The sequence below is a fragment of the Porphyromonas sp. COT-108 OH1349 genome (assembly GCF_000768755.1).
Classification (GTDB): domain Bacteria; phylum Bacteroidota; class Bacteroidia; order Bacteroidales; family Porphyromonadaceae; genus Porphyromonas_A; species Porphyromonas_A canoris.
Window position 1 is genome coordinate 230,686 of sequence record NZ_JRAH01000034.1, and the last position, 115,343, is coordinate 346,028.

The 115,343-nt window shown below is 42.8% G+C and carries 85 protein-coding genes, 5 tRNA genes and 1 pseudogene (2 of these 91 only partly in view); 49 read left to right on the top strand and 42 right to left on the bottom strand.

All coding sequences use genetic code 11. The features are described from left to right. The 10 genes from JT26_RS08785 to JT26_RS08830 form a co-directional block, all read left to right on the top strand. Positions 1-141: the 3' end of a rhomboid family intramembrane serine protease gene (locus JT26_RS08785; protein ID WP_036848916.1), read on the top strand. Its footprint begins 528 nt before the window's first position; 141 of the gene's 669 nt are visible here — the last part of the coding sequence; the start codon falls outside the window, past its left edge; it ends in the stop codon at positions 139-141. A 9-nt stretch (positions 142-150) separates the two neighbouring features. Next, positions 151-834 carry a rhomboid family intramembrane serine protease gene (locus JT26_RS08790; RefSeq protein ID WP_036848918.1) on the top strand — a complete coding sequence of 228 codons (684 nt, stop codon included), beginning with the start codon at positions 151-153 and terminating at the stop codon, positions 832-834. After that, positions 831-1,958, top strand: a complete 1,128-nt coding sequence (locus tag JT26_RS08795) for an endonuclease/exonuclease/phosphatase family protein (RefSeq protein ID WP_052110489.1) — start codon at positions 831-833, stop codon at positions 1,956-1,958. The genes JT26_RS08790 and JT26_RS08795 overlap by 4 nt, the downstream gene beginning before the upstream one ends. A gap of 54 nt (positions 1,959-2,012) precedes the next feature. Next, on the top strand, positions 2,013-2,885 hold the full coding sequence (locus tag JT26_RS08800; protein ID WP_036848920.1) for a phosphatidate cytidylyltransferase: 873 nt from the start codon (positions 2,013-2,015) through the stop codon (positions 2,883-2,885). 48 nt (positions 2,886-2,933) lie between these two features. Further along, positions 2,934-5,015 (top strand): TonB-dependent siderophore receptor, encoded by a 2,082-nt coding sequence (locus JT26_RS08805; RefSeq protein ID WP_036848922.1) that lies wholly within the window; start codon positions 2,934-2,936, stop codon positions 5,013-5,015. Then, positions 5,015-5,524 carry a bifunctional adenosylcobinamide kinase/adenosylcobinamide-phosphate guanylyltransferase gene (locus JT26_RS08810; RefSeq protein WP_200878510.1) on the top strand — a complete coding sequence of 170 codons (510 nt, stop codon included), beginning with the start codon at positions 5,015-5,017 and terminating at the stop codon, positions 5,522-5,524. Before JT26_RS08805 ends, JT26_RS08810 begins: the two co-directional genes overlap by 1 nt. A gap of 6 nt (positions 5,525-5,530) precedes the next feature. Then, complete coding sequence (gene cobT, locus JT26_RS08815) at positions 5,531-6,568, top strand: nicotinate-nucleotide--dimethylbenzimidazole phosphoribosyltransferase (protein ID WP_036848926.1); 1,038 nt, start codon at positions 5,531-5,533, stop codon at positions 6,566-6,568. Beyond that, positions 6,565-7,335 (top strand): adenosylcobinamide-GDP ribazoletransferase, encoded by a 771-nt coding sequence (cobS, locus tag JT26_RS08820; protein ID WP_036848928.1) that lies wholly within the window; start codon positions 6,565-6,567, stop codon positions 7,333-7,335. Before cobT ends, cobS begins: the two co-directional genes overlap by 4 nt. A 2-nt stretch (positions 7,336-7,337) precedes the next feature. Then, positions 7,338-7,877 (top strand): histidine phosphatase family protein, encoded by a 540-nt coding sequence (locus JT26_RS08825; RefSeq protein ID WP_036848930.1) that lies wholly within the window; start codon positions 7,338-7,340, stop codon positions 7,875-7,877. 119 nt (positions 7,878-7,996) lie between these two features. After that, positions 7,997-8,497, top strand: a complete 501-nt coding sequence (locus tag JT26_RS08830) for a flavodoxin (RefSeq protein WP_036848931.1) — start codon at positions 7,997-7,999, stop codon at positions 8,495-8,497. A gap of 424 nt (positions 8,498-8,921) precedes the next feature. Here JT26_RS08830 and ppk1 read toward each other — a convergent pair whose 3' ends face one another. The 6 genes from ppk1 to JT26_RS08860 form a co-directional block, all read right to left on the bottom strand. Further along, on the bottom strand, positions 8,922-11,036 hold the full coding sequence (ppk1, locus tag JT26_RS08835; RefSeq protein ID WP_036848932.1) for a polyphosphate kinase 1: 2,115 nt from the start codon (positions 11,034-11,036) through the stop codon (positions 8,922-8,924). A 63-nt stretch (positions 11,037-11,099) separates the two neighbouring features. Next, a complete protein-coding gene (gene pgl / locus JT26_RS08840) occupies positions 11,100-11,837 on the bottom strand; it encodes a 6-phosphogluconolactonase (protein WP_036848933.1) in 738 nt (245 codons plus the stop codon). Between the two features lie 2 nt (positions 11,838-11,839). Continuing rightward, a complete protein-coding gene (zwf, locus tag JT26_RS08845; RefSeq protein ID WP_081966430.1) occupies positions 11,840-13,390 on the bottom strand; it encodes a glucose-6-phosphate dehydrogenase in 1,551 nt (516 codons plus the stop codon). A gap of 9 nt (positions 13,391-13,399) precedes the next feature. Next, positions 13,400-14,860: a decarboxylating NADP(+)-dependent phosphogluconate dehydrogenase gene (gene gnd, locus JT26_RS08850; protein ID WP_036792263.1), complete on the bottom strand. Its 1,461-nt coding sequence runs from the start codon at positions 14,858-14,860 to the stop codon at positions 13,400-13,402. Between the two features lie 2 nt (positions 14,861-14,862). Continuing rightward, positions 14,863-15,597: a copper homeostasis protein CutC gene (locus JT26_RS08855; RefSeq protein WP_036848934.1), complete on the bottom strand. Its 735-nt coding sequence runs from the start codon at positions 15,595-15,597 to the stop codon at positions 14,863-14,865. Continuing rightward, positions 15,594-18,221, bottom strand: coding sequence for a glycoside hydrolase family 2 protein (locus JT26_RS08860; RefSeq protein WP_036848935.1), 2,628 nt, complete (start codon positions 18,219-18,221; stop codon positions 15,594-15,596). Before JT26_RS08860 ends, JT26_RS08855 begins: the two co-directional genes overlap by 4 nt. A 598-nt stretch (positions 18,222-18,819) precedes the next feature. Between JT26_RS08860 and JT26_RS08865 the strand changes: the two genes are divergently transcribed. From JT26_RS08865 to JT26_RS08880, 4 genes are all read left to right on the top strand, one after another. Beyond that, complete coding sequence (locus tag JT26_RS08865; protein WP_036848936.1) at positions 18,820-20,751, top strand: NAD(+) synthase; 1,932 nt, start codon at positions 18,820-18,822, stop codon at positions 20,749-20,751. A gap of 28 nt (positions 20,752-20,779) precedes the next feature. Beyond that, positions 20,780-22,390, top strand: coding sequence for an ABC-F family ATP-binding cassette domain-containing protein (locus tag JT26_RS08870; RefSeq protein ID WP_036792272.1), 1,611 nt, complete (start codon positions 20,780-20,782; stop codon positions 22,388-22,390). Between the two features lie 120 nt (positions 22,391-22,510). Then, positions 22,511-23,434, top strand: coding sequence for a hypothetical protein (locus JT26_RS08875; RefSeq protein ID WP_152567016.1), 924 nt, complete (start codon positions 22,511-22,513; stop codon positions 23,432-23,434). A gap of 16 nt (positions 23,435-23,450) precedes the next feature. Further along, positions 23,451-24,455 (top strand): hypothetical protein, encoded by a 1,005-nt coding sequence (locus tag JT26_RS08880; protein ID WP_036848941.1) that lies wholly within the window; start codon positions 23,451-23,453, stop codon positions 24,453-24,455. A 138-nt stretch (positions 24,456-24,593) separates the two neighbouring features. Here the strand turns inward: JT26_RS08880 and JT26_RS08885 are convergent, their stop codons facing one another. The 9 genes from JT26_RS08885 to panD form a co-directional block, all read right to left on the bottom strand. Then, the gene (locus JT26_RS08885; protein WP_036848946.1) at positions 24,594-25,892 is read right to left on the bottom strand and encodes an acetyl-CoA hydrolase/transferase family protein; all 1,299 of its coding nucleotides are present in this window, start codon (positions 25,890-25,892) and stop codon (positions 24,594-24,596) included. Between the two features lie 137 nt (positions 25,893-26,029). Continuing rightward, the gene (gene gcvP / locus JT26_RS08890) at positions 26,030-28,891 is read right to left on the bottom strand and encodes an aminomethyl-transferring glycine dehydrogenase (RefSeq protein ID WP_036848947.1); all 2,862 of its coding nucleotides are present in this window, start codon (positions 28,889-28,891) and stop codon (positions 26,030-26,032) included. A 47-nt stretch (positions 28,892-28,938) separates the two neighbouring features. Next, entirely contained in the window at positions 28,939-29,586 is a 648-nt protein-coding gene (locus JT26_RS08895; RefSeq protein ID WP_052079299.1) for an MBL fold metallo-hydrolase, read from the bottom strand. Continuing rightward, entirely contained in the window at positions 29,583-30,212 is a 630-nt protein-coding gene (gene rsmG / locus JT26_RS08900) for a 16S rRNA (guanine(527)-N(7))-methyltransferase RsmG (protein ID WP_036848948.1), read from the bottom strand. The genes JT26_RS08895 and rsmG overlap by 4 nt, the downstream gene beginning before the upstream one ends. A 25-nt stretch (positions 30,213-30,237) precedes the next feature. After that, positions 30,238-31,161 carry an RsiV family protein gene (locus JT26_RS08905; protein ID WP_036792290.1) on the bottom strand — a complete coding sequence of 308 codons (924 nt, stop codon included), beginning with the start codon at positions 31,159-31,161 and terminating at the stop codon, positions 30,238-30,240. Positions 31,162-31,183: 22 nt separating this feature from the next. Further along, positions 31,184-33,370: a DNA helicase RecQ gene (gene recQ / locus JT26_RS08910; protein ID WP_036848949.1), complete on the bottom strand. Its 2,187-nt coding sequence runs from the start codon at positions 33,368-33,370 to the stop codon at positions 31,184-31,186. A 178-nt stretch (positions 33,371-33,548) separates the two neighbouring features. Next, positions 33,549-34,856: an ATP-dependent Clp protease ATP-binding subunit ClpX gene (gene clpX, locus JT26_RS08915; RefSeq protein WP_036792295.1), complete on the bottom strand. Its 1,308-nt coding sequence runs from the start codon at positions 34,854-34,856 to the stop codon at positions 33,549-33,551. Between the two features lie 11 nt (positions 34,857-34,867). Further along, positions 34,868-35,569, bottom strand: coding sequence for an ATP-dependent Clp endopeptidase proteolytic subunit ClpP (gene clpP / locus JT26_RS08920; protein WP_369794016.1), 702 nt, complete (start codon positions 35,567-35,569; stop codon positions 34,868-34,870). Between the two features lie 44 nt (positions 35,570-35,613). Then, positions 35,614-35,967 (bottom strand): aspartate 1-decarboxylase, encoded by a 354-nt coding sequence (gene panD / locus JT26_RS08925; protein ID WP_036848957.1) that lies wholly within the window; start codon positions 35,965-35,967, stop codon positions 35,614-35,616. A 489-nt stretch (positions 35,968-36,456) separates the two neighbouring features. Here panD and JT26_RS08935 point away from each other — a divergent pair, with 489 nt between their 5' ends. Beyond that, complete coding sequence (locus JT26_RS08935; protein WP_052110491.1) at positions 36,457-38,187, top strand: glycoside hydrolase family 3 protein; 1,731 nt, start codon at positions 36,457-36,459, stop codon at positions 38,185-38,187. Positions 38,188-38,282: 95 nt separating this feature from the next. On the opposite strand, the gene JT26_RS08940 is transcribed toward JT26_RS08935, so the two are convergent. Then, positions 38,283-39,284: a malate dehydrogenase gene (locus JT26_RS08940; RefSeq protein ID WP_036848959.1), complete on the bottom strand. Its 1,002-nt coding sequence runs from the start codon at positions 39,282-39,284 to the stop codon at positions 38,283-38,285. 191 nt (positions 39,285-39,475) lie between these two features. On the opposite strand from JT26_RS08940, the gene JT26_RS08945 reads away from it, so the two are divergent. From JT26_RS08945 to JT26_RS08965, 5 genes are all read left to right on the top strand, one after another. Then, a complete protein-coding gene (locus tag JT26_RS08945; protein WP_036848964.1) occupies positions 39,476-41,902 on the top strand; it encodes a DUF5686 family protein in 2,427 nt (808 codons plus the stop codon). Between the two features lie 822 nt (positions 41,903-42,724). Then, positions 42,725-43,144: a hypothetical protein gene (locus JT26_RS08950; RefSeq protein ID WP_036792322.1), complete on the top strand. Its 420-nt coding sequence runs from the start codon at positions 42,725-42,727 to the stop codon at positions 43,142-43,144. A gap of 152 nt (positions 43,145-43,296) precedes the next feature. Then, the gene (locus JT26_RS10285; RefSeq protein WP_052110492.1) at positions 43,297-44,808 is read left to right on the top strand and encodes an efflux RND transporter periplasmic adaptor subunit; all 1,512 of its coding nucleotides are present in this window, start codon (positions 43,297-43,299) and stop codon (positions 44,806-44,808) included. 24 nt (positions 44,809-44,832) lie between these two features. Next, on the top strand, positions 44,833-47,928 hold the full coding sequence (locus tag JT26_RS08960) for an efflux RND transporter permease subunit (RefSeq protein ID WP_036849187.1): 3,096 nt from the start codon (positions 44,833-44,835) through the stop codon (positions 47,926-47,928). After that, a complete protein-coding gene (locus JT26_RS08965; protein WP_052110493.1) occupies positions 47,925-49,109 on the top strand; it encodes a TolC family protein in 1,185 nt (394 codons plus the stop codon). Before JT26_RS08960 ends, JT26_RS08965 begins: the two co-directional genes overlap by 4 nt. 126 nt (positions 49,110-49,235) lie before the next feature. On the opposite strand, the gene JT26_RS08970 is transcribed toward JT26_RS08965, so the two are convergent. The 10 genes from JT26_RS08970 to ileS all read right to left on the bottom strand — a co-directional run bounded on the left by JT26_RS08970 (position 49,236) and on the right by ileS (position 64,990). Beyond that, complete coding sequence (locus tag JT26_RS08970) at positions 49,236-50,462, bottom strand: nucleoside permease (RefSeq protein WP_036848966.1); 1,227 nt, start codon at positions 50,460-50,462, stop codon at positions 49,236-49,238. 100 nt (positions 50,463-50,562) lie between these two features. Further along, a complete protein-coding gene (locus tag JT26_RS08975; protein ID WP_036848967.1) occupies positions 50,563-52,023 on the bottom strand; it encodes a DUF4270 domain-containing protein in 1,461 nt (486 codons plus the stop codon). A gap of 46 nt (positions 52,024-52,069) precedes the next feature. After that, positions 52,070-52,873 (bottom strand): glycogen/starch synthase, encoded by an 804-nt coding sequence (locus tag JT26_RS08980; protein ID WP_036848968.1) that lies wholly within the window; start codon positions 52,871-52,873, stop codon positions 52,070-52,072. A 547-nt stretch (positions 52,874-53,420) separates the two neighbouring features. After that, positions 53,421-53,735: a thioredoxin gene (gene trxA / locus JT26_RS08985; RefSeq protein WP_036792335.1), complete on the bottom strand. Its 315-nt coding sequence runs from the start codon at positions 53,733-53,735 to the stop codon at positions 53,421-53,423. 120 nt (positions 53,736-53,855) lie between these two features. Next, a complete protein-coding gene (dnaE, locus tag JT26_RS08990) occupies positions 53,856-57,503 on the bottom strand; it encodes a DNA polymerase III subunit alpha (RefSeq protein ID WP_036849191.1) in 3,648 nt (1,215 codons plus the stop codon). A 27-nt stretch (positions 57,504-57,530) separates the two neighbouring features. Next, a complete protein-coding gene (ligA, locus tag JT26_RS08995; protein WP_036848972.1) occupies positions 57,531-59,537 on the bottom strand; it encodes an NAD-dependent DNA ligase LigA in 2,007 nt (668 codons plus the stop codon). A 2-nt stretch (positions 59,538-59,539) separates the two neighbouring features. Continuing rightward, positions 59,540-60,463 carry a DUF4296 domain-containing protein gene (locus JT26_RS09000; RefSeq protein WP_036848974.1) on the bottom strand — a complete coding sequence of 308 codons (924 nt, stop codon included), beginning with the start codon at positions 60,461-60,463 and terminating at the stop codon, positions 59,540-59,542. Then, positions 60,435-61,109, bottom strand: coding sequence for a lipoprotein signal peptidase (locus tag JT26_RS09005; RefSeq protein ID WP_036848984.1), 675 nt, complete (start codon positions 61,107-61,109; stop codon positions 60,435-60,437). The genes JT26_RS09000 and JT26_RS09005 overlap by 29 nt, the downstream gene beginning before the upstream one ends. An 18-nt stretch (positions 61,110-61,127) precedes the next feature. Then, positions 61,128-61,517 (bottom strand): TraR/DksA C4-type zinc finger protein, encoded by a 390-nt coding sequence (locus tag JT26_RS09010; protein WP_036792346.1) that lies wholly within the window; start codon positions 61,515-61,517, stop codon positions 61,128-61,130. A 35-nt stretch (positions 61,518-61,552) separates the two neighbouring features. Next, positions 61,553-64,990, bottom strand: a complete 3,438-nt coding sequence (gene ileS, locus JT26_RS09015) for an isoleucine--tRNA ligase (RefSeq protein ID WP_036848986.1) — start codon at positions 64,988-64,990, stop codon at positions 61,553-61,555. A gap of 473 nt (positions 64,991-65,463) precedes the next feature. Here ileS and JT26_RS09020 point away from each other — a divergent pair, with 473 nt between their 5' ends. Both JT26_RS09020 and JT26_RS09025 read left to right on the top strand, forming a co-directional pair. Continuing rightward, on the top strand, positions 65,464-65,883 hold the full coding sequence (locus JT26_RS09020; RefSeq protein WP_036848988.1) for a hypothetical protein: 420 nt from the start codon (positions 65,464-65,466) through the stop codon (positions 65,881-65,883). 120 nt (positions 65,884-66,003) lie between these two features. Continuing rightward, positions 66,004-67,530: a GH3 auxin-responsive promoter family protein gene (locus JT26_RS09025; RefSeq protein WP_036848990.1), complete on the top strand. Its 1,527-nt coding sequence runs from the start codon at positions 66,004-66,006 to the stop codon at positions 67,528-67,530. Here the strand turns inward: JT26_RS09025 and mltG are convergent. Next, positions 67,523-68,587: an endolytic transglycosylase MltG gene (gene mltG / locus JT26_RS09030; protein WP_052110494.1), complete on the bottom strand. Its 1,065-nt coding sequence runs from the start codon at positions 68,585-68,587 to the stop codon at positions 67,523-67,525. The genes JT26_RS09025 and mltG overlap by 8 nt on opposite strands. 78 nt (positions 68,588-68,665) lie before the next feature. Here mltG and JT26_RS09035 point away from each other — a divergent pair. From JT26_RS09035 to JT26_RS09065, 7 genes are all read left to right on the top strand, one after another. Then, positions 68,666-68,752: transfer RNA gene (locus JT26_RS09035), tRNA-Ser, on the top strand. 370 nt (positions 68,753-69,122) lie between these two features. After that, the gene (locus JT26_RS09040; protein ID WP_036792368.1) at positions 69,123-69,575 is read left to right on the top strand and encodes a hypothetical protein; all 453 of its coding nucleotides are present in this window, start codon (positions 69,123-69,125) and stop codon (positions 69,573-69,575) included. Positions 69,576-69,967: 392 nt separating this feature from the next. After that, the gene (locus JT26_RS09045) at positions 69,968-70,696 is read left to right on the top strand and encodes a carbonic anhydrase family protein (RefSeq protein WP_036792373.1); all 729 of its coding nucleotides are present in this window, start codon (positions 69,968-69,970) and stop codon (positions 70,694-70,696) included. A gap of 245 nt (positions 70,697-70,941) precedes the next feature. Beyond that, entirely contained in the window at positions 70,942-71,655 is a 714-nt protein-coding gene (locus JT26_RS09050; protein WP_152567017.1) for a hypothetical protein, read from the top strand. Between the two features lie 188 nt (positions 71,656-71,843). Beyond that, positions 71,844-71,917, top strand: a tRNA-His gene (locus JT26_RS09055). A gap of 120 nt (positions 71,918-72,037) precedes the next feature. After that, complete coding sequence (locus tag JT26_RS09060; RefSeq protein ID WP_036848996.1) at positions 72,038-74,005, top strand: fructose-1,6-bisphosphatase; 1,968 nt, start codon at positions 72,038-72,040, stop codon at positions 74,003-74,005. 110 nt (positions 74,006-74,115) lie between these two features. Beyond that, positions 74,116-74,187: transfer RNA gene (locus tag JT26_RS09065), tRNA-Arg, on the top strand. 1,253 nt (positions 74,188-75,440) lie between these two features. Here JT26_RS09065 and hydF read toward each other — a convergent pair. The 4 genes from hydF to JT26_RS09090 form a co-directional block, all read right to left on the bottom strand. Continuing rightward, positions 75,441-76,631, bottom strand: a complete 1,191-nt coding sequence (gene hydF / locus JT26_RS09075) for a [FeFe] hydrogenase H-cluster maturation GTPase HydF (RefSeq protein ID WP_036849000.1) — start codon at positions 76,629-76,631, stop codon at positions 75,441-75,443. 30 nt (positions 76,632-76,661) lie between these two features. Then, positions 76,662-78,083 carry a [FeFe] hydrogenase H-cluster radical SAM maturase HydG gene (gene hydG, locus JT26_RS09080; RefSeq protein ID WP_036849002.1) on the bottom strand — a complete coding sequence of 474 codons (1,422 nt, stop codon included), beginning with the start codon at positions 78,081-78,083 and terminating at the stop codon, positions 76,662-76,664. Positions 78,084-78,169: 86 nt separating this feature from the next. Next, the gene (gene hydE / locus JT26_RS09085) at positions 78,170-79,216 is read right to left on the bottom strand and encodes a [FeFe] hydrogenase H-cluster radical SAM maturase HydE (RefSeq protein WP_036849004.1); all 1,047 of its coding nucleotides are present in this window, start codon (positions 79,214-79,216) and stop codon (positions 78,170-78,172) included. After that, positions 79,200-80,666, bottom strand: coding sequence for a monomeric [FeFe] hydrogenase (locus tag JT26_RS09090; protein WP_036849006.1), 1,467 nt, complete (start codon positions 80,664-80,666; stop codon positions 79,200-79,202). The genes hydE and JT26_RS09090 overlap by 17 nt, the downstream gene beginning before the upstream one ends. 959 nt (positions 80,667-81,625) lie before the next feature. Here JT26_RS09090 and JT26_RS09095 point away from each other — a divergent pair. The 10 genes and pseudogenes from JT26_RS09095 to JT26_RS09135 all read left to right on the top strand — a co-directional run bounded on the left by JT26_RS09095 (position 81,626) and on the right by JT26_RS09135 (position 92,516). Then, on the top strand, positions 81,626-84,292 hold the full coding sequence (locus JT26_RS09095; RefSeq protein ID WP_036849008.1) for a DNA gyrase/topoisomerase IV subunit A: 2,667 nt from the start codon (positions 81,626-81,628) through the stop codon (positions 84,290-84,292). Beyond that, a complete protein-coding gene (locus JT26_RS09100; RefSeq protein ID WP_036792396.1) occupies positions 84,289-85,245 on the top strand; it encodes a hypothetical protein in 957 nt (318 codons plus the stop codon). Before JT26_RS09095 ends, JT26_RS09100 begins: the two co-directional genes overlap by 4 nt. 14 nt (positions 85,246-85,259) lie before the next feature. Then, positions 85,260-86,294, top strand: a complete 1,035-nt coding sequence (locus JT26_RS09105) for a S41 family peptidase (RefSeq protein WP_036849010.1) — start codon at positions 85,260-85,262, stop codon at positions 86,292-86,294. After that, positions 86,282-86,620: a metal-sulfur cluster assembly factor gene (locus JT26_RS09110; protein ID WP_369794013.1), complete on the top strand. Its 339-nt coding sequence runs from the start codon at positions 86,282-86,284 to the stop codon at positions 86,618-86,620. Before JT26_RS09105 ends, JT26_RS09110 begins: the two co-directional genes overlap by 13 nt. Next, on the top strand, positions 86,620-87,438 hold the full coding sequence (locus JT26_RS09115; protein ID WP_052110495.1) for a UDP-2,3-diacylglucosamine diphosphatase: 819 nt from the start codon (positions 86,620-86,622) through the stop codon (positions 87,436-87,438). Before JT26_RS09110 ends, JT26_RS09115 begins: the two co-directional genes overlap by 1 nt. 20 nt (positions 87,439-87,458) lie before the next feature. Next, on the top strand, positions 87,459-89,513 hold the full coding sequence (gene uvrB, locus JT26_RS09120) for an excinuclease ABC subunit UvrB (protein ID WP_036849011.1): 2,055 nt from the start codon (positions 87,459-87,461) through the stop codon (positions 89,511-89,513). 63 nt (positions 89,514-89,576) lie between these two features. Next, a pseudogene (locus JT26_RS09125) lies at positions 89,577-90,728 on the top strand (stage 0 sporulation family protein); the annotation flags it as partial. A gap of 79 nt (positions 90,729-90,807) precedes the next feature. Continuing rightward, positions 90,808-91,293, top strand: coding sequence for a gliding motility lipoprotein GldH (locus JT26_RS10500; RefSeq protein ID WP_160217654.1), 486 nt, complete (start codon positions 90,808-90,810; stop codon positions 91,291-91,293). Positions 91,294-91,585: 292 nt separating this feature from the next. Then, positions 91,586-91,765: a hypothetical protein gene (locus JT26_RS10690; RefSeq protein WP_152567019.1), complete on the top strand. Its 180-nt coding sequence runs from the start codon at positions 91,586-91,588 to the stop codon at positions 91,763-91,765. Positions 91,766-91,871: 106 nt separating this feature from the next. Beyond that, a complete protein-coding gene (locus tag JT26_RS09135; RefSeq protein WP_235300062.1) occupies positions 91,872-92,516 on the top strand; it encodes an HU family DNA-binding protein in 645 nt (214 codons plus the stop codon). 124 nt (positions 92,517-92,640) lie between these two features. On the opposite strand, the gene JT26_RS09140 is transcribed toward JT26_RS09135, so the two are convergent. From JT26_RS09140 to JT26_RS09160, 5 genes are read right to left on the bottom strand one after another with little or no spacing between them, the layout of a single operon-like run. Next, positions 92,641-93,864 carry an anaerobic sulfatase-maturation protein gene (locus tag JT26_RS09140; RefSeq protein WP_036849018.1) on the bottom strand — a complete coding sequence of 408 codons (1,224 nt, stop codon included), beginning with the start codon at positions 93,862-93,864 and terminating at the stop codon, positions 92,641-92,643. A 7-nt stretch (positions 93,865-93,871) separates the two neighbouring features. Then, a complete protein-coding gene (gene rfbC, locus JT26_RS09145) occupies positions 93,872-94,417 on the bottom strand; it encodes a dTDP-4-dehydrorhamnose 3,5-epimerase (protein ID WP_036792895.1) in 546 nt (181 codons plus the stop codon). 5 nt (positions 94,418-94,422) lie between these two features. Beyond that, positions 94,423-95,016, bottom strand: a complete 594-nt coding sequence (locus JT26_RS09150) for a thymidine kinase (RefSeq protein WP_036792427.1) — start codon at positions 95,014-95,016, stop codon at positions 94,423-94,425. Between the two features lie 30 nt (positions 95,017-95,046). Continuing rightward, positions 95,047-95,352 (bottom strand): hypothetical protein, encoded by a 306-nt coding sequence (locus JT26_RS09155; RefSeq protein WP_036849022.1) that lies wholly within the window; start codon positions 95,350-95,352, stop codon positions 95,047-95,049. A 6-nt stretch (positions 95,353-95,358) separates the two neighbouring features. After that, positions 95,359-96,474, bottom strand: coding sequence for a DNA replication/repair protein RecF (locus tag JT26_RS09160; RefSeq protein WP_036849024.1), 1,116 nt, complete (start codon positions 96,472-96,474; stop codon positions 95,359-95,361). 639 nt (positions 96,475-97,113) lie between these two features. Here JT26_RS09160 and JT26_RS09165 point away from each other — a divergent pair. Together JT26_RS09165 and JT26_RS09170 are read left to right on the top strand one after the other, a co-directional pair. Then, entirely contained in the window at positions 97,114-97,590 is a 477-nt protein-coding gene (locus tag JT26_RS09165; RefSeq protein ID WP_036849027.1) for a helix-turn-helix transcriptional regulator, read from the top strand. Between the two features lie 60 nt (positions 97,591-97,650). Beyond that, positions 97,651-98,361, top strand: coding sequence for an MgtC/SapB family protein (locus JT26_RS09170; RefSeq protein WP_052110497.1), 711 nt, complete (start codon positions 97,651-97,653; stop codon positions 98,359-98,361). A gap of 7 nt (positions 98,362-98,368) precedes the next feature. On the opposite strand, the gene radA is transcribed toward JT26_RS09170, so the two are convergent. The 4 genes from radA to JT26_RS09190 are packed head-to-tail and all read right to left on the bottom strand — an operon-like array spanning position 98,369 to position 102,836. Next, positions 98,369-99,751: a DNA repair protein RadA gene (gene radA, locus JT26_RS09175; protein WP_036849029.1), complete on the bottom strand. Its 1,383-nt coding sequence runs from the start codon at positions 99,749-99,751 to the stop codon at positions 98,369-98,371. Between the two features lie 22 nt (positions 99,752-99,773). After that, positions 99,774-101,012 (bottom strand): hypothetical protein, encoded by a 1,239-nt coding sequence (locus tag JT26_RS09180; protein ID WP_052110498.1) that lies wholly within the window; start codon positions 101,010-101,012, stop codon positions 99,774-99,776. Further along, the gene (locus tag JT26_RS09185) at positions 101,009-102,295 is read right to left on the bottom strand and encodes an L-fucokinase (protein ID WP_036849031.1); all 1,287 of its coding nucleotides are present in this window, start codon (positions 102,293-102,295) and stop codon (positions 101,009-101,011) included. Before JT26_RS09185 ends, JT26_RS09180 begins: the two co-directional genes overlap by 4 nt. Before the next feature lie 22 nt (positions 102,296-102,317). Beyond that, on the bottom strand, positions 102,318-102,836 hold the full coding sequence (locus JT26_RS09190; RefSeq protein ID WP_036792439.1) for an NAD(P)H-dependent oxidoreductase: 519 nt from the start codon (positions 102,834-102,836) through the stop codon (positions 102,318-102,320). Positions 102,837-103,620: 784 nt separating this feature from the next. Here JT26_RS09190 and JT26_RS09195 point away from each other — a divergent pair. From JT26_RS09195 to JT26_RS09210, 4 genes are all read left to right on the top strand, one after another. After that, positions 103,621-106,974 carry a SusC/RagA family TonB-linked outer membrane protein gene (locus JT26_RS09195; RefSeq protein ID WP_081966438.1) on the top strand — a complete coding sequence of 1,118 codons (3,354 nt, stop codon included), beginning with the start codon at positions 103,621-103,623 and terminating at the stop codon, positions 106,972-106,974. Between the two features lie 11 nt (positions 106,975-106,985). Then, positions 106,986-108,566, top strand: a complete 1,581-nt coding sequence (locus JT26_RS09200; RefSeq protein ID WP_052110499.1) for a RagB/SusD family nutrient uptake outer membrane protein — start codon at positions 106,986-106,988, stop codon at positions 108,564-108,566. After that, positions 108,553-109,482: a hypothetical protein gene (locus JT26_RS09205; RefSeq protein WP_036849036.1), complete on the top strand. Its 930-nt coding sequence runs from the start codon at positions 108,553-108,555 to the stop codon at positions 109,480-109,482. The genes JT26_RS09200 and JT26_RS09205 overlap by 14 nt, the downstream gene beginning before the upstream one ends. Before the next feature lie 205 nt (positions 109,483-109,687). After that, positions 109,688-110,341 carry a hypothetical protein gene (locus tag JT26_RS09210; RefSeq protein ID WP_036849038.1) on the top strand — a complete coding sequence of 218 codons (654 nt, stop codon included), beginning with the start codon at positions 109,688-109,690 and terminating at the stop codon, positions 110,339-110,341. Between the two features lie 359 nt (positions 110,342-110,700). On the opposite strand, the gene JT26_RS09215 is transcribed toward JT26_RS09210, so the two are convergent. Together JT26_RS09215 and JT26_RS09220 are read right to left on the bottom strand one after the other, a co-directional pair. After that, positions 110,701-110,774, bottom strand: a tRNA-Asp gene (locus JT26_RS09215). A 23-nt stretch (positions 110,775-110,797) separates the two neighbouring features. Beyond that, positions 110,798-110,871: transfer RNA gene (locus JT26_RS09220), tRNA-Thr, on the bottom strand. Positions 110,872-111,447: 576 nt separating this feature from the next. On the opposite strand from JT26_RS09220, the gene JT26_RS09225 reads away from it, so the two are divergent. From JT26_RS09225 to JT26_RS09240, 4 genes are all read left to right on the top strand, one after another. Further along, positions 111,448-111,999, top strand: a complete 552-nt coding sequence (locus JT26_RS09225) for a PH domain-containing protein (RefSeq protein WP_036849040.1) — start codon at positions 111,448-111,450, stop codon at positions 111,997-111,999. A 7-nt stretch (positions 112,000-112,006) separates the two neighbouring features. Further along, the gene (locus JT26_RS09230) at positions 112,007-113,572 is read left to right on the top strand and encodes a PH domain-containing protein (protein ID WP_160217656.1); all 1,566 of its coding nucleotides are present in this window, start codon (positions 112,007-112,009) and stop codon (positions 113,570-113,572) included. Between the two features lie 205 nt (positions 113,573-113,777). Then, the gene (locus tag JT26_RS09235; RefSeq protein WP_036792451.1) at positions 113,778-114,464 is read left to right on the top strand and encodes a cell division ATP-binding protein FtsE; all 687 of its coding nucleotides are present in this window, start codon (positions 113,778-113,780) and stop codon (positions 114,462-114,464) included. 8 nt (positions 114,465-114,472) lie between these two features. Next, positions 114,473-115,343: the 5' portion of an aspartate kinase gene (locus JT26_RS09240; protein WP_036849045.1), read on the top strand. 464 nt of this gene lie beyond the right edge of the window; the window shows 871 of its 1,335 coding nt (coding positions 1-871); the start codon lies at positions 114,473-114,475; its stop codon lies beyond the right edge, outside the window.

A 115,343-nucleotide genomic window follows, 5' to 3' on the forward strand; every position in this document is an offset into this window, starting at 1 on the left:
GGACTTATAGAACTGTTTGCCGGTATCCATCCGGGAGCAGGGGATAATGTCGCTCACTTTGCACACCTGGGAGGGATGTTGTTTGGTCTCATCCTTATACTTATCTGGCGCAGAAAACACGGGAAAGAGGTTTATTACTAAACAGTAGACGTGGTTAATATCAGACAACAACGAGGACATCTGCCACTCTTTTGGTGGTGTGCCGGTATGTGTACACTGTCTGTACTCTTTTGGTTGCTTCCTATTTCCGGGGATCTTCTGTTTACTCCCGCACTTACATCGGTGGCAGATGCACCATGGACCTTATTGTCGTATCCTTTTTTTCACAAGACCTTCTTGCATTTGGGCAGTAATATCTTGTTGTTTACCGGGGTTGTACTTTTTTCTCTCTTCGGAGATAAGAAGGTTTACATCTTTCGTCCCGTTTTATATACCGTTTTTGCATTTCTGTTTCCTCTCTTTCTTTTCACTGCTACAACCATTTTAATCCCTCAATGGATGGGCTCTCTTAGTGGTGCATCCGGCTTGGCTTTGTTGGCTTTCGGCAGTGTGCTGGGGTGTTATAAAGGGTTTCCTTTTTACCTGTTTGCATTTCTTGGTATCGCAATCATTCTCGGACTGCTTTTGCAAGGCAATAGTGCCGGACATATTGTCCATCTGGGAGCTCTCATACTGGGAATTATTTTTGGAAAGAAGAAGATATTTATCTACTCCTTGACAAAAGGAGAAGCAGATAGAACAGATATGAAAAAACAGATACATGAGTCCGGATATACTTCTCTGTCCGGATCTCAAAGAAAACAACTTATTCGGAAAGATGGCATAAAGAGATGAAGCGTCGCTATAAAATATTTAAGCATCTTACTCTCACTATTGAGGGCGTTGTAAATGCTCTGTTCATACCGGCATTTGCAATAGCTCTTCTTGCTCCTTATATCTCTCCGAAGATTACCGTACTGCCTGCTTTTTTCAATCTTTCGTATCCGGTATGGTTCTTTCTCCTACTGCTCTTTTTCTTGTTTTACCTTTTGAGAAGACGCTGGCTCTTGTTTGGCATATACTCTGTCTTGCTCCTTTTTGCCATACCATACAGTTTGGCATATTGCCCGGTAAGATTCGGAACAGATAAAGCACCTCAAGATGCGGATGTGATAAAGGTGATGACCTACAATGTGAAGAGCTTTAAGGGAAAGTCTAAGAATGGAGAGACCGCCATTAAGTTCATCAATAGTTCGGATGCAGATATTGTCTGTTTGCAGGAAGCCATATTTAACTCAAACTTAGAGAAGAATACGGCTCTTCTGAAAAAGAGTTTTGGCAAGGAGTATCCCTATATTCATGAACATGTGGACTATGAATCTCACTCTCAGGGATTGGTTTTGCTGAGCAAGTATCCGATAATAAAACAGATCCCGATCCGTTACCCGGCAGATGGTAACAGCTCTTGCTCCTATATGTTGAAGCATCGTGATGGCGAGAAGATTATGGTGGTCAATAACCACATGGAGTCTTATCGTCTTACACAACGGGACAAGCAGACCATTAAAGGGTGGATAAAGAAAGAACCGCTATTGAATATTCCCCGTATCTACTCCGGATTGAGAGAAAAGTTGGGACCTAAACTTGAAACGCGAGCATTTGCAGCAGGCGTGGTAAAACAGACAGTAGATTCGCTCTCCTTATTGTATGCTCCGGCGTACTCCTTTGTCTGTGGAGATATGAACGATACTCCGATGTCTTACACCTATAAAACAATGCGATCCGATATGAGAGATGCATACAAGGATGCCGGTTCGGGATTTGGGTTTACTTACAATGAGAGGTTCTTTTGGTTCCGTATAGATCACATTTTTTATAGTGGAAACCTTAAGGCCTATCTCTCAAAAGTGGAGAACAAAGAAGGTGTAAGTGATCATAATCCTCTTATTGCAGAGTTTTATGTCATCCCTATAGATTAAAATATTATAGTTAAATTTGTTTTCAGATACCCTATTAAGGTATTCTGCTTGATTATGATAAAGTCCAATTTCGTACAGCGTACCATTTATGGTTCTATATATGTAGTTCTGATACTCGGAGCTATTTTTTCAAACTCTCCATACTTAACGGGGGCACTATTGGCAGCTATGGGTTCTTTGGGAATCTTTGAGTTCCAGTCCATTGTCTCCATAAACAGGGATCGTTTGTTCCTTAAAATATGGCATTCGCTAATGGGACTTTTGCTCTTTTTTATCGTTACGACAAGTGGAGTAGAGCCTTTGGACCAAAAGGAGAAAATTATATTCTCTCTTCCTTATACGGCTTATGTGTTTTTCTACATATTGGCAGAATTATTCCGAAACAGAAAGAGTCCGATAAGAGAAGTGGCTTATGCTTTTGCTGCACATGCTTATTGTATAATTCCTTTAGCGGTAGTGCATAGGTTGTGTGTGGATAGCACTCTGATATTACCCGAGAATATCCCGACTTGGATGAGTCATACTTTCTGGCTATTGCCGATGTTTGTATTCATTTGGATAAATGATACAGGAGCATTTCTGGTAGGAAGTCTGATGGGAAAAACGAAGTTATTCGAACGTATCTCTCCTAAGAAAACGTGGGAAGGGTTTATGGGCGGAGTCCTTTTTACTCTTCTGTTTTCTATCGGCTTCTACTTCCTGTTTCCGGGAGTACTTTCCTTTTTGCAATGGCTTATTCTTGCTCTTTTGGTATCCATACTTGCAACGTTGGGAGATCTGTTTGAATCCCTGCTGAAAAGGACATACAATGTCAAGGATAGTGGCAGTATAATGCCCGGACACGGAGGAATATTGGATCGGATAGATTCTCTTATAATGGTTTCTGTTCCGGTCTTCATATTTGTCTGCATTGTCTCTATGCTGTAAGATACACAAACACTAATAAAGAAGTTAAACATTTACATTATATCAAACATGAAAAAGTTATTACTTACATGCTCTCTTGTTGCTCTTGCAACATTGGGATATGCTCAAGAATCTAAGAAAGATCCATTACAAATAGGAGACGTAGTGGTTACTTCTACAAAGACTAACATTCCTCTAAAGAATATCCCTCAAAGAGTAGAGATTATAACACAGGAACAGTTAGCCTCTACGGTGGCAAAAGATCTGGGAGAATTGCTATCCAGATTTACTAACGTGGATATGATTAAATATCCCGGAGCAAGTTCGAGTATAGGTATGAGAGGTTTTTCACCAACTGCCCATGCAAGAGCTTATACTTTAATTATGATAGATGGTCTGCCTTCAGGAACAACAAATGTCTCTACCATTCCGGTTTCTCTTATCGAACGAGTGGAAGTCATAAGAGGACCTTATGCCGTGCTTTATGGTACAGACGCTATGGGAGGTATAATAAATGTCATAACCAAAAAGGCTATGCCTACATCAGAACTTGGTTTAGGCGTTAGCTATGGTAGCTTCAAGCATCATACTATTGATGCACACTATGCAGCAAAATACGATAAACTTGGAGTTGTATTAGGTGTACAGAGTGATGCTCAGAAGGATGATTATAAGATAGGAGATAAGCACATGCTTTCTTTGACAGCCGGACAAAAAGCTACTGTCAATAAAGATTCTTATAACAAGCCGTATCCCCACACCAAGATAGATCACTTGCAGTTGATGGGTAAGTTGAGCTACGACTTTACGGAAGACCTTAAAGCCGGAATCACCGGAATGTTTTACAATGCGGATGGCATAGATAGTCCGGGAGCTTATCCTGCAACCTATCCTTCTCTCAAGCAGGCAAAGAGATCCAACGTACAAGGAAATGTTGAATGGAGATTGGGATCTCACAATCTTTCTATATCTCCATACTTTGCAGTAGAGAATTCAGGATTTTACGAAAAACTGGAAGGAAAAGATAACTTCCTGAACTTCCGTGATGATATCAAGAGTTACGGACTTAAATTATCGGACAACCTGACTATTTCCGATTGGAATGTTCTGTTCGGAGTAGATTATGACATGTATAAGTATAGCTCTGAACGTCAAGAGGCAGCGGGTAAACCTGTTGCTCCATATAAGCCGGACAACTCCTCTCTACGTATTAGCGGATATGGGCAAGTAACATACACGAATGAAGGACTAACATTCAATTTAGGTGCGAGAGCTAATGGTTTACGTTCTACAACTTATGCCAACAAACTTCTTGCAAATGAAAAGAAGGATGACAACCACTTCTATGCCAATCCTTCTGCGGGCATAAAGTATGTTATGGATAATGGTCTCAATTTCCATGGCTCTTACGGAAATGCTTTCTATGTACCGGACCCTCTTTACACAAGTGGTTTTTACGAAATAAAAACTCCATGGGGAAATTACAAGTATGTAGGCAATCCAAATCTTAAACCTGAAACTTCTCATACATTTGAAGGTGGTTTTGGTTATGGAAACAGCTTTATCAATATAGACTTGAATTACTTCTACACGCTTTATAACGGAAAGATCATAAAGGATACCTCTCGTCCTGAAAACTTCTATATCAATGCGAAAGCCGGGGAAATGCAAGGATTGGAAGCATTGGCTTCTATAGATTTTGGAAAATTGATGAGTCCTTCTCTCAATCTTGAGCTTTATGCAAAAGGAACTTATCTGTTCAAAAACAGAGTAAAGGAGGCTGATGTTTGGAAAGCTGCCTTGTATGTTGCAAACACAAACCTTAATGCCGGAATCTATTTCAAGTACAGATTCTTGTCTGCACGTCTTAATACAAGATACGGAGGCTCAAGATACGAGCAATCTTTCGCTAAACATGCTGCGGAAGCATTTATCGAAAAGGATGGTTATGTTGCGAAAGACAAAGTGATAGAAACACCTCCACATCTTGTTACAGACCTTTCTTTAAGAGCGGACTTTAACAGAATGATTGGGTTGCAGTTCCAAGTGAACAACCTTTTCAATGAAAACTACGCATTCAAAGACCAATACTATATGCCGGGAAGGAATTTCCTTGCAACGCTTAGAGTTGGTTTGGAATGGAAGAGATGATGCGTAAGATCATCTATATATCAGGTGGACAAAGATCGGGAAAGAGTAGCTTCGCTCAACAGACAGCGGAGCTACTCTCTCCGTATCCTGTCTATCTTGCCACGGCACATGTTTGGGACGATGACTTCAGAGAGCGTATCCGAAGACATCAGCAGGATAGAGGACCGCATTGGACGAATATAGAGGAGGAGATAGAGATTAGCAAGCACGATCTTTCCGGGAAAGTAGTGTTGCTCGACTGTGTTACATTGTGGCTCACAAACATCTATCATGCCAATGGATATGCTCTCCAAAGCTCTCTCGAACAAGCCAAAGAAGAGTGGAATAAGTTTATAGAACAGCAGTTTACACTCATTGTTGTAAGCAATGAAATAGGGATGGGGCTACACGCTCCTGACCAATCTTCCAGACATTTTACCGATTTGCAGGGATGGATTAACCAGTATATCGCCGGTTTGGCAGACGAAGCATATTGTATGATATCGGGCATACCGTTAAGACTAAAGTAAGAGAAAATGAACTTTCAACAACAACTACAACGGAAGATAGACACTCGAACCAAGCCCATAGGATCGCTTGGTGTTTTGGAAAGACTGGCTTTCAAGATAGGATCTATCCAAAAAACATTAACGCCGGAGCTGAAAAATCCGGCAATGATAGTCTTTGCCGCAGATCACGGCATAGAACGAGAAGGGGTGAGTCCCTGTCCAAGAGAGATGACATGGCAGATGGTTCTCAACTTTCTTCGTGGAGGAGCCGGGATCAATGTCTTTTGCAAACAACACGGATTCAATCTCACTGTTGTGGATGTAGGTGTCGATTATGACTTCGCTGAGGGTCTGAACGTGGCACGAGAGAAGATTGCAAGGGGAACGGAAAATATTCTCCACGCCCCAGCCATGAGTATAGAGACTTGCCGGAAAGCGATGGAGGTCGGTGCAAAATATGTTCGCATGGAGCATGAGCGAGGATGCAATGTGATAGGATTTGGAGAAATGGGTATTGCCAACACCTCTCCTGCTTCTCTTCTTCTGCATCACTTCACCGGTGCTCCTTTGGAAATCTGCGTGGGACCGGGAGCAGGATTGGATGCAAAAGGAGTAGAGCACAAACTGAATATTCTGAAGCGTACCTATGCCAAGCATAAAGTTTCCACCCCATTAGAAGCTCTTGCCACGTATGGCGGCTTAGAGATTGCTGCTATTGCAGGAGCAGTGTTGGAGGCCAAAAGATTGGGAATGGTGATTATAGCCGATGGTTTTATAACCTCATCCGGCTTTCTTTCTGCCTTTGAAATAGATCATGGCATCATAGATAATGTGATCTTCTCGCACGCATCCAAGGAGCAGGGGCATCAAGTAATGCTTGCCCACATGAAAGGGGAGCCGGTACTCCGTTTGGACTTGCGCTTGGGAGAGGGTACGGGAGCAGCCATAGCTTATCCTATCATACAGTCTGCCCTCGTTTTTCTTAATAACATGGCATCTTTCGATGAAGCTGAAGTTTATGAGGTGGAGCGATACAGAGAGACGCCTGAGAACTTACGTTCATGATACGCAAAGAGATAGACTATTTTCTTCATGCACTGATGTTCTACACTCGAACTCCGCTTAGGAGTGTGGAATATAAGGCAGAGAGTTTGAATAAATCTTTTAGATACTTTCCTCTAATAGGACTCCTGATAGGAGCTTTAGGGGGAAGTATCACTTTTTTATTGTCGTATATCCTTCCGAATGAACTTGCATTGCTCTTTGGTCTTGCCTTTTTCCCATTTTTCACCGGAGCTTTTCATGAGGATGGCCTTTCCGATTTTTTCGATGGTTTCGGAGCGGGACGGACAAAAGAGCGCATCTTATCTATCATGAAAGACAGCTCGATAGGAGCGTATGGTATCATTGCTCTTATCTTTCTGCACCTGTTTAAGTTTGTCTCTTTATATCCATACCCTCCTCTGCTTTGGCTCTATCTTTTCATGGCTTCTCATGCCAGCAGCAGGCTTCTTTCCACGTTTTATATCCGTTCGTCCAGGTATGTAAGGAAAGAGGAAGAGCATGGCAAGGCAGAGCATACCCGTAATGGCATCACTCCGACGACACTTGTGGTTGCCTCCATATTCGGACTCACACCTCTTTTTCTGATTTCATGGAAAGTTGCACTCCTTGTTCTTCTCCTTGATACAGCTTTTGCTCTAACTCTCAAGAGCTATACGGAAAGAAAAATAGGAGGATATACGGGAGATGTTTTAGGGGCTGTACAGCAGATAGGAGAGTTGATTGTCTATCTATCTTTTGCTCTTGCCACTACTCTTGTCTGGGTATAACCATGAATATATTGGCCATAAGACATACCTCTGTAAATGTTCCGTCCGGTGTCTGTTACGGGCATCTTGATGTCGGGATATCCGACAAGTTCGATGAAGAAGCCGAAGCAGTCCGGAGGCTATTGCCCGATGATGTCGGGATATACAAGGCAATATCCAGCCCGTCTTCCCGTTGCACGGCTCTTGCTTCCAGATTAGGACTTTTGTTTTCTACGGACTCAAGACTCATGGAGCTCAATTTCGGTGCATGGGAAGGGAAGACATGGAACAGCATTTATGAGACAAAAGAGGGGAAAGAGTGGTTCCGGGATTATGAGAATACGATATGCCCGAGTGGAGAGTCTTTTTCACAGCTTAGAGATAGGGTGGAAGAGGTTATAAATCATTATCTAAAAGAGGGCGTGAAACAGCTCTTGATCGTTGCTCACGGAGGGACATTAAGATCGCTTTTCCTTATTTGCAGCATTTGCGAAACCGCTCAAGAAGCTTTTGCCAAAGATGTCCCGTACGGAGGGGTATTTTACCTCACATATCCGGCATAAAAGCTCATATAATACCTATATTTTGGTATTGTGGGTGTGCATCCTTACTCTTACATTTGCACCAAAGGGAAAAAGCCCTAAAAATAAAAAGTTAACAACCTATTTTATCAACATTCATTATGGCTAATATTGGTATATTCTTCGGTTCTTCTACCGGAACAACAGAAGATGTTGCAGTTCGTGTAGCAGACAGACTAAATGTTTCTCAAAGCGATGTACATAACGTTGCCAGCGCAGATGCTGCTGCAGCTGATGCTTACGACGTGCTTATTCTTGGTTCCAGCACTTGGGGTGATGGTGAACTTCAAGATGACTGGATCGACTTTATCGAAAAACTAAAATCTCACGTTCCCGGTAAGAAGGTAGCATTCTTCGGTTGTGGAGACGGAGATAGCTACGATACTACTTTCTGTGATGCTATTGGTCTTCTTTACGATGAGCTTCAAGGCACAGGTGCTACATTTGTTGGTGCTTATGCTCCTGAAGGATATAGCTATACAGATTCAAAGGCAGAAAGAGATGGCAAGCTTGTCGGACTTTGCTTGGACGAAGTAAACTATCCGGAAGAAAGCGATGCCAGAATGGATAAGTGGATTGCAGCTTTGGATGCAGCGATCTAATCCGGCTTCTTTTTTCTATACAATTTATACACCCTCCATATCTGTTTTCGGGCACAAAAGTGTTGCCTTTGCAGATTTGGAGGGTGTAATGTTTCTATATAGCCGTATAAAAGTTTGCCTGAAGCCGTTCGGAATATCTTCTAAACGGATTTGGATTCGCAGTTCAAGCTTTGATTTCCACAAATCAAAGCTTGAATTGTATCGCCCAAGCCTTGACTTTTGGAAATCGAAGTTTGAGTGCTACCAATCAACTCTTGATTTATGATATTTATCGGGTTCAACGGATTTTCTTACCCTTATCGACACACTTTTTCAATAGGTTCACGATGATAAAAATCCCCCCTTGAATGTTTGAGCTATGGCATTCAAGGGGGGATTGGTATGTAGAACTTCCGATGCCGAAAGTGTCGCAAGAAGCAGTCTGTTATGCTTTCTTTTCCGAGTGAGAGCGAACAACCTTGTAAAGCTCCTCTTGCAATCTTATCTTTTGTGAGGAAGAGCCAAGTCTTGGTCGGTTTTCGAGATTTTCATCTACCTCGTAAGTGTTTTTGTTTGCCTGAAGCTGCAGCATGAGTATATCCTTAGCCAGCGCTTTAATATCGGGGTGCAGGATCGGTGCTGCATACTCTATGCGCTTGTAAAGGTTACGCTTCATCCAATCGGCAGAAGCGATGTAGATGCTCTCCTTACCACCATGATAGAAGTACCATAATCTGGTGTGTTCAAGATACATATCTATGGTGCGTGTAACACGAATATTCTTGCTGAAAGGCTGATTTGGGATGGCACAGCAGATACCCCTTACGGCAAGGTCTATCTCAACGCCTGCTTCGGATGCTTCGTATAGCTTTTCTATCATGGATTGATCCTGCAAAGCATTCAGCTTGAGTATTATGTGCGCTTTTCTTCCTGCCTTTGCTTCCTCTATCTCTCTATTTATAAGAGCATTCAGTGTCTCTACAAGTCCACATCCGGGAACCAATAGATGTCGGAACATTGGTAGGGTCTTCACTTCGGACTCAACGTATTTGAAGAGAGAGACAAGATCTTTTACCAACTCCGGATGAGGGGTTATGTAGGTCAGATCGGAGTAGATGGCTGCGGTATCTTCGTTAAAGTTTCCGGTACTGAAACATGCCAAACCTTTAACCGTATCGGGATCGCTTTTTAGTCGGATCAGGCACGTTTTGGCGTGTACTTTCAGTTTGGGAAGACTGTATACCACCTTTACTCCGGCTCTTTGTAAGACTTCGCTTGTGATGAGATTATTGGCTTCATCGAATCTTGCCTTTAGTTCGACAAAGACCGTAACCTTTTTTCCGTTCAGAGCCGCCAGAGTCATTTTTTCTATCACTTCGGAATCTTCTGCCACTCTATACTGAGTCAGTTTTATCTCTTCCACATCCGGAGAAGTGGCAGCCGCATGCAACAGCTGGATAAAGTTTCTGAAAGACTGATATGGAGCGTAAAGAGTTGTTGTAAGGTTGTGCTCTATGATGTATCGGATCATGGACTCGTCTCTCGGTATCTCCGGATGCCACGCAATGGGTTCCGGGTACCGTCGTGCATATTCCGAGCCTATCGGATTGGGTAGCTGAAGAAGATCCGAGAGCATAATGTAGGTATCGCTCGGAATGAGCAGGTCTTCCTTGACATAGCTCAGCTTCATGATCTTATCCAATAGTGTATGAGGCATACGGCGGTCGTACAGACAGCGGGAAACAGCTCCGCGTTGCCTTTGGCTGAGAATGCTTTTCACCCTCTGGGCAAGGTCTTTGCCATGAATATTTTCGGTGATGACAACATCCACGTCACGAGATATTCGGTAGGCATAAGCATCTATCTTCTCATAGTTGGGCAGCAGATAGTGTATGCCTGTACGTATAACGTCTTCCAGAAAAACGTAGGCATAGGGAGATCTCTTGCCATCTTTGATTTGGCGTATCTCCGGTGGAATAGGCACAAATCTGTTTGCTTTGTCGAACGGGAGCTTGATGATGTAGTGATCTTCTACCTTTTCTCCCTCTTTTTTCTTCTTAACAGCATTTATAGCAAGGTAGAGACGGTTGTCTCGTACAAATGGATTGGCATGATCCGGATCCAGGAAAATAGGGGAGAGGTGCGGATAAACCTCCATGATGCAGTATTGGTAGAGATATTCACGCTCCGCATCCGTCAAGACATTGATATCCGTGATGAGATCCACTCCCTGTGCACTAAGGTCTGGGATAACCCTGTTATAGAGAATATCGTAAAAGAGATCTTCTTGAGAAGAGACCTCTTTCATCACTTGGACAAATGTATCCAGAGCCTCTTCTTGAGTGAAGTCGCTCTGTTTTCTATTCTCTATGGCAGCTCTTGCATTTGCTACTCGAACCTGATAAAATTCTTGAAGATTGGAACAGAAGATCCCTAAAAACTTGAGTCTTTCATAGATAGGGAGATCGGTATCTTCTGCTTCCAAGAGCACGCGTTTATTGAACGACAACCAACTCAGATCTCGTTTGAAGTAGCGTGAAGTATGAAGGTTTGCATCCATTGGTAGGTGCAGTGATATGGTTTTAGTATTGAGACAAGGTAGTGATTTTCTTTGAGAGAGCTTTTACACAGAGATGTCGGTATAAATATCCACCGGCTTTTGAGCATGTGCAATAACATAAGCGGAGGGTAAAAGCGACTCTTCGTGGGATGGGGCAGTACTGCTCAAAACTTCTTGAAGTATCTCTCTCTTCTTCTCTCCAAGCAAGTGAAAGAGGATGGTATCCGATTCGTGAAGAATGCCATACATACTCAAAGCTACTCTTTCCACTTTTGTTTGAGGATTGATAGAGGCTATAAAAAGCCGCTCGACCGAATAGGAATCCTCTTGTCCGGGGAAAAGCGAGGAGGTATGCCCATCACCACCAATCCCCAATAGCAGAAAGTCTATTGCCTTTTTCTTCTGATATTGGCTGGAAAATCGGCTTAGCTGCTCGGAGTATTCTTGTGCAGAGTCTGCCGTCAGAGAGGATGGGGTTATGGGATGAATGCGATTAGGGGATATGCCGGAGCGGTCAAAGAAAGCTCTGGCAGCCTCTCCGTAGTTGCTCTCATTGGAGTCATAAGAAACCATTCGCTCGTCCACCCAGAAAAAATGTACATCCATTTCCCGGAGCATCTCTACTCTCTCTTCCCAGTAGTGGAGAAGAGAGAGTGGAGTAGACCCTCCGCTTAGAGCTATCGTATAGGGTTCTTCAGGCGAGTGCACCTTGTGTTCCAGATACTTTTGCCTTAGCAAGTCTGTTATGGCTTCCGCTACCAAACGGGGGGTAGCATATCTGTTTATGTTAAACATCGTCATATTTAGAGTTCGCAATAAAGATCGGTGTCCGTAAGATTCTTGCACGGATTGGTCCATGAATAGCCATCGTTGATGATCTGATCCGCCATCTTGGGTCCCCAAGTCCCTGCCGGATAACCATGTAGAGGTATCTTTTCATCTTGCTCCCATGCTTTAAGGATTGGGGTGAAATAGGTCCAGCTTGCCTCCACAGCATCACTTCTTGTGAACAGAGTAGCGTCTCCACGCATACAGTCCTCCAATAAACGAGAGTAGGCATCACCACTCGGCACGCCTCCAAGCTTATTATAAGTGAAGTCCATGGATACTTGCTGTACATCGAAACCGGATCCCGGCGTTTTCATATCGAACTTGAGTGCAACACCTTCATTGGGTTGGATGCGAATGATTAAAGCATTTGCCGGAGCATCTCCAAAGAGTGAGTGAGGTGTTTTACGGAAATGGACAACGATTTCGGTAACCTTTGTCGGCATCTGCTTTCCTGTCCGGATGTAGAAGGGAACACCTCCCCACCTCCAGTTGTCTATCGCCACTTTTATGGCAACATAGGTTTCTGTCCGAGACTGAGGATTAACCTTCTCTTCTTCTCTATACCCTTGTAGCTGTCTCTCATTATTGGCTTTGGATGCAGTGTACTGCCCTCGAATGACATTGGTTCGTATATCTTGCGGAGAGAGAGGGCGAAGAGATTGGTACACTTTCAGTACTTCATCGCGGAATGTTTTCGCATTGAAGACAGCCGGAGGCTCCATAGTTACCAAGGCTAAAAGCTGTATAAGATGGTTTTGAACCATGTCTCGGAGAGCTCCTACGTTATCATAGAATCCGCCACGCTTCTCTATCCCCAAATTCTCAACAGCCGTTACCTCTATTCTGTCTATGTAACGTCTGTTCCATAGAGGCTCGAAGATACCGTTAGAGAAGCGAAGAGCCATAATGTTTTGGACTGTCTCTTTCCCTAAATAGTGATCTATACGATAAAGTTGATTTTCCGTAAAAGCTTCTTCGTAGATAAGATTGAGCTCGTGAGCACTTTCAAGATCATATCCGAACGGCTTCTCGATAATGATTCGACGTATATTTTCTTCTATCCCTGCGCCATTGCCTTTAGCATTAAGATTTACGGCACTAAGATGTTTAGGAATAACTCCGTAAAGACTTGGCGGAGTGGAGAGGTAAAAGATATAGTTAGCCGGATTGTTGTAAACTTCATCTAACTCCCGGAGCTTCGATTTCAGACCATTATAATCCTTTTCCTCTGCCGGATCCATCGTGTGGTAATGGATGTGCGAAAGGAAAAGAGAAACCGTTTCTGTGTCTTTCTCTTCATCTTTAAGGTGTTCTTGCAGCTTTTCTTTAAGATAAGTCCTAAAGGCTTCATCCGAATATTCCGTCCGGGCAACACCCAAGACAAAGAAAGATTTAGGCACGCGCTTTGCCTGAAAAAGAGAATAAAGAGACGGTATCAGCTTTCGCATAGTCAGGTCTCCGGATGCTCCGAATATGACTAAGCCCATTGCTGAAGGCAGTGTTGGTGTTATCGTTGTATTCATCCCTGTTATCTATACAGCATAAACAGTAGAAGCCGTAGTTCCGCCCTCGCCTGTCCAGTTTTCATGATAAAATTCACCTCTTGGGCGATCCGTTCTCTCAAATGTATGAGCCCCGAAAAAGTCTCTTTGTGCTTGCAACATATTCGCCGGAAGAACCTTTGTGGTCAATGAGTGGAAGTAGTTGATCGAGCTGCTGCATGCAGGAATCGGAAGCCCTGATATAATACAGACAGATACTACTTCCCGCCAATCATCCAATGCTTGCTCTATTTCTTTTTTGAAGAACTCGTCCAATAAAAGATTTTCCAAGTCCGGATTTCTTGTCAAAGCATTAGAAATTTCACCTAAGAACGCCGAACGAATGATACATCCCCCTCTCCAGATACGAGCTACTGCTGCTAAGTCTATACCCCAATTGTGTTCATTGGATGCTGCCTTTATGAGTTGGAAGCCTTGTGCATAAGATACCAACTTTGACGCATACATCGCATTTTCGATCTTATGTTCGGGATTACCACTTCCTTTGAATGGTTCCGGTACAAGAAACGGATTGTATAAAGCCGCAGCCTTTTCACGTAAATCTTTAAGAGCAGACAGGCTTCTTTCATACACTGCAGTAGAGATCAGGTTAAGCGGTATACCAAATTCAAGAGAGTTGATAACCGACCATTTCCCCGTTCCTTTCTGTCCTGCGGCATCGAGGATATAGTCTATAAGATGATTACCATCCTTGTCTCGGAATCTGAGTATCTGCTCTGTAATCTCAACGAGATAGCTTTCCAGCTTTCCTTTATTCCACTCTCCAAAAATGTCTGCCATCCTGTCATTGGAGTAGTTGAGCAGCTTCTTCATGATGAAATAAGCCTCCGAGATGATCTGCATATCACCATACTCTATACCATTATGCACCATCTTCACAAAGTGTCCTGCACCTCCGCCGCCAATCCAAGCGCAACAAGGAGTTCCGTCTTTCGCTTTGGCAGATATTTTCTCCAGTATCGGAAGGATATGCTCCTTCGCTTCGGCTGCTCCTCCCGGCATTATTGAAGGTCCGTTCAAAGCACCTTCCTCTCCGCCGGAAATACCGCTACCGACAAAGTAGATACCTCTTTCGTAGAGCTCCTCCACACGTCTTTCGCTATCGGTATAGTTGGAGTTGCCTCCATCCATTATGATATCTCCCTTTTCCAGATAGGGTAGAAGTTGTTGAATGACTGCATCCACAGGACCTCCTGCCTTAATCATCAAGATGATTTTTCGAGGTCTTTCTATCGAAGCAACAAACTCTTCGATATTCTTGAATCCTTGAAAGTTTTTCCCTTTTGCCCGCCCATTGATAAATCTGTCCACCGTCTCTCCACTTCTGTTATATACCGAGACACGGTATCCGTTCCGTTCAATGTTTAGAGCAAGGTTCTCACCCATTACGGCAAGACCTATCAATCCTATATTTGAAAGATTAGAGTTCATATTCAGCTTATGATGTTAATAATTTCTTTTACCTTCTCGGCATCTGTCTGAGGAGTGCTATACTCTTCCACAACCACGGTTCCTCCCATGCTTACAACGCTGTTTCTATATCGCATTTTGCTTTCGATGGGAGAGCGGAAAGAGCCATGCACCTCTTTTACACCTGTCATTTGTACTATCTCATGCACGTTAGAAGCATTTACTCCACAGCCTGCCATGATTGCTATTCTGTCTTGAGCTTCTCGTACAAGCATGGCTATGGTGGAGACTCCCTCTAATGCGGAGGGCATACATCCGGATGTAAGAATGCGATCGAACCCTAACTCGATAATATCTTCCAATGCCTGCTTCGGATCTTTAGCCATATCGAAAGCTCTGTGAAAAGTAACCGGAGAGCCTTGTGCAGCCTCTATGAGTCTTTTGCAAACCTCTTTATCTACCTCTCCATCGGGTGTCAAAGCTCCGAATACAAAGCCATCTACTCCCAATGTCCCAAGGATTTTGATATCCTCTATCATCTCTTCCACTTCTGTCGGAGAGTATAGAAAATCTCCTCCTCTTGGACGAATGATGATGTTCAAACCAATACTTACAGCCTCACGAGCTTTTTTTACCATGCCATAAGAGGGGGTAGTGCCACCCTCAGGAATACCGGCACATAGCTCTATACGTTGTGCGCCTCCTTCTTGAGCAGCAATACAAGAAGCTACAGAATTGGCACAAATTTCTAATATCATATTGTTCCTATTATTTTGTACTTGTTGTGAATTTCATTCATGGTTTTCAGCTCCAACTTCAAAGGCGTTTTCTTTGAAATTTCGGCATGTCTGATAATAATGTCTCTTTGCTCTCCGGGGAAGAGGTCAAAGAAATTATCGCTAAATCTGGTAGCGTGCCAAGGTGTCTCTATAAACAGATCTTTCACCAAACGTTCACTTTGGAAGCGGACTACAGCTTCGCCATCTGTTTGCTTGATAACCTTGTACTTCAATACCTGATCGGGGAGATCCATATCTTTTGTGGCAACTGCGTACCATAGCAGGCGCGCATTATCCTCTTTGGTAGAGACACTGATCGAAAGCACTCTTTCTGTAATATTCTCCGCCATTGCAATATCTCTTTTGGAGAAGAGACCCACCTGCGTAACGCTGTTAGCCGCTATCACAGGCAGAGAGATTGTTTTAGTGTACAGCTTTTTGCCTTGAACTGTTTTTGTCTCCAAGCGAAGAGATCCACCGGGAAGTGCATTCAGCTTGTCATTTGCAACAAATATGGCAAGAGAATCTTTCCCTATATCTTTCGTCATGACAGCTACCGGAGCGTATGCTTCACGTGTTGTATAGTGCATTCCTTTATAGTTTTGGAAAAAGTCCACACTGCTCCACGACACAGCGGGCCAAGCATCATTCAACTGCCAATAGAGAGACCCCATGCAGGTGGGACGCTCTCTTCGCATGCTGCGAATGGATTTGGCCATACCTCTCCCGTGAAGAACCTGACCGACATAGACAAAGTCTTCAAACTTTTCAGGCACTACGTACTCACGTTCCATGTACTCCTTTATCAGTCCGTTGCCTGTCGAAGCTTTCTGGTGCACCTTCATCACCTCTGTTTCGAGCCCGTAATCTTCAGGAAGAGCAAATGTCGATATTGTCTTCATGGAGGGGAAAGACTGAAAGCCATACTCACTCACAAAACGCATCGGGTACTTGTCGAAGACTTCAAAAGGCTGTTTACCATACCACAGTCCCCAATAGTGAATATCTCCGTTCGTGAATGTTTGAGGCTGTCCCCAGTTGGAACCCATCGGAGAGCCGTGAATGTAATCGAATCTTGGAGCATATTCTTTTATAATGCTTGGAAGTAACTCATGAAATAAAGGGGCATAGCTGTCTTTGAGCTGCTGATAATGTTGTGGAGAGAGTCGCTTCTGCCAGCCCCAATAGAGTATTCCCTCTTCTATCTCATTATTACCACACCAGAATGCTATACAGGGATGATTTCTCAGACGCTTTACTTGATAGATGGCTTCCTGACGTACATTGTCCAGGAACGAACTATCCGCAGGATAAGCAGTACAGCCGAACATGAAGTCCTGCCATACCAGCAAGCCTCTTCGGTTTGCTTCTGTATAGAATCTGTCATCCTCGTATGCTCCTCCTCCCCAAACGCGAATCATGTTCATGTTGGCGAACTCGACATCATCGAACAGCGACTTAAAGTACTCGTCTGTTCGTGTCGTAAGCATCAAATTTCCGGGTATATAGTTGGCTCCTTTGGCAAATATCGGGCGTCTGTTTACCTCAAAATAGAACGATGTCCCCTTGTCATCCGGTTTATTGATCAGCTTGATCTCCCTGATTCCTATCTCCGAAATATTTCTGTCTATCTCTTTTTTGTCTTTATCCAACAGGCGTATGGTGAGTGTGTACAGATTTGCTTTGCCCCATTCTCTTGGCCACCACAGCTCCGGATCTTGGATCAAGAAGCGGAATGTCTTCTTTTGCAGACCACTCTTATCCATATCGGCAGACCACTTTTTGCCGTTCTGCTTGGAGGTGAGTTCCGCTTGGGCAAAATAAACTTCCTTATCAAACGAGTCGCATTCCACGTTTACGACAACGGATGCCTGCTTGGCACTATTTTCTCCGGACCACTCTATTTTGCTCTCTACATCCACAAAGGCGATGCGTGCAGTATGATATGTAGAAAGACGTACCTCTTTCCAAATGCCCATGGTAACCATACGCATTCCCCAGTCCCAGCCGTAATGATAAGGAGCTTTCCGTGTAAAAGGGCTGTAACGAATAGGGAAGTGGTCGTTGTCGGCAGGGTAGTTGAATCCGTTTGAAAGGTATTGCGAATGAACCGTACCGATAGGAGACTTAAGATGTACCACCAGATGGTTCTCCCCTTTTACGAGCTTACCCGTAACATCATAGCTGTAAGCCAAAAACATATTTTTTGTCGAGCCAAGATGTTCGCCATTGAGATAAACCTCTCCAAATGTGTCTATCCCGTCAAACTCCAGCATCTGTCTTGTTCCCGAAGTCCTATCAATCTCCGATATATCAAACGATGTGGCATAGACCCAGTCCTGATCCGATACCCACTGAACCTTCTTCTCATTGTCCCGATAGTAGGGGAGAGAAAGCCTCTTCTCTTTGATAAGATTTTCCTGCACCACAGAGGGCACAACACAGCTGCTCCAAAGGGTATCTTTCAAACTCTTGTAACGCCAATTTCTTAATACCTCGCTCTTGATCCCGACACGATTGGAAGCATCGGCATAAGTGGAAAGTCTCGATGGGATCAGGAGCGTTAAAAACAGTAGAAGTAAAATGGATCTATTCTTATTCATTTCTCGCTTTTTATTTTGGGGTATAGCCCACAATCTCATACAAAAATAGCAATTTTATTTGCTCTTTCTCTCAAATTTCCTGCAGGTGGAAAAAAGGGGCATTTTTCGACATCTCCATTCCCGGAAATAAGATCTGTTTTCCGAATGGAGGTGATGTCCTGCAAATCTTCTCTTTACAATGACTTTTTCCGATGCCGTATGATTACTTATTTTTGAGCCGTTCATAAGTTGTGATGAACGTGTTTAGAATCTTCTTTTAATCGCTAAAGAGTTACTAATCAAATGCTTATTTTGGGAAGTCAAGGCTTGAATTTTACAAATTAAGCCTTGATTTATGGCATTCAAAGTTTGGTTGCAAATCTTTAACGGGAATAGAGCAAGATTTTACTGTATTAAACGCTGTTTTTGAAGCCGTTTACAAGAGAATTTATCGCCGGATGGTGTAAGAAAGCGTCAAGAAAAGAGTAGAGACGGCAGTTAAGCAGGCACAACAATAGGTAGATTGATAAATCTTCCCTACCTTTACACTAAAATCATTCAACATACAGAATAAGAAGATCGAGAACAACAGACCAATAATCTACGTGTATAGCGATATATGAAACATGGATATGTAAAAGTGGCAGCAGGCGTGCCATTTGTGAAAGTTGCAGACTGCAACTATAATATAGAGCGCATAGAGAAGCTCATCTTTAAGGCTTGTGAAAAAGGGGTGGAGATTATCACCTTTCCCGAGCTGTGTATTACGGGCTATACTTGCTCGGATCTGTTTATACAACCATTCCTGCAACGGCAGGCAGAAGAGGCACTCTGTACTTTGGTAGAGCGTACCAAGGAGACGGATATCCTTGTTTTTGTCGGTATGCCTATCCGTGTGGAACAGCGTCTGTACAATGCCGCCATTGCTTTCCAAAATGGTAAGATCTTGGGAGCCATCCCTAAAACGTTCCTTCCCAATTATAGAGAGTTTCAAGAGAGACGCTGGTTCTCTTCTGCCAATGAGCTTTCGCTCTCGCATATCAATATCAAAGATTTTGTTGTACCCATCGGACACAATCTCCTGTTCAAGTATAAGCAGATAGGGATAGGCGTGGAGATCTGCGAAGATATGTGGACTGCCACCCCTCCGGGTACTCGTCTTTCTCTCTATGGAGCACATATCATCTTCAACCTTTCCGCAAGTAATGAGAATGCCGGAAAGCATGCCTATCTGAGAGCACTCATTAGCGGTAACTCCGCACAAGCAATATGCGGATATGTGTATGCTTCCTGCGGATACGGAGAGAGCTCTACAGACTTGGTCTATACCGGGAAAGCATTCATCGCGGAAAATGGAGAGATTTTGTCGGAAATGGAGCGTTTTGAATATGGTGAACGCCTATTGATAAACGATATAGACGTAGAATATATACGCACGGAACGGCTTATCAATACCTCGTTTAAGAGTGTTGCTTCCGTGGTGTGCACGGAAGAGATGACGGAGATACCTTTCTACCTTAACGAGGTTAAAGAGTACGATATGACTCGCCCCGTGGAGAAGTATCCCTTTATGCCCTCTTCCAAAAACTGGAAAGAGCGTTGCCAAGAGATGTGGGATATACAGATGTCTGCTCTCTTCCAGCGTCTTATCCATATCGGAACGAAGAAAGCCGTGATAGGTATAAGCGGTGGTCTGGACAGCACGCTTACTCTGATGGTTGCCGTACATGCGTTCGACTTTATGGGTTGGGACAGAAAAGGAATCATAGGAGTAACGATGCCGGGTTTTGGAACATCGGAAAGGACATACAATAACGCCAAAACCATGATGAACGGACTCGGTATCTCCACCAGAGAAGTAGAGATCACCGAACCGGTCCGAAATCATCTTGCTGCCATAGGACACGATGGAAAGAGCTACGATGTTACGTTTGAGAATGCTCAGGCTCGTGAACGTGCGCAGATCCTTATGGATATAGCGAATATGGAAGGAGCTATCGTGTTGGGAACAGGAGACCTTTCGGAGCTGGCTTTAGGGTGGACCACCTTTGCCGGTGATCATATGTCGATGTACAACGTGAATGCCTCTATTCCAAAGACTGTCGTGCGTCTGATGGTAGAACATATTGCTGACAATGGTGGCTATGCAAAGGTTGTGGAGGATGCTTTAAGGGATGTCTTGAAGACTCCGGTAAGCCCGGAACTTCTCCCCGAAAAGGATAAGGATGGTACCAACAGGCAAAGCACGGAAGCTATTATAGGTCCGTACGAACTGCATGACTTTTTCTTGTATCACATGATACATAATGCTTTCTCTCCGACAAAGATACTTTTCATGGCAGGCAAGGCTTTTGGAGATAAGTATTCTAAGGATATGCTGAAGCGTACAATGACCACGTTTATAAGGAGATTCTTTAGCAATCAGTTTAAGAGAAACTGTAGCCCGGATGCTCCAAAGGTTGGAGCTATCACACTCTCCCCAAGAGGAGGATGGCGTATGCCGAGTGATGCAGTGGGAGAAATGTGGATAAGAGAAATAGAAAAGTTTTAATTTATAGACAAAGAAGAAGCGATATTAGATGATTACACTTAGCGAACTAACTATTCAGTTTGGAAAGAGGGCGTTGTTTCAGGATGTCAATATGAAGTTTACATCCGGAAACTGCTACGGAATTATAGGTGCCAACGGGGCAGGGAAGTCTACTCTTTTAAGAGCTATAAGTGGAGACCTTGAGCCTACAAAGGGAAGCGTGATCCTCGGACCGGGCGAACGGTTGTCCGTACTAAAGCAAGACCACTTCGAGTTTGACGAGTTTAGCGTTATGGATACAGTCCTTATGGGACATTCTGTACTCTGGAATGTGATGAAGGAGAAAGATGCTCTCTATGCAAAGGAAGACTTTACAGACGAGGATGGTATCCGTGCCGCAGATCTTGAAGAAAAGTTTGCCGAAATGGAAGGATGGAATGCCGAAAGCGATGCAGCCATACTTCTTTCCGGGCTTGGAATAAAAGAGGATCTGCACTATGCACAGATGAAAGACTTGAGTGGTAAGGAAAAGGTTCGTGTTCTTCTTGCCAGAGCGTTGTATGGTAAGCCGGATAATCTGCTTCTGGATGAGCCTACAAACGATTTGGACCTCGATACCGTACATTGGTTGATAAACTATCTTGCAGACTTTGAGAATACCGTTTTGGTCGTTAGTCACGACCGCCACTTCCTCGATTCGGTGTGTACGCACACCGTGGACATAGACTATGGTAAGATACAAATGTTTGCAGGGAACTACAGCTTCTGGTACGAAAGTTCTCAACTGGCTCTCAGACAACAGCAACAGCAAAATAAAAAGTTGGAAGAGAAGCGGAAAGAGCTTGAAGAGTTTATCAGACGCTTTAGTGCTAATGTCGCTAAAAGTAAGCAGACAACCAGTAGAAAGAAGATGTTGGAAAAGCTCAATGTGGATGAGATACAGCCTTCATCTCGCCGCTATCCGGGTATTCTGTTCCAACCGGATAGAGAAGCCGGAAACAAGATATTGGAAATCAAAGGGCTTTCATACAAACTGGATGGAGAGTATCTCTTCAAAGATTTGAATTTTAACATCGAAAAAGGTGAAAAAGTAGTCTTTTTGAGCCGAGATCCAAGAGCCATGACAGCATTCTTTGAGATTATAAATGGCAATGAGAAAGACTATGAGGGAGAGTATGACTGGGGGCAGACGATCACAACTGCTTATCTTCCTTTGGATAACACAGCCTTTTTTGACACAGATATGAATCTTATAGAGTGGATCAGTCAGTTTGCAAAAGATACAAACGAGGTCTATCTAAAGGGGTATCTTGGGCGGATGCTCTTTTCCGGAGAGGAGATTCTTAAGAAAGCTTCTGTACTTTCCGGAGGGGAGAAGATGCGCTGTATGATCTCTCGCATGATGCTTAAAGATGCTAATGTTTTGATATTGGATACCCCTACGAATCATTTGGATTTGGAATCTATACAAGCATTTAATAACACTCTGAAGACTTACTCCGGTAATATCTTATTTGCAAGTCATGACCATGAGTTTATACAGACCGTAGCCAATCGCATCATAGAGCTTGGACCTAAGGGACATATAGATAAGCTTATGGAGTATGACGACTATATTGTGGACTCTCTCGTGGAGTCGCAAAGAGAGCGGATATATTAGACTAAGGGTATATCCGCTGATTGTGGGAGTGTAAGTATTCAGACCTAAAACCTTAAAAAGATGAGAAAGTTTATTTTTTGTATTGCTGCTATGTGCACCCTGTTTTTTACAGGAAGAGAGATGAAGGCACAAGAAAAAACAATTAACTGGGAAGGTAAACCCATCTTGCGCGTCTTCGGAGAGTATTCCCAAGGGCTAAATAAAAATACTCGCTCTCAGTTTCTTCTTAATCGGAGTTATCTCGGTTATAGTATAACAACGAATACTCCTTGGAGCGGAGAAGTGGTACTGGATTTGGCTCCCATAGATGGCAGGTATCAGATGGTGCCAAAGTATGCCTCTGTAAATTATGATGTAGAGAAGCTAACCGTGAGAAGCGGTCTTGTGGAAACCGGTGTAGCCCTTGAACATGAAATGGAATGGGGACATCGCTATGTGGGACCGGCTTTCCTTTATGTGCATGGCTTCGCATCGAGTGCCGACTTGGGTGTCTATCTCAATTATCGTCCGACGGATTATTTTAAGCTATATGCTTCTGTAACGAATGGTGAAGGCTGGTTCAATCTGGCTGTGGACAGTCGCATTCAATTTTATTCCGGTATCAACATCAGCACTCCCGTGGGATTAAGACTGAATGCACTTGCTGCAATTACTCCGGATTTGAAGGTCGGAAATACTCCCGAAGACTTTGCTCCTAGAACTCTGTTGGGAGGTATGATTGCCTATAACACGAAACCATTTAGAGTTGCAGCGGAATATAATGTACTGTCTCACGCTCAATTTGGTGAAGATGACGGTATTATTAAGGGAGGAGCTATCTATTCTACGGTCTATTTGAAGCCGGAGCTTTCTCTTTTTGCCAGATGGGATCATGTGGATATTAAGGTAGGAAAAACCGATAAATCTATACCAAAGGATGTTATATGTGGTGGGCTTTCTTATCGCTTCAATAAGTATTTTGGGGTGTTCCCGTACTTCAAGTATGCGAATGTTGATGGCTATACTACCGCCTCTTTGGCTCTTGGTATTGACTTCGTATTTTAGTAGAGAATAAAACAGTATGATAAAGGTAGGAATAGTAGGGAGTGAAGGTTTTATGGTGGGCGAGCTTATAGCTCTGCTCATAAATCATGAGGATGTAGTACTGGAAAAAGTTTATGCTCCGGAGCATGTTGGTGAGATGGTTTCCCATATTCATCCGGGGCTTTTCAACTTTAGAGAAATTGTTTTTACGGATAATGCAGACTTCTCGGAGTTGGAGGTTCTTTTCGTTTGCCTTAACAGCGCACGGGCAAAAGCTTTTTACTCATCTCATATACTGCCAGAGAGCTTGAAAGTTATAGACTTCTCTTATGAACTGCGCCCACTGGATGAGCAGAGAGTAGCTAAGACAGCAGAACTTTGTTCCGGACGGGAGTTTGTGTATGGCTTACCTGAAATGAATAGAAGGGCTATCTGTAATGCCTCATCAGTTTCTGTACCGGGAAGTTTTGCAAACTCCGTCATTGTCGGACTCATTCCTTTAGCCAAGCATCTGCTTATGAACAGTGAGCTGCATGTCTCTTCCGTGATAGGACATACAGAGAATGCTGCAAGACCACAAAGTTCGGCTATTCATTACGATTCGATGAGTGATAGGATTACTCTTTATCACCCTTTTGAACACAGGCAAACGAAAGAGATGGAATATGCTCTGAGATGTTGTCAGAATAGCTTTACTCAGCCGATTAACTTTTTGCCGATACGAGGGAACTTTGTTCGAGGAACCTATGCTTGCACCTACTTTGATATAGATGTCTCTTTGGATGAAATAAAGAAGTTCTATAGAGAACATTTTGATGATCACTCCTTTGTCTATATTCAAGATACGGTTCCGGATATCAGACAAGTGGTGAATACCAATTATTCTATAATCCATTTGATGAAGTACGGAAGAAAACTAATGGTTGTAAGTGTACAGGATAATCTTCTTAAAGGTGGAGCAGGAACTGCAGTACATATTATGAACTTGATGTGTGGACTGGTAGAAACTACCGGCTTGAAACTAAAGCCGGTAACTTATTAGGTATCTATTCCTCTTATATTGTCAAGGATATATAGACTCGTTTATATAAGAAGCAACCGCTTTGAAATAGCTCTTAAGAGACTATTCAAAGCGGTTGCTTTCGTATATCAAGTAGTTTGAACCTTTCTGTTGGTTGGATTAGAAGATCTTCTTAATATTGAAGCGAGTATAAGCCTCTTTTTCCAACTCTTCTCTGAATCGAGGATCTGCAATAGCACATAGTGCCAATGCTCGCTCCCTTTCACTTTTGCCAAACAGGTGGGCAATACCGTGTTCGGTAACGATGTAGTCAACGTCCGTTCTGCCTGAAGTAACGTTGTTCCCGGCAGAAAGGGATGGAACGATGCGGGAAATAGTTCCATTCTTTGCTGTTGAGTGTACAGTAATAATGCTCTTTCCTCCTCTGGAATATCTTGCTCCTCGAAGGAAGTCTACTTGTCCTCCGGTTCCACTGTATTGTCTTCCATTGACTTTTTCAGAGCAGAGTTGCCCATATAAGTCAACTTCTATCGTAGAATTGATAGATACAAAGTTTTCATTTTTTCCAACTTCAAAAGGATTGTTTGTGAAATCCACAGGATAGAGGAGAATGTCGTCATTGTTGTGCATGAAGTCGTACATTTCTTGAGATCCCATGGCAAATGCAGTGAGTACTTTATTGGGTAAAACTCCTTTTTTTGATCCGTTGACTGCTCCGCTTTTAATCAGATTCATGATGGCATCGGTCATCAACTCTGTATGTATTCCAAGATCTTTTCTGTCGTGAAGTTTGGAGAGAACAGCCTCTGGAACAGAGCCAATTCCTACTTGAATACAAGCACCATCCCCTATAAGAGAAGTACAATACTCTGCTATTTTTTGATCTGTCTCTGTAATGGGAGAGGAAGCAATGGTAAGATTCTCCATGGGAGCTTCGACCATGAAATCTATTTCATCTACTGACAGAAAATTGTCTCCATACACATACGGCAGGTTAGGGTTGACCATTGCAATAACTCGCTTCGCTGCTCTTGCAGCAGGTAGGGTATAGTCAGAAGCCAGAGACAAGGAGCAGCGACCATTGGCATCGGGTGGGGTTACTTGAATAAAAGCCCAATCCGGTTCGTATCCTCCTCCGGGGAGAAAGTGATATGGAATAATATGAAAGTGCATTGGTACAAACTCTGCACGATTATCTGCCACAGCATCTCTCATAGCTCCTCCGGTGATGAACGGAGCTCGTGTCTGGAAGTGAGCTTGAGCATCGGGGCGTGTGTGAACAGGGTCTCCCAAATAAATTAGGTGGAATATCTTTACTCCAAATAATCTTTCTCGCTGACGATATAACTCTTCTAATAGTAAGATTGGAGAGACCGCTCCATGTCCAAGAACTATCTTATCATTACTCTTGACATGAGATATAGCCTCTGTAATAGAGACATAATTGCATTTTTTCATATAGCGATAAGTGATAATAGTGTTTAGTATAAAAGAGAAAGGTGTACTCTACCTCTATATTGAATCGAAGCAGAGTACACCTTAAGGTTATATGTCAAAGTCTATTTTAACGAACATAATTAGTTCTATGCGCCTCGTTAGTTTTCCACAACGCAGCAAGACATTGTAGCTACTAAGTTACGATCTCCAAAACCTCCATCTGCTCGAGCAACATTGATCCAGAACTTATTCTCTAACAAATATGGAAGAGCAAATGCTGCTTTACTTCTTGAGTATGGGAATGGCCATTCATCTGCCGTAACTTCATATTGTGGGTGTGGAGCATTTTTGAGAACGTTATTCGCAGGATCTGCTTTTCCTTCTTTCACTTCCTCTATCTCACGACGGATACATCTCATAACGTCTATGAAGCGGTTAAGCTCATCTAAGCTTTCACTCTCGGTTGGCTCTATCATGAGTGTGCCATGAACAGGGAATGACAGCGTAGGAGCATGGTACCCAAAGTCCATGAGACGTTTTGCGATATCGGTCTCATCTATTCCTGTCTCTTCTTTTAACTTGCGACATTCCAAGATAAGTTCGTGTCCCACTCTGCCTGTTTTACCGGTATATACAATTCCATACTCTTTTTCCAAGCATTTAGCCATGTAGTTTGCACTAAGAATTGCTATAGCGGTACTTCTTTTAAGACCTTCTACACCTAACATTCTAATGTATGCGTAAGTGATACCGAAGATCACCGCACTACCAAATGGCGCTGCAGATACTGGAGTAACACCATCTCCATAGATGAGAGAATGACTTGGCAAGAATGGTTTAAGGTGTTCTTTCACACATATAGGGCCTACGCCAGGACCACCTCCACCATGAGGAATGGCAAATGTTTTATGTAGATTCAAGTGGCATACATCCGCTCCGATATATCCCGGATTGGTAAAACCTACTTGTGCATTCATATTTGCTCCATCAAGATAAACTTGTCCTCCGTTGTCATGAATAATTTGGCAAAGCTTCTTTATCTCCGGTTCAAATATACCATGAGTAGAAGGATAGGTAATCATTGTTCCGGCAAGGCGGTCTGCATTCTCCTTTGCTTTCTTTTCAAAGTCTTCCACATCCACATTGCCATCATTATCACAAGCCACTGTTACGGTCTTGTAACCGCATTGTATAGCACTTGCAGGATTGGTACCGTGAGCAGAAATAGGAAGCAGTATGATGTCTCGATGAGACTGTCCTATCGATTCATGATAATTTCTGATAGTTCTAAGACCTGCATATTCACCGGACGCTCCGGAATTAGGTTGAAGGCATGCATAAGGTAATCCCGTAATCTCTCCAAGATAACCGGAAAGGTTGTCCAACATTTCCATATATCCCTCTGTCTGATCTTTAGGAGCATAAGGGTGTATAAAGGCAAATTGAGGATTACTTAGAATGAATAGTTCTGACGCTGCATTCAGCTTCATTGTACATGATCCGAGAGAAATCATAGAGTGCGCCAAAGAAATATCTTTTCTTTCCAAACGCTTGATATATCTCATGAGTTCTGTCTCTGTATGATATTTTTCAAAGACATCAAAGCGCAAGAAATCGCTTTTACGTACCATACTTTGTGGTAGCTTAGCTGTGCATCTATCTGAATCGTAACATACGTTAGTGTCAACCTCCAGTCCTTTAGCTTGAGCAAAAATATAGTGAAGCATTCCCAAATCGCTTTCTAATGTTGTCTCATCAACGGAAATACCGATGGTTCCACTCTTATCATATCTGAAATTGACTCGTACTTCTTCAGCTATTTCTCTTATCTTGGCGATTTCTTGTTCTGAAAGTGATTCTAAGACAATGGTATCAAAGAATGACTCACTCTTTATTTGGTAGCCAAGATCTTTAAGAAGAATAGCCAAACGGTTGGCATACCCATGCACTCTTTCTGCTATATCTCTCAAGCCATCTGCCCCATGATATACAGCATACATACCTGCCATTGTAGCCAAAAGAGCTTGAGCTGTACAGATATTTGATGTCGCCTTTTCACGTTTGATGTGTTGCTCGCGAGTTTGAAGAGCCAAACGGTATATTGGACGATCATTACGATCTTTTGACAGCCCAACTATGCGACCCGGTATAGCTCTTTTATAGTCATCATGAGCAGAAAGGAATGCTGCGGAAGGACCTCCAAAATACATAGGAATACCAAAGCGTTGCGAAGAACCAAAGACTATATCGGCTCCCCATTCTCCTGGAGGAGTCAGAATAGCAAGAGAAAGAATATCTGCGGCAACAGCAACACGTACATCCGCAGCGTGAGAGCGTTCTACGAGTTGAGTATAATCTTTTACCTCTCCATTGGCATCAGGATACTGAACAACTATTCCAAATACATCTTCGGAAAGTTCTGCACTAAATACATCGCATACTTCTACGGAAATACCTTGAGGGATACAACGAGTGTTAATAACATCTATGGTTGACTGCCATACTCGTTCATCTACCAAAACTTTAGTTGCTTTCTTTTTTGATTTTGGAAGCGTATTGTACAGCATAGCCACGGCTTCTGCTCCGGCTGTTGCTTCATCTAATAATGAGCAGTTTGTCAAAGGAAGGCCGGTTAGTTCTGTTACCACTGTTTGGAAGTTAAATAATGCCTCCAAACGTCCTTGAGAAATTTCGGCTTGATAAGGAGTATATGAAGTGTACCAGCTTGGATTTTCAAGAATATTTCTCTGTATTGGTGCAGGAGTGCATGTGTCATACCATCCCATACCTATATAAGATGTAAAGACTTTATTCTTGCTACCTAACTCAGAGATATGTTCTATAAGCTCTCTCTCTGTGAGTGGAGATGGAAGGTTAAGTTCCTTAGGAAGATGTATATTTGAAGGTATGGTTTGTTCTATCAGTTCGTTCAAACTTTTAACTCCCACACGTTCCAACATTTCTTGTTGATCTTTTTCCGAAATACCTACGTGACGGATAGAAAAATCTAATGTATTCATATCATGATTAAGAATAATGGATTTTTATAATGTTTTTGATAATTATGCTATAACCTAAAGAAAGGATTTGTTTGCTGTTCAATGCCGACCGTTGTACTCGGCCCATGTCCGGAATAAATTGTGGTTTCAGAAGGCAACGTATAAATCTTATCGAATATGGACTGTTCTAACACTTCGTAAGATCCTCCCCACAGATCGGTACGCCCTATCCCCCCTGCAAATATAACATCTCCTGAAAACATACATTGCTGTGTTGGTAAGAAAAATGCTACGTGTGCCGGAGAGTGTCCTGGTACCGATAGTACTTGTAGTGGTTCTCCAATAAGTGTTTTCATATTAGGATCCAAGGCCTCAAAACATGTATCATCTAATTTAGAATCAAGTGTTAAACCAAAGGCTCGTAGCTGATCTTTCAAAGAGGGTAATATTTCTCGTTCTTCTTGAGATACGTAGGTCTTAATGCCAAAAGAATCCCATACGAACGGGGCACCCCAAACATGGTCAAAATGAAAATGAGTAGCAAGAGATATGTTTAGAGTAAGATTCTTCTCAGATAAGAAAGATAGGATTGTATTCCACTCTTTAGGGTTTGAAGCACCGCAATCTATAAGAACTGCTTCTCCTTTTTCATTGTACAGGAGATAGCTATTTTCTCCCGCCAGATTAAATGAAAATGTCTTTATATGTAAGATCATAAGGGCAAGAAAACTACTTTTTTCGACTCAAAGAATGGCAGATCAAAATACTCCAAAATGTTTTCTTGGATAGCTATATTTTTTACATTTCGTAGCTCAGCCTCCAAACTCCCTCCTTTCAAAGCTATTATCCCATTGGGGATGCCATTTTTCTGATTTTTTCTATCTATTAGTTTTTGAGCTAGTCCTCTTAAAATATCCATAGATAGAGCTCCACGACTTACGATAAATTGATATTTGTCATTCAGGTTTTCCGCTCTTGTGTGAATGGTTCTCACATTTTCAAGTCTTGTCTTTAATATGACATCATCAACCACTTTCAGCTTTTTCCCTATACTGTCTATTAGGGTAAATTTTGCTTCCGGGAACATAATGGCAAGAGGTATTCCGGGAAAACCTCCCCCTGTACCAATATCAAGGATTGTAGTGTCATGCTTAAAGGAGACAAACTTTGCTATGGCAAGAGAGTGCAAAATATGATTGCAGACAAGGTTGTCTACATCCTTTCTGGATATAACATTTATCTTGCTATTCCAGTCCAGATAGAGACTCGGTAACAAGCTGAACTGCTCTTTCTGACGATCTGTAAGAGAGGGAAAAAATTTATATATAAGCTCTACATTCATAAAGATCGAGTGTATATAATATTCTCTACAACGAAGAGTCTATTATTAAAGGTTCTTTGAAAACGGGCTTTAGATCACTATACGGAACGTTCACTTCTATTCGCCCCATAGACGAAGGAGCGATTTCGTAAGGATCGAAGATAAATGTCAAGCCGGTATCTGAAAAATAAAAATCTTCTCCGACATGAATATCGGAGTAATGAAAAAAGCCTTTGTTACTTAAATCTTCCTCCGTTACGGCAGAATAGTCCCTCATTAGGGCTTTAACCACAAAACTTGATACTAACTCTTCAGAGTTAAGGTTGATAATAGAGTCCAAGTATATTCTGCTACCTTTTTCCAAGTCTATGTTATATGCAGCAGAACGAATGGTTTTATCATCCTCTCCCAAGCTGCTCTCAACAAACTGTACCACGGAAGCAACATTATGTTTATTGTATATCAAAGAATCTTTCACAGAGATAAACCAAGTAGATGCCGACGAGAGCTTTTCATCCTCAATATCGCCAAACTGCATTGCAGTGTAGTAAGATTTAAGGTTGGCCTTGAAGTTATCAATGTAAGTAGAGAAATAAGAATTAACTCTCGACTCTTCCGTATTACTCTTTGTTATCGCATACTGTTTAGGTGAGACAAAAGAGAGTATCCTATGTATATTTTGCTCTAAAACACTCAAGTTTTTAGATAAAACTTTAGGGGAGATAAGAGACATTTCTATATAAAGAGTGGCGACTTTAAGTTCTTTTGTAACAGCCGCATCTATCCCCCAAGCCAATAAAGAGTCTTTGTTTATCGCTATGAGGGTATCTCTTCTGATATTGTTCCAGGAAATAGAAGAGTTCAGATCTTCTATTTTCTGAGAATCGTTCTCTTCTTCTTTGGCAATGCAAGATGTACTGATATGTGCCAAAAGAAGAAAACAGGAGAGAAGAAAAAGAGATGCCTTCATAGAAACTTACCGGGGATGTTGTTTAATTAGCCACATCGGACAAGAAATAAATTCTTACCAGCCTTACCTCTTCTTCTTCAATATCGGGACCGAGTGCTTCTATTGCGGTTTTTAAGTCGTCGGTAGTGGAGTTCTTGAAATATTCAAAGATTTCTTCTGTCTGCTCTTCATCCAAAAGATCTTTTATGATATAGTCTATATTTATTTTCGTTCCACTATACACGATCCCCTCTATTTCATCAAGAAGTTCATCAAATTCCAGATTGAAGTTATTGGCAATATCCTCAAGAGACACCTTTCTGTCTATGAGCTGAACAATGGAAACTTTAAGTTTGGACTTATTGGGAACTATCCTGATTCTGATATCTTCCGGTCTCTCGATCTCATTCTCTTTAACATAAGAGCTTATCAGTTCCACAAACTCAGCTCCATAGCGTTGAGCTTTGTTTTGTCCTACTCCCGAAATATTGGATAGTTCACTTATGGTTACCGGATAAAACATCGCCATATCGTTCAAGCTTTGCTCTTGGAATATCACGTAAGGAGGCAAATCCAACTTTTTGGCAATCTTTTTCCGTAGATCTTTCAGCATTGAGAATAAAATGGGGTCGGACGCTCCGCCACCGGACCCTTTAAGCTCTACATCTTCGCTGCTTTCTTCGGAAGCATCTTCCATCTGAATCGTAAAAGAAGTGGGCTTCTTACGAAAAGACTTTCCCTTTGTTGTCAGTTTAAGTACTCCTAAGTTTTCTATATCTTTTGAGATATATCCATCTATGAGAGCCTGTCTTATTACGGTTTCCAGCTTTTCTTTATCCTCTTCTACTACGGAACCAAATTCCTCAAGGTCGGCATGTTTATAGGTTGTTACATCAGCAGTTTCCTCTCCGGAAAGTATCGTGATTACATATTCGGCAGGGAACTTCTCCTTTAGTGCCGCAATTGCGTCCAATACGTTAAGTAATAAATCTTTTGCTTCCACTTGCTTTGTTATTCTTTTACAGTTGTCACAGTTACAACAATTAGCTTGTTCGTAAACCTCTCCAAAGTAATGCAGCAGGAATTTGCGTCTGCATATAGAGGTTCGAGAAAATTCAGAAACATCAGACAGTAACTGTTTGATGATTTCCCTTTCATTTACACTTTTATTTTTGGATATAAGAAACTTTTCCAGCTTTTCCATATCCTTTTCATCATAGTAGGCAATACACAGTCCTTCTCCTCCGTCTCTTCCGGCTCTTCCGGTCTCTTGATAATATCCCTCGAGGCTTTTAGGCATGTCGTGATGTATGACAAAGCGTACATCCGGCTTGTCTATTCCCATACCGAAAGCGATGGTCGCTACTATCACATCCGCATCCTCATTCAGAAAAGCATCCTGATTTGTGCTTCTCTGTATGGAATCCATGCCGGCATGATAAGCCATCGCTTTTATGTTGTTTGTCTTCAGAAGCTCTGTTATCTCATCTACTTTCGTCCGGCTCATACAGTAGATTATGCCTGTCTTGCCTGTATGTTGCTTTATGAAGCGAATCATATCTTTTTCAAATTCGCTATTCTTGTGTCGAACTTCGTAGTAGAGATTCTCTCTGTTGAAGGAGCTTTTATAGACTTTGGCATTTACCATGCCGAGGTTTTTCTGGATGTCGCTTTGCACCTTAGGCGTTGCGGTTGCTGTCAGAGCGATTATAGGTTTAGTACCTATCTCATCCATCAATGTCCTTATCCGGCGATATTCCGGACGAAAGTCATGTCCCCATTCAGAGATACAGTGAGCTTCATCCACTGCATAGAAAGATATGTTTATCTGTCTAAGCAGTTCTATATTGTCTTGTTTTGTAAGACTTTCAGGAGCTACATATAAGAGCTTTGTTTGCCCCGAGATAACGTCCGCTTTTACCTGCTCTAATGCCGCCTTATTCAAAGATGAATTGATATAGTGTGCCGTTGATTCTTTTTCCGTGTATGAACGGATGGCATCAACCTGATTTTTCATCAATGCTATCAGCGGAGATATTACAATGGCTGTCCCTTCCAACATAAGAGCCGGGAGTTGGTAGCAAAGGCTCTTTCCTCCTCCCGTAGGCATCAACACAAAAGTATCGTTACCCTCTATGATACTTTGAATAATCTCCTTTTGTGTTGCCTTAAAAGAGTCAAAGCCAAAGTGCTTTTTCAGATGCTCTGTCAGTCGTAAAGAGTTAGCCATTATTACAGATAATAAGTAGTATTGGTATCTATAGTCTTAAAACTATTGCTTTATTCTTCGAGTGGTTCTCACTTTAAGGAAAGTGTTAAGAATCCTTCCCTATTTGAAGTTAAATATAGCAATAAAACGAATATACCAACCACTTCTCATGATATTTCTTTGAAAATATCGGCTTTCTCTACAAATACCCCTCTTTGAAATCTGTCAGATCGATATGTCCCTTTGCGTACTCCAAGTCTATGTGCAGTCTTTTCTCCTGACTTGAAGGCATATTGAACATTGCTTCTCTCATCAATCTTTCAAAAACACCTCGAAGGCCGCGAGCTCCAAGCTTGTATTCCAAAGCGACATCTACGATAAAATCATAAACCTCTTCGGATATATCCAAGTCTATACCATCCATTTTCATTAGCAGCTTGTACTGTTTTGAGATGGCATTTTTCGGTTCTGTCAAGATCATTCTCAGGGCATTCCTATCCAAAGGCAGCAGATGGGTGAGGACGGGAACACGTCCCACTATCTCAGGAATAAGACCAAAAGACTTAAGATCTGCAGGCAAGAGATACTTCAAAAGATCCAGCTCCCCAAGTTTTTTATGCTTGTTTTCCACGCCATATCCCACCACTTTGGTATTCAGACGTTTGGCGATACGCTTCTCTATACCATCAAATGCCCCTCCACAGATAAAAAGAATGTTGCTTGTATTGATCTTAACCATCTTTTGCTCCGGATGTTTGCGTCCGCCTTCGGGGGGAACATTGACATCCGTACCTTCAAGAAGTTTAAGCATACTCTGTTGCACGCCTTCACCGCTCACGTCTCTTGTGATGGATGGATTGTCGCTTTTTCTTGCGATTTTATCTATCTCGTCTATAAAGACTATGCCTTTCTCTGCGGACGATACGTCATAGTCTGCTGCTTGAAGCAGGCGAGACAAAATGCTTTCCACGTCTTCTCCGACATATCCGGCTTGGGTAAACACTGTAGCGTCCACTATTGTGAACGGAACGTGCAGGAGTTTGGATATGGAGCGAGCCAAAAGAGTCTTTCCCGTTCCTGTGGGTCCAACCATCATGATATTGCTCTTTTCCAACTCCACTTCGCTATCTGCAAGATAAGACAAATCTTTACTTTCGGCAACATTTGCCTGTTTGTACTGCAATCTCTTGTAGTGGTTGTAAACAGCCACTGCAAGTGTTACTTTGGCATCATCCTGTCCTACGACATATTTGTCCAGATAGGCTACTATGTCTTTCGGTTTGGGAAGAAGCTCTAAAGGAGGAAGTTCTACGCTTTTCCCTTTTTTCTTTTTGTTATAGTTGGGGTTTAGTGCCTCTTCTAAAGCATCATGAACGGCATAGGCACACCTGTCACACAGATTTCCTTGAGGGCCCGGAACCAAGATGTCAACCTGATCCACTCCCAATCCGCAAAAAGAGCAGTGCTGCTCCTGTCTATCTTTATCTTCAGACTTTTTCTTACTCATGTACAGGGTTATTAGGCATTCTTGTTGTCATTGCGTACAAGCACCTTATCTATCATTCCGTATTCCAACGCTTCTTGAGACCCCATCCAATAATCTCTGTCGCTGTCTCGCTCTACCTCTTCGATAGATTTCCCGGAATGTTTTGCTATGATGGCATAAAGCTCCTTCTTCACTTTGAGGATCTCTCTTGCCGCTATCTCCATGTCCGAAGCCTGCCCCTGCATTCCGCCGAGAGGCTGATGGATCATGACGCGAGAGTGGGGAAGTGCCATGCGTTTGCCTTTCTCTCCGGCAACCAATATTATTGCAGCCATGGAAGCAGCCATACCGGTACAGATGGTATTAACATCGCAAGAGATATACTGCATGGTATCGTAAATGCCATATCCGGCATAGACGCTGCCTCCGGGTGAGTTTATATATATAGATATATCCTTTCCCGGTTCACTGGTCTCCAAGAACAGAAGCTGTGCTTGTATTACGTTGGCAACATAGTCGTTGATACCGCTGCCGAGAAAGATGATTCTGTCCATCATCAAGCGCGAGAAGACATCCATTTGGGCAACATTCAGCTGGCGTTCTTCAATGATTGAAGGATTGATATATCCGCCTTCGGATCTGGTATTCAAGTGCCCTATATATTGTTCCACTCCGAGGGATGACAGCCCGACATGCTTGGTAGCATATTTCAAGAACTCCTGTGGATTGTACATACTGTTCATATCTTTTATCTGTTATTCATGTATAGACTTCGGGATTACCGAGCCAACTTGTTTGTAGTAGTATCGGGGAATATGATTGTCGGCTTCAGCGTCTTAGCCTCTTCCGGTGTAACCATCGCATAAGCCACGATGATGACGACGTCTCCAACCATAAACTTTCTGGCGGCAGCACCATTAAGGCAGACAATACCGCTGCCTCTCTCTCCGGGTATGGTGTAAGTTTCGATTCGCTCTCCGTTGTTGTTATTAACGATTTGCACTTTTTCTCCCACCAAAATACCCGAAGCGTCCAGAAGATCTTCGTCTATGGTAACACTGCCTACGTAGTCCAGATTGGCTTCCGTAACGTGTACTCTGTGAATCTTGGACTTTAATACTGTGATATACATTGTTTTATATTCAATTATTCGCTACCCTTCATAGCACTTTTTCTACTTGGGTACTCATATTTCGGTACAAAAAAAGGGAAATTCTCCCACCTAACCAAATCTTTCTTTTGGCTCTTTCTTTCAGCCCTCTTTCCATGCTCTGTTCAAGCCTTTATTCTCTGTTTTTTCTCTTTATAGCTGTTGAAAAAATAGATTGATCAGGTATATATTTATGCTTAAATATGATAAGAAGTTGAAATCATGCCTTGGGACGCAAGAAACAAAGTTTGATTTGTAGCCATCAAACCTTGAATATCACAAATCAAAGCACGATTTGTAGAAGATTTAAGGTTCATCGCAACTTTTATTCCCGTTAATCTCTTTATTTGAACACGTTCGGCAAAGAAATGAAAGAGGATCACCACTCCGACCAAGGGAGTGGAAGCCTTAAAGAGTAGAAATACGGCTGTTCTTCTTACATTTGTATAATAGAACAAATAAGCATTTATCATGAATACCAACCCAAACATTCGAGTATCTTATCTCGTTTTTACCGCCCTTGCTCTATTGCTTTGCTCTTTCTCGATTGCTGCTCAATCTGCCAAACATCCCTTAAAACTGTTCGGGAAGAATGCCGAAGCATACTACAGCCAAGCCGACTCCATAATGGAACGGATGAGTTTGGAAGAGAAGGTAGCACAATGTATGATGCCGATGGTCGTCCCTTCTACGGACGCAAATGCCATGAAAAAATGGGATTTTCTTATTGACGGCAAGATGGGAGGTGTGCTCTTCAGAGGGGGAAGTGCGTATGATCAGCTCTTCATGACCAATAGAATGAGAGCAAGAGCCAAAACACCCATGATGGTGGCTTTTGATGGTGAATGGGGGTTGGCTATGAGACTTAAAGGCACAACACGATACCCCAAAAGTATGTTGCTGGGTGCGATAGATGATGCGTCGCTTATGAGGGAGTACGGAGAAGTGGTTGCAGAAGAAGCCAAACAGATGGGCATTCATGTGATGTTTGCCCCTGTTTTGGATGTGAATACCAATCCGGCAAATCCTGTCATCGGTATTCGGAGCTTCGGAGAGGTTCCACAGAATGTGTCTCGCCTGGGCATTGCTTACTCGGAAGGGTTGGAGGCAAATGGTATCCTCTCTTGTGCCAAACATTTTCCCGGACATGGAGACACGCATATAGACTCTCATGAGGCATTGGCAACGGTTTCGGCAGATCGTCAGACTTTGGAAGAGACGGCTCTTCTACCTTTTAGAGAGTATGCTCGTGCCGGAATGGGTAGTATGATGGTCGGGCATCTTCTGGTGCCGTCTCTATCTTCGACATCGTTTCCTGCAAGCTTAAACAGAGATATATCTACCATTCTGCTTAGAGACGGACTCTTGTTCGATGGACTTCTCTTCACGGATGCTCTCGAAATGGAAGGTGCAAAGGAGAATAAAAAGATCAATGTGGCACTTGAAGCTTTCAGAGCCGGAGCAGATGTGTTATTGGGCAGCAATACTCCGTTGGAAGATATTATCACCATAGCCAACGCCGTAAAAAGAGGAGAAGTGCAGAATAATGAAGTGGAAGATAGGTGTCGACGAGTATTGGCATTCAAAATCGCTTTGGGATGTATGGACAGAACAGCTCTCTCTTCGGACAGACTTCTTCAACGTCTTCATGCAAAAAAAGCAGTGCAGCTATCTGAGAAAATGCACGCTCTTGGCATGACTTTGGTGAAAAACAATAACACTCTGCCTTTGAAGCCGAACGATGGAAAAAAGATCGTATTGCTGGTGGATGGAAACGAGAGTTTGATGAATGATTTTGCCCGATACATTCCTCGCCAACTGTTATCGAAAAAGTTCCTTTTGTCTAAAACCAATGCCGGGGAACAGATTCGCAAAGTATCAAAACAGACATCGGACAGGGAACTTCTCCTGCTTGTACTGTCCGGTAAGAGAGTGGAGAATAAAGAGGCTCTTGAATCTTTACAAGTCAAAGGGAAGCCGCTCATCGTGGTGATGGGAACGCCTTATCTTCTTAATGCCTTGCCATTGTTATCCGAAAAAGCTTCCGCTATCTGTGTCGGGTACGAAGATACCTCCATGGCTTGCAAAGCGATGGTTGAAGCCATAACCGGCGTTGCCCCTTTTAGAGGAAAGCTACCGGTCTCCATAGATATCCTGCCCGTTCAAACGGCTTCATACTCCTCGCCTTTGATTAAGCAGTAGAACTATTCGGATCAGGCTAAAAAAGAAATCCCTTAGAGCAAGCACTCTAAGGGATTTTCTCTTTTCTTCTTTATGAAAGATACTTTACAGCACCATTACTTGATATTGGGGTTAAGTTCGTTCCACTTATCAAGAGCAGGGAGGATACCCATAGCGATAACTTGATCTCTCAATTCGCACAAGTGCTTGTAGCTGCTTTGCAGTTCAGCCATCTCTTCCGGAGTACCCTTTGTTTCCTTATATACCACACCATTTTTGGTGATGTCTGTTTCCATAGCCATCATGATATGGTCGAATCCTTGAGTAGAAACGTAGCATCCGGAAGGCCAACGGAAAGCTTCTCCGCCCATAGCCGCACGAATCATCTCTATTGAAACGTAAGAAGGGCTTTGGAAAGAAGAGCGTCCACGAAGCTTAATGATATTGGCTCCACCTTTTACCACACGTTCTCTTAGAGCAGCCCAAGCTTCATTTGTAAGCTTATCTGTGCCGATAAGATCGGTGAGAGGAGTGCCTTGAACCTTTGCAGTAGATGCAAATACTGCCATTTGCTCTCCGTGTCCACCATAGGTACGTGGGTTGGTTACCTCGCTTTGCATGATGCCGAAGTGCTTAGCCAATTCGCTTTGAAGTCTTGTAGAGTCGAGACCTGCAAGGGTAGTTACCTGAGTTGGCTTGAGTCCTGAGTGAACCAAAGTAACAAGACCGGTAATATCTGCAGGGTTGAAGATGATGACAACATGGTCAACATCCGGACAGTACTGCTTGATGTCTTTACCCAATTGAGCTGCGATCTCTGCATTACCCTTCAAAAGATCTTCTCTTGTCATGCCATCCTTTCTTGGTGCTCCACCTGAAGAAACGATGTACTTGGCTCCGGTAAATGCTTCCTTAATATCTGTGGTGTAGGTGATATTGATTCCTTCAAATCCGCAGTGCCTCAACTCTTCTGCTACACCCTCCAATCCAAGAGCAAATGGATCGAACAAACATAGGTTCGGAGTAAGCTTCATCATAGCTGCTGTTTGTGCCATATTTGAGCCGATCATACCGGCAGCACCAACGATTACGAGTTTGTCTTGTGTCAAAAATGCCATAATTATAAATGTTGTATAAGTGTTTATTGTGTTCCTTCTTTGTGTCGACTTTTATTTCTTCTCCCACAAAGATAATCCATTAAAACGGTATTTCTATGGTCAAGAAGCCTAATATAGATAAAAATATATGCAAAAAGCAGAAACTATTACTTATTGAAGAATAAAAAGAAATAGCCTATTTTTGTAATCGAATGAGTTATAACAGAATAACATATTTACTGCTTTTAGCGGTTTTCTTGCTTTTAGGATTAAAGCCTGTGAGGGCTCTTGCCGGAGGCACACTGCTTATCCCGGATAGAGTGGAGCATATCCCGATGCAAGATAGCACTTCTATCATACATAAGCAGGCAGGTGTATGGAAAACGCCGGATGTTATTGTTGTAGCAAAAAGAGGGAAGTATCAGGCAAAGAATAATCCTGCAGTGATTCTCTTGGACAGCATTCAGAGCAAGCATAGACAGAGACTGCTGTTGGTGGATGATGTTCAAATCTATTCTGCCAAGAGATATGAAAACCTTACTCTCTGCCTTTCCAACTTCAACTTGAACAACAAGTTGATGAACAAAGCTCTTCCATTCTTCCAGAAATATGTGGAGAGATCTGTTTTTGACAGGTCGTACATCTTGCCTCTATCTGTCAGAGAATCTGTTACAGCAGTAGGGACAGACATCAAAAAGTCTAAGAAAAACGAGGTCGTACTCTACAGAAACACGCTCGGAGTGGATCAAGACATAGATGATGGTACTATGACCAAAAGCCTTGACGAGATGTTTCCAGACATGGATATCCATGCCAGCTACATAAAACTGCTGAACAACAGATTTGTTTCCCCGATAGGCTCTCAAGGAACCAAGGCATACAAATATTATATAACGGACTCTCTGGTCAATGACCAAGGGGATAGCCTTCGGGTATTGAGCTTCTATCCTTTTACGCCACAGGCATTCAATTTTACGGGAAGTGTTATCGTTAATACGACCAAAGACTATACCATAGAGAGGTGCGAGCTGGAAGTGCCGGAGTATATCAACCTCAATTTTGTAGAAAAGCTCCGAATAGAGATAGACTACATGGCTCTTGAGAATGGACTTATAGTGCCCAAAACGGAAAATATGTACTCTCAAATGTCGCTTTTTCACCGACTATTGAAAGTATACAGCATTCATAACAGAATGTACGATAACCATGCATGGAATCCTCCGGACTCTATCGTCCTGAATACTCCATCTCGATATATAGATCTTTCAAATACTGATGCCGCAGTGGCTTTAGATAGTACTTATGTTGCGGATCGCAGGCTTCTGTCCACGAACGAGGGGCTTAAATCGTTTTTGGATGAGATGAAAGAGATTTCGTTTTATCGCTTCGTCTTCGGCACGATAGATACTTTTGCTTCCGACTATCTGAGAACACGCTATCGAAAAGATATGCTCTTCGGCGGAAGTAAATTCAATTTCGGTCCCATTTCGAGCTTTGTGTCTACCAATGCGATAGAGGGATTGAGACTCAGGATAGGGGGACAGACAACCGGCTATCTGTTTTCAAACTTTTTCCTTGACGGCTTTGCAGCTTATGGCTTCAAGGACAAGCAGTGGAAGTATTCCATATCTTCCTCATACTCTTTTACGGATAAAAAGTACAATCTGAACGAGTTCCCCAAGCACGATATTACCATTACGAGCGAACGGGATCTGCATACTCCGGGACAGATATACTCCAGTTCCAGCAAAGATAATCTGCTAAACAGCTTGGGCTCTGCCTATCTCACAAACAGATCTTACCGCAATGCGGCCAAAGTGAGTTATAGGAAAGACTGGTTTTCCGGACTCTCTCTCCGAGCGGAGTGGACGAAAGTAAAAGATACTCCCACCGGTACATATCGTTATCTGAAAATATTACCGGACTCCACATTGGAGATAGTACCTCACATTCAGGATGTCAAACTGGGTATTCATCTAAAGTATGCACCGGGTAGCAAGGTGTATGAGGGAGCTTCCAGAAATCCGGAAAAGGTGAGAATTTCCATGGATATTCCGGAGATACTATTCAGCCATGAGACAGCCATTCCACGTATGGGCGGAGAGTATTATTACAATAGATCCGAGATTGCTTTGCAACAAAATCTATGGATTGGTCGCCTTGGGAATATAGACTATAAGATAGGTGCCGGTATTATTTGGAACCATGTGCCATTCCCGATGCTCTTTTCACCGCCTGCCAACTCCTCATTCGAGTTTTACTCTCATGCGTTCCAGCTTATGCGCCCATTGGAGTATGTTGCCGATGAGTACGCTTCTCTTTTTATGAGTTATCACATGAAAGGACTTCTTCTCAACAAGATCCCACTCATCAAAGAGCTTAAACTTAGGGAAGTGTTGATATTTAACGGTATGTACGGCAATACAAGTAGACGCAACCATCCCAAGTATTCGGATGAAATTTTTATCACTCCACCCGAAACCACACCCATGTCTCATAAATGGTATGCAGAGTGTGGGGTGGGATTGGAGAATATTTTACGTATCTTGCGTGTGGATTTCTATTACAGAATAACCCCTTCTCGCCTCAAAGATTATAATGAATTTGGGTTCAAGATGAAGCTGCAGTGGGAGTTTTAGTTCCTGTATATCAGTCTTATTCTTCTTTATTCTTCCGACAGGAAAACTCTGTAAATCGGGGCAGATACATGCTTTTTCTAAAAAGAGACAGGGGCATCCTGTCCTCTTGGCTTTTTTATTCAACTATAGAGAGTGTATTTTTATATATTCCATCCCGAAGATTTTCCCCATAATACGGCTCTCTATTTTGATCTTTCCTCTTGTTTTTAACGCCCAATCGAATTGTTAAAATTGGCTTGATTCTTCACACAAATTAGGCAATTCTGGTAAGTGAAAAGTGTGAATAGGGATAGTCGATCGGCTAAACGTGTTTAATTTTTCAGTAAACACGTTTAGTGATTTCATTAAACACGTTTATCGAATTCACTTAATACGTTTAGATTTTTGGTTTAATGTATTGATAATTAGATGTTTATGATATTTTCTTGATTGGATGACCATTTTTTATGTATATTCTTAGTTAGGATTTATTCACACTAAAATGGTATAAATTTCAACTATATTAACGCAAAAACAGCCCATGAAAACAACCAAGAGGAGAGTTGATCAAAAATTTGAGATTTTGATAAAGTGTTTATTATAAGAGTTTTATGAGAAATCTGTTTTTCCGAGTAAGCTGCAAAAGCAAGAAAAGAGAAAGAAAATAAGGGAAAGAGGTGCAGTACTTTTATATAAAAACATCTTTGACTTTTGCTTCAAAAGCAGGAATGATTTTAGAAAATGGTGTTGTTTTGAATAAATAGAAGGAGCCGGATAAAATTGTTGCTTTATTTGGATATAAATTGTTACTTTTGCCCTATACGTTGTGCAGATTTCATCTTTATGATAGACAGACGCATCATATTAGTGACTTTGATTACCGGTATTTTCGTGCTGGTGCACTCTTTGGCCCCTCATCTTCACTTGAATGAGCACTTCGTATCTGTAACATCTATTGTAGGCGAACAGAAGCGTACACATACACACGGAGACGATTGTTCTCACAGCGATGGGAGAGCGGAAGAGTGTTTGGTGAAAGATGCTTATGTGGCTTCATCCAGAAGCGTCAATGATGCCGATCAGATTCCGGAACCGGTTATTTTAGACCTAAGTTTCGGGGTAGCGTTTCTTTTGAATGGCATAGAGATAGATGGTGCAGCAGCTTTTCCTGTCCGAACATTACTATTTAATCCTTACGTAAAGTACAAGCTCTCAGAAGCTGTACTGCCTGTCTCCGGTTTACGCGCCCCTCCCGTTTTATAGATCTGTCGAGTCCGGATATTTTCTGAGACTTTATCTTTCTTTCTGCCATCCGTATGGCGAGAAAGAGGGTTACGTTATATACTTCTGTCCGAATATATTCTCATGTTATCGGAAGAGGAAGTCCTGTAAAACCTATAAACAGATTCTATAAAATGAGACGATATACCATAATATTATCTCTGCTCCTTACTATAATCTTTTCAGGATGTGGAGCAAAAAAAGATGCCGAGAAAGAGGAACATACGCACGATGAAGTGCTTCAGCTTACGGCATATAACGACCATTACGAGTATTTTATCGAAGCCACACCATTTGCTAAAGGAAAAGCCTCCAATATAACCATTTATGTTACTCAACTTTCAGACTTTAAGCCATTAGAGTCGGGAAAGATAACCGTTAGCCTTATTGGTGAGGCGATGGAGACCGTAAAACAGGAAGTCGAAGCTCCTCAAAGTCCGGGGATATTCAAGCTGAAGCTTGCCCCATCAACAGCAGGAAAAGGAGCTTTGTTAATAGAAATGATTGACGGTAAAGGAGAACAGCAGCCAACCCGAACACCGGAAATAGTCGTATTTAACAATCTTCATAAAGCACAACATGCAGCTGCAGATCTTGTCATAACCAGTTCCAACGGCGTGGCTTTTACTAAAGAGATGAGTTGGAAAATAGGCTTTTCGACAGAAGTGTGCAAGAAAGAGCAGTTTGGACAGGTGATAAAGACCATGGCTCAAATAGAACCGGCACAAGGCGAAGAGCGTGTTATCGTGGCAAAGAACAGCGGTATCGTTTCCATTCCATTCGGGGATATGGTGGAGGGGAAATCTGTCTCTTCCGGACAGACACTGCTTTACGTAGAAGGGGGAGAATTGGTAGATAATAACCTTGCCGTACGTTACCGAGAAGCTGAGAGCCAATATGCGCTGGCAAAAAGGGAATATGAGCGCAAACTCACTCTTGCCGAAGACAATATCGTTACGGAGAGCGAACTTCTTCAAGCCAAATCGGAGTACGAGACAGCAGAAAGTATCTTTGATAACTTAAAGAAAAACTGTTCCGGTAATCGCAGAGCCGTAACTGCTTCAATATCCGGATACGTAAAGCAACTCATGGTTGCCGGTGGAGAGTATGTGGAAGAGGGGCGTCCCATCATGACTATCTCTCAGAATAAAAATCTGTTTATTCGGGCAGAGATACCCTCAAAATATTATCCTTATCTCGGAGATATCTCTGCAGCTCATTTCAAAAAGCTGAATGATGAAAAGACATACACGCTTGAGGAATTGGATGGTAGTCTGGTCTCTTACAGCCGTTTTGTCAATACCGAAAACCCTGTGGTATCAACGCTGTTCCGCGTAAAGAATATTGCCGATCTGCTTCCCGGTTCTTTCATAGAGATGTACATCCGTACAAGAGGTCAGGAAGAAGTTCTCACCATCCCCAATGAGTCTCTCATAGAAGAGATGGGAAACTTCTTTGTTTATCTGCAACTTACACCGGTTCTGTTTGAAAAAAGAGAGGTGGAGACAGGAAGGAAAGATGGCTTGAGAACGGAGATCGTTCGAGGTCTCTCCGAAGGAGATAGAGTGGTGGCACGTGGAGCTGTTTTGGTAAAGCTGGCACAAGCATCCGGATCAATAGACCCTCATGCCGGTCATTTGCACTAAAAAGAAAGGAGGATAGTGATGAATATTATAGATAATATAATCCGATTCTCTTTGAAGAACCGGTTGGTTATCTTACTCGCTTCGGTGCTTCTCATAATAGGAGGTATCTACTCATCGGGAAAGATGGATGTGGATGTCTTTCCGGATCTTACGGCTCCTACCGTTGTCATCATGACCGATGCTCAAGGAATGGCAACAGAAGAGGTGGAGCGCCTTGTTACTTTCCCCATAGAGACGGCTGTGAACGGAGCAACAAATGTGCGAAGAGTCCGTTCTGCCTCCTCTTATGGTTACTCTTTTGTCTGGACGGAGTTTGACTGGGGAATGGATATTTTCAAAGCCAGACAGATCGTGAGCGAGAAGATGGTTGCTTTGGGCGAGTCTCTGCCCGAAGGTATTACTCCGATTATTGCACCTCAATCCAGTATTATGGGGGAGATCCTCTTTATCGGTATGCAGGCAGACTCCACTTCCATGATGGATTTGCGGACATTGGCAGACTGGGTCGTAAAGCCGGCGATACTTGCCACCGGAGGTGTCTCACAGGTTACCATAATAGGAGGAGATCTCAAGCAGTATCAGATCTTTGCTGATCCTCAGAAGATGCATGCCTATGGTGTAACGATGTCAGAGCTGGAAGCCGTAGGAAGAAGCATGAGTACGAACTCTACCGGAGGAGTTGTGAGAGACTATGGTAACGAGTATGCCATCAGAGGTATTGCCCGAACAACCGATTTGGAAGAGCTTGGATCCACTCTTGTGAAGATGAATAACGGAAAACCGGTACTGCTTTCCGATGTCGCAGATGTGGTGATAGGCAGTGCCATCAAGATGGGATATGCTTCCCGAAATGCTACTCCGGCTGTCATTCTATCTGTTTCCAAGCAGCCGAACATCAATACGCTGAATGTAACAAGAAAGATTGAAGCCAATCTGAAAGAGATTCAAAAGTCTCTTCCGGCAGATGTAAAGCTGGATAGCCATATATTCCGTCAGGCAGATTTTATAGAGCGTTCGGTGAGCAATGTAGGTCGAGCGTTGTTGGAAGGAGCGATATTTGTGATTGTTGTACTGTTTATTTTCCTCAACAGCTTTAGGACTACGGTTCTCTCCGTCATTGCCATTCCTCTCTCTCTCCTTGGCACTCTTGTCGTGCTTTATCTTCTTGGATTGGATATTAACACGATGACGCTGGGAGGGATGTGTATAGCCATTGGTTCTTTGGTCGATGATGCCATAATAGATGTGGAGAATGTTTACAAGCGACTAAGGCAGAACCATAAGAAGCCAAAAGCCGAACGAGAACCGGTCTTTACGGTTGTCTTTGATGCATCTAAGGAAATACGTGCCTCTATTCTTAATGCAACATTCATAGTCATGGTTGCTTTCGTGCCTCTCTTCTTCCTTTCGGGGATGGAGGGTCGCATGCTCAAACCGCTTGGAATAGCGTATATTATTTCTCTTTTCATGTCTTTGGTTACTGCTATGACCGTAACACCTTTGCTTTGCAAGATGATCCTCTCAGGAGAAAAGTACCTTAAAAAGAACGAAAAAGACAGCTGGATCACTCGCAAACTCTCTGTCGGATACTTCAAAACTCTTTCATGGGTATTGGATAACAAAAAGAAAGTCGTGGCTTTCACGGTGGTCCTTTTTGTCGGAGCCATAGTGATATTCTCTCGAATGGGACAGAGTTTTCTTCCGGAGTTCAACGAAGGATCTGCGGTTATATCCGCCGTTGTCAAGCCGGGAGTATCGCTGGATGTGAACAACGAGATTGGTTCCATGATAGAACGATCATTATTGGAGATTCCGGAGGTAATCAGCACAGCCAGACGGACAGGAAGAGGAGAGTTGGACGAGCACTCACAGTCCACCAACGGAGCGGAGATCGATGTCAATTTCAAGCTTGACAAACGAAGCAGAGAAGAGCTCTTCAATGAAATGAGAGAACGCTTGGCGGGTATTCCCGGCATTGCAACCACGATAGGACAGCCGTTGGGACACCGGATAGATCACATGCTTTCCGGAACCAGAGCCAATATTGCGATCAAAATCTTCGGTACTGAGCTGAGCAGACTCATAATGTTGGGCAACCGGATCGAGAGTGTTATAGAGAAAATAGACGGAGTCGTGGATATTTCTGTGGAGCAGCAGACCGAGACACCGCAGTTACAGATCCGAGCCAATCGGGGGGCATTATCCAAATATGGTATAAGCATTGAAGAGTTCAACCGTTTCATCAAGCTGGCATTCTCCGGTGAGCAGCTTTCCGAAATCTATCAAGGACAGAGAAGCTTCGGAGTGGTATTAAGGCTGGACAAACGCTATACCTCCTCCATAGACGCCATAAAAGATGCTCTTATAGACACTGGATTCGGAGGAAAAGTTCCTTTGAGTGAAGTTGCAGAGATTGTATCCGCAGGAGGTCCGAGCAGTATTTCAAGAGAAAATGTACAGCGCAAGCTCGTTGTTTCTGCGAATGTCTCCGGACGAGACCTCAAAGGAGCAGTAGAAGAGATACGTACAGAGATAGAAAAAAGCACAATACTTCCGGAAGGTTATCGCATAGAATATGGAGGACAGTTCGAGAGTGCGCAGAGTGCCACACGGACTCTTCTGATCGCCACGATAGTCTCTCTCCTTGTCATCTTCTTGCTGCTTTTCGGAGAGTTTCAGAGTGTTTTGCTCTCCGCCATCGTACTGTTGAACCTGCCATTGGCACTTATCGGAGGCGTTCTTGCCATATTCTTTACCACCTCTATTGTAAGTATTCCTTCTATCATCGGCTTCATCACCCTGTTTGGGATAGCCACTCGCAACGGAATACTCCTCATCTCCAAGTACAAACAGCTGCAAGAGAAGCAGACACCGCTGCATGAAACAGTATTGAACGGTTCTATTGACCGCCTCAATCCTATCCTCATGACCGCCCTTACCTCTGCACTTGCGCTCATTCCGCTTATTCTCAGTGGAGACAAACCAGGTAATGAAATTCAGAGCCCTATGGCTGTTGTTGTGTTGGGCGGGCTTCTCACCTCTACTCTTCTCAACATCTATCTCATGCCGATAGTGTACGAATGGTTCGCACAAAGAAAACAAAAACAGAACGCACAATGAAGACAAAAATACAGACCCTGATATTACTCCTATCTCTTACTGCTGCACCTCTCCTTGCGCAAGACATATACACTCCTGTGCTTAGGCAGATAGAGCAGAACAGCAAGAAGCTCAAAACGCTCCAACGGCAATATGAAGCCAAAAAAATCTCCAATAAGACCGGGCTTACTCCTGCCAATCCGGAAGTGGAATGGGGCTATTTCAGAGGCAGGCCTGCAGAACTGGGAGTGCGTCAAGAGATCATCGTAAAGCAGACACTGGACTTTCCAACCGTTTATCTGTATAGGAAAAATCTCTCCGACAGACAGAATCGCACGGCTCACTACCAATACCTCACGGAGAAGATGGAGCTGATGTTCGCAGCCAAATCACTTTGCATAGAACTCGTTCGCTACAATGCTCTTCTCGCGCTATACGATAGGATCTTGAACAATGCACGTCGGATAACCACCGCGTACGACAGAATGAGTAAAGCCGGCAGCGTCAATGTCCTTGAATACAATAAAGCCATTCTCAACCTCACCAATGCCGAAAACAAGCTCAAGCTCCTGAATCTGGAGCGAGATCGACTCCTTTCCGAACTTGCCGTACTCAATGGGGGAGAAGCACCGGAGTTTGCCATTGACTCCTATCCTGCTCCCGAAGAGATGCCGGACTTTGACATTTGGTACACGGATGCACAAGCCAATAGTCCGCTTCTGCTCACACAAAAAGAGCAAGAGCACGTTGGCGAGCAGCAGCTTAGGCTCACTCGCTCCGAGACTCTTCCAAAGCTTTCCGTCGGATACTTGGGAGAGTTTCTTACCGGAGAGCGGTTCCAGGGCATCACCGTGGGAGTCTCCATTCCTCTCTGGGAGAATAAAAACCGCATTCGTCAAGCCAAGGCGGAGCTTCTTGCGGCACGTGCAGAAACTGAAGAGAGTCGTACTCAGCACCAACGCCACTATCGCAACCTCTATGACAGAGCCAAAGTGCTGCGACAAAATTTAGACCGCTACAACGCTGTACTGGTCAATAATCGTAACGATGCCCTGCTCTTCAAGGCATACGACAACGGAGAGATCTCCCTGCTTACCTACCTCTTGGAGGTTGAATACTTCTTTGAAGCCTATGAAGAGAAACTGAATATGGAGCGAGACCTTGCGCTTGTACAAGCCGAACTCACTGCGCATCGTCTCTGAACTCCTCTTCGTTTCTGTTTCATACTACATAAGAAAAGCTCTCCGATAAGCATCGTAACGCTTATCGGAGAGCTTTTTTAAGGCACGTAATCTGAGCAAGTGTCGCTCAGTAATAGGAAAGAGAGGTTACTGCTCGTGTTTATATTTGAATAGAAAAGCAAACAGGACGGCAACAACGGCAGAATAAGCTGCAAATATGTACCAGGAGTTGGGATAACCGAACTGATCCACCACGTATCCTGCGGCATAGGATCCTATTGTTGCACCCAGCCCGTTTGTCATAATGATGAATACTCCCTGTGCACTGGAACGTATGGAGGTATCGGTCTTTTTGTCCACGTATAACGAGCCGGAGATGTTGAAGAAGTCGAAAGCAATGCCATAGACAATCATAGATAGGACAAGGAGCCACACTCCGTTGCCGGGATCGCCCAAGCCTAACAAGGCAAAGCGAAGAGACCAAGCCACCATGCTCATGAGCATCACGATCTTAATGCCATATCTCTTGAGGAAGAATGGTATGAGAAGGATGCAGAGTGTTTCGGATGTTTGTGAGATAGCGATGAGTACTCCCGAATATTTCACTCCAAAGGTATCGCCGAACTGTGGCATTGATCCGAAGAAGTTGGTCAGATAGTCATTTGCAAAGCCATTTGTGATTTGCAGGGAAACGCCCAAAAACATAGAGAAGATGAAAAATATTGCCATCTGTTTCTCTTTGAACAGGGCGAATGCACGTAAGCCCAACAAGTCCACCCACGATTTTTTGTCTTTGCTTTTGGATATCGAGCACTTTGGAAGAGTTAGGGAATAGAGAGCCAATATTATGGAGAGTGCTCCGGAGAATATAAGCTGATTGGCATTGGTCTTGAAGCCTAACAGATCCACAGCCACCATTGCAATGATAAAGCCGATGGTTCCCCAAATCCGTATTGGCGGGAACTCTTTGACGGTATCGAGATTGGCATTGTTCAATGCCGAGTATGCAACAGAGTTCGATAGAGCTATGGTTGGCATATAGAACATTACGCTCAATAGGATTATCGGGTAGAGTGTTTCATAGGATGTCATTCCGGCTGCTAAGAACATAAAACCTCCTCCTAACAGATGTGAGATTCCCATAAGCTTTTCTGCCGGAATCCATCTATCTGCTATGATACCCATAATGGCCGGCATAAACAGCGAAGCAATCCCCATTGTGGCATAAAAACTTCCTATTTGCAGTCCGGTAAAGTGTAGTGATCCTCCCAAGTATGCGCCTAAGGAGATCAACCATGCCCCCCAGATTGCATACTGCAAAAAGTTCATTAAGATAAGTCTGAACTTTAAGTTTGATACTGATGAATTATTCATTTCTATATGACTCTTTAGAATAAGAGAGGATTACCCGGAGCATCAGCCCGTAGTATCCTCTCTTTTGTTTTTATTGTTTCTTTTTTGTTTTGCTGCTATATCACTTGTTTGTCGTCTTCCGCTCCGAGTAAATGATGCGCAAGTTCTTTCCGTTCTTACTGTGTTTGAGTCGGAGACCGGTTGGTTTCAAGAGATTGCTTATGCTTAAAGTTACAGGATTGCTGCTGTTAGGGTCAGATAACGCTCTCTCTACCGGGAGTACCCATACCTTTAGATCTTCATTGGGGGTGTCCTTGATGTGCTTGTTGATAAGCTTTGATATGTTTGAAAAGCTGTAGCTTGTAGATGCCGAGCTGTAAATCTGACTTAAAAACGTAGTATAAGCTTCTGTCAATTCTGTCTCTCTTCTGCTGAAGAATGAAGCGACAGAGTCTTTAGGCAACATCAAAAGATAGGTCGGAGCAGAAAGATGATAGACTCCATTGTCGTTCGGGTCTGCGGTAAGAGTAAACGGAACAGACTCCAATGCTCTCTCATAGCCGGCATTGCCCTCCTTGAGAAGAGCTTGGATTGCTTTCGTCGGGAAGGTAATTTCCGTAACCACTCCTGCCGGAGATTTGAGATTCGTGTAGTACTCATCCGGATTACCGCTCAGCGTAGTCTTGCCAAGTAGGGATGAAAGATCCGCATGATGAAATCTTGCGATCTGCGAAACCTCCGGAGTAAGTATCAGTTCTTGATCCTTTACCAAGTGTACAAGTGAGTCCGTCTTCTTTGAAGACTGAACAATGGTATCTTTGGTATAATACATCGTAAGAGCAGTACGATAGACGCGCAACATACTACCGGATCCGGCTTGAACGGTCAGATGCATTCCCGGAAAGTATTTATTAAACGCCTCTTGCGAAGAGAATATCGGGTCATTCTTTACGCTCCGATCGTATATGTCTTGTCCCAATTTGTTATCCACCGGAATAGATACAGACATGATTGTTACCTTATCTTGTCCGGAGCCGATAACGATTCGGGAGTTGCCCACAGATGGAAGAAAAGAAGACTCTCCCAATTTTTCAAAAGGCCCGTACTGGTCTATGTTTCCAACGGAGTAGTGTTCAAAAGGAATTGTCTTCCCCAACTTATATGCGGCAATAGTAAGAGGAGCCAAAGAGTCTCCGTCATAGGAGGTATAGTAGAGCGAAACTCTTGTGGAGTCTATGCGTCCTTTTTCGGGAATGTCAGAGAACTTCAAACCCTTTGGAGCGTACAACTGGCAGAGATAATCGCTGCTTACACTCTTGAAATACTCATCGGGCAGATGTCCTATAAAGCTGAAAGGACTTGATACCAATATCTTATTGAATCCGTCTTCATCTTTTGCGCCATTTGTTTTGACATCAAAAGGAACAGTTACTGCATCCAATGAAAACTGTGCCGAGTAGGTCTTTATCTTAGAGTCGTCGGGTTGAAGCTCTATTCCGAGAGCATTCCTTGGTTCATCACAAGAAGCAACGGAGACCAAAAGACCTACGCTACAAAGGAGAAACGCTATAAGTTTCTTCATATTACTACCATTTTTCATGTTTACTGATATTAGACAGAGCCGATCTTTAGATCGTGTCGTAGAATGCAACAACCTTGTCCACCAGATCGTTTTCTCCTTCAAATCGGGTATATGGTACACTCTCTTGTTTTAGAACCTCTTCTATTTCTGTACCCTTTTGAGCTTCCATCGGTCCTAAAATCATACCATCAAGATTTTCGGTCATGAGCTTCACGAATGAAGAGAAGTTCAATCCCTCTTTTGTGATATGTTTAGACTTGATATTGTCGTACTTCAAGATCTCTTCCGTATCCTTTCCGTAAGGTATTTCAGGGGTATCTTCAAATAGAGAGAGTACCACCTTTGTATCTTTGAAAAGCGGATCGTCATGATACATCTTCTTGAGATACAAGACAGCCATGCCGGCAAACCAGCCTTGGCAATGCACAATATCGGGTACCCATCTGAGTTTTTTTACGGTCTCAAATACCCCTCTCGCAAAAAATATAGCTCTCTCCGTGTTGTTGTCATGCGGAAGTCCTTCCTCATTCAACACCCCTGTTTTTGTATCGAAGAGGTCTTTACTCTCGACAAAGTAGATTTGTATTTTTGCTGATGAAAGTGTTGCGACCTTCACTATCAAAGGATTATCGTGATCATTGATGTTCAGAAGCATTCCGGAAAGCCTTATCACTTCATGGAGTTGATTGCGACGTTCGTTTATGCTGCCATAGTTGGGCATAAATGTCCGTATCTCATGCTTTTTCTCTTGGATGCCTTGAGAAAGCTTTAATGAAAGTGTTGCTATTTCGGAGTTTTCAATATATGGAGTAATCTCTTGTGAAACAAAGAGGATCTTTCTCTTTCCCATATTCCTTTACTATCATTGGTTTATAGATTGTACAAAGATAATAGTTTTCAACGTCAAATTCAAATAAAAAGAGACCCACCGAGCGATGCATGCCATCTTTGAACGGCACTGCCATCCTTGAAAAAAAGGAGCTTAGGAGAGTCCCCGGATCGTTTTATGCCGAACACCATACCCGTTTAACGTTGGGGATCTGCCCGGAGATGCGGATGAGTAGAAAAGATGAAGTTGAAAGATGGTGGAATGGAGCTTTGCGTTGTTTTTTTTGAATACTGCCACAAAAAAGAATGAACGTGTATAAAGCTTTGTCCGAACCTGTTTATTATATCAAACCGAGTTTTGAATGCCATAAGTCGGACTTTGATTTTCAGAAATCAAACCTTGATGTTTACCAATCAAGGCTTGGTTTGCAACTCTGAACCTGTTAAACCAAACATATAAATATTTATATTCCGTTTTTTTAGTCGGTTTAGAGCAACAAAAAAGCCTTTACACAGCTTGGAAAAATTCCTTTCTGTGTAAAGGCTTATTGATCGGAGATCGAGTAAGATTACAGCAAAGCTTCCACTTTTTGCTGAAGAACTGCCTTACTTGCCGCTCCCACGTGGCGCTCTACCACTTCTCCGTTCTTGATAAACAGGATAGTAGGAATATTGCGAACGCTGAACTCTGCCGGTGTAGAGCTGTTTTCATCTACGTTCATCTTGCCAATGAGGACTTTGCCTTCGTATTCGGCAGCAAGCTCTTCGATGATAGGGGTTACCATTCTGCATGGTCCGCACCATTCTGCCCAGAAATCTATTACGATAGGCATGCTTTCTGCCACTTTTTGCTTGAAGTTGTCGTCTGTAAAGTTAAAAGCCATTACTGTTAAGTTTTTAAGGGTTCTTAGTATCAAAAAAAATCGTTTTCAGTATAAAGATAGGCATTTTACCGGTTTTGTTTCGGAATAAACACTCTACCATCTATCTTCTTAATGTCCCATCTATTTTTGTGCCAAAGTGAATTTAAGCTCTGCCTCTGTCAGGTAGTCCAATAGATCTGCCGAAATATTAAGCGGTCTTTCTACCTGCATTTTCAGCCTCACTTCGGCTATGGAGTCTACAAAATGAAAGTAGATATTGGTATCTCCCTCTTCGCATACCGTAAGAAGATCTCCTATTTCAGCTACAATCTCTTCCGTCAGATTGGTTATCGGAATCTCTATTTCAAGGTCGTACTTCAGATTGTCGTGGATGTTGTCCAAAGAAGTGATATTGACGATGTTGACAAAAGGCTTTTTGTTTTCACTTCTATAATGAGGCACATCCACCCGAATCTGGGCATAAATGTACATTCCTTCTACTCCGTAAGATGAAAATTTCGGGAAAGAGTCTCCGAAGAGAGCGATCTCGCCTTCTCCTTCAAAGTCTTGCACTTTGATGAAACCGCAAAGCTGTCCCTTCTTGGTATAGGCTTGTCGGAAACCTGTTACGACTCCTGCCATCGTCATCTCTTTTCCAACGAACTCATCGACGTGGTTCAGATCCAAAATGGATGAGTTGCAGAAGTGTTTGATCGTGATGGCATACTTGTCGAGAGGGGATGCAGAGATGGATATTCCCAAAAGCTCTCTCTCTTTCTTGAGTCTCTCTATATCGCTCCACTTGGGTGGATGGCTGTTCAGACACGGCTTTGCCATCTCTTGAAAGTCGCTATCCCCAAAGAGAGAGAGCTGCATGCTGTGTTTGTCCTGCTGCACTTTCTGTCCGTATCTGAATAGCTTTAGGAGGAACGTATCTTCGTCCCCAGGGACTTCCGGGACAACAAAATCCTCTCGGCTGTAATTGGAGAAAGAGTCGAAGCCTCCGGAGTAAACAATGGACTCCAAGGCTTTTCTTGTACAAGCGGAAAGGTTCACTCTCTCAAAGAAGTTGTAAATGTCCGTAAAAGGTCCGTTGGCTTCTCTTTCCGAAACTATCGCATGTACGGCAGACTTGGGCATCCCTTTTATTGCCTCCAATCCGTAGCGGATGTTGCCATCTTTGTTTACGGTAAACTTATGGTCGGACTCATTGACATCGGGACAAAGTACCTGAATACCCAGCTTCTGGCATTCGTCTATGTATTTGGTAACCTCGGTGGCGTTGTTTACGTTCCTGCTGAGCACACCTGCCATAAATTCCGGTGGGTAGTGAGCTTTCAGGTATGCCGTCTGGTAAGCCAAGTAGGCATAGCAAGTGGAGTGGCTTTTATTGAACGCATACGATGCGAACTTCTCCCAGTCTGCCCAGATCTTCTCCAATGTTTGGTTGGGATACCCTTTAGCCGAACCTCCTGCCATGAACTTGTCTTTGAGTGTCATCATCTTTTCGATGATCTTTTTACCCATAGCCTTACGAAGCTCATCGGACTGTCCGCGAGTAAAGTCGGCAATCTCACGGGACAGAAGCATCACCTGCTCCTGATAGACCGTAATACCATAAGTATTTGCCAAGTAACGCTCCATGCAGGGAAGGTCATAGGATATCTCCTCTTCGCCATGCTTGCGTTTGATGAAAGAGGGAATGTAGTCCATCGGTCCGGGACGATAGAGAGCATTCATCGCGATAAGGTCCTCAAAGCGAGATGGTCGCAACTCTTTCATATACTTTTGCATTCCGGCAGATTCAAACTGAAAGACGGCGGAAGTATTGCCTTTACAGAAGAGCTCAAAAGTCTTTGCATCGTCGAGAGGAATGGCATCAATGTCTATATCTATGCCATGTCTGCTCTTTATGTTCCTTAATCCTTCTTTGATGATAGAGAGTGTTTTGAGACCCAGAAAGTCCATCTTTATCAGCCCGGTCTCTTCTATGATATTCCCTTCGTATTGAGTTACGAGGATCTCTTCATCTATTTCTTTGTCGTAAGACGTCGCAATGGGTACAACATCCGAAATAGGGGACTGACCGATGATAATACCGCAAGCGTGAATACCGGTAGAGCGGACAGTCCCTTCCAATTGGATGGCATAATCTAAAGTCTCTCGTATCTTTTTATCTCCTTTGCCGTAAATTTCTGCAAGTTCCGGAACATGTTTGAGACTTGCCGTAATGTCTATCTTTTTTACGTCCGGAAGTCTTGCCGGAATCAGTTTTGCCAAATGATTACTCTCGGCAATAGAGACATTGGTTACTCTGGCAACATCTTTTATGGCACTCTTCGATGCCATTGTCTGGAATGTTATGATATGGGCAACGTTTTCCACACCATATTTTTCGGTAACCCACTTGATCACTTCAAATCTACCATCATCATCGAAGTCTATATCAATATCGGGAAGTGAGATTCTGTCGGGGTTTAGAAATCTTTCAAAAAGAAGGTCATACTTGATAGGGTCTATGTTCGTTATGCCAAGACAATATGCAACAGCAGATCCCGCAGCAGATCCTCTACCCGGACCGACAGCTACACCCATTGCGCGTCCTGCAGCAATGAAGTCCTGGACGATGAGAAAGTATCCGGGGTATCCCATGTTCTTGATCGTGTTCAACTCGAACTCAAGACGCTCTTTAAGTTCTTCCGAAAGATTTTCTCCGTATCGCTTTTGAGCACCGACGTAAGTGAGATGACGCAGGTAGTCGTCCGCATCTCTAAAGTTCTCCGGAATAGGGAAGTGGGGCATCAGAGGAGGATTGTCTATGGAGTAGATCTCTACTTTATCCAATATCTCCTGCGTATTGGTAAGCACAAAAGGAATATCCTGAAATATCTCACTCATCTGTGCTTGAGTCTTCAGCCACTCTTGCTTTGTGTATCTTAGGCGATTGGGATCGTCAAGAAGCTTTCCCATGCTTACGCAGATCAGTCTGTCATGGGCTTCTGCATTCTCTTCTCTTGCAAAGTGAACATCATTGGTCGCAATGACTTTAACTCCAACCTTTCTTGCTAAATCCAAAATATGTTTGTTTACACTCTCTTGTCTGAGGAAGGTTGTTCTATCTGCGGTTGGATCGTCCGTTTTGTGTCGTTGAAGTTCAAGATAGTAGTCGTCCCCAAAGATATTTTTGAACCAGAGGATGCTCTCTTCTGCTTCTTGCAGTTTATCTTGAGCGATAAGTCTCGGAATCTCTCCTCCAAGGCAAGCACTGCTGATGATAAGGCCTTCGTGATACTTTTCCAGAAGCTCTTTGTCTATTCTGGGGCGGTGGTACTTTCCCTCAGAGTAGGATATCGAAACCATTTTGATAAGGTTGTTATATCCTACTTTGTTTTTTGCAAGGACTATGAGGTGGTAGCCGCTTCGGTCAAACTCATTGTTTTGCTTGGATAGTCTGCCTCTTCTGGCACAGTAACACTCGCAGCCAAATATCGGAACAAACAGCTTTTTCTTTTCTTCTGCTATTTGGGATTCTATATTTGCTACATCTCCTCCATTTGAAATAGCATCATTAAGCTGCTCTTTAAGATTCTTGATATTTTTATTGATGGGAGAGTTGATCTTCTGAACATGGTTATAAAACTCCTTTATTCCAAACATATTTCCATGATCCGTGAGGGCAAGACCTCTTTGTCCATCTTCTCTTGCGGCTTCTACAAGCTGAGGGATAGAGGAAAGTCCGTCCAGGGTTGAGTAGAAAGAGTGAACATGAAGGTGTGTAAATGGATATATGTTATGGCTCATGGTGTTGATGAAGTTTTAATGGATGAGGCTCAGAAAATCGTCTTCGGAGATGATAGGGATATTGAGTTGGTTCGCTTTTTCTAACTTTTGTGGTCCCATATTCTCTCCGGCTATTACTTTGCTCGTTTTAGAGGATATGGAAGAGGCAACTTTCCCTCCATTTTGAGTGATAAGTTCTTTTATCTCATCTCTTGAGTGCGAAGAGAATGTTCCGCTGACAACAAAAGTCATTCCATCTAACTTGTTGGAAGTAATAGTTTGCTCCGAAGTCGTTTCTGCTTCAAGCTTGAGTCCTGCTGCTTTTAATCTGTTTATAAAACTTGTGTGTCTCTCCTCTTGAAAATAGCCTCTAATGGAACCGGCAACAATCTCCCCGATACCTTCTACCTCACAGAGAGAGTCGGTTGTCTGAATAGAGAGATTGTCAAGAGACTTGAACTTTTGTGCGAGAAGTTTTGCTGTCGTTTCCCCAACCTGAGGAATCCCCAAAGCATACAGCACCCTGTGGTAAGGAGTGCTTGCAGAGTCTTTTATGCTATCGTATAGTTTGAGAGCGCTACGTTCCTTGAAACCTTTGAGTTGGATAAGGTGCATGGGCGTGAGAGTATATAAATCCGATGCATCTTTCACCATGCCTTTACCATACAACTCCTTAATAGTCTCCGGACCAATGTTTATATTGAGAGCTTTTCTTGAGCAGAAGTGTTCTATTGAGTTTATGATTTGCGGAGGACATTCGGTAGAGTTGGGGCAGTAGATTGCTGCAACATCTTCTTTTCGTACCAAAGGAGTGCCACACTCCGGACAGTTAGATGGAAAAACAATAGGGGATGTCGCTCCATCATTCCGAAGATCGGTTCTTACTCCTACAATTTTGGGAATGATCTCGCCTCCTTTCTCTATTGCAACAATATCCCCAAGGCGGAGATCCATACTTTTGATATAGTCTGCGTTGTGCAGGGAAGCACGTCTGACGATTGTACCGGAAAGATGTAATGGATCCATTATCCCGACAGGCGTTACGGTACCTGTCCTTCCAACTTGGAACTCAACCCCGATAAGTTTAGACTCTTTTCTCTCTGCCGGATATTTATAGGCGATGGCCCATTTAGGAGATTTGGCTGTCAGTCCAAGCTCTTCTTGTTGTCTGATTTCATCTACTTTGATCACGATGCCATCTGTTGCAAATGGCAGATCATCTCGTTTGCTTTCCCAATGTTTGATAAACTCCAGAATCTCATCGGTACTACGACATACTTTTCCATGAGATTCCGTCTTAAAGCCGAGACTATGGAGCAATTTTATTCTTTCTGATATACTCTGGGGAAGAAAAGAAGCATCATCGGCATAGATGTAGTACATATACGCTTCAGGCTTTCTGTGCGCAACGAGTGCCGGGCTATATTGCTTAATCGTTCCGGATACTGTATTTCGAGGATTGGCAAATAGTTCTTCTCCTACTCTTGCTCTCTCCTCATTGATCTCCTTAAATCTTTTCCATGGAAGGATTATTTCTCCTCTTACTTCAATCCTTTCGGGTATTTTATTTCCGCTTCTCAGCTTTAGAGGAATGGAAGAAATGGCTTTAACAGACGAAGTAACATCTTCTCCCTGCTCACCATCTCCTCTGGTCAAAGCTTGTAACAATCGACCGTTTTCATAGATCACAGATATGGATATACCGTCTAGTTTCAACTCGACATTATATTCTATGGTATCTTCTTTTATTGTCTCCTTGACTCGGTTAGAAAAAGCAACTACGTCTTCAAACGAATAGGAGTTGGAAAGAGAAAGCATAGGCCTTGCGTGCTTAACCTTTACACCTTTTTCGGTTAAATCGCTTCCCACACGCTGAGTAGGGGAAAGAGGATCAAAAAACTCCGGATACTGTTTCTCCAAAGTTTCCAACTCTTTCATCAGAGCATCAAATTCGATATCCGAAATAGTAGGAACTCCAAGAACATAGTAGTTGTAGTTATGGTTATTAAGTTCTTCTCGGAGTTGTTCTATCTTTTCTTTCATGATTAGAGTTCTTTGGAGCCGGGTATCGAGTCTTTTATTTCAGATTCTTTAGGGATGCTGTCTGTACTTGTGTCTGCTGTTGGTATTGTATTAAGACTTCCGTTTTTATCTTCGGAAATATCTAACGTATCCGTCAGGTTCTCTTCCTTGAAGTGGTAAAAACGAATGGAGTCTATAAAAGATCTCAGAGCTTTTCTTTGAAGACTCTTTACTCCATCCCAATGAAACAGACCTATAAGTCTTGTTGCATTATTGAACAGTGTAGAGTCATAAGGAATGTCTATTCTATATTGCCCTGAAGGATGATTGTACAATGTATCTATCCGAACACTTTTCCGCTTTTCGGAAAAGATCAACCAAACCACTCTCAGACTATCTGAACGCTCTTCATTTGAGGGAGTGATAACATTAAAGGAAAAGCGTAACCCTTCATTATCTGCTCCTTTAGGAAAACTGTTGAAGAAGAACAGGCGTCTGAATATAGAGTGAGAAGTCGGAACCTCAAACTGTCTGGCATGAGTCCACAGATCATCTATTTTAGGAGCCAATCTGTCCAAAACATGAAGAGAATCCTGTTTGATCACTTTTAATAGAGCCTCTTCTGCTGCAAGCTCATTGGCAATCTTGTCATATATCGGATTAAGAAGATTCACATTCTTGGCGTACCAGACAAGAGACGAATCATATTGAGCCTGTGTAAGGTTGTGCTTGTCAAAAATACTTTGATAGTAAAGAACCTTAACGGAATCTTCTACGGATTCGGATCGTAAAATCTGTTCGGCGATGAATATATCCTTTGAAACTGCATAAAATTCATCGCTGTTGAGAACATATTTGGGTCTTGTCCGGCAACCAAATATGAGAATACTGCATAAGAATACAGAGAGAATGATGGTATTATACCTTCTCCTCAGTAGAGTCTTCATGTTTCTTAGATGATTCTATCAATCTTCCGAAAGACTTATAATACAGTGTGATGAGAAGTATTCCCCCGACGGAGATACAAGCGTCTGCTACATTAAAGATAGGACGGAAAAATATAAGCTCTTCTCCTCCAAAGAATGGAACCCAGCTTGGCCATACTGTCTGGATGATCGGGAAGTAGAACATATCCACCACTTTCCCGTTAAGCCAAGGGGCATATCCTCCTTCCGCCGGTAAAAATTGGGCTACCTGTCCGTGACTATGAGAAAAAAGCTGACCATAGAATACGGAATCTATTATGTTCCCAAAAGCTCCGGCAAATATGGCAGAGATTGTAAGTATAAACCCTAAAGAGTAACGAGGCTTCTCTTCATCGTAAGATTTTATAAGTCTTACAATGAGATAAAGGAGTCCCATCGAGGCTACAATCCTAAAGATGGTCAGTATATACTTATTAAAGAAATCCCAGCCAAAAGCCATTCCCGGATTCTCTGTAAAGTGTATATAAAACCACTTGGTTATCTCAATAGAGTCTCCAAGAGCCATATTAGTCTTGACCAGAATTTTTACAATCTGATCCACCACAAGAAGAAGGAGTATTAGTGATCCCACTATGATGCTCCTCTTCTTTTTTTCGCTTCCTATCATTATTCTTTATCTCCCGGTTTACTTCACTCCGCTATTCTTAGCTTCAATACTTAGTGTCGCATGCGGAACAGCCCTTAGCCGTTCTTTCGGAATAAGCTTTCCTGTTTCCCTACAAATGCCATAAGTTTTATTCTCTATCCTTACCAGAGCTGCCTGAAGATTCTGAATAAACTTGAGTTGTCTTTCAGCGAACATTGCAGACTCCTGCTTAGAGAGGATATTGGCGCCTTCTCCCATATTCTTAAATGTGAAAGAGGTGTCCGCGGTGTCATTGCTGTCCGAATTGTCAAGAGAAGAACGGTGCAGCTCATAGTCCTCTATGGCTTTTTCCAGTTTTTGAGTTATGATCTCCTTAAACTCCAAAAGCTCTTCATCCGAATACCTGGTCTTTTCAATTTTTTCACTCATAGCATTTAATGTATAAGAGGTTATTTATATTCCCATCAAGATTGTACCTTTTCCAGAACAAGAGGTACTATTATCTCGTTTATATCTATCGTATCTGCACTGTTCTCATCCAAGTTTGAAGAGAATGCTATATCCAATGCCTGAACCTGTGTACAGATATATTCCATGTGTGTCTGTATGCTTTGTTGGAGATCCTCATCGCATTTGATGGTGATCTTTATCTTGTCCACAACATCAAAGTTCTTTGACTTTCTGAGGTTTTGCACACGATTGATAAACTCTCTTGCCTCTCCTTCTCGGCGCAGTTCTTCTGTTACATTGATATCCAAAGCCAATGTCAAAGTTCCCTCATTGGCAACCAACCAGCCCGGAATATCTTCTGCAAAGATCTCCACATCGGCTCTATCTACCGTTATGTTAGAACCTGCCACTTCAAACGATATGGATCCTGCCTGTTCAAGGCTGTTTATATCCTCTTGTTCCAGAGCGGTAAGATATGCAGCCACCTGCTTCATGTGAGCACCGCACTTGGGGCCCAATGCTTTGAAATTCGGCTTCACACGTTTTACTATAACGCTGTCGGAAGGATCCACAGTCTCGATAGCTTTCACATTGACCTCATTGATCACGATGTGCTCTATCATTTTCAGATTTTTCCTGAACTCTTTATCTATCGTCGGAACAATGATGCGGGTCAGAGGCTGACGCACTTTAAGATTTGCTTTTCTTCTTAGTGCCAACACCATGGAAGAGATATTCTGTGCAAGTTCCATGCGTGCTTCAAGAGCAGTATCTATCTCACGGTTGTCGGAGACAGGGAAGTCGGCCAAGTGAACTGATACCGGATCTTCTTCTGACGCCGTGCTCATCTGAAGGTCTCTGTATAGCATGTCTGCGTAGAACGGAGCTATTGGAGCCATCAGCTTGGCTACCGTTTCCAGACAGATGTATAGAGACTGGTAAGCGCTCAGCTTATCTTCGGTGAGACCACCGCCCCAGAATCTTTTACGACAGAGACGCACATACCAGTTTGAAAGCTGATTCGTTACAAATTCGGCTATTGCACGTCCTGCCCGTGTCGGTTCATATTGTTGAAGGGCACTATCCACCTCCTCTATAAGCGTATTAACTTTAGAGAGTATCCATCTGTCTATTTCCGGTCTATCCTTGTACGGAATCTCGTTTTGCTCGTTGTAGAAGCCGTCAAGGTTTGCATAAAGGGCAAAGAACGAATAGGTGTTGTAAAGCGTTCCAAAGAACTTTCTTTGAACCTCTTCCAGCCCTTCTATATCAAATTTCAGGTTATCCCACGGAGAGGCATTGGTCATCATGTACCAGCGCAACGGGTCTGAACCATATTTGTTGATTGTCTCAAACGGATCCACACCATTACCAAGACGTTTAGACATCTTGTTGCCATTCTTGTCCAATACCAATCCGTTCGAGATCACTGCCTTGAAAGCGACAGAGTCCATCATCATGGTAGACAGCGCATGAAGCGTATAGAACCAACCTCTGGTCTGATCCACACCCTCGGCGATAAAGTCTGCCGGATAGGCTTGATGATTATCTATGAACTCCCTATTCTCAAACGGATAGTGCCATTGTGCAAAAGGCATGGCACCGGAGTCGAACCAAACATCTATCAGATCCGATTCTCTGTGCATCGGTTCGCCATTAGGCGCAACAAGAACAATCTCATCGACAAAAGGTCTGTGAAGATCTATCTTGTCGTAGTTCTCATTGGAGAAGTCGCCGGGAACGAATCCTTCGAGAGGATTTTTGCTTGTAACTCCAGCTTTGACAGCTTTCTCTATCTCTTCGTAAAGCTCCTGTACGGAACCGATACATATCTCATGCTTGCCATCCTCTGTTCTCCAGATTGGAAGAGGTGTTCCCCAATAGCGGCTTCTGGAAAGATTCCAGTCCTGAAGGTTTTCCAACCACTTTCCGAAACGCCCTGTGCCCGTGCTTGCAGGCTTCCAAAGGATTGTTTCATTCAGCTCTATCATACGCTCTCGTACGGCTGTAGATCGGATGAACCAGCTGTCAAGCGGATAGTAGAGGATTGGTTTGTCTGTTCGCCAACAGTGAGGATAGTTGTGTACGTATCGCTCGATCTTGAAGGCGAGCCCTTGTTGCTTAAGCATCATGCAGAGCTTAAGGTCGAGAGACTCCTCATCCTTTTTCTGTTCGGAGTCGTCGTATTCTGTTTTTACAAAGTGTCCTGCATACTCGTCATACAGAGATTTGTCCACATAGGAGCTGATAAACTCTTCGGACAGATCTTCATACCTGTAATATTTTCCGGACAGATCTACCATAGGTCTTTGCTTGCCTTCATGGTCTATAAGCAGAAGACCTACGATGTCATTGGCTTGCGCCACTCTGGCATCATCTGCACCGAATGTGGGAGCTATGTGTACGATACCCGTTCCATCCTCTGTTGTAACAAAGTCGCCCGATATTACACGGAAAGCGTCTCCCATCGGTTTGATCCAAGGGATAAGCTGCTTGTATCTCATGCCTACAAGATCTGCTCCCTTTAGCTGTGCTACCACTTGGTAGGGGATCACTTTATCGCCCTCCTTGTAGGAGTCAAGGTCCAAAGTAGCCCCGTCTTTATGGAAGTATGAACCCACCAGATCCGAAGCCAAAACCACGGTGATGGGTTTGAATGTATAGGGATTGTATGTTCTGATAACGGAGTAATCTATCTTTCCGCCTACGCAAAGAGCCGTATTGGAAGGGAGGGTCCACGGCGTTGTCGTCCAAGCCAAGAAGTAGGCATCTCCCCATCCCCGCATTTCCTGTTTAGGGTCGCATATCTCAAACTGAGCCGTACAAGTGGTGTCTTTAACATCTCTGTAACACCCCGGTTGGTTAAGTTCATGAGAACTCAGCCCTGTACCGGCAGCAGGAGAGTAGGGTTGAATGGTATAGCCCTTGTAGAGAAGACCTTTTTCGTAGAGCTTCTTGAGCATGTACCAAAGGGTCTCTATGTACTTGTTATCGTAGGTGATGTAAGGATGTTGCATATCTACCCAATATCCCATTTGGTCTGTAAGATCTTCCCACTCCTTAGTGTACTTCATCACCTCTTTTCTACAAGCGTGGTTGTACTCCTCTATGGAGATTTTTGTACCGATGTCCGCTTTCGTGATACCGAGATTCTTTTCCACGCCAAGCTCTACCGGAAGACCATGTGTATCCCATCCCGCCTTACGATCGACACGGAATCCCTTCATGGTTTTATACCTGCAAAATACATCTTTAAGCGTTCTTGCTATGATATGGTGGATACCCGGCATACCATTAGCAGAGGGAGGTCCTTCAAAAAAGACAAAGTCCGGAGCTCCGTTACGAATGTTAAGACTTTTAGCAAAGAGATTTTCAGCCTTCCATTTTTCAAGCATCGTGCGGTTGGTGGAGGCTAAATCCATACCACTATATTCAGTGTATTTTTTATTCATATATCTTGCAGTTCTATATTTTCTACTGAGTTGTTCGAGGGCTTTCTACCCTATATGTTTTATAAGTTGCAAAAATAATATTTTTAAGGGTTACTGCAAAACCCGAAACTATTAAAATTCAAACCCTCTTCCTAACGCTTTAAGAAGCTTCTCTTATCTCGTTTATATCTTGTTCTGAACGTTATAAAAATCTCAAATCAAATCGTGAAGCATGAACATCAAGCTTTGAATATTGGAAACCAAGCCTTGGATCCTGCAAACCAATCTTTGAATATTACAGACCAAGCCTTGAAATCGTTTCCTTAATAGCTTAATCTCTCTTTATAAACAGGTTAAAGAGAGAAAAGAAACGCATTCATCGAGAAGATTTTGAGTAGAAAGTTCGCAATGCACACTCCTTGAATAGTGGAGGATGGCAGATCTGAACGTTTTTCATTAGCTTTGTAGAGTAACACTTAAACAGATTATTTACGATGAAAACATTCTCAAGTCCCGAATTTCCAATAAAGCTCGATATACCTGCTGTTCACTCTTTTCTTACAGATCTGACCAAAGTAGAACCTTTGATCGCAAAGTTTGGAGGAGAGAAGGTTCAGACTCTTTCTGCTTCTGAGGGAGAACTAAAACTGAAAGTGAAAACGCTCGGAGAAGTGGGGTTGAAGTTGATAGATGTTGCTCCGAACTGTATAACCTATCAAGGCGTATCCACTCCCATTCCTCTTCGCCTGAGAATAGAGCTTACGGAAAGAGAGGGCAAAAACTACGGACAGCTGTTGGTAGATGCAGATGTGCCTCCATTCCTGGTCGGAATGGTACGGGGACGCATAGAGCCTAATCTGACCAAACTTGGAGAAATTTTTGGAAATACGGATCTTTCCGAGTATCTGAAATAACTGTTTGGTACGGAATATGTCCGAACCAATATCTTCAAAGGCGAATAGGAGTATGGGGCAACCTGCTAAGCTATTCGCTTTTGTTGCGCTTTGTGTACATCCGAATTTATATAGACAATAATGGATCTTCTGACTAAGATATTGCATCAAGCCACGAAACATCGGGTAAAAGTCCTGAACAGCTACGCAAAAACCGGAGAAGCGTTGCAGGACCAACAGTTGCGGTATATTCTGGATAGAAGCAAGAATACTGCTTACCTTGCACCTTTTCGACTGGGGCAACAGTGTTCTTATGAGCAGTTTGCATCGTCTGTCCCGGTAGTAGAGTATGAGGCTTTGGCACCATACATCGAGCGAATGTTAAGGGGCGAGAAGAATGTTCTTTCTCCTTATTCCGTCACTTGGATGGCAAAAAGCAGCGGTACATCCAATGACAGGAGCAAGTATATCCCGGTTCCAAAGATTTACTTGAAGCAGAACCACTACAAAGCCGGCTCGGATGTGGTCTGGTCTTATCTGGCAGAAAATCCCGATAGCAGGCTTTTTGCATCCAAAGGTTTCGTGCTTGGCGGGAGTCATGCTCCTACGTACGAGGGAAGCGGGATCCGGACAGGAGATGTCTCTGCCATACTTGTGCAAAATATGCCAAGCATCGGGGAGTGGATCAGAGTCCCTTCAAAAGAGATTTTGTTGATGGGAAACTGGGAGGAAAAGCTGGAAAAGCTCATCCCGGTGATAGCCAAAGCGGATGTGGGAAGCATTTCGGGCGTTCCCTCATGGCTATTGATGGTGATAAAGAGAGTGCTCGACTACACAGGGGCAAAGAGTGTGGCGGAGATTTGGAACAATATCGAGGTGTTTTTTCATGGAGGTATCAGCTTCGACCCATACAGGGCAGAATACGGCTCCATAATGGGAAAGGAGATCTTTTATAGAGAGACCTACAACGCTTCCGAAGGCTTTTTTGCACTTCAAGATGAGAGTCAAGATCCCGGAATGTTGCTTCTTCTGGATCACGCTGTATTCTATGAGTTTTGGCCTCTGGACGCATATAACAGAGGAGACGAAAGGGCTATCGTGCCACTTTCAGGCGTGAAGAGAGGTAGCCCTTATGCTATGATCATCACCACAATAGGAGGTTTGTATCGTTACATCATCGGGGATGTCGTGGAGTTTACATCCATCTATCCTCACAAGATAAAGATAGTGGGGCGGACAAAGTCTTATATCAACGCATTTGGAGAAGAACTGATGGTGCACAATGCGGACAAGGCAATAGAAAGAGCTTGTGCCGAGACAAGAGCTAAAGTGTCTGAATACACCGTTGCGCCTATCGTGCTGGCGGAAGAGGGAAGAGGGTATCACCGGTGGCTGATAGAGTTTTATACGCAACCCGATTCTCCGGAACAGTTTGCCGATATATTGGATAAAACTCTCAGAGAAATCAATTCGGACTATGACGCCAAGAGGTTCAACGACTACACGTTACTCCCTCTCAAAATGAGTATAGTGCCAAACGGAACGTTTCATAACTGGCTTCACTCAAAAGGGAAGCTGGGAGGACAGCATAAAGTGCCGAGATTGTCCAACAATGCGGATATTCTCAATGCCCTTTTGGATGTGGTCGAAAAGAGGGCTTCTACTTGATACCTCTCTTGTTTAGCTCTTCTTGGAAAAGTCGTGCATTCTTCAAGTGTGTGGCATAATCGGCGGCAAAGATATGTTTGCCTGAGAAGTCGGAGTCCGCACACATATATAAGAAGTTGTGGCTTTGGGCGTTCAGAACAGCTTCCATAGCCTCTTGAGATGGAACACAAATAGGGGTAGGCGGCAGACCTCTATTCTTATAAGTGTTGTAGGGAGAGTCTATCTCCAAATGCTTTTTCAACACACGCACTATGGAATAGTCCTGATGGGCAAAAATGATGGTAGGATCTGCCTGCAACGGCATACCCAACCGCAACCTGTTCAGATAGAGACCGGCAATGGTGGCTAACTCCGGTTGGTATCTGCTCTCCAAGCTTACAATGGAAGCCAAGATCCTGACCTCGAAAGGTGTAAGACCTAAACTCTCTGCACGATCCAAACGTTCTTTGCTCCAAAACTCTTCGTATCTCTTTACAAGCATCGTAACCACCTCTTTGGGAGAAGTATTCCAAAAGAGCGTATATTCTCCCGGTAGAATGTGGTTCAGTAGTGTCGTGTCTTGTATGTTCAGCGATTGTATCAGCTCTCTATCTCGTAGTGCATCGCGATACTCATCCTTTTTGTACATGAGATATTTGGCTAAAACTCTCTCCGTATCTCCGGTAAGTCTGTCGAGTGGCAGTGTCAGAGAGACTTGGTCTTGCTCTCCTTTGCCGATGCGTTTGGATATAGACTCCAAACTTTCCGAGGGATGTATGGTATATGCTCCCACCGATGGGGAAGGAGTATCGGATATAAGGTGTAGATAAGGTAGAAGCGATGGATACTTTACACTGTATAACTCTGTGATGGATCTGCTCACATCATCCCAGCTACTTTCGGGAAAAACGTAAATCCATCCCTTTCCTGCGTTGTACATTCCGAATATTCTCGGATCTTTAAGTCGCTTAACCACCATGTAGGTAAAGACTCCTGCGCACAAAACGACGGCAAGAGACACTATCCCCAACCACTTTGTTATGTTGTTTTTCTTCTTTCTTTCCATTATTTCTGCCATTTACTTACAAAGATAGAAGAAAATGTGCTTTATCTATTGCGTGATAGACTTGGATGTATTATCTTTGCACTCGGAAAAGGAAGTGTGGGTGAGTGGCTGAAACCACCAGTTTGCTAAACTGACGTACGGGTTACCGTACCGGGGGTTCGAATCCCCCCGCTTCCGCAATAAGTACTAATGTTTAGTAACTTGCAGAATTTGTACACGAAATTATGTGTTTAATGCCCCAAAATTAAAGGTTTTGGGGCATTTTTTTGTTTGTATAAAAAATAGAAACGATGGTAAGAAGTTTTTCTGTGATGAAGATTTAATCTATAAGGTAAAGTTTTGCACCATATACAATAAATGATATTAGTAATATCGCTGTTCTGCAAAGGCAGAAATGGTAATCAATCTTTACAAGAATTTCACAATACGACTGAAAAAGACTATCTTTGTGTAGTGGTTTTTGTTAAAAGTTTTTATCGCAGATTAAAAACAATGACGACTTCTTTATGAACTTAAATAGATAGCATGATAAATAAAAATATTGATTATGAATCCACTAGTAAGCAGCTTACAAAAAGCAGAAAGGGAGATTGTTATCAATTACCCATTAAATGAGGTCAAAGCAGCTATTATGTTGCTCTTTGAAAAATTTCCATCAAAGTATATGCTTCAGGAAAATGACATCAATGAAGTATTCAATACATACCATTTTCCAATTTCCAATAATCTAAATCCTGCAATTGCAGATATTGCACTCACAGAGGAGGGAGATAAGACAAGAATACAAATAACTGTTACAAATGCATATGGCTCGTTATCATCTAATTCCATCCTTGTTGGAATCCTAAGCGATTATTTACTCGTACTTGGAAAGGTTTTGAATAAAGAAAGTCTTGAAGATATAGCTCAGACGGTCAATCGTTCGAGTGTGAATTCAGGCTGTCTGATTCTTTTTCTTGTAGGACTTGGGCTTCTTGTATTGTATGTATTATTGACATAAATAATTAGCAAAACATTTTGCACAATCAAAATACATTTTCAGGACTATTTAGAAGCTTCTAAAACAAGAAAGGAAGTATTTCAGCCCTTTTTATTTTGTTTTTCTTCTTATTGGATTAGTGATGTCAATATGAAATCTAAGAACTTTTATTAAACAAAAAATAAGCCCACATTCGGCTCTACAACTCCGTTTTTTGATCTTATAGATGTAGGACTTCATAGTACCTATACGACCTGCGAGTTTACCCTATATGATCTTGGCTTCCTTGATACTTGTAAAAGTATTATCTTTGTGCAAAGGCTTAAATAGCCTTATTGCTGTATCTGTTTATCCTCCTCCTTTCCGAGGATAGAAGGGGGATTTGTGTATTATTAACCATAAAAAACAAGAAGATGAAGAAAATCTTTATGCTTGCCACAGCTGTGGTTATCTTATGTTCCTGCAACGATCAGTCGCAGTCGACTCAATCAGAAACCTCTAACACAGAGCCAAAGGAACTTATCACCGAGGTGCTAACCAAAGACAAACAGCAGGAACTTACTCCTGATATTGTATTGGCCAGTCTGCGCGAAGGCAATGAGCGTTATATTGCCAACAAACAGTTGCCTCGTGATCTCAATGCTCAGTCTGTTGCCAGTCTGGAGGGGCAATATCCTGAAGCAATCATCCTCTCGTGTATTGATAGTCGTGTACCTGTTGAGTATATTTTTGACAAGGGAGTCGGTGATCTTTTTGTCGGCCGTGTAGCCGGTAATGTGGCTGATGAACACATGCTTGGCAGTATTGAATATGCCTGTGAAGTTTCCGGCTCAAAAGTCGTTCTCGTATTGGGACATCAGGACTGTGGCGCTGTCAAAGCTGCCATTAAAGGTGTTGAGATGGGCAATATCACTTCTTTGATGGAGGAGATCAAGCCTTCTGTGGAAGGTACCGAGTACGCAGGAGAACGTACTTACTCTAATAAGGAGTTTGCTGATGCTGTGGTACGTGAAAATGTACTACAGACTATGGATGAGATTCGCCGAGACAGTCCTATCCTCAAAAAACTTGAAGATGAGGGTAAAATAAAGATCTGCGGAGCGATCTATGAAATGTCCACAGGTCGTGTTCTCTTCCTCTAATTAGGAATTAACGTTATACAGAAAGGCTCCCGAAGTTGGTTGTTATCCAACTTTGGGAGCCTTTTTTTATTTAGATGTTTTTCCTTTGTCTGTATCTCTTAGTGTCTTTTCTTTGCTATCAACATGCTGTATTTTGAAAATTCTATACCTTTATCGGCGGAAAGAGAAGCAAGAGAGCATTTAGTAGGCTTTCAAACCACAATACTTTTTGGATAATGTAAGAATATCACGGATTATAACTTATTATGAAAATGAAAAATAGAATGAAGAGATCTTATTTGCCAACATTGTTGATAGCAATTTCCGCATTGTTCTTAGGTAGCACTTCTTATGCTACTAACCAAAATAACGGAAGACCAACTTTAGCCAAAAGAGGAGAAAGTGTTGAAAAAATAGTGCCGGAGGGTTGGGCTTTTGCTCACGAAAAGGGAGATCTTAATAAGGATGGAATTGAGGATATTATCTTAATAGCACAGCCTAATTACAGAGAAAAAATATCTACTCGTGATGATGGATATGAGTACAACTATAATCCGAATATTCTGGCGATCTATTTCGGTACGGAGTCCGAGGGATATAAAATCTTTAAGATGTGGGATAATGTTATCCCGACAGAGGAAGATGAGTATACTAAATATGAGTCTTATCTTAAAATTACCGACAAAGGAGTATTCGACATCATAGTCAACTTTTTTGCCATTGCTGGTACTTACGGAACATCTAATACCACTTACAAGTTTAGATTTCAGTCGGGAGACTTTTTCTTGATTGGAAAAGAGATCTCCGGTTTTAGCCGCTCATCGGGGGAAAGTTCTGTGGTGAGCTACAACTTTTTAACAGCAAAAAAGTGCACTACTACGGGTAATATGTTTGATGAAAGTGTAAAGAAGAAAGTTGTTTGGACGAAATTAGTAAAGAGACGCCTAAAACCTCTCGGATCATTTTATCTTGAACCTTAAAGATTATAGCTGCTGAAAGATTGAATATATCCTTTGCTTTTAAGGATTGAGTTGGTAAATTGAGTTGATTTTGCTTCATATTGTGCAGAATGTGCCAATATTCATCAGTAAAAAGCTTTGAATCCCTTGTTAATCCAAAATAAATATCTACATTTGCAGAGCAAAAGGGAAATAGACCTTTTGAAGATGGAGGTTGTAGCTCAGTGGTAGAGCACCGGATTGTGGTTCCGGGTGTCGCGGGTTCGAAACCCGTCTTCCTCCCAAAAGTTAAGGCTGTGTTACCATATAGATTTGGTCGACACAGCCTTTCTGCTTTATATCTGATCTATTTACTATCTTTGAAGACAGAAAAAACAAATCATTATAGACATTGACCTTAAAGATGAAAATTAAGAATTATAGTCTGGAATATCTGCAACTCTTGGCAGAGAAATTTCCTTCTGCAGTTGAGGCTGCCACAGAGATTATCAATCTTGAAGCCATACTAAGTTTACCTAAAGGCACAGAGCATTTCCTCGCAGATATTCATGGGGAATACGAAGCTTTTGATCATGTACTCAAGAATGCTTCCGGCAGTATAAAGCGGAAAGTAGATGAGCTCTTCGGCGCATACGTCAGGCAAGATGAGAAGAGGGAGTTGTGTACTCTTATCTACTATCCCAAGGAGATGTTGGAGCAGGTTCATCGCAGGGAGGAGAATATAGAAGAGTGGTATCCGGTGATTCTGAACAAGCTTATCCAAGTCTGCAAGAAAGTTTCCGAGAAATACACTCGAAGCAAGGTGAGAAAGTCTCTACCGAAGCAGTACAGTTATATTATACAGGAGCTTTTGCACGAAGATGCCGGCAATGATCACAAGTCCGCTTACTACCACAGCATTTTCAAGTCCATCATCGAAACCGGAAAGGCAGAGGACTTTATCATTGCATTGTGCCAGACGATACAGCGGCTTGTCATAGATCATCTTCACGTGGTTGGGGATATATATGACAGAGGGCCGGGAGCTCATCACGTGATGGATACGCTCTCTAAGTATCACAACTTCGACATTCAGTGGGGTAATCACGATATGCTTTGGATGGGAGCCGCTTGTGGCAATGCTGCATCCATGGCAAACGTTTTAAGAGTCTCTCTCCGCTATGCCAACCTGAATACTTTGGAAGAAGGATATGGAATCAATCTGCTTCCTCTTGCTCGCTTTGCAATGGAGACCTACGCCAATGACGAGTGCAAGGTATTCCGTCCCAAACTTGGCTCTGCGGACAAACTTTACGATGAGAACAGCGCTTACCTCATTGCTCAGATGCACAAGGCAATATCCGTGATTCAGTTCAAGCTGGAGCACGAAATCATTTCTCGACACCCTGAGTATGGAATGGAGGACAGGAATCTGCTGCATAAGATGGATCTGGCAGCCAAGACCATTACTCTGCCGGACGGAAAGAGCTATCCTCTTTTGGACACCAACTTCCCAACGATAGATCCGAAAGATCCTTACAAACTGTCCGACAAAGAGAAAGAGATCGTCGAAAGGCTGCTGATCAACTTCCGACACAGCGAAAAGCTACAGAAACACATCGACATCCTTTACAAGCACGGCAGCATGTATTTGTCATATAACGGCAACCTGCTTTATCATGCCTCCATTCCGATGAACGAAGACAAGACATTCCGAGCTTTGCGCATCGGGAAAACCTCTTATTCCGGAAAAGCATTGTACGACAAGATAGACAGCATTGTGCGAGAAGCAAGGGTGAGCAGCAGTGTTGCGAAGAAGAAAGAGAAACAGATGGCGATAGACTTCATGTGGTATCTCTGGTGCGGTCCGGACTCTCCACTCTTCGACAAGTCGGCAATGACCACACTGGAGCGTTATCTTGTGGAAGACAAAGCCACTCATCACGAGCAGAAAGGTTACTACTTCGTCTATCGGAAAGAAGAAGAGGTGTGTATCAAGATACTCGAAGAGTTCGGACTTTCCGGCCCCGACTCTCATATCATCAACGGACACGTTCCCGTAAAAGCCGTAAAAGGAGAGCAGCCCATACAAGCCGGAGGTCGCATGATGCTCATCGACGGAGGCTTCAGCAAAGCCTACCAGAAGAGCACCGGCATTGCGGGCTACACGCTTATCTTCAACTCTCACGGGTTGCATCTGATACAGCACGAGCCATTCTGCTCCACACAGAGAGCAATAGAGAAGATGGAGGACATTCAAAGCTCTACGGTACTGAAAGCCGCCACCTCCCATCGCATCTATGTTCGAGACACAGACAACGGCAAAGTGCTCAGAAGCCAGATCGACGCCCTTAAAGCTCTTCTCGAAGCCTACAAGTACGGAAAGATTTAGCTGCAAGAAGCACTTTCCTCACTTGCAAAGCAGCAAAAGAGTATTGGCGATTAGAAATAAAAGCCTTACTTTTGCACTCTCACAACGGTAGTGAGGAACAAAAATACCGGGGCCTCGTAGTTCAACGGATAGAACGGAAGTTTCCTAAACTTCAAATATGGGTTCGATTCCCGTCGGGGCTACTCACCACAACAACGTCGATGCACTGATATATAATATGTATATCGGTGCATTTTTTATTCTCCGTTCCCACACCAACGCCCCATCTTTTTCTCCTGCTTCTCTGCATTTCTCGGTCTTCTGTGCGATAAGAGAGACATTTCCTCAAAAAACTCCCAAGCATAAACTCAAAAATTACCGAGTAAAAACTCTATTCTTATCAAGTAGTTCTATATTTCTCGCCGTGAAATGAATATTTCTCGCCGTGAAACGAATATTTCTCGCCGTGAAACGAATATTTCTCGCCGTGAAATATATAATAGGTGCTTAAGAGTCAAATTTTAGATCAGTAGAAGAATAAAAATTGTTAGGTAAAAACTTGAGAGTTATTGGGCAGGAGAATGTGAGTTGTTGAGGATTCAGATGAGAGTTGTTGAGGATTCGGATGTGAGTTGTTGAGGATTCAGATGAGAGTTGTTGAGGATTCAGATGNGAATGTGAGTTGTTGAGGATTCAGATGAGAGTTGTTGAGGATTCGGATGTGAGTTGTTGAGGATTCAGATGAGAGTTGTTGAGGATTCAGATGAGAGTTGTTGAGGATTCAGATGAGAGTTGTTGAGGATTCGGATGAGAGTTGTTGAGGATTCGGATGTGAGTTGTTGAGGATTCAGATGAGAGTTGTTGAGGATTCAGATGAGAGTTGTTGAGGATTCGGATGAGAGTTGTTGAGGATTCGGATGAGAGTTGTTGAGGATTCAGATGAGAGTTGTTGAGGATTCGGATGTGAGTTGTTGAGGATTCAGATGAGAGTTGTTGAGGATTNAGGATTCGGATGAGAGTTGTTGAGGATTCAGATGAGAGTTGTTGAGGATTCGGATGTGAGTTGTTGAGGATTCAGATGAGAGTTGTTGAGGATTCGGATGTGAGTTGTTGAGGATTCGGATGTGAGCTGTTGGATAGTCGGGTGCAGGTTGTTGAGGAGGAGGTTGGGAGTTACTGAGCAAAAGTTCTATTCTTACTTATAAATATAGAATTGGTCGTTAGGAATAAGATGATTTCAGATGGATTGGTCTTTATTTTTTGATTGAATGTTTTTGGATTTATGTCAAGGAGATTTCGAGTCGGTTCCCTATTGGTTTTTGTGCTTTCAGGCGTTGATTTCATTCTTGACATGAGCAACATTTGCCGGAGGGTGAGGCATAAAAAAGAGAAGAACAGAGGTGATCGCTCCATTCTTCTCCTGTTGTTTTTGCCTGAATGTCTTGAGTTTTTTTGCTTAAGGAAGGGCTACTTTGTCGAGAATGCCGGTGAGATAAGCCATCGTGATGCCGTAGTTGGTCATCGGGACGTGCTGTTGTTGTGCCCGCTCGGAGCGGTTCATGACCATCTTTCTGGTGAACATACAGGCGCCGCAGTGGATGATCAGGTCGTATGGCGTGAGGTCTTCGGGGAAGTCTTTGCCGGAGACGATCTCGATTTGTAGCGAAGAGGATATGCGTTTGCGCAGCAGGGCGGGTATTTTTACTCGTCCGATGTCTTCCGTGACCGGTGCATGTGTGCACGCTTCGGCGATGAGGACTTTGGAGTGGGGAGTAAGGCTCGCGATGGCTTGGGCGCCTTGTACGAAGCTGTCGATGTCTCCTTTGTATGCTGCAAAGAGTATCGAAAAGGAGGTGAGCAGGCTTGCTGCCGGCTTGATCTCATATACGTTCTTGAAGGCTTGTGAGTCTGTGATGATCAGCTTGGGCGGATGCTGTAGCGCATCGAGGGCTTGCTTCATGGTGTCGGGTGTGCAGCAGATGGGAAGACAGCCCTTGTCGAGGAGCTCTCGTATGGTCTGCACTTGTGGGAGGATGAGTCTGCCTTTCGGTGCCTGGGCGTCTTGAGGCATTACGAGCAATACTGTGTCGCCTCCCGAAACAAGTGATCCGGTGATGGTTTCGGCAGATTGTGTCCGGGTGTTTGTGCTGCGGAGCGTCTCCAGCAGTGTATCCATGCCGAAGCCGGTGTGTGCACTTACGATGATGGGGGAGAGCCCGGTTTTCTCTTTGAGTGTTGTGCGTAATGCGTCCGGACAAGCGTGTATGTCCGCTTTGTTGAAGACCGGAATGACCGGGATATTCTTCTCCTGAAGCTGTGTTATCCATTCTAACTCGGGAGAAAGCTCTTCGGATGAGAGCACGACAATGGCGATGTCTGCGCTTTGCAGCGTCCGGCGCGTGCGATCTATGCGGAGCTTGCCGAGAGACTCGTTTGTGTCATCGAATCCGGCGGTGTCTATCAGTACGCATGCTCCCAGACCCGGGAGCTCCATCGCCTTACTGACGGGATCTGTTGTTGTGCCCGGAGTGTCGGAAACAAGAGAGACCATCTGTCCCGTAAGAGCATTGATGAGGGAAGACTTGCCACTATTGGTGCGACCGTAGAGTACGATGTGGAGGCGTTCGGAGCGAGGTGTCTGTTCCATGTCTGTGTGCGGAGTGGACGAATACAGGGGTCAGAATCGGAAGTCTCTCTTTCCTTTCTCAATGTCCGAAAGATTGCGAGTGGCTTTGTCTCGTATCTTGAGGTTCGGAATCATCTTAAGACTGTTCAGAATGAGCTTTTCTCCTTTCTTCTTGGTCTCATTCGAAGCGTAGTCTTCAAGGTACTCTTTCAGGGTGATGATGGCGTTGGGACCGCAGCAGTTGGCTATCTGTCCGCTCTTGACAAGAGCCATGAAACGGTCGCCCGTTCGTCCCTCTCTGTAACAAGCCGTGCAGAAGCTCGGTATATATCCAAGGTCTATGAGCCAGGCGGCTATCTCGTCGAGCGTGCGAGTGTCGCTAAGGTCAAACTGTGCCGTATCGTGTGCTTTCTCTTTCTCCTCTGTGTAGCCTCCGACCGTGGTGCGAGAACCTCCGCTGAGCTGTGAGATGCCCACTTCGAGTACACTCTCGCGAGACTTTTGAGACTCTCGCGTGGAGATGATCATGCCGGTGTACGGAACAGCAATACGTATGATCGCCACAATGCGACGGAAGATGTCATCCGAAATAGAGTTGGGGAAGTCTGCCGTGTCAATATCATCCGCAGGACATATTCTCGGTACGCTTATGGTATGAGGACCTACACCGAAAGTTGCTTCCAAGTGTTCTGCGTGCATCAATAGTCCGGTGAAGTCATACTTATATGTATTGAGTCCGAAAAGAACGCCAATACCGACATCGTCTATGCCTCCTTCCATCGCTCTGTCCATGGCTTCGGTGTGATAGACATAGTCGCTCTTCGGCCCCGTCGGATGCAGTGCTTCGTAAGTTTCTCTATGATAAGTCTCCTGGAAAAGGATGTATGTCCCTATTCCTGCTTTGTGCAGCTTCTTGTAGTTTTCTACGGTTGTCGCTGCAATATTGACGTTCACACGCCGTATCGCACCATTTTTGTGCTTGATGCCATATATTGTAGAGATGGACTCCAAAAGATATTCCATGCTGTTGAGAGTGGGGTGTTCTCCCATTTCGAGTGCAAGTCTTTTGTGCCCCATATCCTGCAAAGCAATCACTTCTTTGACTATCTCTTCTTGCGTGAGTTTGCGTCTGTGGATGGTCTTGTTCTTTGCGTGATAAGGACAGTAGGTACACCCATTGATGCAGTAATTGGATAGGTACAGAGGAGCAAACATTACAATTCGGTTGCCATACAACTTCTGCTTGATCTTTTTTGCAATGTCAAACATTCGTTGCTGTATTTCCGGATCTTCGCACTCAAGGAGGATAGCAGCTTCTCTGTGATCTATGCCTTTCCCTTCTGCTGCTTTTACAAGGATCTCTTCAATAATCGTTTTGTTGTCTTTATTTGCTTCGGCAAAAGCGAGAGTATCCAAAATCTCTTCGTGAGAAATAAACTCTTCGGCTTTTCTTGATGTTTTGTTATATGCCATTTTACATATAAGGTTTCAAATATTTCCTGAGGAGAGAACAAAAGTAATATATTTTTTGTTCTTAATACATATAAGTAGGTAGAATCTTAATTCTGATATTCAGGATGATCCCCACGTTCCATGGAGATTTTATACCCAATAGTGTGCAGTTGTGCAGCTAAATCTATAATTCCTTGTGCCGATTCACTTCCGAAAGCAGCCTTGTTATCATACAGCGAATATTCCTTGCGACGTGAAGCCGGAGACAGGTTAGGCATGATGACATTAGCTCCTGCAAGGATCCCTCCAAGGCGTCCTTCTCCGGGAAGTGAAGCCAATGCCGTGGTTGCAGGGATAAGAGCATGGGGCAGCATGAGGCGACATATAGATAAGAGTCGTAGTGTCATATCCACACTGCCGGCCTTTTCTCCGGAAAAGGGAGTGGCATGATGAGGTATGAAAGGTCCTATACCGATCATTTCCGGTTTGAATCGTTCGATAAATCTAATATCTTGAAGCAGATGTTCCACTGTTTGTCCCGGACTTCCTACCATTATTCCTGTTCCTGTCTGATAGCCGATCTCTTTGAGAGACATCAGGCATTGCTGTCTCCGAGAATGGCTCATGGTGGAAGGGTGAAGCGAGGAGTAGTGTGCGGAGTCAAATGTTTCATGTCTCAGCAGATACCGGTTTGCTCCAGCCTTATAGAATTTAAGATATGAGTCGTAAGACTTTTCACCGAGGGAGAGCGTTATGGCGCACTCCGGAAATGTTGTGCGTATATCGCGTACAAGGGACTCTATCCAGGGAGTTGTTTGTCGGGGGTCTTCTCCTCCTTGAAGGACGAAAGTCCTAAAGCCGAGATCGTATCCTTCCCGACAGCATTCCAATACCTCTTCATGAGAAAGGCGGTATCTCGAAACTTCTTTATTGTCTTTGCGAATACCGCAATAGAAGCAGTTGTTATGACAGTAGTTGGTTAGTTCTATCAGTCCTCTCAGATAGATTTTGTTCTGAAAGATTTCGAGAGTAACTTCTCTTGCCTTCTGATGCAGATATTGTATGGTATCTGCATCAGAAGAGGAGAGAAGATATATAAGGTCTCTATCCGATAGTGTATGATCTCTTTTCAGAAGATCAATTATTGTCCGCATACGTCTCCTTTACGTTCGTAAGCTCTTTATTCAGCTGACGACGTCCCGATACAATATCGTTGTATGCGCTTGGCCCGGATATGCAACCACCCTCGCAGGTCATTACTTCTATGAATTGTCCCGGAGCTTTCTTTGTTTTAGCATAGCTGCGGAGCATTGTGATATTCTTCTTATTAAGGTCTGCCACTTCTATGCCATTGACCTTATCGGCATTTTTGCCCAGATACGCTTTTACGGCACCCATTACACCTCCATTCAGTGCAAAGCCATGTGCTTCACGTACAGAGTTAAATGCCATCTTGTAAGCAGGAGCTTGTTGAAGCTCTATGTCCATTCCTTTGAAGATAGCACCCACTTCCTCAAATGTCAGGATCATATCCACCTCTTCGTCTCTGCGTATCTCTTGACGCTTACCGATACAAGGACCCACAAACACGATCTTGGCATTCGGATATTTTTTGCGTGCAATACGTGCGGTGTAGTACATGGGCGAACCGGTGGACGAAACGAATGGCTTCATTTCCGGAATATGTTTGTTCACCAACTCTATATAGGATGGACAGCAAGAAGTAGTCATGAAGGGTTGTCCCTCTTCAAGTTTTTCGAGAAGTTCGTGAGCCTCGTTGCTTGTGGTATCCATTGCTCCTTGAGCCACTTCAATAACATCGGTGAAGCCAATCTGTTTGAATGCTCCGTAAACCTGATCTATGGTTGTCTTGAACTGACCGAGTATGGAGGGAGCGATGATGGCAATGACCTCTTCACCCTTACGGATGCTTTGAAGCACATCAAAGGTCTGGGATATTTCAAAGATAGCACCAAACGGGCAGGCGTTCAGACACTTTCCGCAGTATATACACTTGCTTTCGTCTATATGTTCTACACCATACTCATCTTTTGAAATGGCTTTTACCGGACAAGCTTCTTCGCAAGGAACGGGAATGTAAACGATAGCGTGATAGGGGCAAGACTTATGACATATACCGCAACTCACGCACGTGTCGTGGTTGATTTGTGCCTGTCCGTTTTTTTGAAAGCTGATGGAGTCTTTCGGACAGTTGGTATAGCAGCTTCGAGCCACGCATCCCCGACAGAGGTTAGAGACTTCATAGTTGATCTGTACACAGGATGTACACGCTTCGTCTATGACACACATCAGGTTCTCTTTGTTTGGAGCTTCACGCTCAAGAGCCTTCTTTGCGTACTTGGAAAGCATATCCACTTCGCTCTCTTCATCCGTCATATCGAAGCCGAGCAGTGGAAAACATTTGTATTTCCACACTGCGCGCTCTTTATGAGGGCAACACCTTCCAAGTACTTTCGACCTTCGAGGGGAAAATTCAATAGGAAGGTAGTCTATTTTTTCTACGAGCTGTCCCTCTTTCCATAGCTTGACAAGAGTTGCCAGAAGCTTATGTCGGACAATCATTACATTGTTGGTGTAGGCCATACTATAGAGATGTTGTAATAGAGATATATATAAATAATCTGCTTTTGCGCCACAAAGATAAGCCCAAAAGTGATATGACACAACTATTTCGTAACTCTTTTTAGAACTAAAAGCTATAATTCCATTTTATATAGCTTAAATCTGATAAGAGAGTGGCCGGATTTATCTCTTTTTTGGAGGGAGCTTTTATATAAAAATGGAGGGCTCTATCCTCCGGGACAAAGGGGACGTTTTTTGAAGATTTTACTCTCCAATTCTTGTTTTTAATGTTTATTTGTCTGTATATCAATAGGATATGAAATATCCCGAATTTCGGAACTTTTCTCCTCTTGATCGGTTTTATGCCCCATTTTCGAGTTAATAGAGGTGAAATTTAAGAGGTCTAATTGTGATGAATTCTTAATAAAGAAATTGTGCCAAAAAGCCCATTTTTCGGGTAGAAACAGGTAAGTTGTTGGATATTAGCGCAATGACTGAAATTTCTAAACACGTTAATTGAATCCGGTAAACGTGTTTAATGAAATCAGTAAACGTGTTCATTGAAAAATTAAACACGTTAAGCCGACAAAATATGCTCGTTTAGCATTTTGGCTTAACGAGTATCGGAAATTGTGTTAATGAAACGGAGCGGATTTAACAATTCGGTCGTGCTCTGAAAACGACCCTTCCGATCAAAATAGAGAGAGCGAAAAAAGTGAGCATTTTTCGGGATGGAATATATAAAAATGACGTTTGTAAAAGCTCTTATTTTGCTCCAAAAAGAAGATTAAAAAAATCATCTCTCAAGAGTGTAATTTTGGTTTTTTGTATATGTCTTTGATCTTTGTTTTAGTGATCAAGTTTTCTTTGCCGTAGTATGGTAAAAAATGCACCTCTTGTATCCTGTCCGGAAAGCGATAAATAGAAAGAGGAAAAAGTTGTATCTTTGCTTAAATTGTACCGATACATCATGAGAGTATATGAGTAGTATAGAAATAGAAGAATATACAGAGCATCCGGATGAGCCGCAGCGAGTCTCTTCATCGGGATCAACCTATGTCCTTACCGGGATGTATAAGTCGTGGTTTGTCAACTACGCTTCTTATGTCATACTGGAACGAGCCGTGCCTCACATTGCGGATGGCTTAAAGCCTGTTCAGCGTCGTATTCTTTATACGATGTCTCAGATGGATGATAGACTCATAAAGGTGGCAAACATCGTGGGATTCTCTATGCAGCTTCACCCGCATGGTGATGCAAGTATATCGGATGCCCTGGTACAGCTCGGTCAGAAAGATATTCTTATCCAGTGTCAAGGTAACTGGGGGAATATTCTTACAGGGGATGGTGCTGCCGCAGCACGTTATATAGAGGCTCGTCTGACTCCGTTTGCAAAAGAGGTGCTATTCAGTCCGAAAATAACGGAATACCGTCCATCCTATGATGGAGCCAATAAAGAGCCGGTACGTCTGCCTGTGAAGTTTCCTCTCTTATTGGCACAAGGCGTGGAGGGTATAGCAGTCGGTCTCTCATCCAAGATACTGCCACACAATGTTTCGGAAATACTTCAGGCTTGTGTCTCTCACCTGAAAGGGGAGACTTTCAGGCTGTATCCGGACTTTCAGACCGGCGGACACATAGATGTCTCAAAGTATAACGACGGCGAACGAGGGGGCAACGTAAAAGTGCGTGCCAATATCATAAAGAAAGACTCTAAGACTCTTGTCATAGACGAACTGCCGTTCGGAAAGACCACTTCTTCACTTATAGACTCCATACTTAAAGCCAACGAAAGAGGTAAGATCCGGATACGAAAGGTGGATGATAAGACCTCCGAAAAGGCCAATATAGAGATTCAGCTGGCTCCCGGAACATCGAGCGATAAGACAATAGATGCCCTTTACGCATTTACAGACTGTGAGATAAGCATCTCTCCAAACTGCTGTGTGATAAAGGATGATAAGCCCGTCTTTGTCTCCGTATCGGATGTTTTGAAGGATAATGTGGAGCGTACCAAAAATCATCTTCATGCCGAACTTCAAGTAGAATACGATGAGCTGAGAGAGAAGCATCTTTTTGCATACTTGGAGCAGCTGTTCATCAAGAAGAGGGTGTACAAGGATAAGAAGTTTGAAGAGGCTAAAAGCACCGAAGAGGCTGTGGCTTACATCCGAACCGCATTGGCTAAAGAGCTTAAAGATCTCGTACGTCCCGTGACGGATGAAGACCTTAGGAGACTGCTGGAAATCCGTATGGCAAGGATTCTGCGCTTCAATGAAGAGAAGAATCAAATACTGCTGGAGTCTCTTTTGAAAGAGATGGAGCTGGCTCAGTACAGGATGGATCACATTGTGGAACATACGATAGAGTGGTACTCTTCCTTGTTGGAGAAGTATGGTGCCAAATATCCGCGTCGTACCAAAGTGCGTAGCTTTGATACCATAGAGGCATCCAAAGTGGTAGAGAAGAATGAGAAGCTCTATGTCAACAGGCAAGAGGGCTTTATCGGAACCGCTTTGAAGAAAGATGAGTTCGTTTGTAACATTTCGGATATAGACGATATCATAGTCTTCTTTAAGGATGCAAGGTATATCATCACCAAGGTTGCGGAAAAGGCTTTTGTAGGGAAAGATATTATCCACGTAGCCCGTTTTGTGAAGAATGATAAGCGGACGGTCTACAACACTATCCATAGAGAGGGAAAGCATGGACACTATTTCATCAAACGTTTCAGTGTAACCTCTTTTATGAGAGACAGGGACTATCCCGTGGGATATGGAGGAGAAGGATCCAAGTTTGTCTACTTCTCCGCCAATCCTAATGGCGAAGCCGAGACGGTAAGAGTAGTACTTAAGCCGAAGCCCAATCAGCGTCAGCTGGTATTTGAGAAAGACTTTTCTTCTATCCGGATTATGGGACGCTCATCGAGAGGATACCTGCTTACAAAAGGGGATGTACACAAGATCGTATTGAAGCAAAAGGGTGTATCCACTCTTGGAGGCAGAATGGTCTGGTTCGATCATGATGTCAATAGAATCAACTATGACGAACGAGGAGCTTTCTTGGGTGAGTTTTTCCCTGAAGACAAGATATTGGTCATCCGTCAGAATGGGGAGACATACACGACTTCATTTAGCGATACAAATCACTTTGAGAACGATATATTCATTATAGAAAAGTATGATCCGAACAAGGTTTGGACGTTGATCTATTTCGATTCGGAGCAAGGATACACCTATATTAAACGCTTCCAAGTGGAAGATTCTGCAAAAAGAGAAAACATCTTGGGCGATGGCTGTGAGATGATAACCCTTTCCGATGAACCTTATCCTCTGTTTGAAGTCTCTTTCAAAGGAAAAGATCAGCACCGCCTTCCGATAGTCATAGATGTGGAGGAGTATATTGCTGTGAAAGGTATCAGAGCTAAAGGTAAGCGTTTGAGTACCTTTGAAGTGGGAGATATAGAAGAGAAGGAGGGAAGAAAAGTAGAGGTCGCAACTGAAGACGAAGAGGTTTTGAGCTTGGAAGATTCGCCATCGGATGACAATGAAGAGTTTATGGAGACCAATCGTCTTCTTGGAGAGGCTACCGGGATGAAGAGTATTCCTTTTGGTAATGAAACGGAAGAGATGGAGGTGGAAGAATGAAAAAGTTTGTGCAAATCCATATCATCGGATTGCTTTGCTGTTTGGCTTTTCCGGCTATGGCTCAGAAAGACTCCGTTCAGACATCAACACCCAAGAAGAGTGCCTTTTCAGAAGTGATGAATAGGGCTTTACATAGGATCTATGTGGGAGAGCCTTTCTCGGAGTTTGATCCTCTTCCCACAACTCACAGTAGGCGATTCCTCACAATCGGAATAGGGCAGGCATTGGATGATTATCTTTCTCCCATTCCTCACGACGGCATATTCTTTAAGCTGAAAAGAGAGGGATACAAGAGAGAGAGGCAGGATTGGTTGCATATCGGATCTTGGCAATCTCTGATGGATATTCATGCGGCTCTCTATCGCAATCCCGTAAATGGTTCGGGTATGCAGTTTTTGCAGTTTGATGGAGCATTCGGACCGGCATGGAATCTTTTGGAAAAGAAGTGGCTGAAATGGGATTTGGCTCTAATGGGAAATCTTGTTTTGGGTTCTACCATAAAGTCAGCCAATACCAACAATGTATTCAACCTAAAACTCTCTGCCGGTTTAGACTTAGCTACAGGAGTGCTTTTCCCCATAAAGATAAAGGAGTACAAAATGTTTCTCCATTACAGGGCACAACTCTCTGCGCTTCATCTAACTTTTCATCCGGGTTATGGGCAGCCTTATTATGACTATATTGGAGGAGAGAATGGTGCACCACTCAAGTTTTATCTCACTCAACCATGGAACAGATTGAGGGTAAAGCAGATGATTACGGCAGACATTCCGTTTGCTCACTCTACTCTGATATTGGGATTTGAACATGGATATACCAATATGAGGCTGAATAACAGAAAGTTCAGAGAACTTTATTTTGGCTTGGTTTTGGGATATTCTTTCGACTATTTTAAGTTGAGCGGATCGCGCAGTATCAGAACTGATCGGATAGATAAAAGCTTTCACTTCTAAAAATACAGGAAATCATGAAGAGGTTTGGTGGTATAGCCATTGCAATATTGCTGTTTTTCCTCCCTTCTTGCAAGAAGATTGAGGTGGAAAATTCGGGGAACCAGCAGGAAAACTTTGAGGCTCTTTGGAATATCTTGAATGATAATTACTGCTATTTTGAAGAGAAGAATATAGACTGGGATGCCATAAAAATCGAGTATCAGAGCCGTTTGAATGCAAAAAAACTGACTACTCTTCAGTTTTTTGATCTGCTTTCGGACATGATAAGAGAGCTGAAAGATGGGCATTGTAATCTGATCTCATTTTTTGATCGTGGAAACTATACGTGGACTAATCCCAATGGAGAGGAATCGTTAGATCCTGCTTTAAGAAAAATCTATCTGGGAGATAAGTACAGAGTATCTCACGGAATGATTTATACAAAAATAAAGTCATCATTAGCTATTGACGATGGCAATAAAGATATAGGATATATCATCTATCCAAGTTTTATGAACTCACTCGGAGAGATGCAGTTTCTTTCCATTTACTTTAGTGATTGTAAGGGCGTCATAATAGATCTCCGAGGAAACGGAGGAGGTTTGGTGACCAATTCAGATATGCTTCTCTCTTATTTTCTCTCTCAGAAAAGATTGGTTGGGTACACGAAGTACAAGAAAAGCAACAAGAGGGGAGATTATTCCGATCCTCGCCCTCAATATGTCTCTCCTTACGGACATAATGCTTTCTGGACGGATATTCCCATTGTTGTACTTCAAGATGCAGGCAGTTATAGCGCAACGAATGACTTTCTGTACAAAGCCGTCTATGAGGAGAATATTACGACAGTGGGACTTAGATCCGGAGGAGGTGCAGGTCTGCCTGCAATGGCAGAATTGCCCAACGGATGGCGAGTGAGATATTCTACTGCTGCCGGACTGGACAGAAAGTTTCTCTCCCATGAACAGGGAATAGAACCGGAAGTGCGAATGTCTCTCAGTGGAGCTAAGGATAGAGATGATATTATAGAGAAAGGTATTGAGATAATCTACTCAAAATGGAATTTATGAGCAATAATGATAACAACCCACTGCTAATGCAAGAAGAAGAGATCGTACGTATGCTTAAAACAGTATATGATCCGGAGATTCCGGTGAATGTGTATGATCTTGGATTGATATACGATATAGATATACAGGATAACGGACATGTAGTGGTTACGATGACGCTAACCGCTCCCAACTGTCCCGCTGCGGACTTCATCATGGAAGATGTCAAGATGAAGGTGGAGAGCGTTAAAGGAATTAACGAGGTTACTATAAATCTGACCTTTGAACCGGAATGGTCTAAGGAGATGATGAGTGAAGAGGCTCTGTTGGAGCTTGGATTTTTATAATGACAGACTCAGGTATCACATCATACAGCATACCATCCGGGAAAGCGGTATATTTCTTTTCGGATGTCCACTTGGGATCACCTTTTCATAAAGATCCCGTAGCATTGGAACGCGATCTGGTTCAGTGGTTAAGATCTATTGAGCAGGATGCTTGTATGCTTGTGATGCTGGGAGATATTTTTGATTACTGGTTTGAGTATAGAGACGTTGTACCAAGAGGGTTTACTCGTTTCTTGGGACAGATTGCACGAATGTCTGATCTCGGCATAGAGATTCACTTTTTTACGGGGAATCATGATATTTGGAGTTTTGGGTATCTGGAGCAGGAACTTGGAGTGAAACTCCATACAAGTAGCTGGGAATGTCTGATAGAAGGAAAAAGATTCCTTATGGCTCATGGCGATGAGTATGATTACAGATCCAAAGGCTTCAGAGTGATCAGATCTATATTCCACAATAGGTTTTGTCAAAAGCTTTATGCTTCTATTCATCCCAGATGGACTGTCGGTTTGGCTCACTCATGGTCCAATTATAGCAGAAGAAAAGGAGTAGAAAAAAGATATGGAGACGATGTAGACTTTGTGGATGAGCAAAATAACTATCTCATATCTTGGACTAAAAAATATCTGACCGAAGTAAAAGAAAGTGATCAAAAGCCCGATTTCTTTATTTTTGGACATCTTCACATGCTTGTGGATCTGATGCTTCCTGAACAAAAAAGAGTCGTTATATTGGGGGATTGGATTAAGTTCCACTCGTATGCCAAATGGGATGGTAAACACTTCTCTTTGAATATCTATGAAGAGGACGAGAAATAAATGATACAAGGAGTAGAGAAATGAGTGTGTTTCAACTGAATTCTAAATTTAAGCCAACAGGAGATCAGCCCGAAGCCATAAAGGCTTTGGTTGATGGTCTTAACAGTGGAAGATCCCGGTATCAGACACTATTGGGGGTAACAGGTTCAGGGAAAACATTTACCATCGCAAACGTCATAGAGAAGATAGGCAAACCCACGATTATCCTGAGCCACAATAAGACATTGGCAGCGCAGTTGTATGGTGAGTTCAAGTCTTTTTTCCCGGATAATGCCGTCGAGTATTTTGTGTCGTACTATGACTATTATCAGCCGGAGTCTTATCTTCCTGCATCTGATCTTTACATAGAAAAAGACCTGGCTATAAATGCCGAACTTGACAAGTTGAGACTCCGAACGACAATGTCTCTCATGAGCGGACGACAGGATATTATCATCGTCTCCTCTGTGTCTTGCATCTATGGTATGGGAAATCCAAGTGCCTATATCGAGAAACGTATAGAGATAAAACAAGGAAGCCGTATAGATAGAGAATCTCTTCTTAGATCATTGGTAGATGCCTATTATATCCACAATAAAGCAGAGTTTTTACCCGGTAACTTTAGAGCAAAGGGAGATACCATAGATATTTTTCCGGCAGAAGAAAACTATGATGGTATCGCTTACAGAATAGAGTTGTGGGGAGACGAGGTGGACAGAATCACTCGATTTAGACCTCTTACAGGTAAGGAGTTGGGGGGACTTCCTTCACTATCTCTTTATCCTGCCACTCTTTTTGTAACATCTTCGGAACTTCTTTCTCAAGCAATAAAGCAGATCCAAAAAGATCTGGAGATTCAGGTCAATCTCTTTGAGCGAGAAGGGAAGCTATTGGAAGCCAAGCGTCTCAATGAGAGAGTATCGTATGACATCGAGATGATGAAAGAAGTAGGATACTGTTCCGGTATAGAGAACTATTCAAGATACTTTGACGGGCGAGCGCCGGGAGAGAAACCCTACTGTTTGTTCGACTATTTCCCCTCTGATTTTCTACTTGTGATAGACGAAAGCCACGTAACCATACCTCAGGTCAAAGCCATGTACGGAGGGGATCGCGCAAGAAAAACAAACTTGGTGGAGTATGGTTTCAGACTGCCTGCCGCCATAGATAACAGACCGCTGAAGTTTGAAGAGTTTGAAGAGATCATCGGAGATACGATTTTTGTCTCGGCAACTCCGGCAGATTACGAGCTTGAAAAAAGCGGAGGCGTTGTCGTGGAGCAAGTGATCCGACCCACCGGTCTTCCTGATCCTGTTATAGAAATACATCCGACGCTCAATCAGATAGACCATCTCATGGAAGAAGTGAGAAAAAGAGTGGAAGCGGACGAACGTGTCCTCATAACAACGCTCACGAAGAAGATGGCAGAAGAGCTTTCCGAGTATCTCTCCCAAGCAGGTATAAAGTGTGAATATATACATAGCGATGTGGATACGTTGAGAAGGGTTGAGATAATGGAAGGCTTGAGGTCGGGAGAGTTTGACGTCCTTGTCGGCGTCAATCTGTTAAGAGAGGGGCTGGATCTTCCTGAGGTTTCTCTTGTGGCTATTTTGGATGCCGACAAAGAAGGCTTCCTGCGTTCTCATCGCTCTCTTACCCAGACGGCAGGGCGTGCGGCTCGCAACCTGAATGGCAGGGTGATATTCTACGCCGATACTATTACTGCAAGTATGGCACTCACCATAGAGGAGACTCAGCGTCGTCGAAACAAACAACTTGAATACAACAAAAAGCATGGCATCACTCCCAAGCAGATCGTGAAGAACTCTGCCTCCATATTGGATCTCACGGGAGCGCCTACCGGGAAGAAAGCAGACTCAAAGGCGGCAAGCTACTCATTCAAAGCAACGGACACCGCGATGGTTGCAGAGCAAGCCGAGAGTGCGTATGTCTCGGCACAACAGCTGTCCGAAAAGATCAGCGCTGCCAAGAGTGCCATGGAGAAAGCAGCCAAAGCGTTGGATTTTATCTCTGCCGCTCAGTGGAGAGACGAGTATTTTCGTCTGTCCGCTCTGCAGGAGAATCAAAAAGGATAGAGACCCGCATGGCAGCCTCTTTTCAATAATTACTTATATTAGTGCAACAACAAACAGACAGTTATGGTTACAGATAACGACACACATATAGATACGGAACAATCGCCACAGAAGAGATGTTGTCCCTGTCGTAAGAGAAAAAGGGGAGCGACGCCTATCATAAAGCTGAACTCTTACGACTATTTCTCTCATCTTCCGAAAGGGGCGAATGAGTACGAGTTCACCGAAGTCCAGTTCAAGAACACTCGCAAGGGATACTATACCAATCCGTTGGGATTGGAGCTGCATCAGGGCGACATGGTTGCCGTGGAGTCTTCTCCCGGTCACGACATAGGCATGGTAACACTGACGGGGAAGCTCGTGGCTTTGCAGATGAAAAAGATCCGCTATCGCCATCCCGGCGGAGAGATTCGTCAGATATATCGTTTGGCAAAGGAGTCGGACATGGAGAAGTATCATCAGACAAAAGCCCTGGAGCACAGCACCATGATTCGCTCCAGGGAGATTGCCAAAGATCTCGGACTCGATATGAAGATCGGAGACGTCGAGTATCAGGCGGACGGGCTGAAAGCAATCTTTTACTACATCTCCGATGATCGGGTGGACTTTCGGACGCTGATAAAGAAGCTTGCCGAAGAGTTTCACATCCGCATAGAGATGAAGCAGATCGGGGCGAGACAGGAAGCCGGTCGCATCGGAGGCATTGGTCCGTGCGGTCGGGAGCTTTGCTGTTCGCAGTGGATGCCGTCGTTTCTTTCCGTAGGCACCAATGCAGCCCGCATTCAAGACCTTTCGATGAATCCTTTGAAGCTTGCGGGGCAGTGCGGCAAGCTTAAATGCTGCATCAACTTCGAGACCGACATCTACGCCGAAGCACAGAAGAAGATGCCGTCGAGGGAAGTACGTCTGCGCACTCAGCTCGGTATGTACAAATACTTCAAGGCGGACATTTTGGCAAAAAACATCACATACGCCATTGACAACCGCAACGAGAGACAGGAGGGACCGGCTTACGTAACCATCTCTGCGGACAGAGCATTCCGCGTGATCCGCATGAACAAAGAGGGTGAGATACCGTTCTCTCCGGAGCACGACGCCAAGAAAGGCAAAGAAGAGAAGCCCTCCAAAGACATTCTCAACGAGAGCATTTCCCGGTTCGATGCAGGAGAAGGCGGTGCGGGAGAGAAGAAGAGACGCAGCAGATCCAAGTCCTCCTCACGCAGACGCAAAGAAGCAAAAGCGGACAGAGTGGCAGACTGATCCTCACCCCCTCTCTCACACCCCCGGCGGAGACATGAAAAGAACATTCTGCATCCTTTCCCTGCTGCTTCTGGCAGCATCATCGGTACTTGTTTCATGCCGGAGCGGGTACCACTACGCGCTCTTCCACGAGATCCCCGAAGAGGGATGGCGTTCCAAGAAAGAGCTCTTCTACTCGTTCAGCATCGAAGACACCACGCAGCTGTACGACATCCATATCGACATCAGATACACCGAAAGATACCCGTACAACAACCTCGTGCTGGGCATCATTTCCGAGACCAACACTCGTCGGTATCAGACCGAGACCGTGGAGGTCCGCTTTCGGGAAGCAGACACCCGGATCTCCAAAGGCGGTTATCACTTCCACCTCACGAGCACGCCTGTTTATCTGAAGAAATCTTTCGCCACACCGGGTGTTCACACCATTTCGCTCCAGCACCTGATGGCCGACACTCTCCTTGTCGGGCTCGAAGAGATCGGTCTGCGAATCGTAAAGAGCGACACCTCCGGCACCTGACCCCGACCGCCCTCTCTCCTGAACAGCTCTCCGCTCATCGCAGCTGCCAAGCAGCACTACACGAAAAGCACCGAAGGTTTTATCCGAAACCTTTGGTGCTTTTTCATTGAACTTCCGCCGCATCGTTCGGCAAGAAGGGGACGGTTGCCCGGAAAGTTGATGGAGGGTGGAAAAAAATTTTCTTGAGCAAGGAAAAAAATTTTCATGGATAAGGAAAAAAAGTTTCATGGGTAAGGAAAAAAAGTTTCATGGGCAAGGAAAAAAAGTTTCTTGAGCAAGGAAAAAAATTTTCATGGGTAAGGAAAAAAAGTTTTATGGGCATAGGAAAAAAGTTTCATTGGTAAGGAAAAAAAGTTTCATGGGCAAGAAAAAAAATTTTCATGGGCAAGGAAAAAAAGTTTCATGGGCAAGGAAAAAAAGTTTCATGGGCAAGGAAAAAAAGTTTCATGGGCAAGGAAAAAAAGTTTCTTGAGCAAGAAAAAAAAGTTTCGCAGGTAAGGAAAAAAAGTTTCATGGGCAAGGAAAAAAAGTTTCATGGGTAAGGAAAAAAAGTTTCGTAGGCAAGGAAAAAAAGTTGCTTGGCCAAAGAAAAAAAATTGTGTGGCCAAGAAAAAAAATTTTTGTGGCCAAGAAAAAAAATTTTTGTGGCCAAGAAAAAAAATTTTCTTGGCCAAGAAATTTTTGCTAAATTCGCAAGTAATATAATTTATTGTTTAACAACTAATTACGTTATCATGATAAAAGTAAAAGCAGTCGAGCGAAAAGTCGGCTTCAACAAGGAAGGAAAAACCCTTTGGTACCCTGCCATTCACCTGCACTCGAACGTAGATTTCGAGGAGTTTATCGAACTCGTTTCTGACGAAACCACCATCTCATCCGCAGACATCAAGGCGGTGTTCGACCGCGCTTCAAAGGTACTCATCCGCCTGCTCAAGGACGGAAAAAGCGTGGATTGCGGCGATATGGGAACATTCCGCCCCAGCATCACGGTAAGAACAGGTGCGGGCGTCGAAACCGCCGATAAGGTGGATGCCACTCTCGTGGGCAAGGCAAAAGTGATCTATACGCCCCGCATCAAGGTCAGAACCGCACTGAAAGATGTACGCATCGAGCGTGCAGAGTCCGCTCTGGACGTTGCATACAAGTCTGCCGGCAAGAAGCCGGGCGGCAGCGAGGGCGGCGGCTCTTCTTCCGGCGGTAGTGGAGGAGAAGGCGGCTTCTGATCCGGACGGATACCGGCACATCGCGAAACAACCCGAAGCAGCCGGGTAAAAAAATCTCTCCCTCATCAGACCCGGTCTGATGGGGGAGAGTCTTTTTTGTTCCGAACCGAAGCACAAAGCCCTCTCACGGCTGCTCTTCTTCTCCAAGCCGGTGCATGATGAGAGAGGGAGGCAGGCGGCGGCGAAGCAGCTCTTTCATCCGGTCCATGTAAGGTGCGGCATGGTGGAAGAATGCATGGTAGCCGGAGCAGAGATAGTTGAGCCCCGGCTCTCCGTCCGCCGTGAAAGCGAAACGATTCTTGGGGCACTCGCCGTTGCAGGCGAAGAGATACGTGCACGACAGACACTGCTCCGGCAGCGAAGCACGCTTGCTCTCGCCAAAGGCTCGCTGCCGCTGCCCGTAAACCATCTCGACCAGAGGCGTGGTGCGGATGTTGCCAAGCAGGTAGTGAGGGAAGACGAAGTGGTCGCACGAGTAGACGTCGCCGTTCTGTTCGAGTGCCAAGGCGTTGCCGCATCTCTCGGCAAAGATGCAGACCCCCGGCGAGACACCGACCCAGTTGGCCAGCGTGGCATCGAAAATCTGAACGAAAATCTCTCCCACATCGTTCCGCACCCATTCATCAAATATCGCTATCAGAAAACGACCCCACTGCGCAGGCGAAACCGAATAGGGCGCCACCCTGACATGGTCGAACGTCTCGGAGGGAGGGGAGAGCGCCTCGTCCGAATAGTAGATGCGCTCCACGGCAGGAGAAAACTGAATGTACCGGCAGCCCAACGACTTGAAGAAGCGGTAAAACTCCAACGGGCGGTCGGCATTGAAGTCGTTCACAACGGCAAGAACATTGAACGCGACATCGAACCGCTTCAGAAGCTCTATACCCCGAACCACGTCCGAGTGCGTGCCTATCCCTTTAGGGTCTTTCCTGTATCTGTCGTGCTGCTCCGGTGTGCCGTCGATGGAGATACCTATCAGGAAGTCGTTCTCCTTGAAGAAGCGACACCACTCCTCCGTGAGCAGAGTGCCGTTCGTCTGCAAAGAGTTGTCTATGTTTTTCCCCCTGCCGTACTTCTTTTGCAGCGCGAGTGCCTTCTCGTAAAAAGAGATGGGGCGGAGCAGCGTCTCTCCGCCGTGCCAGGTGAAGAGAACGTCGGGCGAAGTCTGAGAGCCGATGTACTCCTTCACGAAAAGCTCCAGCATCTCATCGCTCATCGTCTTGCACGGCTCGCCGGCATACAGACGCGACTTCTCCAGATAGTAGCAGTACTCGCACCGCAGGTTGCACGCGGCTCCCACGGGTTTTACGGAGATATAATAGGGATGCGAAAAGGGGGAGAAAGACATAAGCTGCTCAGTCCGGCAGGAAAACACCCTGCAAATCTTTTTCGGAAATGATGAGCCGCGACGAATCTATGTGGCGTGCAAGATCAAGCCCTATCTTCGGATCGTCGAACCTGAAACTCTTCTCGCTTTGAGGCGCATAGTATCTGTCCACTTTGTACGACACGATGTTGTGCTCGCCCAATGCCAGAAAACCATGTGCGTACCTGCGAGGGATGTAGAGCTGCCTGCCGTTCTCCGAAGATAGCTCTACCTCTATAAACTTGCAGTAGGTCGGAGAGCCGGGATCTATGTCCACGACAAAGTCTATGATCTTGCCCTGAACGACACGCACGAGCTTGCTCTGTGCCGCATCTCCCTGCTGAGAATGCAAACCGCGAAACACGCCGCGGTGAGAATAAGATTCGTTGTCCTGAACAAACGGGTCGTGAGGAAACATCTCCTGCCAGAAAGCTCTGTTGTAGCTCTCCGAGAAGTATCCTCTAACGTCCGGGTATCGCTTCGTCTGTATGATGTACACTCCGGGTAGGGAGGTCGGTATGGTTGTCGTGTTCATAGGGGTCATTTTTTATTCATCTTCAAGTAGCAAGAGCGACACAGAGGCATATACTCTCCGGTCTCTCCCAATAAAACCACCTGCGTGTCCGCAACAAGACGATGAGAATACTGTGCCGGCCTGCCACATCCCAGACAGACGGCGTGAACTTTGGAGATGCTGTCTGCCACGGCACAGAGATCAGGCATGGGACCGAATGGCTCCCTTTTGAAGTCCATATCCAGACCGGAGACAATCACTCTCACCCCTTCGTCCGCCAGCTTCACGCAGGCATCCGTGATCCCTTTGTCGAAAAACTGCACTTCGTCTATGCCGACAACATCGGCATCGCACCCCAAAAGATAGACATTCATGGAGTGAGAAACCTCCGTGCAGGGAATGCTCTCATGGGAGTGGCTTACAATATCCGTCTGAGAGTAGCGCGTGTCTATGCTGGGCTTGAAAAGCTCGACTTTCAACTGCGCAATGGTGGCCCTCCTGACCCTTCGTATCAACTCTTCCGTCTTGCCCGAAAACATAGAGCCGCAAATCACCTCTATGCTTCCGTGTCTTCTTATCTTTTTTCTTCTTATATCCGAGTCTTCTTCAAACTGATACATATATATAATCTTCCTTGATTTAAGAGAGCTCTACACTCGTTTTAGTTCTATCTTTTTTATGCCATGCTCCCTCATGGTTTCATCAAACAACTCCCGAAGGGACTCTTTGGAAAGATTGAGCCGGTGCCAGACAACGCTGCTCTTGCAGATGATAAGAATAGTGTCGTCTCCCTCGAAAGAGATTTCTACCGACTCGGTCAGTCCTTGAGAAAGAGGGGACAAGAGCCACGCTTCGTAGACATCGCTGTAACGTTTGACGGCAGACAGGAGCGAAACTTCTTCGGTGGCGTCCTGCAATACTTTGTCTATTTTATCACTCGTGTACCTGCGCTTCATCGTCTCTCAAGCATTTGATGCAATCAGAGAAAAGGTTCCCTTCTCAACCGAAAACAGATGATAGGAAGTCTCTTTCTTCTCTTTCAGTATCTTGTCCAAATAGGTTCTGTTCGTATCCGTCATGAAGATCTGACCGAACGTGTCCCCGGCTACCATGTGAATGATCTTATTCACTCTTTCCGCATCGAGTTTGTCAAAAAGATCATCCAAGAGAAGAAGAGGCTTAAGCCCTGTTGCCTCCTTTAGAATATCGTACTGAGCAAGTTTTAGTGCAATAAGAAAAGTCTTGTTTTGCCCTTGCGACCCGATTTTTCTTATCAGCTCTCCGTCTATGTACATCCCGATGTCATCTTTGTGAATGCCTTGAGAGGTGTAACCGAGTACAAAGTCTTTCTGTCTGTTATCGCGAAGAGTAGCTCGGATTCCTTCTACGCTGTAATCCTCAATAGATGGCAGGTAGGAGAGCGAGACGTTGTCCTTGCTACCCGATATTTCGTTATAGAAAGAGCTAAAATGAGAAGCGATTCTCTCTATCCAGTCTGTCCGGTCTTTTTGTATAAGTGCAGACTCTTGGGCGAGCTGCTCCTCCAGTATATCTAATATTTCTACATTGGGAGAGGGACTCTTTAAGAGGCTGTTCCTTTGTTCTAATAGTCTCTTATGAGCGATGAGAGCTTCAAGATACTTAGGCTTTTCCTGAGAAATAAGAGTATCTAAATATTTTCTTCGCTCTTCACTTCCTCCATGTACTAAATCAAAATCCTTCGGAGAAATCATCACAATAGGAAGCTTTCCGATGTGCTCGCTCAATCGGGTATAAGCCTTTTTATTCCTTTTGAATACTTTCTGATGTCCCGGACGGATACTGCATACTATATGCTCTTCATTTTTATTCCTTAGATAATGTGCATCGAGAAGACAGAAAGACTCATTATGACAAATAACCATGTGATCCGGAAGATAAAAATGCCCTCTAAGAAAAGAGAGATAGTATATAGCATCCAGCAAATTCGTTTTCCCCATCCCATTGAGCCCAATCAAGCAGTTTATTTTGGGAGAGAAGGTCAAATGAGCCTGCTTAATGTTTTTATAGTTGCTTATGTCTATTTCCTTTAACTGCATAGCTATCGCAGATATTCTTTCTTTTTATTAGAAATTTTGCACACCAACAAAGATAGCAATAATACATCTTTTGAAAGATGGATGTAGCGCAACGAGTAGATACAATTCTATATAGAGAAATGTCTTGTTTTGTATATTCTCGAGATCTGTGTTGTATAGAAATGTTCTATTCTTATTTCCAGAACGTATATTATAATAGCCTGATATTATTCATCACATATGGATTTAGATATCTTACCCATAGTTTTACAATGAGCCATTTTAAGTTTTACAACTTCGTATTATGTTGCCTGTTTTATTTGTGTATCAGATTGTTATAAATATTATCTGTAATGATATATTGGAGTAGAGTGGGAATGTTTATAGATACATATCATTCTTGCGCTTTCAGCTACGATCAAAATATTAACTCATTGAAAATCTTAATTATTATAATCATATCTATGCAGTTTGCAGGTGTTTTCTTTTAAGATTGGGAGTATGAGAACATAAATATATTGTCAATAGAATAGATATCTATATTTAATTTTCTATATTTGTAAATGCGTGAACAAAAACAGACAAGAATACATTTCTAAATAAATAGATTGTTGTATAGAAATGGATAACGGGATTTTTTCTTCTTAAAAACATAAAAGTATGGAACAAACTATCAATGACAGGATAAATACTATCATGGAAAGAGAAATGCTTTCTCAAGCGGCATTTGCTGAAAAATTAGAGATCAATAGAGCCACTCTCAATCATATTTTGAGAGGAAGAAATAATCCGGGAGTTCAAATAATTGAAAAATTGATCTCAAGTTTTCCAAAGTACAATGTGGAATGGATTATTTCCGGAAAAGGAGAAATATTAAAGACACCCTATTTGCAGCCTGATTTATTCCAAATAGAACCTTCTGAAGAGGAACAAGGTGTTTCTAATGAGAGTTTTTCAATGAAACTTTTAGAAATCACGCAGAAGTTTTCCAATTTGAGTGAATCTGTGCAGAATCTATCTGCTACAATAAAAGAGGAGCAAAATGCAAATAAAAAATCCGAAAGAAGAATATCCAAAATATATGTCTATTATTCGGATAATTCCTTTGAGGTATTTACTTCGACAGATGCCCAATAAAAAAAAAGCACTACTTTTGAATTATCTACTATTGGATGATTTATAAAAGAGTATGACAACATGAGTTTTTCGGAGTTTTTTGATCTATCCTGTATTTATCATGGAGGACTTCAACCTGTTGATGTTGTAGTTCGATTGCTTTATAGCGTAGTTGTCGGTATGCTTATAGGATATAATCGTCAGGTGCGCTATCAAAGGGCTGGTCTTAGAACATTTACCCTTATTACAGTTGGTAGTACTGTTGCCATGCTTATATCTATTTATCTTCCGGACATCTCCGGAATGGGGGATCCCGCCAGAATAGCAGCACAGGTGCTGTCGGGTGTGGGTTTTTTAGGGGCTGGAGCAATACTTAGAGGGCGTGGAGATAATGTTCAAGGGCTTACTACTGCAGCCGGAATATGGGTTTGTTCCGCATTGGGCTTAGCCATAGGAGCCGGTATGTATATGACATCTGCCATTGTTACCTTGCTGGTGCTCTTTGTTTTAGTAGTTATGGGATATGTTGAAGAAAAACTCGGTTTGAGACAGAAGAACCTTGGTATAAATATAGATACGACAACGGCTCTGCCCGATATAAATGCAGTTAAAGGACTCCTTTTCTGCATGAAAGTTTCGATCTCTAATGTATCATTAGACTCTAATTTCAAAAACGATACCGGACATATTTATATAGAAGCCAAATCAAGTGGAGATAAAGTTAGCTATGAAGTAAATAAAGCCTTAGGTGAATTGGACTTTGTGAGTAGTGTGAAAACTAATACCTACTAGTTTTAGTTTACCTTCCACGAAATAAGAAATTAAAAGCCTGATCTACCCGGCTTACTCCTACAACCTTGATCTTATATTTATTCAAGTCTATTCCTTGCAAGTTTTGAGTTGGAATTATGATTGTCTCAAATCCTATCCTCTGTGCTTCACCAACTCTTTGCTCTATTCTACTAATAGGACGTATTTCTCCACTAAGACCAACTTCTCCCGCAACGCAGATGTTGGTTGGGATAGGAAGATCAAGATTGGATGAAAGCACGGCTGCAAGAATAGAGAGATCCAATGCCGTGTCCGATAACTTAAGTCCCCCCGTGATATTTAAGAATACATCCTTCTGTATGAGCTTAAATCCTGCACGTTTTTCCAATACGGCAAGTAGCATATTCATTCTTTTTCCATCTACTCCTGTAGAGGATCTTTGAGGTGTGCCATAAACAGCAGAACTGACAAGAGATTGTATTTCTATTAGAATTGGTCTGGCTCCTTCCATGGCACATCCTACACAAATACCACTAAGTTGTTCTTCTCTTCTTGTTATCAAAAGCTCTGATGGATTCTCAACACCTCTCAAACCATTTTGACGCATCTCATATATCCCAATTTCGGATGTGCTACCAAAGCGATTTTTATTAGCTCTTAATAGCCTATATTGGTAATTGGTGTCTCCTTCAAATTGCAATACCGTATCGACCAAGTGTTCCAATATCTTCGGACCGGCAATGCTACCATCTTTGGTAATATGTCCAATCAATAAAATAGGGATATCTGTATTCTTCGCATAAGCCATAAGTCTTGTAGCACATTCTCGTACTTGGGTAAGGCTTCCGGGAGATGAGTCTATTTGTTCTGTAAATATAGTTTGAATAGAATCTACGATTACAAGATCCGGAGAAGCCTCTTTCCAAATCTCCAAGATCTTTTCTAAATGAGTTTCACAGTAGATTAAAAAGTTTTCGTGTGGAATCGTTTCTACTACTCTGTCAGCCCTCAGTTTTATTTGTTTTTCACTTTCCTCTCCGGATATGTATAATGTACGTATCCCTTTCGTGTTTAGTAACGTTTGGAGAATAAGTGTACTTTTACCTATACCGGGTTCTCCTGCAATAAGTACAACAGAGCCTTTTACAAGGCCTCCTCCGAGAACTCTATTTAACTCTTTATCTTGCAGATCTAATCTTTCAGCTTCTTCTCCTAAGACTTCTTTTAGTGGTTTAAATGAGACATTTCCTTTATCAAGAGATATGCTCTTAAGTATATAACGAGTATCCTTTACTTTATATTCAGACAAAGTATTCCAAGCATTACACATAGGACACTTTCCGGACCATTTTGAAAACTCATTTCCACACTCTTTACATAGGAATATTACTTTATCCACGTTCTTACCCATATACTAATGCAAATTATTTCTTTTAAGAAGAAGTTACTTGAAGACCTTTTAGAGAAAGAGACATTTCACTTAAGCGTGCATTTTTCTTCTTTATGAAATCGTTCTCTAGTGTTTTCTTTATCAAATTTACAGCTTTCAGATCTTTTGCCACTATGTATAAGTAGCCGCCACCGCCTGCTCCAGGAAGTTTATATCCTAAAGCCCAATCATCTATAGCAGAAATCAGATGTTCTATTTCGGGAGTAGAAACCCCGGAGTCTAATCTCTTATTAAGCTCCCAAGCTTCTTTCAGAAGGACTCCATATGTTGTTATATCTCCCTTTCTTATAGCGTGCTCTACTGCATAGGTATGGGCCTTGATCTCTCTAAGTACATCTAATGTCTGAGTATCTTGATCAATCATTCTATTTACGATCTCAACTAAGATATTTTTTGCTGCTCTTGTTATGCCTGTATAATATAGCATGTGATAGGAATCATAGAGAGGGTCAGTGAAAAGTGTATTTGGCAGTGTTGTGGCATAAGGCTGTTGTAAAATAGATGCCTCAGACTCTATAACCTTTATTCCTCCATACATTCCTCCAAATTGATCCTGCCAGCCACCTCCGGTAGTTAGCAGTTGTTCTACGGCAAGAGTCCTTTGGGCAATTTCTTCGAGGCTCCATTCAAATCCGAAGAAATTGCTGAGAGCTCCTAAACATGCTGAGCATAGAAGAGAACTTGTACCAAGACCCGATCCTGCAGGAATACAAGAAAGCATGGTGAGCTCTATCCCATACCCAAGCTGTTTCAGATATTCCTCTAAAGACTTAAAAACATGAGTATTGAACTTTGGGCTCAAACCACACAAGCATAGAGCCGCCTTGGGAATACTGAATGGAGAACCAACTTTGTCAAACTCCTCCAACATATCCAAAGAGGTGATTTTTTCATCTAGTCCGGCATCTATAGAGCGTAGTATTATATGAAGTTCTGGTGTTGGTTTTACAAAGACCTGAAGAGGCTCTTGACCATTGACATTTATAGCCATATTTATGACACGTCCTCCATCTGTCATGCTATAAGGAGGTGTATCTGTCCATCCCCCTGCCAAATCAATTCTCACAGGAGACCTGCTCCACACAATTTGATCCATAAAGACCTTTCTACTTGGGTAGAGAGTTTGCTTAAAGTAGGGAGCTACTATTTGTGATCTGATATCACCGGATCTTTTCAAATTTGTTCCCAATATTTCTTTACGGGGAACTTTTTTGCTCTTCATTCTCTATATAGTTCTTCAAAGTCGGTCATACTTCCCAATTCTTTGGCAGAAATCTTGGGGAGTTTTTTATATGTTTCTAAAACCTCTTTGTTATTGCTTTTTGAAGAGTATAGATGCCATTGAGATAACCATTCTCCCACAAAGGCAAGCACATCTATATCTTCAGAACAAGGGAAGAGAGGTAGTTCATAAATATCAGTAGTTATAGATAGACCTGTCATTTGGGCAAACTCAGACAATGGGGCATTTACAAAAGAAGTCTCACCTGTGGCTTTTCCTCTGAACAAATCATCTATACCATATACTCTAAGGCACTTCAGAGCGTTTTTCAAGGGTAGAAAATCCAAACATACACCATTCGGAAGCTCCCAGCCTTTCATTTCTTTTGGAATATGAGTAAGGATATTATCTCCTTTGAGAATCCATTTATCATTTAGTTCTGAGCAATCTATCCAGCAAGATTCCTTTATATCCAAGTTTAGAGATTTTGCAGATCTTAGCAAGTCTTTACTGGATCCGAAATGATAGAAATGAGAGTCGGATGCATTATACATTACTCCTATTGAGAGTTTATGCCTTTTTATTATATCCGGGAAAGAGGAATATAAATCAAAATAATTTAGTTCTCTTCCTTTCCCTCTGCTACTCTTGAATAGAAGGTCTGAAGCCTTTTTGGAAAGCAACCAAAGCCCTGAGTCTATTGCAATCTCAAATTTTTCCTGAAGCACTTCAAGTTGTTGCACCAAAGGCTTTTGTAAGACTTGTATCGGAATAGAGAAAATATCTGCATTTTGAGAAACAATAAAAACTCCATGTTTTGAAGCTTTCTCTAACTCGCCTTTTACACCTATACACAATAGATCATAGTGTGGAATAAAGGGAACTTGCTTTAGATCCAATAGCACATCACCACATGAAATAGCTGTGCGATAAAACCCATCTGTATCGGACTCTAAAAAAGAGTCTATCGTTTCTACCTGGATGTCTAAAAGTGTTTTATAAACTTTCCCGGGAAGAGGCATCATCACCTTTCCTTGTACCGAGTAGGCAGGAAGTCTTCTACTTTCGCCATCACTATTTATCACAATCTCTCTGTGATATAACTTTCCCCTCTTATCACGAGCTTGCATTATGGCATATACCGAACCTCCTCCAGATCCCAATTTAGCATTTGGAGGATCTGAGCAGAAGAATATATCTCTGTCCTCTCCCTTTTTAGGAAAAGAATTTAGATATTCAACATGATTTGATGGAAGAGAAACTATGTAGATGCTTTCATGCATAGCCAAACAAAACTATTTCTCGTTATGACTTTATAAATTCGGCATAGTCTTCACAACTTTTTTGCAAACGCTCAGGAGTCATATTTACCTCCGCTCCATATAATGCAAAAATGCGTCCGGACTTAGCTCTGACAAAACCTGCGGAACCTTTGACAAAGCTAAGATAAGTCTCTAATGATATTCCTGCATCAAAAACGAACTCCGGAGCACCGGTACTTACAGCCACGTCTATAAGTTTTCCCTCCATCTTATCTCCGTTTTCTCCGTATGCCCAACCTTCGCACCAAACGGTGTCCATCCACTCTTTCATAATGGATGGTACCATGTACCAATACAATGGAAACTGCAAAATGATTCTATCATATTCCGACAATATCTCTTGCTCTTTTTTTATATCAAAGCCCTTCTCTTCACAATGCTCCGAAAGGACTCGTATCATCACATTCAGCTCTTCACTATTAGCTTGAATGTACTCACACCATGCCCTGTTTATAACAGACTTTTCAAGATGTGGATGTCCTACTACTACTAATGTTTTCAATGTTCAATATGGTTTAAGTTGATTTTATCACAAATGTAGGTATTTATTTTAAGAGCATTTCCTACTTCTGCTAAATGGAGAGACTGATCTCTATTGATCTAAGTTGTTTAAGAAAATGGTATTTGAAGAAAGCACTAAAGGTTTTGAGAGAAAGCACTAAAGGTTTTGGAGAAAAGCACTAAAGGTTTTGGAGAAAAGCACTAAAGGTTTTGGAGAAAAGCACTAAAGGTTTNGAGAGAAAGCACTAAAGGTTTTGGAGAAAAGCACTAAAGGTTTTGGAGAAAAGCACTAAAGGTTTTGGAGAAAAGCACTAAAGGTTTTGCCGAAAAGCACTAAAGGTTTTGGATAAAAGCACTAAAGGTTTTGGATAAAAGCACTAAAGGTTTTGGATAAAAGCACTAAAGGTTTTGGAGAAAAGCACTAAAGGTTTTGAAGAAAAGCACTAAAGGTTTTGGAGAAAAGCACTAAAGGTTTCGGAGGAAAGCACTAAAGGTTTCGGGGAAAAGCACTAAAGGTTTCGGGGAAAAGCACTAAAGGTTTCGGAGAAAGTATCTAATCTTTTCGGGGAAAGTACCTAATCTTTTTGTGGAAAGTACCTAATCTTTTTTCGCAAAGCACTAAAGGTTTTGGGATATTGATAATTATCTTTTCAAGGAATAGAGCCTGTACCTTTAGGTATTAATACCTACCTTTGCAAGACTTTTCTAAAAATGGTTCTACAGATTTATGAAGCTAAATCTGTAGAACTTTACATTTTGTGTCATTTTAATTGTATCAATTATTTATGTTAAGAGACATACGACCTTGGGTCTGTAAAGTTTTCTCTGTGGTATTGTTCTTTGCTTCTTCTATTTCTCTTTCCACCCCTGCTGAAGGACAGAGCAAGACAACAACTATCACAACTAAACCTGTAGCGCGCTCCGTGCGTTGTAAGGTTCAGTTTAAGGACTACTCTCCGGCTATTGGAGCAACTATCTATGTCAACGGAAGAGCTACGGCTGTAACAGGTGAAGATGGTTCTTGTCTGATCCGTATTCCGAATGTCAAAGAAAAAATAACTCTGGCTGTTTCCTATGTGGGAATGAAGCCTTTGAAACTATTATATGAGGGAGAAAAACAGCTTTCTTTTATTCTTGAAGACGACTCTTCCGAGTTGGGAGATGTCGTAGTAACCGGTTTTCAGACAATAAACAAACGTAGATGGACAGGAGCTGCCACCGCTCTTAAAGGCTCAGAGATTGTTCTTCCCGGTGTCAGTACCATAGATAAGAGTTTGGAAGGATTAGTCCCTGAAATGCTTGTTATGCCTTCCGCCGGTGATATAGGCACGTCTCCTCGTTTGCGAATACGTGGTACCAGTACTATTTTAGGAGTACGTGAACCTTTATGGGTGGTAGATGGTGTGGTCGTCCGAGATCCTGTAACAATTCCGGCAGAAGATATCAATGATCCTGACTTTATCAATCGAGTAGGTAATGCTATCGCAGGTATCAACCCATCTGATATAGAGCGTATAGATGTCCTTAAAGATGCTGCCTCTACAGCTCTTTATGGGGTACAAGCCGCCAATGGCGTTATTATGATTACTACCAAAAAAGGGCAATATGGAAAGTTACGCATTAACTATTCAGGAAGTAGCAGTCTGTCTCTTCGTCCAAGATACACAGACAGGGATGTCAACTTGATGAACTCAAGAGAGCGAGTCAATTTTTCTCGTGAACTGGTAGAATCCAACTACTATTTTCCTGTTGATATGTACGAAGTGGGATACGAACACTTGGTTAAGAAGTTATATAATAAGGAGATCAGCTTTGAAGAGTTCAATAATCGTGTGCGGAGCATAGAGTCTCTGAATACTGACTGGTTTTCTCTGCTGATGCGTGATGCTCTTTCTACAGATCACCACCTCTCTGTATCAGGAACTTCTGAAAATCTAAATTACTATGCTTCTTTAGGGTATAATCTTAGCAACGGAGTTGTTAGAAGCAATAGAACTCAGCGTACAACAGGTAACCTTAAAGTGATTGCAGATCTCAGTAACAAGAGCAAGTTAAGTGTTTGGATGAGAACGGGCGTAGAGTCGCGTCGTTATAATGCTTCTACGATCAATCCGGTAGACTATGCTTATAATACAGCACGTACCATTCCCACCTATGGAGAGGATGGTGCATACTCTTTTTATAGACGAGGGGATGACAGATATAACTATAATTTTAATATCCTAAACGAACTCGAACATAGTGGATATAAGCAAGACCACTTTAACACTTCTCTGAGTGTGGCGTATGACCTCAAGCTCTCTGATCGACTATCGGCTTCAGCTTTATTGACCTATGCCACTTCCAATACAAACGGGGAGGAGCACCACGATGATAAAACTTATTACGTGGCAGATAAGAGATGGACAGATTATGGAAAGCCTTTCAATAAGGTTGCTTTGGAACATAGCGAACTGCCATACGGAGGAGAACTCAATCACTTTCAAGAGCGTTATCAGTCTCTCTCCGGAAGATTGATGTTGAACTATTCCCGTACATTCGACAATGAAGATATGTTGAATATACAAGTAGGAACTGCTGCTGAAAGCATTCACACCAGAGGCATGAAGCAGATACAGAGAGGCTATTTCCGTGACTATGGAGAAAAGTTTGTTGCTCCGGAGGACATAGATCGCTTTCCTGCATATAAGGCTTGGCTTATAAGTGAAGAGGCACAACCCAGACGTACGGACGACTTGCTCAATCAGGCATCTGCTTTTGCAACCATCTCATATACTTTTCGTCAAAATCTTACGTTAGGACTGAATGGACGGACAGATGGCTCTAATCGTTTTGGAAGTCAAAGCAATCGTCGACTTCTTCCTGTATGGTCTGTTTCCGGTAGTTATAATTTCTCTCATCTCTTGGCTGATGGCACTTGGTTCAATTACCTTTACTTGCGTACATCGTATGGTACACAGGGCAATATGTTGAGAGATCAGTCGCCCGAACCGGTTATTCGTAAGCTGAGCACAGACCCCTATTACAATGAAAAGTTGGCGATCTTGGCTCGTTATCCTAATCCGAATCTTCGTTGGGAAAAGACAAACTCTTTCAGTGCGGAGCTGGATATTGCTGCATGGCAAAGACGAGTTGCAGCCACTTTGTCTTATTATCACAAATATACTCGTGATGCTTACATGAATTTGGACATTGATTTGGTAAATGGGTTCCCATCGTATGTTGTCAATAGCGGAAATCTTCGTAATCACGGTTTCAGTCTTGCTCTTTCGGTAGAGCCTGTGCGTGTTCGTGATTTCTCATGGCGTGTATCCACCTCTTTTTCTAAGAGCTTCAATCGTCTTGACAGCAAACCTCAATATGGTCAATATAAAGTTCGAGACTTCTTGCACGGTCGCGCCTTGGTGGAAGGAGAGGCTTTGGGATCATTCTATTCTTATCGTTTCCGTGGACTCAATCCGGAAGATGGAGGTCCGATGTTCCATGATGGAGAAGAGCGTAAAGAAGAATTTTATGGTAAAGGAAACTATGAAGTTTTCAGTGAAGTCTTGTCTAAGTCGGGAAATCGCTATCCTACAGCATTCGGCAGCTTCCGCAATAGTGTTCGTTGGGGTGCATTCTCGCTTCGATTCAATCTATCGTATAGTATTGGAGCTAAGACAAGACTTTTCAAACCTTATGGCTCAAGCAAAAACTTCTTACCCGAAATGAATGTCAATAGAATCTTTATGGATCGTTGGCGTAAACCCGGAGATGAAGCTTATACACACATTCCTGCAGTAGTTGATCAAATGGTGCCTGCTGTTTCGGATAAGTATAACAGACACTACTCACGCTATACATCAGGTAAAATGCCTATAATAGCAGAGAATGCCTGGGATATGTACAACTATTCGGATATTCGTGTAGTATCTGCCGATTACTTGAAGTGTACAGATCTTAGCCTCTCCTACGAACTGCCCTCTAAGTGGTTACAGCATCGTGGAGTGGAAGCTGCGCGTGTTACTCTCTCGACCAATAATATTTTTGTACTGGCAAGACCGGAACTTAAAGGACAGACTCCCGTTCAAGGAGGATTTACAGAGGTAAATCTGTCCGAACGTCCGCAATACACGCTTCAATTAAATATTACCTTATAAATAAAAAACAGATGAAACGTATAGTTAATAATATATTTGCCGGTCTGTTCCTGATACTGACAGGAAGTATAATGACGACTTCTTGTGGAGATTTTCTTCGTGAACGCTCGAATGACCTTGCTTATATTCGTACAGCTGATGATCTTGATGAGTTGCTTATCGGTGCGTGCTATATGAGTGTGGCACCTACTACTCCTCGCCGTTACGACAACTTTTACTTTCCTTATTTGCACTATATGTCAGATGAGACTCAGGAGCTGATAGGTACCACTCGTTATAATCCGGAAGCCAATATCCGCCCACGTATGTTCGGCTATTATACTTGGCAACAACGTATCGGGGAGGCATTCAATGGCTTGGTTTCTTATAAGGAGAGTGTAGATTGGTTGCGTGTATATAACCACATTATCACTTTGAACATTGTATTGAATGAAGCATCAGGCATAAAAACCACAACAGAAGCAGAGCAGAATCGAATGAATCGCATCAAAGCAGAAGCACATTTTCTTCGTGCTGCCTACTACTTCTTTTTGGTAAATCTTTATGCTCAACCCTATGCTCCGGAGAATCTGGATAAGCCAGGTATTCCCCTTAAAACGGCACACTATATCGAGAATAAGAAATTCCAAAGAACCAGTATCAAAGAGGTTTACGACCATATAATCAGTGATCTTAATGAGGCTTTGAGGATGAGCCAAGGGATTAAGCAACTCTCTCTTTACAGAATATCAGAAGCCGGAATCAACCTTTTTGCATCGCGTGTATATCTCTATATGCAAGACTGGGAAAAATCCGAGTTTTATGCTCAAAAAGCAATGGATTTGCACCCTCAGCTATGTAATTTGAATGGTTTGGGTGCAGAAGAGTATTTCTTTTCTTCAGCCAATCCGGAATTGATATTCAGTATGGGAGGAGGACTCATTGCAGCTGAAATGAACAACGCTCCCATAGGCGGTTTTGCAGTATCGAAAGATTTGTATGCTTTGTATGACAAGAAAGACCTCCGAGCGCAGCGTTATATGATTCGCTCTCAAGCTAAAGGAGCATTGGATGGAGGACATTATGTTCAGGTAACTAAAACAAATCCTAAAAGCTTCAATCGTAGTGAAGTTTCAGATGTCTTTGTGCTTCGCAGTGGTGAGATTTATCTCAACTTAGCAGAAGCATTGGCTATGCAAGGAAAGAATAACAAAGCAATCGAATTGATTAACACCTTGAGAAAGAGTCGCTACCAAGCGGGATCTAACTCCGAAATCACAATGTCTACCGGCAGTGAACTTGTACAAACAATACGTCAGGAACGCCGAATGGAACTCTGTTTTGAAGGACAACGCTGGTTTGATATTCGCCGTTACAGGGTTAACAGTATTTATCCAAGCAAAGAAGAGCTGGTGAATACATATACCATATACAAAAAAGATGGACGTAACAGCAAGCCGGATATTACTTACTACTATACTCTTCCGGCAGAAGAAGATAAAGGATATGTTCTACCTCTGCCTCGTGAGCAACGTAGCATCAATGATCAAATACAGGATAATCCTCGCTTGGATCGTAAACCCTCAAAAACACATAATTATGAAACCAAATAACAATAATACAATCCTGCTCACTATGTTTTTATTGAGTCTGTTTTTTGTAAGTTGTAGCAAAGAACAGCTCTCCGGAGATGTAGTTCCCGAAATAAATCTCTTTGTTCCGGATGATGCAGACCAATCGGAGGAGGCAAATCTACGCCGCTCTTTTTACGAACAGACCGGATCATACCTCCTTTTTAACGATACACTCCGTCGTGCCAATCATACAAGAGTCCTCAGTATCCCTTATAGTGTTACCATTACCGGTACGGACTATTATGAAGCACAGCTATATCGTCTGAAGTATCTGCAATCATTGTCCGAGTATAGACAGGCTGCCGAGTTTATTCGTAATAAAGTAGCTTCTTTTGTAGCCAAGAGCACAATGCCGTACTCTTTGTTATTGGTAGACACCATTACTTCTTATCCTTATGATCGTAGTCGTAAAACATACAATATGGATAAGCCAGATGATAAGCATATCACCGTATTTGGAATGCAAACATTGGCAATAGCCGATCTTAAAGATGTCGGAACTAAGAGCAATGATGAACAACACAAGCTCGCAGTAATAATCTTAAATAACCTGGTGATGCGAGAGATACAGCAAGCAGATGCAGAAACTCTTGCTCCTTTTTACGCCATTAGCGAAGCTTATTATGGCAAGGCTTTTTCAGAAGAAGAAGGTAATATGCCTAATATTAAAGATATTAGGGAGTTGGGATTCCTAAAGTCCTATTACTTCAAAAAAGAAAAGGTCTCATTTTATCCTGCCGATCGTGATTTGGAAGTATTTCTCAAAGAACTTTTAGGCAAGCCTGAAGCCGAGTGGAGAAAGTCTCATGCAGACTATCCATTGGTTATCCGCAAACTGGAGATACTGAAAGCACTCATAGAGAAAAAGGGTATAAGTCTTGACTACTTAGGTTAGAGGGGCACATTACACAAGCTTGGAGAAGAAAACAAACGGATAGGGGATTTAGCAAACTTTGCTTTTGTCTCCTATCCATTTCTCTTTTTATTCTTATTCTCCCAAAATAGGAAAGTATTTTTCCTATTGCATGTGTTTTATGGATAAAGATTAAAGTATTTCATTACTTTTGTGAAAATAGAAAAAATAAAACACTTCTAATGTTATGAGGCGTATTTTAATTCTTATAATTACGGTACTGTTAGCTCTACTGACTTTCAGCTGTTCAAAACTTAAGCAATTTGAATTAGGTTTTACTCCCACAGGTATCCCTATAAAACTATCTATTGATGGAACTGGAGTCCCAAAGATTAGTTGTGGTACAGGAATTCATATTATTCCAATTGGATACTTTGAAATTTCTTATAATACTTCTGCAAATGCAACACATCGCACCTGTGTGGAAATTATAAATAGACATGAAGGAAAGAAATATGTATTCGAACTGAGAGAAGTTGATGAAAAAATTTCATGGGAAACCAATAAATGGTGTAAAGTAGAGATTCGAAACCAGAGCTACTGTACGATTGTAACAGTTGACTCTGAAGAAATATCCAACTTGTTACATGAGAGAAAAGGAGCTGGATATAAACCTCATTTTCCGTCACAATCTTTTGCCTATTTCTATTTCACGAAGAAATTAGTTGATAATGTTAACTGGGAAATAAACAATGTCGGAGATTTTTTTGCGAATATTCTATTTGCAATATTTTGGTGTTTGGCTGTGTTACTAGATCTTTTAGTAATTTGTATCTCTTTTATAATTAGACTTTTATGGTGGTTTCTTCTTTTAATTTTTTATCTCTTTGGTTTTGTTTGAATAGGATAGAATTATTTCAAGTTTTGTCAGGCAGTCTTGCAGCCTTTATGAGGCATGGTTAAAATCTATCAAACAAAAAAGGTGATTAGTAAAGCTTTGGTTGTACTCACAGCCGCAAATCAGTAAGTTCTAAGACTTTCTTGTCTTTTTAGACACTTTATTCTTGCAGCGATTACGGTTTTGAGCCATTCAATTAAATCCCCTATTATTGTCTCCGTATAAAAACGGCAGACCTACCCATAAGTTGTGATGGATACATATCGTCTACCCGTTGATAAAACACATAGAAAAAGCCCTTCAAATTCATTGAATTTGAAGGGCTTGTCTTTCTTTTGTCGCCCTTTGTCTTAGGCTCTCTGCGGTATGGACGGGACTCGAACCCGCGACCCCCTGCGTGACAGGCAGGTATTCTAACCAACTGAACTACCACACCGGTTAAGGATGAAGTCATCCTTGAGCCTCTTGTCGGATTCGAACCAACGACCCCGAGATTACAAATCACGTGCTCTGGCCAGCTGAGCTAAAGAGGCAGGCGGGTAAGCTTACTACATCGCGCCGCTACAACCATCTACCCTTGCTGCGATCAAGCCCTGGGGGAGTTCAATAGGAGCTGGCCGTATAGGACTTACCCAGCGCAAAGGTACGATATTTTTCTATTACTGCAATACCCATCAGCTCGCATGGGCACTCTTTTAAGGCTTTCTCTCTAATAATAGGAAAGATAGAAGTCGCATTTTTTTATTGCTTATGCTCTAAGCGGATGTCTGTGGTTATTTTTCCAATGAGTTTTGCCCTTTCTTCGGCAACTTATTCCACTAAATCTGTTCAAAAGATGCTCTTATTGGGTTCAATTTTTCTGTTTAATAGAGTAAGAAGTCCGAATCCTGCCTTGATCTCAACAAATCAAAGCTTGATTTTAGCTCATCAAAGTTTGATTCATGGAATTTGTGGCTCGATTTGGAGCTCTAAAAGGCATTAGGCTGCTTTTTATTAACGGATAGAGCAGTTTATAAATACGGTTACAGATTTTTGTAAGCAGATGGTGCATGCGAGTAAATACAGTCATTAAAAATTGTTATCTTCGTTCATCTTAAACAAATCTCCTTATGAGTATCGTAGATAAACCTTCTCAGTTTGTGAATGATCCCATTTCTCTCACGGACATTCCTCGTCTTGAAAGAGAGGCGTATAAGCCTCTTAATCCTAAGTATATCAAAGTATTAAGATTGTCTTCCATAGTGCCGATAGTCTTACTGCTTGTTGCTACGATCGTTGCAGGCATTATGAAGAATGATATACCGTTTTGGATAATACTCAGTATCTGCTCCGCTCTGCTTCTCTTTGGTATTGTGCATCAGATGTTGATGGTAAAAATATACAGATTCAAAGGGTATCTTTTCAGGGATAAAGACGTTAGCTACCGATCCGGAATATTTATGCCGAAGGAGAAGAGTGTCCCGTATAGCAAGCTACAACACGTTGTCCTTTCGCAACATCTATACGATAGACCTTTTGGGCTTTACCGTCTTTCTCTCTTCAATGCTGCCGGAGGTATAGAAGAAGACCTTATAATTGCAGGTCTTGAGAAGGAACAAGCGGAAGCCTATAAGGAGTGGATTATAGAGCAGATATCGGATGTCGAACGTTCTAAAGAGTAGGGGAGTCTTGAATACAAATCGAAATCTGTGGTCGGAGCCTCGTAGAATGGGGCTTTCCTCTCTGTTGGTCCTATACATAAGAGAGCTTGTTGCATCCTTGAAGACATGGCCCTTTATTTTTTATCTTCTCCTTTCTTATGCAACCGAAGAGCTATCTGTCTGGCAAAAGTTGGGATATGCTATTGTCTTTTTTCTTGTCTTTGCTTTAATCCAAGCTCTTTATAAGTATTTAACGACAAAATATTTTATTGCGGACGAAAAGATACAGATAAGGATTTCGGGGCTGAAAAAGAAAGAACTTTACCTGCCTCTGAAGAAGGTGTATCAGCTGAGAAGCAGTCAATCTTTTCTGTTACAAATGTTGGATATGGAGGTCATACAGTTTGAGTCTCTTGGTTCCAACCAGGTAGAAGTTGAGCTTGTATTACCTCAAGAAGATGTACGGGCAATGAGAGATTATGCCGCAAGTTTCCAGTCTACTATGATTGATTCGGATGAAGAAGAGGTGAAAGAGGAAAGCTTAGAGCCACCGGAGAATGAAAGGGGAGAGAGTCCGGCTTTTGGCTCATTCTCTTACACAATATCGAGGAAAGAGCTTCTGATTTCGGGTCTTACCCGAAATCCTTTAAGAGGTTTGATATTGGCGGCTGGTGCTGTCGGTACTGTTTTCAATGAAATATCCGATTATCTTGTAGACTACATCAGGATCTGGTTTGACCGTATAGAGCTATGGTTTTCCAATCTAACCCTTGCAGTGGGGATAATAATCTTCTTGGGAGTATTTGTTTCATCCTTTCTCACTCAATCTATCTTACTTATACTCAAGCAGTATGATCTGAACATTTCTGTCAAAGGAGGGCAGCTAAAATATAGTGCGGGGCTTATCAACAAGATTTTTCAATCTTCTACATGTGACAGGATTGTCTCATGTACATTCCAACAAAATCTTGTTGAACAGTGCGTCGGATTAGGGACTGTACACATTCATTTTGCCTCTGCAATGGTGTCGGCAAACGAAAAGAAGGAAGATAAAAAGTCGGATATCAAAATATATGGAATAAATAAAGAGCGTGTCGCAATACCGCTTATGGAGAGTATTTTTCCCGGCTATGAGCCGAGTAGAGGGCGAAGCTACAAGTCGAAGTCTGCTTATCTCCGAAGACTTTTGTTCTTCTCTTCGATAATAACTTTACTTGCTGCTGTCGTTGCCTATTTCCTTAGCCATATCATTTGGTATTTTGTCCCTTTGGTGGCTTTGTCCGGAGTGTTCTATTCTTATCTGTCTTACAGACAGTCTTGGTTCTCTTTTGAGCATAGTCATCTGCTTATAGGTCATGGGGCATTTACTATCAAGCGTACTATTTTGCCTGTAAATCAGGTAGAAACAATGGTGTTGTGGCAAAGATGGAGGCAGAAAAATGGGACAACTGCAAATATGAAGTTTGCAACACGAGGTACATCTCATCAGATTTCATACATTGATAAGAATGTTTTGAATAATCTTCGAGATCATACACTTTGCTTTCTTGAGTTTCCCCGATATGCCTCTTCCGATTCAGGCAAAGAGGAGTGATATTGATTCTTAGGGGGATTGTCGTGCCAAAGATAAGTGTTTGCGGTTTCTTTTGAATATCTACATCATAATCTTAGTTATGTCAAATTGACAACATTAAAATAGAGATATTCAAGAGAAAAAGATGTAACATATAAAGCAAAAAAGAGCTATCTTTGGACTGATTATGGCTTAGATAACAGCAAACACAGAAGAGAAACTCAAAATGTCATCTACAGAAATCATATTATCCTACAAAGATGTTGCTCTCAAACGAGATGGACATGAAGTATTATCCGGTATAACATTTGATGTACACAGAGGAGAAATGCTATACCTTATAGGTAAGGTTGGTAGCGGAAAGTCTACCCTTTTTAAATCTATCTATAAAGACACGGATATAGCTTCCGGAAGTGCAAGATTTATGAACTATGATTTGTGTAAGATTAAAAGAAAAGAGATTCCTTTTTTGAGGAGAAAATTGGGAATTGTTTTTCAAGATTTTCAGCTGCTTACAGATAGATCCATCGATGCAAACTTAGAGTTTGTTCTTCGTGCCACAGGCTGGAAAAACAGAACAGATATAGCACATCGTATCTCGGAAGTGCTTGAACAGGTGGACATGACAAGCAAAAGCTACAAGATGCCACACGAACTCTCCGGAGGCGAACAGCAACGAGTAGTGATTGCGAGAGCTCTTCTGAATAAGCCTGATCTTATATTGGCTGATGAGCCTACCGGAAATCTTGATCCTGAGACAGGGAAACAGATATTCGGTATATTCAAAGAGATTGCGAGCGGAGGTACAGCCGTGATAATGGCTACACACAACTATAATCTGATAAAAAACTATCCGGCACGCATCGTTAGCATACAGCACGAATCTTTACAAGAAGTAGAGCTGAAACAGTAATAAGCAAAATGAACACTGCCAAAACAATTATAATGAAGTTTGGCGGGACCTCTGTGGGTTCTGCCGAGAGAATAAAACATGTTGGAACACTCATAAGCGACAGCCGTGAAAAGATAATAGTACTGTCTGCTATGGCAGGTGTGACCAACAAACTCGTTGAGATATCCAAACACTACTATGACAGCAATCTCAATGCAGCCAAACATTGCATTGACGAGTTGAAGTCAAAATATATGCAAGAGATAGATCTTCTCTACAAAGGAGAGCCTCTAAGAAGAGCCGTAAAGACATTTGTTCAGGAAAAGATGGACTATCTCTGGAGTTTTCATGAGGACTCTTTTACGATATTTGAAGAGAAAGCTGTACTTGCCGTAGGAGAGTTAATTTCTACGGAAATGATGTGTCAGCATCTGAATGAAACGGGTATAGGTGCCGTAAAGTTACCGGCACTGGACTTTATGAGAACGGATAAGTATGGTGAACCGGATATGCAAAGGACAGAGATGCTACTTAAAGAGCAACTCTCTCTCCTACCCCAAAGTCATATTTATATTACAGAGGGTTTTATCTGCAAGAACGCTTATGATGAGATAGACAACCTTCAAAGAGGAGGTAGCGACTATACTGCTTCTATCATTGGTGCGGTTCTGGAGGCGAAAGAGATACAGATATGGACAGACATCGACGGTATGCACAATAATGATCCTCGTATTGTGGAGAAAACGGATCCTGTTCGCCGACTTCACTTTGAAGAGGCTGCAGAGCTGGCATACTTTGGTGCTAAAATCCTTCACCCTACTTGTATTCTTCCTGCAAAGCATCGTAATATACCTGTTCGCTTGCTCAATTCTATGGATTCTTCGGCTCCCGGTACATTGA

Coding starts and splice junctions, on each gene's coding strand:
- JT26_RS08795 (WP_052110489.1), top strand. CDS start 831: ATGAAGCGTCGCTATAAAATATTTAAGCATCTTACTCTCACTATTGAG.
- JT26_RS08800 (WP_036848920.1), top strand. CDS start 2,013: ATGATAAAGTCCAATTTCGTACAGCGTACCATTTATGGTTCTATATAT.
- JT26_RS08805 (WP_036848922.1), top strand. CDS start 2,934: ATGAAAAAGTTATTACTTACATGCTCTCTTGTTGCTCTTGCAACATTG.
- JT26_RS08810 (WP_200878510.1), top strand. CDS start 5,015: ATGCGTAAGATCATCTATATATCAGGTGGACAAAGATCGGGAAAGAGT.
- cobT (WP_036848926.1), top strand. CDS start 5,531: ATGAACTTTCAACAACAACTACAACGGAAGATAGACACTCGAACCAAG.
- cobS (WP_036848928.1), top strand. CDS start 6,565: ATGATACGCAAAGAGATAGACTATTTTCTTCATGCACTGATGTTCTAC.
- JT26_RS08825 (WP_036848930.1), top strand. CDS start 7,338: ATGAATATATTGGCCATAAGACATACCTCTGTAAATGTTCCGTCCGGT.
- JT26_RS08830 (WP_036848931.1), top strand. CDS start 7,997: ATGGCTAATATTGGTATATTCTTCGGTTCTTCTACCGGAACAACAGAA.
- ppk1 (WP_036848932.1), bottom strand. CDS start 11,036: ATGGATGCAAACCTTCATACTTCACGCTACTTCAAACGAGATCTGAGT.
- pgl (WP_036848933.1), bottom strand. CDS start 11,837: ATGACGATGTTTAACATAAACAGATATGCTACCCCCCGTTTGGTAGCG.
- zwf (WP_081966430.1), bottom strand. CDS start 13,390: ATGAATACAACGATAACACCAACACTGCCTTCAGCAATGGGCTTAGTC.
- gnd (WP_036792263.1), bottom strand. CDS start 14,860: ATGAACTCTAATCTTTCAAATATAGGATTGATAGGTCTTGCCGTAATG.
- JT26_RS08855 (WP_036848934.1), bottom strand. CDS start 15,597: ATGATATTAGAAATTTGTGCCAATTCTGTAGCTTCTTGTATTGCTGCT.
- JT26_RS08860 (WP_036848935.1), bottom strand. CDS start 18,221: ATGAATAAGAATAGATCCATTTTACTTCTACTGTTTTTAACGCTCCTG.
- JT26_RS08865 (WP_036848936.1), top strand. CDS start 18,820: ATGAAACATGGATATGTAAAAGTGGCAGCAGGCGTGCCATTTGTGAAA.
- JT26_RS08870 (WP_036792272.1), top strand. CDS start 20,780: ATGATTACACTTAGCGAACTAACTATTCAGTTTGGAAAGAGGGCGTTG.
- JT26_RS08875 (WP_152567016.1), top strand. CDS start 22,511: ATGAAGGCACAAGAAAAAACAATTAACTGGGAAGGTAAACCCATCTTG.
- JT26_RS08880 (WP_036848941.1), top strand. CDS start 23,451: ATGATAAAGGTAGGAATAGTAGGGAGTGAAGGTTTTATGGTGGGCGAG.
- JT26_RS08885 (WP_036848946.1), bottom strand. CDS start 25,892: ATGAAAAAATGCAATTATGTCTCTATTACAGAGGCTATATCTCATGTC.
- gcvP (WP_036848947.1), bottom strand. CDS start 28,891: ATGAATACATTAGATTTTTCTATCCGTCACGTAGGTATTTCGGAAAAA.
- JT26_RS08895 (WP_052079299.1), bottom strand. CDS start 29,586: ATGATCTTACATATAAAGACATTTTCATTTAATCTGGCGGGAGAAAAT.
- rsmG (WP_036848948.1), bottom strand. CDS start 30,212: ATGAATGTAGAGCTTATATATAAATTTTTTCCCTCTCTTACAGATCGT.
- JT26_RS08905 (WP_036792290.1), bottom strand. CDS start 31,161: ATGAAGGCATCTCTTTTTCTTCTCTCCTGTTTTCTTCTTTTGGCACAT.
- recQ (WP_036848949.1), bottom strand. CDS start 33,370: ATGGCTAACTCTTTACGACTGACAGAGCATCTGAAAAAGCACTTTGGC.
- clpX (WP_036792295.1), bottom strand. CDS start 34,856: ATGAGTAAGAAAAAGTCTGAAGATAAAGATAGACAGGAGCAGCACTGC.
- clpP (WP_369794016.1), bottom strand. CDS start 35,569: ATGTACAATCCACAGGAGTTCTTGAAATATGCTACCAAGCATGTCGGG.
- panD (WP_036848957.1), bottom strand. CDS start 35,967: ATGTATATCACAGTATTAAAGTCCAAGATTCACAGAGTACACGTTACG.
- JT26_RS08935 (WP_052110491.1), top strand. CDS start 36,457: ATGAATACCAACCCAAACATTCGAGTATCTTATCTCGTTTTTACCGCC.
- JT26_RS08940 (WP_036848959.1), bottom strand. CDS start 39,284: ATGGCATTTTTGACACAAGACAAACTCGTAATCGTTGGTGCTGCCGGT.
- JT26_RS08945 (WP_036848964.1), top strand. CDS start 39,476: ATGAGTTATAACAGAATAACATATTTACTGCTTTTAGCGGTTTTCTTG.
- JT26_RS08950 (WP_036792322.1), top strand. CDS start 42,725: ATGATAGACAGACGCATCATATTAGTGACTTTGATTACCGGTATTTTC.
- JT26_RS10285 (WP_052110492.1), top strand. CDS start 43,297: ATGAGACGATATACCATAATATTATCTCTGCTCCTTACTATAATCTTT.
- JT26_RS08965 (WP_052110493.1), top strand. CDS start 47,925: ATGAAGACAAAAATACAGACCCTGATATTACTCCTATCTCTTACTGCT.
- JT26_RS08970 (WP_036848966.1), bottom strand. CDS start 50,462: ATGAATAATTCATCAGTATCAAACTTAAAGTTCAGACTTATCTTAATG.
- JT26_RS08975 (WP_036848967.1), bottom strand. CDS start 52,023: ATGAAGAAACTTATAGCGTTTCTCCTTTGTAGCGTAGGTCTTTTGGTC.
- JT26_RS08980 (WP_036848968.1), bottom strand. CDS start 52,873: ATGGGAAAGAGAAAGATCCTCTTTGTTTCACAAGAGATTACTCCATAT.
- trxA (WP_036792335.1), bottom strand. CDS start 53,735: ATGGCTTTTAACTTTACAGACGACAACTTCAAGCAAAAAGTGGCAGAA.
- ligA (WP_036848972.1), bottom strand. CDS start 59,537: ATGAAAGAAAAGATAGAACAACTCCGAGAAGAACTTAATAACCATAAC.
- JT26_RS09000 (WP_036848974.1), bottom strand. CDS start 60,463: ATGAAGACTCTACTGAGGAGAAGGTATAATACCATCATTCTCTCTGTA.
- JT26_RS09005 (WP_036848984.1), bottom strand. CDS start 61,109: ATGATAGGAAGCGAAAAAAAGAAGAGGAGCATCATAGTGGGATCACTA.
- JT26_RS09010 (WP_036792346.1), bottom strand. CDS start 61,517: ATGAGTGAAAAAATTGAAAAGACCAGGTATTCGGATGAAGAGCTTTTG.
- ileS (WP_036848986.1), bottom strand. CDS start 64,990: ATGAATAAAAAATACACTGAATATAGTGGTATGGATTTAGCCTCCACC.
- JT26_RS09020 (WP_036848988.1), top strand. CDS start 65,464: ATGAAAACATTCTCAAGTCCCGAATTTCCAATAAAGCTCGATATACCT.
- JT26_RS09025 (WP_036848990.1), top strand. CDS start 66,004: ATGGATCTTCTGACTAAGATATTGCATCAAGCCACGAAACATCGGGTA.
- mltG (WP_052110494.1), bottom strand. CDS start 68,587: ATGGCAGAAATAATGGAAAGAAAGAAGAAAAACAACATAACAAAGTGG.
- JT26_RS09040 (WP_036792368.1), top strand. CDS start 69,123: ATGAATCCACTAGTAAGCAGCTTACAAAAAGCAGAAAGGGAGATTGTT.
- JT26_RS09045 (WP_036792373.1), top strand. CDS start 69,968: ATGAAGAAAATCTTTATGCTTGCCACAGCTGTGGTTATCTTATGTTCC.
- JT26_RS09050 (WP_152567017.1), top strand. CDS start 70,942: ATGAAAATGAAAAATAGAATGAAGAGATCTTATTTGCCAACATTGTTG.
- JT26_RS09060 (WP_036848996.1), top strand. CDS start 72,038: ATGAAAATTAAGAATTATAGTCTGGAATATCTGCAACTCTTGGCAGAG.
- hydF (WP_036849000.1), bottom strand. CDS start 76,631: ATGGAACAGACACCTCGCTCCGAACGCCTCCACATCGTACTCTACGGT.
- hydG (WP_036849002.1), bottom strand. CDS start 78,083: ATGGCATATAACAAAACATCAAGAAAAGCCGAAGAGTTTATTTCTCAC.
- hydE (WP_036849004.1), bottom strand. CDS start 79,216: ATGCGGACAATAATTGATCTTCTGAAAAGAGATCATACACTATCGGAT.
- JT26_RS09090 (WP_036849006.1), bottom strand. CDS start 80,666: ATGGCCTACACCAACAATGTAATGATTGTCCGACATAAGCTTCTGGCA.
- JT26_RS09095 (WP_036849008.1), top strand. CDS start 81,626: ATGAGTAGTATAGAAATAGAAGAATATACAGAGCATCCGGATGAGCCG.
- JT26_RS09100 (WP_036792396.1), top strand. CDS start 84,289: ATGAAAAAGTTTGTGCAAATCCATATCATCGGATTGCTTTGCTGTTTG.
- JT26_RS09105 (WP_036849010.1), top strand. CDS start 85,260: ATGAAGAGGTTTGGTGGTATAGCCATTGCAATATTGCTGTTTTTCCTC.
- JT26_RS09110 (WP_369794013.1), top strand. CDS start 86,282: ATGGAATTTATGAGCAATAATGATAACAACCCACTGCTAATGCAAGAA.
- JT26_RS09115 (WP_052110495.1), top strand. CDS start 86,620: ATGACAGACTCAGGTATCACATCATACAGCATACCATCCGGGAAAGCG.
- uvrB (WP_036849011.1), top strand. CDS start 87,459: ATGAGTGTGTTTCAACTGAATTCTAAATTTAAGCCAACAGGAGATCAG.
- JT26_RS10500 (WP_160217654.1), top strand. CDS start 90,808: ATGAAAAGAACATTCTGCATCCTTTCCCTGCTGCTTCTGGCAGCATCA.
- JT26_RS10690 (WP_152567019.1), top strand. CDS start 91,586: ATGGGTAAGGAAAAAAAGTTTTATGGGCATAGGAAAAAAGTTTCATTG.
- JT26_RS09140 (WP_036849018.1), bottom strand. CDS start 93,864: ATGTCTTTCTCCCCCTTTTCGCATCCCTATTATATCTCCGTAAAACCC.
- rfbC (WP_036792895.1), bottom strand. CDS start 94,417: ATGAACACGACAACCATACCGACCTCCCTACCCGGAGTGTACATCATA.
- JT26_RS09150 (WP_036792427.1), bottom strand. CDS start 95,016: ATGTATCAGTTTGAAGAAGACTCGGATATAAGAAGAAAAAAGATAAGA.
- JT26_RS09155 (WP_036849022.1), bottom strand. CDS start 95,352: ATGAAGCGCAGGTACACGAGTGATAAAATAGACAAAGTATTGCAGGAC.
- JT26_RS09160 (WP_036849024.1), bottom strand. CDS start 96,474: ATGCAGTTAAAGGAAATAGACATAAGCAACTATAAAAACATTAAGCAG.
- JT26_RS09165 (WP_036849027.1), top strand. CDS start 97,114: ATGGAACAAACTATCAATGACAGGATAAATACTATCATGGAAAGAGAA.
- JT26_RS09170 (WP_052110497.1), top strand. CDS start 97,651: ATGAGTTTTTCGGAGTTTTTTGATCTATCCTGTATTTATCATGGAGGA.
- radA (WP_036849029.1), bottom strand. CDS start 99,751: ATGGGTAAGAACGTGGATAAAGTAATATTCCTATGTAAAGAGTGTGGA.
- JT26_RS09180 (WP_052110498.1), bottom strand. CDS start 101,012: ATGAAGAGCAAAAAAGTTCCCCGTAAAGAAATATTGGGAACAAATTTG.
- JT26_RS09185 (WP_036849031.1), bottom strand. CDS start 102,295: ATGCATGAAAGCATCTACATAGTTTCTCTTCCATCAAATCATGTTGAA.
- JT26_RS09195 (WP_081966438.1), top strand. CDS start 103,621: ATGTTAAGAGACATACGACCTTGGGTCTGTAAAGTTTTCTCTGTGGTA.
- JT26_RS09200 (WP_052110499.1), top strand. CDS start 106,986: ATGAAACGTATAGTTAATAATATATTTGCCGGTCTGTTCCTGATACTG.
- JT26_RS09205 (WP_036849036.1), top strand. CDS start 108,553: ATGAAACCAAATAACAATAATACAATCCTGCTCACTATGTTTTTATTG.
- JT26_RS09210 (WP_036849038.1), top strand. CDS start 109,688: ATGAGGCGTATTTTAATTCTTATAATTACGGTACTGTTAGCTCTACTG.
- JT26_RS09225 (WP_036849040.1), top strand. CDS start 111,448: ATGAGTATCGTAGATAAACCTTCTCAGTTTGTGAATGATCCCATTTCT.
- JT26_RS09235 (WP_036792451.1), top strand. CDS start 113,778: ATGTCATCTACAGAAATCATATTATCCTACAAAGATGTTGCTCTCAAA.